Below are 110,611 nucleotides of genomic sequence, written 5' to 3'. Positions count from 1 at the left end.
GGCCGCGATCGACGAGGCGTACCGGATCGGCGCGGCGGCCAGCGACGTCGACATGCCGGACTTCCCGCCTCTCTGTCGGCGATACTTCGACGCGCTCTTCCATACGCCGATGCCCGGAACCGAGTCGCTCTGGGCGCTGGCCCGGCTGGACGACGTGCCAGCCGGCTACCTCAAGCTGGACCTGCCCCAGCTCGACAACACCGACAACGCGAACGTCGAGCTGACTGTGCATCCCGAGCTGCGGCGTCGCGGCGTCGGCCGGGCCCTGCACGAGTACGGGGTGCGCCTGCTGCGCGAGCGCGGACGCAAGCGGGCGCTCGGGATGACCGTCTCCACGCTGCCCGGTGGGCCGTCCCGATCGGTGGCGGGTGACGCGTTCGCCGCCTCGACAGGTGCGCAGTCCGCGCTGGCCGAGGTGTGTCGCCGGCTCGACATCGACACCATCGACCGGGCTGCGCTGCGGGCGGCGCTCGCCGAGGCGCACGCCCTGGCCGAGGGCTATCAGTCGGTCACCTGGCAGGGGGCGACCCCGCCGGAGTACGTCGCTGACATCGCCTATTTGGATGGCCGGCTGCTCATGGACGCGCCGATGGGCGACGTGCAGTGGGAGCCGGAGCAGGTGGACGCCGAACGGATCCGGGGCACCGACCGAGCGTTGGAGGCCAGAGGTCGGCGGCGCTACCACCTGGGGATGCGGCACGAGGCGTCCGGTCGGCTGGTCGCCTGGACCCTGCTCGACGTGGGTGCCAGCGCTGACTGGCACGCCTTCCAACAGATCACCATCGTCGACCCGGAGCACCGGGGGCATCGACTCGGCCTGCTCGCCAAGATCGAAAATCTGCATCACCTGCTCACCCACGAGCCGGCGGTACGCGTCATCGACACCTTCAACGCGGCAAGCAACAGCTACATGATCGCGATCAACGAGCGGCTCGGCTTCCGCCCGTTGGAATCCTGGAACAACTGGCAGCTCACCCTCTGACGGGCAGTCGGCGCTACTGCTCGCGCAGGGTCCTCAGGCATGATGTCGGGCATGACGGAGACCCCGCATCCCCTGTACGACAGGCACGCCGACACCCTCAACCGCGCGCTGACCGCGATCACGGAGCGGGGCTACTGGTCCGCGTACCCCGAATCCCCAAGCCCCCGGGTGTACGGCGAGACCGCCGCCGCCGACGGCAAGGCTGCCTTCGAGGCGTACCTCGGTGGGGATTTTCCTCTCGACCAGCCCGGCACGGTCGGGCGGATCGCCACCGAGACGAGCCCGTTCGGTGTGGAGTTGGCGGTGCGTTATCCGCACGCCGGCACCGACGAGCTGATCAGCGCCGCCTCCGCCGCGTTGCCGGCCTGGCGTGATGCCGGCCCGCAGGCCCGGGTGGGCGTCTGCCTGGAGATCCTCGACCGGCTGCACAAGCACATCTTCGAGCTGGCCAACGCGGTGCAGTTCACAAGCGGGCAGGCGTTCGTGATGGCGTTCCAGGCCGGCGGCGCGCACGCGCTGGACCGGGCGTTGGAGGCGCTGGCGTACGCGTACGCCGAGATGACCCGGCACCCGGGCACGGCCGGCTGGGAGAAGCCCGCCGGCAAGGGCGACCCGCTGCGGATGACCAAGACCTTCCACGTGGTGCCCCGTGGCGTGGCGCTGGTGATCGGCTGCAACACCTTCCCGACCTGGAACTCGTACCCGGGCCTGTTTGCCTCGCTGGCCACCGGCAACCCGGTGATCGTCAAGCCGCATCCGCGCGCGGTGCTGCCCCTGGCCGTCACCGTCAAGTACGCCCGGGAGGTGCTCGCCGAGGCCGGCTTCGACCCGAACCTGGTCCTGTTGGCCGCCGAGGCGCCCGGCGAGAAGCTCGCAAGTGACCTGGCCCTGCACCGGTCCGTGAAGATCGTTGACTTCACCGGCTCCACTGAGTACGGCGACTGGTTGGAGACGCACGCCCGGCAGGCGTCTGTCTACACCGAGAAGGCCGGGCTGAACACGGTCGTCATCGACTCCACCGACGACTTCGCCGGCATGTGCCGCAACCTCGGGTTCACGCTGACCCTCTACAGCGGTCAGATGTGCACCACCTCGCAGAACATCCTCATCCCGGCCGGGGGCATCGAGACCGACCAGGGGCACAAGAGCTTCGACGAGGTGGCCGGCGGCATTGCCGCAGCGGTCGGCAAGCTCACCGCCGACCCGGCCCGAGGTGTCGAGTTGACCGGCGCCATCGTCAACGACGGGGTGCTGGAGCGACTGGCCGAGGTGACAAAGGTCGGCGAGCCGGTGCTGGAGTCGCGGGCCGTGGCACACCCGGCGTACGCGGACGCGGTGGTGCGTACCCCGACGATCGTGAAGCTGGCCGCGGACGACGCGGACACCTACGGCCGGGAGTGGTTCGGGCCTATCTCGTTCGCCATCGCCACCGACTCCACAGCGCACAGCCTGGAGCTGATGCTCCGGACAGTCGGCGAGAAGGGCGCGCTCACCGCGGGGGTCTACTCGACCGACGAGGCGGTGTTGGACGCCGCCGAGGCGGTGGCTGTCGAGGTCGGAGTGCACCTGTCGTGCAACCTGACCGGCGGCGTCTTCGTCAACCAGTCGGCGGCGTTCTCCGACTTCCACGGCAGCGGTGCCAACGCGGCGGCCAACTCGGCGCTTACCGACGGGGCCTATGTGGCGAACCGGTTCCGGATCGTGCAGTCTCGGCGGCACGTCTGATCTTTCGTTGTGGTGGGGTTTCCGGGGCAGCCCGACCCGCTTCGGGCGGTCAGGCTTGATCCCTGCGCGGGTCGGGCTGCCCCGGAAACCCTTTGTCGGCACGCTGGTTCGGACGCAGCCGGTTTTGTGGGGCAGCTTTGTGGCTCTGCCGTGGGACGGGTTGCTCGGGTTTAGGCGGGGCGGCGCATCTGTAGCTCGGTCAGGGCGGGGATCGTGGGGTGTGGCACGCGTACGCCGGTGTCGATGAAGCCCAGGCGCTGGTAGGCCCGGTAGGCGCGGTCGTTGCCGACCACCACCTCCAGCATCAGGTCCGGCCGGCCGCACGCTCGGGACCAGGCCGCCACCTCGTCGATCAGCTCACCGAGCAGCCCGGTGCCCCGACGGGCCGGGGTGACGTACACGGCGTAGATCACGGTCAGTTCGGGCTCGTCCGGGGACAGCGTGCCACCGGCGTGCCCGACCAGCCGGCCACCCGGGTCGGCGATGAACTGCGCCCTGTTGGGCCCGAGCGAGGTGTACGCGATCCGCGCGGCGTACTCGGCGTGGGAGACCGCCGCAGCCTGGGCCACGGTCTCCAAGAAGGCAAGCGGTGCGTCGGCGAGCATCTCCAGGCGCAGCGCCCGCATCCGGGCGGCGTCCTCCGGGCGTACCCGACGAATTGTCGCCGGTCGGAGGCCTGGCTCGGTGGTCATGCCCGCATGCCTATCACAGGAGATGGACGACGGATCTCGACGTGCTCGATCGCCGTCGGCCGGCCGGGTCACGCCAGTGCGTCGCCCAGGTACGCGACACCGCTGCGCTCCTGCGCCATGTTCCACAACCTGGTGGCCAGGGCGCCGATGACGCCGTGGAGCGATATCTCGACATCCTGCTCCGCGGTCTGCGCCAGTGAGGCAACGCGGCCCGTGCCGCGCCGGCAGTCATGAGCGTGGATATCTCCGATCGAAAACGGTGATGGCTCCTGCTGTCGGGAACGCGCTCGACGCCGCCCAGGATGTGCCCGATTTGCGGTAGTGCGCGGCCGTCACTCCTCGTGTAGCGTGCGATTTCGGTCACCCATTTCAGCGGTCGACGTCGATCGGTGAAGCGGTGGGCCGGGAGGCGTTCGGCCCTGCCGTGCGCCGCTGCCAGGCAACGCCGCGCAGAGTGAGGAAGTGCACCGTGGCACAGGGCACCGTGAAGTGGTTCAACGCCGAGAAGGGCTACGGCTTCATCGCCGTCGACGGCGGTCAGGACGTGTTCGTCCACTTCTCCGCGATCGAGATGGACGGCTACAAGGCGTTGGACGACGGTCAGCGGGTGGAGTTCGAGATCGCCCAAGGCCAGAAGGGTCCGCAGGCGGAGCACGTGCGCGTCGTCGCCTGAGCATCACCCCGCCTGAACCTCGTCCGACCGGCCGGTGAATCGCCTCCGGTCGTCGGCGGGTCGGGGCTGTGGTAGCGATGCCCACCCTGGAAGATCGTGAACCGTCCAGCCGATGCTGAGGAGGGTTCATGACCGACCAGCCGCCCCCGCCCACCCCGCCCCTCGGGCCGGGGGAGCAGGGTCCGTCCGATCCGACCTCGCCCGGCACGCCGCCGGTCGCCGGCGCGGCCCCCGGTCCGCAGCCCGGCATGCCGCCCGGCACGGCCCCCGGTCTGCGGCCCGGTGCGCCCTCCGGCCCGCCGCCCGGTTGGGATCCCGCGCAGGGTGGTTGGGGCCCGCCGCCGCAGGGCTGGGTCTTCCCGCCCACCGGCGGCTACCCGCCCGGCGCGGGTCCCTACGGCGGGCAGCAGTGGTATCCGGGGGCACCGGTCGGCTGGTACCCGCCGGGTCACGGCCTCGACCCCAACGACGCCCTGGTCACCCCGCCCGGCGCCGGTATCCAGGGCTGGCTCAGCCGGTTCAACGGCGCGCTGCGTCGGGGCTGGCGGCAGTTGGTGCCGATCATCCTGCTCACCCAGGTGCTGCCGGCGGCGGTCCTCTCGATCATCTCGCTGGCCGTGGACCCGACGGCGGGCTGGGACGCGTGGGCGGCGGAGCCCGGGTCGGATGCGACAGCCAGGCTGCCGGAGACCTTCGGCACCGACGTGGCCATCCTTCTCGTGGCGTTGGTTGGCGGCAGCCTGCTCTTCGGTCTGGTGCAGGCGGTGGGATGGGCCGCCGGCAGTTGGGTGATCACGCAGCAGGCGGCCGGCAGGCCGGCCCGCGTCGACGCCGCGCTGCGGTACGGCGTGCGCCGGGCGCTCGGCCTGTGGGGCTGGACTCTGCTGATCAGCGTGCTCGTCGGTGTGGGTGTCTGCTTCTGCGTACTGCCGGGCATCTACCTGGCGTTCGCGCTGAGCATGGCCGGTCCGGTCTACCTCTTCGAACGGCAGAACCCGATCGGCCGGTCGTTCCGGATGTTCCACGACCGGCTCGGGCTGATGCTCGGCCGGGTGGCGCTCGTGGCCGCGGTGGTGATCGTCGGCAGCCTGATCCCGGGCCTACTGGAGTCGCTGGGCAACGTGGCGCTCGGTCCGGACCCGCTGTTGTCGCCGGGCACTGCGGTCGGGGCGGTGGCCGTGATCGGGGTCACCGCGTTGCTGGCCCTGCCGGCACACCTCGTCCAGTTGGTCGGCCTGCTGGTCACGTACACCGAGCAGCGGGCCTATGAGGCGCCGGTGAACAGCGCCCAACTGGCGGCGGAACTCGGCTGAGCGCCCCCATCGTGCTTGCACTCGGCAGGGGAGAGTGCTAAACAAGTCATTGGCACTCGCATACCGTGAGTGCCAATGGTCGGGACGGTGGGGCCAGGTTGCACCGGCGTGGAGACGCCGGGGTGGCATGGCTGGTCGTCGCGGGCTATCCGGCCCGGCCGAAGGACGTCGTCGTCGCCAGGTGGCGACGTCCCAAGGTGCGTACACCAGGCGGCCCATCCGGGGCACACAACTCGGGTGGCCCGTGAGTGTCCAGGAGGACAACGCCGTATGGCCAAGATGATCGCGTTCGACGAAGAGGCTCGCCGCGGCCTCGAGCGAGGCATGAACCAGCTCGCTGACGCCGTAAAGGTGACGCTCGGCCCGAAGGGCCGCAACGTCGTGCTCGAGAAGAAGTGGGGTGCCCCCACCATCACCAACGATGGTGTGAGCATCGCCAAGGAGATCGAGCTCGAGGACCCGTACGAGAAGATCGGCGCCGAGCTGGTCAAGGAGGTCGCCAAGAAGACCGACGACGTTGCCGGTGACGGCACGACGACGGCGACCGTCCTGGCTCAGGCCCTGGTGCGCGAGGGCCTGCGCAACGTGGCCGCTGGCGCCAACCCGATGGCCCTGAAGCGGGGCATCGAGGCTGCTGTCGCGAGCGTCTCGGAGGAGCTGTCCAAGCTCGCCAAGGACGTCGAGACCAAGGAGCAGATCGCCTCCACCGCCTCCATCTCCGCCGGTGACAGCACCGTCGGCGAGATCATCGCCGAGGCGATGGACAAGGTCGGCAAGGAAGGCGTCATCACCGTCGAGGAGAGCAACACCTTCGGGCTGGAGCTTGAGCTCACCGAGGGCATGCGCTTCGACAAGGGCTACATCTCGGCCTACTTCATGACCGACCCGGAGCGCATGGAGGCCGTCTTCGACGACCCCTACCTCCTGATCGTCAACAGCAAGATCTCGTCGGTCAAGGACCTGCTCCCGATCCTCGAGAAGGTCATGCAGTCGGGCAAGTCGCTGCTGATCATCGCCGAGGACATCGAGGGCGAGGCTCTGGCCACCCTTGTCGTCAACAAGGTCCGGGGCACCTTCAAGTCGGTCGCCGTCAAGGCGCCGGGCTTCGGTGACCGCCGCAAGGCCATGCTCGCCGACATCGCCATCCTCACCGGTGGTCAGGTCATCAGCGAGGAGGTCGGCCTCAAGCTCGACGCCGTCGGCCTCGACATGCTGGGCCGCGCCCGCAAGGTCGTGGTGACCAAGGACGAGACCACGATCGTCGACGGTGCCGGTGACGCCGAGCAGATCCAGGGTCGGGTCAACCAGATCCGGGCCGAGATCGACAAGAGCGACTCCGACTACGACCGTGAGAAGCTGCAGGAGCGGCTGGCCAAGCTGGCCGGTGGCGTCGCGGTGATCAAGGTCGGCGCGGCCACCGAGGTCGAGCTCAAGGAGCGCAAGCACCGCATCGAGGACGCCGTTCGCAACGCGAAGGCGGCCGTCGAGGAGGGCATCGTCCCGGGTGGTGGCGTCGCGCTGGTGCAGGCCGGCAAGACCGCCTTCGACAAGCTGGACCTGGTCGGCGACGAGGCGACCGGTGCCAACATCGTCAAGGTCGCGCTGGACGCCCCGCTGCGGCAGATCGCCGTCAACGCCGGCCTCGAGGGCGGCGTCGTGGTGGAGAAGGTCCGTAACCTCGAAGCGGGTTACGGCCTCAACGCCGCCAACGGCGAGTACGTCGACCTGCTGGCCGCGGGCATCATCGACCCGGCCAAGGTGACTCGCTCGGCGCTGCAGAACGCCGCCTCCATCGCGGCGCTCTTCCTCACCACCGAGGCTGTTGTCGCGGACAAGCCGGAGAAGCACCCGGCTGCCCCGGCTGGCCCGGGTGGCGGAGAGATGGACTTCTGAGTCCAGTTCCGACACGGAACGGGGCGGGCCGCTGACGCGGTCCGCCCCGTTCGTCGTCAGGTGGGCAGTGGGTGGTTCGGCCCGTTGACTGTCAGGTGGGCAGTGGGCAGTTCGGCCCGTTGACTGTCAGGTGGGCAGTGGGCGCTGGTTGCGCCGTTTCTTCGCCTGGTCGTACGGCGGAGGCAGTTGGATCGGCGCGTCCACCATCTCCTGCGACTCCTCGACCACCGACGCGCCGTCGGTGGTCATCTCGGCCAGTTGCTCGGCGTCGCCGTAGTCGAGTCGGTCGAACGGCAGTTGACCGGGGAGTTCGGCGACAGGCTTCCAGGTGATCGGCGGGCCGTCCTCGGTCTGGTCATCATCCGTGGTCATGGCTGCCTCCTCTTACCGAAACGGTAGGGGGCGCCGATGACCGATGGGGGCGAATCGCGTTATCTGGGTCTATATCCCATTCGCCCTTTAATCGACATCGAGTGTTCGCCGGTACAGGAAGAAGACCCGCTCGATCCGGGCACCCGCGCTGCCCGAGTAGAACGGCACCGGTCCCACCCAGCCGATCTGAGCCCGGTCCAACCCCGCTGCCCGCTGGTCGCGCAGGCAGCGCCGCAGCAGCACCCCGCCGATCCCCGAACCCTCGGCGACCGGCGCGGTGCCCATCGGCCCGAACCAGCTCGGTCGGGACGACCCGTACGCGGCGAAACCCAGCACCTCGCCGGCCCGCTCCGCCAGGTGGCAACCGGCGCCATCGCGACCCACCGACCCGGCCAACTCGCCGTCCCACGTGCCACCGAAGGTGGACCGGGCGAACGCGGTCAACGCCGGCAGGTCCGCCAGCTCCGCCCGGCGTACGGTGATGCCCTGATCGGCTAGCCGCCGCTCCGCCGCCTCGGTGGACCGCAGCGCCGCCGACCCGTCGTACGACAGGTCGGCTGTCATGTTCCAGGCGGTCCGGTCCTGCTGGTAGCCCAGCGCGAGGGCTGCGCAGACCGCAGCCGTGTAGCGGACGTCGATGCCCGGCCACGCGTAGTACGGCGGGTTGCCGGCCAGCAGCACCTCTGTCGCGCCGCGCTCGGCGAGCACCCGCTCGGCCCGACCCAGCAGCGTCCGGCCGACACCTCTGCGGCGCTCATCCGGCAGCACCGCGACGAGGTCGACGTGCCCGGCGGACGGGTCGCTCGACGACACCGAGCAGAGCAGCACGCCGACCAGATCGGCCCCCCGGTACGCGCCCAGCGCAACCACCTGACGGTCGGCGGCGGCCCGGGGCCAGAGCACGTCCACGATGGCTGCCGCCTCGGTCGCGTCCTCGGTCAGGTCGAGAGCCTGTGCGCAGAGGCGTACCACGCTGGGAACCAGATCGGAGGTCAGCTCGGTGACGATGATCTCGGCGGTCATGGTGGCCGACCCTAGATCACCGCTCGTCGTGCCGTGCTCCCGCCCGCCGCGTTAGGAAGGGTCCCTTCCTATACACGAGGCGTTAATAAGGTGCCCTTGCTTATGGCCGGGCGGCGCGGACGGCGGCGTAGGCATCGACCTGGCCCGCGCCTGTGACGTTGGCGGGGCCGCCGCAGGCGTCGGCCGGGTTGCCGGAGCGGTAGGTGGGCGTCGCAGGGGTGGCGGTGTCGCGCAGGATCTGCCGGGTCCGGGGCAGGTCGCCGACAAGCGCCGGATTCGCCGACCACATCAGCGCGACCACTCCGGCGACCTGCGGGGTCGCCATCGAGGTGCCGTCCAGCGCCGCGTACCCGCCGCCGGGCATCGCCGACACCACTCCCACCCCCGGGGCCAGCACGTCCGGCTTGCCCACGCCGCCGGCCACCGGCCCGCGCGAGGAGAACTCCGCCACCCGCCGCTGCGCGTCGACCGCGCCCACGGTCAGCACGTTCGCGTACGGCGCGGGCGGGTCGTCGATCGACCCACACCACGGGCCGGTGTTGCCGGCGGCGGCGACCACGAAGATCCCGGCGGCATCCAGCGCCGCGGTGGCCGGCAGCAGCGCGCCCGGGTCGCAGCCCTCGATCGGCGGGCAGCCCCACGAGTTGGTGAGCACCTGTGGGGCGCGCTCCGGTCGGCCGTCGGTGAACGGGTCACCGCCGGTCGGGAAGGGGGCCAGCATGAACTGGAGGCAGTCCAGGTAGTGGCCCGGGCTGCCCAGGTTGCGGTCCAGGTTGACGCAACCCACCCACTGCGCGTCCGGCGCGACCCCGATGCCGTCCCGTCCGACCGCGCTTCCGACCGTGTGGGTGCCGTGCCCGCCCATGTCGTTCGGGGCGCGGGTGCCGTTCCACGGGTCGTACCAGGAGTCGTCCCCGCCACGGAACCCGGCCCGCAGCGTCGGGTGGCCCCCGTCCACCCCGGAGTCGGAGCTGCCGACCACGATGCCCGCTCCGGTCACCCCGAGCTGTGACCAGACGCGGTCGGCGCCGATCTGCCGGATGTTCCACGCCGGGCCGGTGGGTGCCGGCGCGGCGCCCCGGCTCTGCCCCGCCGGGGCGGGCAGTGGCCGCAGGCGCTGGCTGACCAGCACCCGGGCCACCTCGGGCCGCCGCGCCAGCCAGGCCCGCACGAACGGGCCGCCGTCCACCTCGAGCGCGTTCACCAGGTAGTACGGCACCGGGTCGAGTCGTAGCCGGGTCACGTCCCGACGCAGGTTGGCCTGGCTCCGCTCGGCGGTGGCCACCAGCCGGCGGTAGACCTCGGTCGCCCGCGCGTCGCGTCCGACCCGCCCCGGTGTGCCGGCCGGCAGGCCGCTCAGGTCGGCCTGCTCGCGCAGCACCACAAGCAGCCGCTCGCCGTGCAGCCCGGGCTGCCCCGGCCCGACGTCGACGACGGCAGCCGTCACCAGCAGCACCGCAGCCGTCAACGCGGCCACCCGACGGCTCGGGGTGCGTGCCTTCGGCCGGGCCAGCAGCACCGCGTACCCGATGGCTACCAGGACCGCGACGGCGAGCCCGGCACCGGCGGCGACCGCCACCCAGAACGGCACGTCGCGGGTGCCGACAAGCAGCAGGGTGATCTCTTCCGGGTCGGTGAACGCCAGCGGCCCGAACACGCCTAGGCCGACCAGCCACCCGGTCGCGGCCCGGCCGGCGCGTGCGGCGTCGGTCGGGTCGGCGGTGGGCCGCCAGGTGCTCGCCCAGAGGGCGGCCAGCGCGAAACCTGCCGGCGGCAGCGTCAGCAGGTTGGGCAGTTGCGCCCCGGACTCACCGACGCCGGCGGCGAGCAGCAGCAGCGCCACCCCGGCGACCAGGCCGCCGACCAGCACCAACCGGGCTGGGCGCGGCGGCCGGCCGACCGCGAACCGGGACCAGAAGGTGGCGTCCAACAGCGTCGCGGCCAGCATGCCCAGGGCGGCGGCAGCCACCGCCGCCAGCGCGGTCTCCAACAGCCCGCCGAGCGCGCCAAGCCAGGCCCAGGGCAGCAGGAGCGCCAGCCCGGCGGCGACCGCGAGCAGCGGCACCGGCCCGCGCGACGCCCGCCAACGCCCGACCGGCTCCGGGCCTTCGCCGACCTCGGGCCGCGCGGCGTCGCCGTCTCCGTGGGGCGCCGCGCCGACGACAGAGCCGGAAGCCTCGGGGTACGACCACCGGCGCGCCCACAAGCGCAGGACGAGCGCCGTGAGTGCCGTCGCACCGGCAAGCACAGCCAGGTACGCCTCGTGGTGCACAGGCGGCACGATCCGCACCAGCGTCAGCACCGCGAGCGTGAGTGCCGCGCCCAGCCAGGCCCGCCCGGTGGCTCGGACGGCAGCCGAGCGGGGCAGTACGGCCAGCAGCAGGGCGGGAGTGCCCACCAGCGCGGCGGTGACCAGGCCCAGCACCGGCCAGAGCCAGCCGACCCGGTCCCGCCCGAAGCTCAGCAGCACCTGGTCGGTGAGCCAGCCACCGGACTGGGCGACAACTGTTACCCCCACCGTCCAACCGCCGGCCAGCACGGCCGCGACCACCGGCCAGGGGGAAGTGTGGTCGCTGACGTAGGGGTGCTCAGGCTGCCCTTGCATCCGAGAACCTTACGACCGCGATGAACAGTTTCGACCCGGCCATCGCCTTCTGGGTTGACCGGAAACCGGCACCGCCGCGGCGACACGACGGAAGACTTGCAGTTAGGGCACCTCCAATTGCAAGTGGTGACGCTCGCCCCGGCCTGAGGGGTGGCGGCGAATGCCGACACATTGGCGCGGCGGTTACGGTGGACGGGTGCGTGACCCCAACATCTCCCGATCGGTCGCCGGGCAGCTCTCGCCGGTCCGCCGCGCCGCTGACCTGCGCCGACTGCGGGCGGAACGCTTCGACGTGCTGGTCATCGGCGGCGGGGTGACAGGTGCCGGCGCCGCTCTGGACGCCGCGTCCCGAGGGCTGAAGGTGGCCCTGGTCGAGGCGCGCGATCTCGCCTCCGGCACCTCCAGCCGGTCCAGCAAACTCATCCACGGCGGGCTGCGCTACCTGGAGCAGTTGGAGTTCCATCTGGTCCACGAGGCGCTGACCGAGCGGGGTCTGCTGGCGACCCGACTCGCGCCGCACCTGGTTCGCCCGGTGCCGTTCCTGGTGCCGCTGCCGGCGGGTCGGGGTCTGCGGGACCTGCCCGCCCGGATCTTCCGCCGCTCGTACTACGGCGCCGGCGTGGCCACGTACGACGTCTTCGCCGGTCTCTTCGGCGGCGGCCGGGGGATGCCGCTGCACCGGCATCTGACCCGGGAGGGTGCTCGGCGGATCTTCCCGAGTCTGCGGGCCGACGCGCTTGCCGGGGCGATCCGCTACTACGACGGGCAGGTCGACGACGCCCGGCTGGTGGTCACCCTGGCCCGCACCGCGGCCAGCCTCGGCGCCACGGTGGTCAGCAGCGCCCGCGCCGTCGGGCTGATCCGGCAGGCGCGGGAGGTCACCGGCGTACGGGTTCGTGACCTGGAGGCACCGGCCGGGTCCCCGGACGCCGAGTTCGAGGTGCAGGCCCGCACTGTCATCGCCGCCACAGGTGTGTGGAGCGACGACATGTCCCGAATGCTCAACGACGTGGGCCTGCGGCCCGGCGTCCGGGTGCGCGCCTCGAAGGGGGTGCACCTGGTGGTGCCCCGCTCGGCGATCACCGGCGAGACGGGGCTCATCCTGCGTACGGCGCGTTCGGTGCTCTTCGTCATCCCGTGGGGCGGGCACTGGATCATCGGCACCACGGACACCGACTGGCGTCTGGACAGATCTCACCCGGCGGCCTCGGCCAGCGACATCGACTATCTGTTGCAGCAGGTCAACACCGTGCTGGACCGGCCGTTGACCACCGCCGACATCGAGGGCGTCTACGCCGGGCTGCGGCCGTTGCTGGCCGGCGAGGCCGACTCCACCTCGAAGCTCTCCCGCGAGCACGCCGTGTTCGAGCCGATGCTCGGGCTGCTGCTGGTAGCGGGCGGCAAGTACACGACGTACCGGGTGATGGCCTCGGACGTGGTCGATCGGGCCGTGCGTCGGTTGGGTGGCGCCCGCGCGTCGCGTACCGCCGACCTGCCGTTGCTCGGTGCGGACGGCTATCCGGCGCTGTGGCGGGACCGGGCCGACCTGGCCCGCCGGCACGGTATGCCGGTGGGCGTGCTGGAGCATCTGCTGGAGCGGTATGGCAGCCTCACGCTGGATCTGCTCACGATGATCGACGCCGATCCGCTGCTCGCGTCGCCGCTGGCCGGGGCTCCGGAATATCTGGCCGCCGAGGTGGCGTACGCGGCGCGGGCCGAGGGTGCGCTGCATCTGGAGGACGTGCTGACCCGGCGGACCCGGATCTCCTTCGAGACCAGCCACCGTGGCGTGGAGTCGGCGGAGCACGCCGCCGAGCTGATGGGGGCGGTGCTCGGTTGGGACGCGACGACCCGGGCCCGCGAGGTCGAGCACTACCGCGTGCGGGTGGAGGCGGAGCGGCAGTCCCAGTTGATGCCGGACGACGCGGCGGCGGACGCGGCACGGCTCGGCGCTCCGGATGTCAGGGGTTACGCGGCGGATCGGGGTGGGGACGACGATCAGGCGAAGTTGCGTCCGTCCGCTCGGTGAGGAAAGGTACGTTACCAAGGGGTAACTAACGATACCCCCCCGAATGGTGGTTTCGGACGCTACCTACGGTGGGGTAGGTTCCGCGCGTGCCTTACCGCGCGCACCCCCGCCCGCTCGCTCTCCTCCTCGCTGCGGTGCTCACCAGCACCCTGACCGGTTGCGCGCTGCTCGACCGGGATGCGGCTGCGGAGCCGGCCGCGCAACCACCGGCCGGTGCGGCAGCGGGCGGGTCGCAGCTCGAGATTCCGACCACTGTGGCGGTGGGGCAGGTCAGCCTGTTGCAACGGCTCGGCGCGGACGGCCCGATGCGCACTCTGAGCGTCGAGCGGGACGGCAGCTGGCAGTGCCTCGACTGCGCCGGTGACGGGGTCACCTCCCGGGGCAGGCTGGCCCCGGAGCTGACCGAACGGCTTCAGGTGCTGCTTGCCGACCCGGCGCTGGCCCAGGAGACCGACCAGGTCCGGCGGTACCGGGCCACCTGCATCGACGCGCTTACCTCCAGCCTGCTCACGTCCTCCGGGCTGATCACCTCACAGGACTGCCCGGGTGAGGAGCGCACGACGGTGGCGGGGGAGATCCTGCTGCTGCTCACCCAGGCCACCCCGGCCGAGGTCGAGGGCTGAGCGGGCTCGATCAGAGCACCTTGCCGGGGTTGAGCAGACCCTCCGGGTCGAGCGCCGACTTGATCGCCTGGTGCACCCGGACGCCGACCGGGCCGATCTCCCGGGCCAGCCAGTCCCGCTTGAGCAGCCCGACCCCATGCTCGCCGGTGCAGGTGCCGCCCAGGTCCAGGCCGAGCCGCATGATCTCGTCGAACGCCCGCCGGCCCCGCTCCACGCTCGCCGGGTCGGCCCGGTCGACGACGATGTTCGGGTGCATGTTGCCGTCTCCGGCGTGCCCCACCACGCCGATCGGCACCTCGCACTCCGCGGCGATCCGGGCCACCCCGTCCAGCAGCGCGGCGAGCGAGCCGCGCGGCACCGCCACGTCGTCGATCACCAGGCCACCGTTGCCGCCCGGGTAGGTGTCGGCGGCGAACTTCTCCATCGCCGGGTGGGCCAGCCGCCGGGCCTGCAACAACGCCGCCGCCTCCACGGCGTCGGTGGCCGCGTAGACCTCGTCGGCGCCGGCGGCCTCGCACACCTCGGCCAGGCCGACCAGGTCGTCGGCCGCCCGGCTGCCGGTGTCGGCGGCGGCCAGCAGCAGGGCCTGCGCGTCGGTCCGCAACCCCATCGGTTGGTACGCCTCGATCGCCCGCAGGTGGGTCTGGTCCAGCAGCTCCAGGAGGCTGGGGGTGAGGCCCCGCGCGGCGATCTCCGCCACCGCCGCGCCGGCAGCCGCCGTGGACGGGAAGACCGCGACCAGGGTCAGCGATTCGGCAGGGGCGGGCCGCAGCGCCACAGTCACTTCGGTGATCACCCCGAGGGTGCCCTCCGAGCCGACGAAGAGCCGCGTCAGGTCGTAACCGGCCACCCCCTTGGCGGTACGCCGGCCGGTGCGCAGCACCTCGCCGGAGGCGAGCACCACCTCCAGGCCGAGCACGTACTCGGTGGTCACCCCGTACTTGACGCAGCACATGCCGCCTGCGTTTGTGGCCACGTTGCCGCCGATGGTGGACGACTCCCAGGAGCCGGGGTCCGGCGGGTACCAGAGCCCCTGCTTGGCCACCGCCCCGGCAAGCGTCGCGTTGACCACACCCGGCTGGACCACAGCGATCCGGCTCACCGGGTCGATCTCCCGGATCTCGTTCATCGCGACGGTGCTGAGCACCACAGCGCCGTCCACCGCGTTCGCCGCGCCGGCCAGCCCGGTCCGCGCACCCTGCGGCACCACGGGTACGCCGTACCGCGCCGCCGCCTGTACCACCGCGACCACCTGCTCGGTGCTGCTCGGGCGGGTCACCACCAACGGCATGCCGGCGGCGCAGAGGTCGGCCTCGTCGCGCTGGTGCATGCGCAGCAGGTCCGGGTCGGTGAGCACGGCGTTCTCGCCCAGCGCGGCGCGCAGGTCGTCGAGGAGTCCGGTGGTGGGGGCCATGCAGCCGAGGCTAGGTCGCCAGCCGCCGATCATCAACATGATCAACTCTGCGGGCTAACTTGGGCACATGCTCTACCTGGACCGGCCTGCCTGGCCGTGGCGCGGCCGACTCTGGTCACACCTGATCAGCGACGTCTCCTACGCCGAGTTGCACGCCTTCGCCGAGGCGCTCGGCGCGCCCCGGCGCGGCTTCGACCGCGACCACTACGACATCCCGGCCGACCGGTTCGCGTCGGCCGTGTGGCTCGGCGCCCGTGTGGTGCCGAGCAGGGAGCTGGTCCGGCTGCTCCGCGAGGCCGGCCTGCGCCGCCCGAAGCACCTGGTCAAACCGCGAGCGTCGGCGGCCCGCTGAGGCTTGCCAGCTCCCGGCGCAGGTTGTCCCGGGCCGGCTGCTCCCATCGCTTGGCGAGAGGCGGCAGCCGGAACAACTCGGGCAGCGCCAGCAGCGCGGTGAGGACGCCGGCCCGACCCGTCCGGAAGGCATGCTCGGGCACGTGCGCGTACTCCTGCCGGATGGCCGCCGCGTAGCGGTCGTAGGCGGCGGGCGGCGCGGCCAACACGGCGAGGTCCGCGTCGCAGAGCAGGGCGCCGTCGGGGTCGTCGGGCGCCACCACGTGCCCGGCGGTGAGCAGGACGAGCCGCCGGACCTCCGCCACCGCCGTCGCCGGCAGCCCGAGCCCGGTGAGCAGGCTCTCGGCGAGCGCGGCGCTGTCCCGTTCGTTTGTGTCGCCGGGAGCCCTGGGGTCGTAGATCGCGTCGTGACACCAGGCGGCAAGGCGGACCAGGTCGGCCCGGTCGGCAAGCGCGGCGTGCCCGTCCACCACGTCGAGTACGGCGGTCAGGTGCGCCACCGTGTGGTAGTGCCGGTGCGGCTCCCGCCACCGGGCGAGCAGTTGCTCGCCGGCCCGGGTCGAGGCATCGTCGAGCATCACCCCGGCACCCCGGGCTGCCGCCCGCCACCGGTCCAGCAGATCGGCCACCGCCCGAGTCTGCCGTATTCGTCCCGTGCGCGTGTGGCGGGAGGATTCAGCGCGCCCGCCTCGGGTAGTCGCGCTCATGGCCGTGGCCCGGGACAAGAGACCTCCGATGGTGCGTCGTGCCCCGCTGCGGGAAGGGCTGGTGGACCTCGACGGCGCGCGTATCGCCGAGGCCACCGAGGAACTGCGCCATCGCGGCCGGGCCACCCTGCACGACCGGCTGCACCGGGTGCGGATGGCCGGTGGGCTGGCCGTGCAGGCCGGGCTGGCCGCCGGGCTGGCGTACCTGATCTCGCTCAAGCTGCTCAACAACCCGCAGCCGGTCTTCGGGCCGATCTCCGCGGTCGGCACCCTGGCGGCCTCGGTCGGCCAGCGGACCCGCCGGACCGTGGAGCTGATCCTCGGGGTGGCGATCGGAGTGGCCATCGGCGACTTCCTGATCTACCTGGTCGGGACCGGGGCGTGGCAGCTCGGCCTGGTGGTCACTGTGGCGATCCTGCTCACCATCTTCGCCGGCGCCAGCGTGTCCATCGTCATCCAGACGGCGGCCACGGCGGTGCTTATCGTGACGCTGAGCCCCTCCACCGAGGATCTGGAGATCCCGCGCTTCATCGACGCGTTCCTCGGCGGCGGGATCGCGCTGCTGGTGACGGCTGTGCTGCTGCCGCTGAACCCGCTGCGGGTGCTCAATCGGGCCGCCCGACCGGCGCTGGACCTGCTCGCCGACCAGCTCGACGCCTGCGCCGACGGGCTGCGCAAACGGGACCGCGATGCCACCCAGCGGGCACTGGAGCGGATGCGCGACAACAAGGAGGAGTTGGCCACCCTGTCCGAGGCGATCGAGGGCGCGAAGGAGACCGCCACGCTCTCCCCGGCCCGCTGGCACCGTCGCGGTGAGCTGACCCACTACGCGGAGGCCGCCGACCCGATCGACCGGGCGATGCGCAACACCGGCACCCTGATCCGCCGGTCCGTCACGCTGATCGAGGACTCCGAGCCCGTGCCGGATCCCATGCCGGACGGGATCGCGCACCTCGCCGAGGCGGTCCGGCTGCTCAAACAGCAGTTCGCGGCGGGCCAGGAGCCGCAGAAGGCACGGGAGCGGTCGCTGCGGGCGGTAAGCGAGGCCGGCCGGGCGTACGCCGCAGGGGTCGGCTTCTCGGGCAGCGTGGTGGTCGCCCAGATCCGGACGACGGCGAGTGACCTGCTGGTGGCCTCCGGGATCGAGCAGGAGGAGGCGAACCGGTGGATCCGCACCGCCTTCGGGGAGCAGGAGCGGCCGGTCGGTCAGCCGGCCGGGCCGGCCGAGGCGCCGAAGCCGCCCACCGCGCCACCCATCGGCTGAGCGCTCAGCCCAGCGTGGCCAGCGCCGCGAGCAGCCGGTCCACCTGGGCAGCGGTGCTGCCCAGGCCGATGCTGGCACGCAACGCGGTGGGTGGAAGATCCCGCCGACCGGTACGCGCCGCCGCGTCGGCGAGCAGCCGCCGGGCCAACGGGTGGGCACAGAACAACCCGTCCCGTACGCCGATCCGGTGCTCGGCGGCCAGCCGGGCGGCCACCTCCGCCGAGTCCCGCCCGGCGACCACGAACGAGACGATGCCGACCCGGGGCGCCTCGGGGCCGAAGGTGCGCAGCTCCACCACGTGCGGCAGGGCGGCGATGCCGGCGCGTAGCCGGGCCAGCAGCGCCTGCTCGTCGGCGGCCAGCGCGGCCCGGTCCGCGTTGCCCAGCGCCTCGCAGACCGCAGCCAGCGCCACCGCACCCAACAGGTTCGGCGTGCCACCCTCGTGCCGTGCCGGGCCGGTCGTCCAGGTCACGTCGTGGGTGGCCGGCCCGACGTGGCTTGTCGCGCCGCCACCGGACAGGTAGGGCGCGGCGGCGTCCAGCCAGTCCGAGCGGCCGATGAGGACGCCCGCGCCGAACGGGGCGTACAGCTTGTGGCCGGAGACGGCCAGGTAGTCCACATCGAGCGTGAGCAGGTCGACGGGGGCGTGCGGGGCGAGTTGCGCGGCGTCGAGGACGATCCGGGCACCGTGCCGGTGGGCCACCCGCGCCAGCTCGGCGACCGGCCACCGCTCCCCTGTCACGTTGCTGGCCCCGGTCACCGCGACAAGCACCGGCAGCGCCGGGTTGCTGTTCCGGCGCAGCTCGGTGAGGGCGGCGGCGAGAGCGCGTACCGCCTCGGCCGGGTCGGTGGGCACCGGCAGCCGGACCGAGCCGCGCGGCCACGGCAGCAGGTTGGCGTGGTGCTCACCGGCGAATGTGACAACCGTCGCGCCGGCCGGCAGGGCCCGAGCCAGCAGGTTGAGCGCATCCGTGGTGTTCCGGGTGAAGATCACGTGATCGTCGGCGCGGGCGCCGAAGAAGTCGCCGACCGTCTGCCGGGCCCGCTCGTAGTCGAGCGTGCAACGGCGCGACAGCGCGCCAGCGCCTCGGTGCACGCTCGCGTACCAGGGCAGCAGTTCGGTCACCGCGTCGGCCGCGGCCCGCGCGCACGGCGCGGTGGCCGCGTAGTCCAGGTTGATTTCGCCGGGTACGCCGAGCACGTCGAGCGGCGCCGCCGAAGCGGGAGCGGCGATCGTGGGCAGCGAGGGTACGAGGGTGACGGGCATGCCGGAGCCTCCGGGGTCAGGGACCCCTGGCGTTAGGCCGGGACGGGGTCCGCGCTTGCCCAGCACGCCGATCGGGCTGGGCCCGGTCATCACCCGGGGCACCCCACCGCGAACTGACGAGGGTTGCCGGCCAGCAAACCGGGGCTTCGCGCTGGCACTCGTGACCTGCCCAGCAGCATAGCGGCTGTGGATGCGCCCGAACCAGCCGGCGTCGGATGGCTACGCTGACCGCATGGCCGACACCCCGCCCGGTGCACCCCTGCCGTCGTCGCCGCCCGCGCCCGCGGCCCCGCCCGCAGGCGAGGCACCCCGGATGCCGCTGCGCCGACTCGGCTGGCGACGATTCCTGGTGCTGGCCGGGGTGGTGCTGCTCATCGCCGCGTGCGCGGTGTTCATGGTCTTCACGCTCGGCCAGTCGCTCGGCGTGCAGGCCCTGCTGGTCGGGGTGGTCGCCGCGATCCTGCCGGTGCCGGTGCTGGTCGCCTGCTTCCTCTGGCTCGACAGGTACGAACCGGAGCCGCTGAAATATCTGATCTTCTGCTTCGCCTGGGGAGCTTTCGTCTCCACGGCGGCCTCGCTCACCGTCAACGAGTTCGCCGCCGGCCGGTTCGCCGACTGGGGGCTGCCCGCCGCGCTCACCGGGGTGCTCGTGGCACCGTTCATCGAGGAGTTGACCAAGGCCCTCGGCCCGATCCTGCTGCTCGTGTTCCGCCGCCGGGAGTGGTCCGGGATCACCGACGGGCTTGTCTACTGCGGGCTCTCCGCGGTCGGCTTCGCCATGGTGGAGAACATCCTCTACCTGGGCGGGTACGGCTACGCGGCAGGCGCCGACCGGTACGGCCCGGCGACCGGCACCCAGCAGGTCATCGCCATCTTCATCGTCCGGATCCTCCTGTTCGGGTTCGCCCATCCGCTCTTCACCTCGATGACCGGTGTGGGGCTGGGCATCGCGGCCCGGACGGCCGACCGTCGGGTCCGGGTGCTCGCCCCCATCGCCGGCCTGCTGCTGGCGATGATCCTGCACGGCACCTGGAACCTGCTGCCCACGCTGACCCAGGCCACCGGCGAAGCAGTGATCATGTTGTACGGCTTCCTCGGCCTGATGGTCCCTGTGTTCTTCGGCATGGTGGGGCTCGCGCTGTGGCTGCGCGCGTGGGAGGGCCGGCTCACCGAGCGGAGACTGCCGGACTACGTGCGGGCAGGCTGGCTGAGCCCACCCGAGGTGGCCGCGCTGAGCAGCCTCGGCCGTCGGCACGCGGCCCGCAGTTGGGCGCGCCGGGTGGCAGGCGACGCCGGTGTCCGGGCGATGCGGGGCTACCAGTTCTCCGCCACCCGGCTGGCGCTGCTGCGCGACGGAACGCTTCGTGGCCTGGACCGCAAGCCCGCCGACCAGGAGCGGACCGCTGCCGAGGAGCGGCAACTGCTGGACGCGATCACCGCGTACCGGTCGTTCTTCGTGGGTCGGGACCCGCAGGCTCCGGTGGGGGTCTGGGACGGTAGCCGATACCACCTGCGCTTCCCGGACGGTACGCAGCGGCCGGTGGCCGCACCCGACGAGCCGGTGGTGCCGATTCCGGTGGTGCTGGCCCCGCCGCCGCCCCCGATGGGCTATCCGCCGCCCGGCTGGCACGGCGCGCGTCCCGTGGCGCCCTGGCCGCCCGGTCGTCCCTGACGGCTGGGGGTTCAGGTCATCAGGGTGGTGAGGAAGTCACCGAGCCCCTGGGCCATCGCCACGAGCATCGCCCCGATCGCCTTGAACAGCTGCGCGGCGCCGTCCGGTCGGAACGCCATGAAGTAGATCAGGAACGCGACACTGCCCCAGGTCAGCAGCTTCTTCACGAATACCGGCATCGTCCCTCCCCAGGGCAACGGTCGCCGGCTGGCTTCCCGCCGTGCGGCCGGGCAAACGGCACGCGCCGCCGCAGGTGACCCGGGAGGTGCGTCCTAGAGGTAGAGGCCCGTGGAGTTGTTCTCGATCCGCTCGGCCGCCACGGCGTGCACATCGCGCTCCCGCAGCAGCACGTACCCGCGGCCGTGCAGCTCGACCTCGGACCGGTCGTCGGGGTCGAACAGCACCCGGTCGCCGGAGACGATGGCGCGGACGTTGGGCCCCACGCCGACGGCGGTGGCCCACGCGAGGCGCTTGCCGACCGCTGCGGTCGCCGGGATGACGATGCCGGCGGTGGAGCGCCGCTCGCCCTCGCTGCCGTCCATCCGCACCAGCACGCGGTCGTGCAGCAGGCGGATCGGCAGGCCGGAGTCGAAATCCTGGTCGGCGGTCACGGGGAGACGCTACCGTGTCGCCGGTGGCCGGCTGCCGGTGGTTACGCCCGAGGTGGATGGGGCACTGTGTGGCGGAACTGCCCTAGTGTGTCGGGAACGGATGTGCGCTGTCCGGCCTGTCGCCGCGGGGGCGGATTGGTTCTTTCTGCCAGGAGGTGCGCTTGAGCCGCTTCGAGCCGGTACGCGGGCGGCTGCGCCGTGCCTACCAGTCGACCCGGGAGTCGGTACGCACCGGCCAGCAGAAGCCGAGTGACTCGCCGGAGACGCCCGGCCTCGCCTCGCCCGCCGTGCCGGGGCCCCCCGCCCCGCCGACCGCCACTGTCATCGGCGCGGAGCCTCCGGTGGATCTGCACACGTCGACGTCCAGTCGGGACGACGCCGATGTGCCGCACGGGCTGCGGATCGCAGCCGCCTGGTGCTGGCGGCTGATCGTGATCGGGGTGGTGGCCTGGGCGCTGCTCCGGATCGTCGGCACGGTCAAGATCGTGATCATCCCGTTGGCCATCGCGCTGCTGCTGTCGGCGCTGCTCGCGCCGGCCGTTGGTTGGCTACTGCGGGCCCGGCTGCCCCGGTCGCTGGCCACGGCGGTGGTGCTCGTCGGCGGCCTGGCGAGTGTCATCGGCACGCTGACCCTTGTGGTCAACGAGTTCATCCAGGGTGTGCCGGAGTTGAGCGCGAAGTCCTCCGAGGGCGTCCGGCAGATCCAGAACTGGCTGAAGACCGGCCCGCTGCACGTGTCCGACGGGCAACTCGACCGCTACATCGCCGAGGCGCAGGGCTGGATCAACGACAACACCTCGAAGTTCACAAGCGGCGCGCTGAGCACTGCCGCGACGCTCGCGGAGGTGCTGACCGGCACGCTGCTGGTGCTCTTCGCCACGTTCTTCTTCCTGCGCGACGGCAGCCGGATCTGGCGTTTCCTCGTCCGGCTGCTGCCGGTGGCCGCCCGGTGGAAGGTCGACGACGCCGGGCGGGCCTCCTGGCAGACCCTTGTCGCGTACGTCCGCGCGACAGTGCTCGTGGCGTTCATCGACGCGGTCGGCATCGGCATCTTCCTCGTCATCTTCGACATCCCGTTCGCGTTCCCGCTGGCGGCGCTCGTGTTCCTCGGCGCGTTCATCCCCATCGTCGGTGCCGCGCTCTCCGGCGTTGTGGCGGTGCTGGTGGCGCTTGTCGACAGCGGGCCGGTAACCGCGCTGATCATCCTGGGTGTGGTGATCGGCGTACAGCAGGTGGAGGGGCACGTGCTCCAGCCGATAATCATGGGCCGGGCGGTGGCCATCCACCCGCTCGCGGTGATCATCGGTATCGCGGCTGGCGTGGTGCTGGCCGGCATCACCGGCGCGCTGGTCTCGGTGCCTCTGATCGCCGTGTTGAACACGGCGGTGCGCCGACTGGCGGCCCGCACGGTGCCGGACACCCCACCGGACGCCGTGGTCGTCGCCGCGCAAGCCCCCTGACACGCCCCGGACGGGAGACAGGGCTCAGGAGCCGGCTAGGCGTTCCAGAGCCCCTCGGGCGACCTCGGGGCGGGTCGTGTACCAGAACGGCGGCAGGGAGCGACGCAGGAACGGCCCGTACCCCCGGGCTGTCTCCAGCCGGGAGTCGAGCACCGCGACGACCCCCCGGTCGCCCGTCGCCCGGATCAGCCGGCCCACCCCCTGCGCCAGCCGGACCGCCGCGATCGGCACGCTCACCGCGGCGAAGCCGGAGCCGCCGCCCGCGTCCACGGCTGCGGCGCGGGCCGCCGCCAGTGGCTCGTCGGGTCGGGGGAAGGGCAGCCGGTCGATGACGACGAGCTGGCAGGCGTCACCCGGCACGTCCACACCCTGCCAGAGCGACATCACCCCGAACAGGCAGCTGGAGCGCTCCTCGCGGAACCGGCGGACCAGCAGCGGCAACGCCTCTTCGCCCTGCAACAGCACCGGCAGGTCGGTCCGTGCGCGCAGCAGCTCCGCCGCCTGCTGCGCGGCCCGCCGGGATGAGAAGAGCCCGAGAGTACGCCCACCGAGCGCCTCGACGAGCCCGAGCAGCTCCTCCCCGGCGGCCTCCGGCAGCCCTGAGACGCTGGGCCGGGGCAGGTGCGCGGCGACGTACAGGATGCCCTGCCGGGCGTAGTCGAAGGGCGACCCGACGTCCAGCGACCGCCAGCCCGGCCCCTCGGTGGCCGGCACGACCACCCCCAGGTTGGTGTCGCCGGCCAATCGACGACCGGGCGCCTCGGCGGCCGGGCGGCCCGGCGCGGTGCGGGCGGCCAGCGCGGCGGAGGCGGGGGACGGCGGTGCGGGCGGGGGCGCGTCCAGGCCGAGGGCGCGGGCCACCGTGTCGAACCGGCCGCCGAGCGCCAGGGTGGCCGACGTGGCGACAACGGTGCGCTCGTCGTACAGGTGGGTGGCGAGGGTGCCGGCGACCGACAGCGGCGCGACCACCAAGGCCCGGCGGCTGCCGCTGTCGTTCTTCTCCACCCAGGCCACGTCGTGGTCGGCCTCTTCCAGCAGCCGCTGGGTGGTGGTGGAGAGGTCGTCCAAGGCGGCCTTGGCCTGCTGCTTGCGGACCGGGTCGGGATCGTCGGACTTGACGTCGCCGATCGCGTCCAGGGCGGCGCGGGTGGCCGCGTCGAGCAGGGTGCACGCCTCCCGCAGCGGCGCCGGCAGCCCGGCGGTGAGCCGCCCGGCCGGCACCTCGGCCAGCCCGACGGCGAGCGCGTCGCCAGCGGCGGTGAGCGACTCGGCGGTCTCCGGCCGCAGCAGCGGGCGGGCCCGCCGGGTGGACCTGTCGATCAGCTCCGGCACCAGCTCGGCCTGGGCTGCCGAGGAGACCCGGTCGGCCAACTCGTGCGCCTCGTCGACGATGAGCAGCTTGTGTGGCGGGACGATGTGCCTGTCGGCGAGCATGTCGACCGCGAGCAGGCTGTGGTTGGTCACCACGATGTCGGCCTCGCGGGCGCGCGCCCGCGACGCCTCGGCGAAGCACTCCGCGCCGAACGGGCAGCGGGTCGCACCGACACACTCGCGGGCCGGCATCGACACCAGCCGCCAGGCCTGGTCGTCGACGCCCGGATCCAGCTCGTCGCGGTCGCCGGTGGCGGTGCGCTCGGCCCACCCGCGCAGCCGCTCGATCTGCTTGCCCAGCCGACCCGCCTCGCCGAGCCATTTCGTCCCGCCGCCAGGTCGGGCGGCCGGTGCGTCGAAGAGGGTGTCCTCCGGCTCGTCCTCGGTGGAGTTGTCCAGTCGGGCCAGGCAGAGGTAGTGGTGGCGACCCTTGAGCACCGCGAACGTGGGTCGACGGCCGAGTAGCGGCTCGACCGCGTCGGCCAGCCGGGGCAGGTCGTGGTCGACGAGCTGGGACTGCAACGCCAGGGTGGCCGTGGAGACCACCACCGGGCCGTCCACGGTGAGCGCCGGCGCGAGATAGGCCAACGACTTGCCGGTGCCGGTGCCCGCCTGGACGAGCAGGTGCTCGCCGCTTGTCACGCACTCCTCGATCGCGGTGGTCATCTGCTGTTGGCCGGGGCGCGCCGCACCGCCGGGGACCGCGCCGACCGCCGCCGCGAGCAACTCCGTGCCGCTGGGCCGGGGACCGCGCCGCCGGCTCCCGGCACGGGCCGACGGGGTGGCGGAACCGGTGGCGGTGCGGGGCGGAGTCACCGTGCGACGGTACCCGTCGCGGCCGACAGCGGCTGCGCCCATCCGCCCGCGTGGCGCGCGGCCGACCCGCACGTCGGGTTCGGTGCACGCCGTCCGGTTACGGCAGCACTACGAGGCGTGGGCAGTATCGGTTAGGGTGCGAATCATGCCGAGCGACGTGGTCCGAGTGATCTACCGCAAGTACGACGGCAGCGCGCACCGTGACTACCCGGCCCGTCGCCTCGCCGAGGACGACCTGGGCATCTGGCTCGGTGTCCCCTTCGGCACCGAGTCGGTCTACCACGGCCGGCCGTCGGTGGAGAAGATCCCCTTCGTCCTGCTGGTGCCGCACCACGCCTGGTGGACGTGCATGTTCAACCCGCCGCCGCGCACAAGCGAGGTCTACTGCGACATCGCCACCCCGGCCCGCTGGGAGTCCGACGACACGGTCCACCTGATCGACCTGGACCTGGACGTCGTCCGCCGCCGGGCCACAGGCCTTGTGGAGTTGCTCGACGAGGACGAGTTCGCCGAGCACCGGGCCCGCTTCGGCTACCCGCAGGACGTGGTCGTCGAGGCCGAGGCGGCCGCCCAGTGGCTGTTCGGAGCGCTGGGCGACGGCACCGAACCGTTCGCCACCTCGTACCGCAAATGGCTCGCGCTGGTGGTCTGAGCCCTGCTCACCAGCGCGGCGGCCACGGGTCGTCGTCGCCCAACGGCGGCAGGCCGACCAGCTTTTCCGGGTTGAGCTGGTTGAACACGCCAGTGATCCGGCCCTCGTGCACGGCGAAGGCGGCGATCATGCGGATCGGCCGGCCGTCGCTGTGCACCGACTCCATCTGCAGGCCGAGGACGCCGTCCACGAGTACCGGCCGGGACCGCACCCGCTGCGCGTACCGGCCGGCCCGGCCGAACAGGCCGAGCGTGAAGCGGCCCACCGCGTCCGCGCCGACCACCGGCCGGCGCGCCGCCGGGAAGTGGCCGCCCGAGTCGCCGAGGAGGACCACGTCGGGCGCGAGCACGCGCAGCAGCGGATCCAACTCACCGGACTCGGCGGCGGCCACGAACGCTTCGAGGACGCGCCGCTGCTCGGCCGGATCGGCGGTGTGCCGAGGCGCGTCCGGTGCGGTGACCGCCCGCCGTGCCCGGGAGGCGAGCTGCCGGGCGGCGGCCTCGGTGGTGCCGAGCACGTCCGCGACACCGGCGAACGGCACCGCGAACACGTCGTGCAGCACGAGCGCGACCCGCTGCTCGGGCGCGAGCCGCTCCATCATGACAAGCAGCGCGGTGCCGACCTGGTCGGTGCGGACCGCCCGCTCGGCGGGGTCGGGTGCGAACCCGGGCGGCCCGCCGTCCAGCGGGCTCACCACCGGCTCCGGAAGCCACTGCCCGGGGTACGCCTCGCGCCGGACCCGCGCCGAGCGGAGCACGTCGAGGCAGATCCGGGCGCAGGTGGTCGTCAGCCACGCGGACAGATCGCGGATCTCGGCGCGGGCCGCCGGGTTGCCGAGCGCACCGGCGTAGCGCAGCCAGGTCTCCTGCACCGCGTCCTCGGCCTCGCTGCGGCTGCCCAGCATCCGGTGGGCCACCGCGAGCAGGCGGCTTCGCTCGGCCTCGAACTCCGTCGCCAGGTCCCGCACGACCCACCGCCCTCCCCACCGGCACACGTCCCGGCGTTCATCCTCCCGCCAAACCCGACGATCGGGCAGCCCCGCCGATGCCGGCCATCCCGCTCGCCAGGCGGCCCGGTCGCGGTGCGCTGGCGGTTCCTCCGGTTCCGGCCGGAGGGCGGGGTGGCCCTCGACGGGCGGACGGCCGGCGGGTGGGCGATGATCCGACGATGAGCGCACCCGAGCAAGGGCAGATCGTGGCGCCGGACGGCGGGTCCGTGCGGGAGCTGCTGCGGGTCGCCGCGCCGGTGGACCTCGCGGCGATCAACCCCCGGTCCACACCGGGTCTGCCGGCGACCGAGGTGACCGGCGAGCGCCGCAAGGCCTGGGCCCGTGACCAGGTCGAACTCATCGGCGGTGAGTTGGGTCGGCAGCAGGAGATGCTGTTCGCGACGGCGGCGGCCGCCGCGAACCGCCCGGCGCGCAGGGTGCTGCTGGTGCTCCAGGCGATGGACTGCGGCGGCAAGGACGGCACGATCAAGCGGGTGGCCGGCGCCATGAACCCGCTCGGCCTGCACATCCGGTCATTCGGTCCGCCGACGCCGCAGGAGCTGCGGCACGACTTCCTGTGGCGGATCCGCCGGGCGTTGCCGCCGCCCGGGTATGTCGGAATGTTCAACAGGTCACACTACGAGGACGTGTTGATCGCCCGGGTCGGTTCGCTGGTGCCGGAGGCGACCTGGCGGGCTCGCTACGACGAGATCAATTCCTTTGAGCGGGAGTTGGTCGACGGCGGGGTGACCCTGGTGAAGGTGATGTTGCACATCTCGTACGCCGAGCAGGGCAAGCGCCTGCTGGAACGGCTCACCGACCCGCGTAAGCACTGGAAGTACAACCCGTCGGACGTCGACTCCCGAGCCCGCTGGGACGACTACCAGGCCGCGTACGCCGAGGCGCTGAGCCGGTGCGCCACGGACGCCGCGCCCTGGTTCGTGGTGCCGGCGGACCGCAAGTGGTACCGGGACTGGGCTGTGGCGCATCTGTTGCGTGAGACGTTCGACACGCTCCCTCTCGGGTATCCGGCTGCCGATTTCGACGTCGCGCACGAGCGGGAGCGCTTGCTTGCTGGGGGAGCGGGTGCGGGTGGGGCGCCAGAGATGAACAGTAGATGAACGAGTGGTGAATGTGGTCCGACCAGGGGTAGGCCGACGAATTCCTGGTTCTGGCGTTTTCTAGCATTCACCGGGCGGACGCCGACGGACGCCGCCACCTTCCACCGACGCGACGAGGTCTGTGCTGTGAAGTTTTCCTTCCGCCCCACCGAGGGCGCCTTCTACGAGCTCTTCACCAGGGCCGCGCAGAACCTGGTCCGGGGCACCGCGCTGCTCAACGAACTGGCTCTGCCCGGCGTGGACGTGCAGTCCGTAAGTGAGCGGCTGACCGAGGTCGAGCACGACAGCGACCAGATCACCCACGATCTCTACAAGAAGATCAACTCGACGTTCATCACGCCGTTCGACAGGGAGGACATCTACCGGCTCGGCTCGCTGCTCGACGACGTGATGGACCACCTGGAAGCGGTCGGCGACCTGCTCTACCTGTACGGGCTGACCGAGCTGCCGGCGCTGCCCCGCGAGCTGCACGAGATGGTCAACGTCCTCGACCAGCAGGCCAAGCTGACCGCCGACGCGATGCCCCGGCTGAAGTCGATGAAAGATCTCGAGGACTACTGGATCGAGTGCAACCGACTGGAGAACGAGGGCGACCGGATCAACCGTCAGCTGCTCGTCCGCCTCTTCTCCGGTGAGTACGACGCGTTGACGGTGCTGAAGATGAAGGAGGTCGCCGACGAGTTGGAAGCGGCCTGCGACGCCTTCGAGCACGTCGCCAACACCGTCGAGACCATCGCGGTCAAGGAGTCCTGAGCCAGTGAGTCCAGAACTCGTCGCCGTGCTGGCGGTGATCGCGGTAGCCCTGGCGTTCGACTACACCAACGGCTTCCACGACGCCGCCAACGCGATCGCGACAAGCGTCTCCACGCGGGCGCTGACACCCCGGATCGCCCTGGCGCTCGCCGCGGTCGGCAACTTCGTCGGCGCCCACTTCGGCGCCGGGGTGGCCAAGACCGTCGGCGACGGCCTGGTCACCCTGCCCACCGGAGTCGCCAGCCTCGGGGTGGTCTTCGCGGGTGTGCTCGGCGCGATCGCCTGGAACCTGATCACCTGGTACTTCGGTCTGCCCTCGTCGTCCTCGCACGCGCTCTTCGGCGGCCTGGTCGGCGCGACCCTGCTTTCCAGCGGCGGCATCGTGCAGTGGGTCACCATCGGCGAGAAGGTCATCCTGCCGATGGTGCTGTCGCCGATCATCGGCCTCACCCTCGGCTACCTGCTGATGCTGGCCATCCTCTGGCTGTTCCGGAAGGGGCAGCCGGGCAAGCTCAACCGGGGCTTCCGGTGGGCGCAGACCGCCTCGGCCGCAGCCATGTCAGTCGGACACGGCATGCAGGACGCCGCCAAGACGATGGGCATCGTGGTGCTCGCCCTCTACACGGGCGGCTTCCAGGACGACAAGTCCCACATCCCCGGCTGGGTGTTCTGGACCTCGGCGACGATGCTTGCCCTGGGCACCTACGCCGGCGGTTGGCGGATCATCCGTACCCTCGGTCGTAAGATCATCGACCTGGGTCCGCCGGAGGGCTTCGCCGCCGAGACCGTGGCCAGCGCGGTGCTCTACTTCAACGCCCTGGTGCTGAAGGCGCCGATCTCCACCACCCACACCATCACCTCGGCGATCATGGGCGTGGGCGCGACCAAGCGCCTCTCCGCAGTCCGCTGGAACGTCGCCGGCAACATCGTGATCGCCTGGATCGTCACGTTCCCGGCCGCCGCGCTGATCGCCTGCGTCACCTACCTGCTGGTCCGGCCGCTCTTCGGCTGACCCCCGCTCGTGAAAGGAAGGGCCCCAACTTAACGCCAGGCGTTAAGAAGGGGCCCTTCCTTTCATCACTCGTAGCGGACGCCGATCTGTTCGCGGATCTTGTCCAGCAGCGCCATCACTTCGAGGGTGGTGGTGTGCGGCACCAGCGGGCTCTCGGTAAGCCCGGCCGCCAGACAGCGCTGCACCTCGATCGCCTCGTACTGGTAGCCGTTGCCGGCGACCTCGGTGGAGATCGTCTCCGGCTCGACACCGTCGCGGTGCAGGGTCAGCGACCCCGGCCGGAAGAACGGCTCGGGCAGGTCGATCCGACCCGCGCTGCCGGTGATCGAGGCGGACAGCTCACTCGCCCCGACCATGCCGCAGCTCAACGTGGCAAGTGCCCCGGTGTCGTAGCCGAACAGGATCCCTGTGTTCTCGTCCGTTCCCTCCGGGCCGAGCTTCGCCCAGGACCGGATGTGCTGTGGCACGCCGAGCAGCAGGTGGGCCAGGCTGATCGGGTAGATCCCCAGGTCGAGCAGGGCACCTCCACCCAACGCCGCGTTGCGCATCCGGTGCTCCGGCGGGAACGGCCCGGCCACCCCGAAGTCGGCCCGTACACCGCGCACGGTGCCGATCGCACCCTCCGCGATCAGCTGCACCGCCCGCAGGATCAGCGGGTTGGTCCGCATCCACATGGCCTCCATCAGGAAGACCCCGGCGGCGCGGGCAATGTCCACCAACTCGGTGCTGCTGGCCAGGTCGAGGGTGAACGGCTTCTCCAGCAACACCGCCTTCCCGGCGGTCAGGCAGGTCATCGCCGCCTCGTGATGCGCGGCGTGCGGAGTGGCCACGTAGATCACGTCGACCTCCGGATCGGCGGCCAACTCCACCCACGAGCCGTACGCGCGCTTCGCGCCGTAGGTGCCGGCGAAGCGCTCGGCGCTCTCGGCGGCGCGCGAGCCGACGGCTACCAACTCGGCGTCCGGCACCAGCCGGAGGTCTTCGGCGAAACGGCTGGCGATGTGGCCGGTGGCCAGGATGCCCCAACGAGTCATGTCGGAAACGCTAGCCGAGCCAGGTGAACCGCCGGCCGCCGACCAGTTCATCCGGCGGGAACTAGGCTCGCGGGCATGACGATCGACAGTGACGGTTTCGCCGCCCCGGCCGCCCTGGTCGAGCACGCCCGCCGGTTCCAGGCCGAGGGCGGCACCCCGGCGACACCGCGGGTCGCGGCCACCGTGTTGCTGCTGCGTCCGACCGACACCGACTTCGAGGTGTACGTCATCCGCCGGGTTGCCGCGATGACGTTCGGCGGGATGTACGCCTTCCCCGGCGGCGGCGTGGACCGCTCCGACTCCGAGGCGCACCTGGACTGGGCCGGCCCGGAGCCGACCGAGTGGTCGGCCCGGCTGGGAGTCGCCCCGGATGCCGCCCAGGCGGTGGTCTGCGCCGCTGCCCGCGAGGTCTTCGAGGAGGCAGGTGTGCTGCTCGCGGGCCCGGACTCGACGACTGTGGTGGGCGACGTCAGCGGCGACGACTGGGAGGCGGCCCGGCAGGACCTGGAGGGGCGCCGCCTGGGCTTCGCCGCGCTGCTCGCCGACCGTCAGCTCACGCTTCGGTCGGACCTGCTGCTGCCGTGGAGCCGCTGGATCACCCCGGAGTTCGAGCCGCGTCGCTTCGACACGTACTTCTTCGTGGCCCTGCTGCCGGCGGGGCAGCGGACCCGGGACGTCTCCGGCGAGGCCGACCACACCCTGTGGATCCGGCCGGCGGACGCATTGGCCCGCGCCGAGGCGGGCGAGCTGACGATGCTGCCGCCGACACTTGTCACGCTGGCCCAGGTGGCGGCGGCCGGCGACCTGGCCGGGGTGAGGCTGGCGGCAGCCGACCGGGACGCCGCCACGCCTGTCGTCCCGCGCCTGGACCTGCCGCCCGACGGCGAACCCCGCTTCATGCTCGCCTGACCCGCCTTGGAGAGGCCGGATGCGGCACCGGCGCCCACACCGGGAGGGCGGGACGCCGGTGGCCGGTCGCGGTCGGCTCAGCCGAAGCGGCCGGTGATGTAGTCCTCGGTCTTCTTCACGCTCGGGTTGCTGAAGATCTTCTGCGTGTTGTCGTACTCGATCAGGCGGCCCGGGTCGCCTGTCTTCTCGATCGAGAAGAAGGCGGTCCGGTCCGACACCCGCGCGGCCTGCTGCATGTTGTGCGTCACGATGATGATCGTGAACTTGTCCTTGAGCTGGAACATCAGGTCCTCGATGGCCAGCGTGGAGATGGGGTCCAGGGCCGAGCACGGCTCGTCCATCAGCACGACCTGCGGCTCGACAGCGATGGTCCGGGCGATGCAGAGCCGCTGCTGCTGACCGCCGGAGAGGCCCGCGCCGGGCCTGCCCAGCCGGTCCTTGACCTCGTCCCACAGGTTCGCCGAGCGCAGCGCCTTCTCGGCCGCGTCCTCCAGGATCGACTTCTTCCGGACGCCGTTGAGCTTCAGGCCGGCCACCACGTTCTCGAAGATGCTCATGGTGGGGAACGGGTTCGGCCGCTGGAAGACCATGCCGATCATGCGCCGGACCGCTGTGACGTCCACGTCCCGGTCGTAGATGTCCTGGTCGTCGATGGTCAGGCTGCCCTCGACCCGGGCACCCGGCAGCACCTCGTGCATCCGGTTGATGGACCGCAGGAATGTGGACTTGCCGCAGCCGGACGGGCCGATCAGGGCGGTTACCGTCTTCGGCTCGACGGTCAGGTTGATGTTCTCGATCGCCTTGAAGCCGCCGTAGAAGGCGGTGACGTTCGAGGCTTCGACGCGCTTGGCCATGGTGGTGGTACCTCCGGGGTTCATCGGCCGAGCCGGTTGCGACGGGCCAGCAGCTTCGCCGCGATCGTCAGGATGAGCACGAGGGCGACAAGGGTGAGTGCCGCCGTCCACGCCCGTGCCGGCGCGTACCTCGACGCGTCACCGGCCTGCTGGTAGACGAAGAGGGACAGCGACGACTGGTTGTTCTCGAAGGGGTTGGTGTTGATCGCGGCGCCGCCGCCGGCGACGAGCAGCACAGGCGCCGTCTCGCCGGCCGCGCGGGCGATGGCGAGCATGACGCCCGTGACGATGCCGGGCAGCGCGGTCGGCAGGACCACCCGCAGGATGGTCTTCCACTTGGGTACGCCGAGCGCGTACGCGCCCTCGCGCAGGGGCGCCGGAACGAGGCGGAGCATCTCCTCGGTGGACCGGACGATTGTGGGCAGCATCAGCACGCTCAGCGCGAGCGCGGCGGCGAAGCCGGAGAAGCTCGGCCGGCCGTCGTTGAACCACGGCGACACGATCAGCACCCAGAACGCCAGCACGAACAGGCCGGAGACGATCGACGGGATGCCGGTCATGACGTCCACGAAGAAACGGATCGCGAAGGCGAATCTGCCGCGGCCGTACTCGACGATGTAGATGGCGCAGAGGATGCCGAGTGGCACGGTGATCAGGGTGGCGATGCCGACCTGCTCCAGCGTGCCGACGATCGCGTGGTACGCGCCGCCCTCCGGGTCCCGCGCCCCGATGTTGTTCATCGAGGTGAGGAAGAAGTTGCCGTCCAGGCGCTCGGCGCCCTTGCTGATCAGCGTCCAGACCACCGAGGCGAGCGGCAGCACGGCGAGTACGAACGCCGAGTGGATCAGCGCGCTCCAGGTGCGGTTGCGGGCCGATCGGCGCCCTTCGACCGCGTTGGAGACGATGAAGAGCCCGGCCAGGTAGAGGATCGCGCCGAGGACGACCACGAGGACGGTGCCGCCGATGCCGGTGCCGTAGACGATCACTGCGGAGAGCGCCAGGGCCGCGACGGCGATGGCCGGTGCGGCGTACCAGGGAAGCCGCTTGGTCCGCAGCGAGTCGGGCTGGGCCGGCGGCCGAGTGCGGTGGGAGGTGACGGTTGTGCTCATGCGGCCGACTCCGTGAACTCCCGGCGGCGGTAGATGATCACGCGCGCGGTGATGTTGACGATCAGCGTGATCGCGAAGAGCACAAGGCCGGAGGCGATAAGTGCGCCCCGCCCGGTCTCGTTCGCCTCGCCGAACGTATTGGCGATGTTCGCGGCGATGCTGTTGCCGCCGTTCTCGATCAGGTTGAACGAGATGTTGAAGGTGATGCCGAGGGTCATCGCGAGCGCGATGGTCTCGCCGAGCGCGCGGCCCAGGCCGAGCATCACCGCGGCGATGATGCCGGGACGGCCGTAGGGGAGCACCGCCGTGCGGAGCATCTCCCAGCGGGTGGCGCCCAGGGCGAGTGCGGCCTCCTCGTTGGCCGTCGGGGTCTGCAGGAACACCTCGCGGGAGAGCGAGGTGACGATCGGCAGCACCATGATCGCGAGCACCAGCGAGCCGAGCAGGATCGACTTACCGAAGGGGCCGTCACCACCGAAGATCGGGATCCAGCTGAAGTACTTGTTCAGCCAGAGCGAGAAGTCGTGTACCGGCCGCATGAAGATCTCCCGACCCCAGAGGCCGAAGACCACGCTGGGCACGGCCGCGAGCAGGTCGATCAGGAAGCCGAGCGTGGTGCCGACCCGGCGAGGCGCGTAGTGGGACAGGTAGAGCGCGATGCCCAGGGCGATCGGCACCGCGACGAGCAGCGCCAGGGCGGCGGTGAGGACGGTGCCGAAGGCGAGGGCCCCGATGCCGAACTTCGGTTCCGCGTCGTTCGGGAACCAGCCCTCGAACGTCCAGAAGTTCTCGGTGTTGGCGCGCAGCGCCGGCACCGCCTTGGTGATCAGGAAGACCGCGATCGCGGCGATGATGATCAGAACGGTGGCGCCGGCAGCCAGGGTGAGACCGTGGAAGGCCCGCTCGGCGCCGAATCGGCGGGATCTGGGCAGCGCGCCGCCGCCGCCCAGCCCGGTGCCGCCCCGGATGCGGGTGCTGACTGGTGCCTCGGCCACACGCGCCGAAGCACCGGCGGGCCGCTCGTGACTCTCAGTCACGCGGGTCCCGCCGGTGCCGGCGTCAGCCGAGCGGTGGGGGGTTTCACCCATCTGCTCGCTCGATTCGATTGCGGAGGTGGAGTGCTCGGTCAGTCAGATCAGGCGATGTTCTTGACCGCGGCCTCGACCTTGACCCGGACGGTCTCCGGCAGCGGGGCGTAGCCCAGTTCGGTCAGGGCAGCCTGGCCCTCGGTGCTGGCGGCGTGGGTCAAGAAGCCCTTCACCAGCGGCAACTTGTCGGCGGCGAGGCCCTTGCTGCAGACGATCTCGTAGGTCGCCAGCACGATCGGGTAGGCCCCGGCCTCCTTGGTGTTGTAGTCGATCGCCAGCTTGAGGTCGTCGCCCTCGCCCTCGACCTTGGCCCCGGCGATGGTCTTGCCGGCCGACTCGGCGGTCAGCGCGGCGAACTCGCCGTTTCCGTTGCCGATCTTGGCCATCTTGAGGCCGCCGTTCTCGGCGTACGACCACTCGACGTAGCCGATGGTGCCGGCCTGGCCCTTGATGGCGCTGGCCACGCCGTCGGACTTGGCGGCTCCGGTGCCACCCGGGGCCTTCCACTCCTTGGCCTTACCGAAGGTCCAGTCGCTCTCGGCGGTCTTGGAGAGGTACGCGGTGAAGTTGTCGGTGGTGCCGGAGGAGTCCGAGCGGTGCACCGCGTTGATGGCGGTCGACGGGAGCGTCGCGCCGGGGTTGTCAGCCTTGATCGCAGCGTCGTCCCACTTGGTCACCTTGCCGGCGAAGATCTTCGCCAGAGTGGCCGGCTTGAGCTGGAGGTTGTCCACGCCGCTGACGTTGTAGGCGATGGCCACCGGGCCGATCACCATCGGCAGGTGGATGGCCTTGCCGCCGACGCACTTGGCGTCGGCCTGCGGCTGCTCCTCCGGCTTGAGCGCGGAGTCGGAGCCAGCGAAGTCGGCGGTGCCGGCGATGAAGGCCTGGATGCCCGCGCCGGAGCCGGAGGACTCGTAGTTGACCTTGGAGTCGGTGCACTTCTGCTGGTAAGCCTTGATCCACTCGTCCACGGCGTTCTTCTGGGCCGAGGAGCCCTGGGCGTTAAGCGTTCCGGTAGCGCAGTCGACCGCGGCGGCCGAGCCCGAAGCGCTTGCGCCGGAGGCGGGCTCGTTGTTGTCCGAGCCGCATGCACTGAGGCCGAGCGTCGCGGCGAGAGCGAGGCCGGCAATAGCGCCGTACCGCTGGAGCTTCACCTGAGGGGTTTCCCTTCGCGTCTGACTTGGCGCCCCGATCCCGGGGCCCGAGGACCGGCAGTGACCGGCTGACACGAAAGCTAGAAGTGCCAGGTAGCCGGTTCGCCGGTCGCAAGTGAACGCAGGGTGAACACGTACGGCCTTCGAGATGACCGCTCGCTGAGGGTGAGTTGTCCGTTAAGTGAACCGGGGCACTTCGTGCCCGTTGCGGCTCAGCCGAGGTGGTAGTTGATGTGTGCGGACCAGCGGGCGAAGCCCAGCCGCTCGTAGAGCGCGACCGCCCCGGCATTCGACTCGTCCACGTAGAGCATCACCCGATCCAGGCCGCGCTTGTCGCGCAGGTACGCCAGCCCCGCCGTGGTCAGCGCACGGCCGAGCCCGCCACCGTGCGCGGTCGGCTCCACGCCGAGCACGTACACCTCACCGATGCGGGCCGAACCCGGGCGCTCGTGCACCTTGGTCCAGTGGAAGCCGAGCAGCCGGCCGGTCGAGGTCTCCTCGGCGAGCAGGAAGCCGGCCGGGTCGAACCACGGCTCGGCGAGGCGGACCCGCAGGTCCTCAGGGGTCCACCGACCCTGCTCGGGGTGCTCGGCGAAGGCCCGGGCGTTGAGGGTCAGCCACGCCGCGTCGTCCGCCCCCGGCCGGAAAGCGCGCAGCGCCACTCCGTCGGGCAGGCGCGGCTCGCCCTGCGAGGTGGTCAGTGGCCGGCGCAACTGCAGGAGCACCCGCGCCCGGGTGAAACCGAGGTCCACGCCGAGCGCCGCGGCCGAGGGGTGGTCGCCGTGCGCCCACGCCCGCAGCGGTCCGGTGGCCGAGGCGAGCACGCCCCGCGCCAGCGCCCGACCGGTGCCCCGCCGCCGGTAGCCGGGGTGCACCACGAGTTCCACGCCGATGCCGCCCACCGGGTCGGTGGTGTCCAGGTGCGCGTACCCGGTGAGGGTGCCGTCGTCGGCGCGGGCCAGCAGGTGCACGGCCGCGGCCCCCGGGTCGCGCAGCCGCAGCAGGACGTGCTCGTCGAGCGGGTCCGCGCCGTCGGTGTCGCCCGCGGCTCGGGCCAGGGCCAGCACGTCGGCGATGTCCGCCGGCTCCAGCCGGTCGGCCCGGGTCACCTGATCGCTTGTCGGCTCCGCGCTGCTCATCCCGCCACCGTATCCGCTGGGTGTTGTGACGCTCGGACCGTCGCCGGGTAAAGCCGCGTCGGTCGCGGAGTAGAGCCGCGGCGCGGCCCGGCTCACGTCGGGTTGGTGGGCAGCGCCTCCAACTCGAAGCGCGTGCTCAGGTCCGGCAGGATCCGGCGCAGCGCGTCGACAGTGCCCTGCCGGTCTCCGCCGGCGTCGTGCAGCAGCACCACCGAGCCCGGCTCGACCTGGGTGGCCACGGTCGCCGCGATCTTGCCGGCGCCCGGCGCCTGCCAGTCCGACGGGTCCACCGACCAGTGCAGCGGGGTCATGCCGAGCTGCTGCGCCACCGACACCACGGGATAGGTCCAGGCGCCGCCGGGCTGTCGGTACCAGACGATCGGCGCCTCCGGCGCCGCCGCCCGGATCGCCGCGTTCGTGCGCAGCAGGTCGGCGCGGATCTGGTCGGCCGACCGGTTGCCCAGGGAGACGTCGTGGTGCCAGGAGTGGTTACACAGGGTGTGCCCGTCGGCCACGATCGCCTGGATCAGGTCCGGGTGGTCCTGTGCGTTCTCGCCCACCACGCAGAACGTGGCCTTGACGTCGTACTCGCGGAGCGTGGCGAGGACCTGCGGGGTGTAGCGCGGGTCCGGTCCGTCGTCGAAGGTCAGCGCGAGGCGCGCGTTGCCGGTGTCGGTGTGCGCGCCGAACAGCTTGTCGTCGCTGGCGTCCCGCCCCGAACCGTCCTGGCCGGCTTCGGTGGGGCCGGCGCTGCGGCTGGCACGTGGAGTGCTGCTCGGCTCGTCACTGGGAAGCTGGTCGGCGTAGTGCGGCTCGTCGCCACTCGTGGCGGCGCCCGTGGCATGCCGTCGAGGTTGGTCGGGGACGAGGGCGCGACCCAGCACGTACGCCGAGCCGAGCAGCGCGACCACCACCACCGTCACGATCGCTGCCGCTCGCGCGGTCGAGTTGACCCGAGTCACGGCTTCCGCCCGGATGACCGGGCGCGCCGGCCCGTCGCCCCCGTGGTACCTGCGCGCACCGACGCCCCCCTTTTTCGGCAAACCCGGCAGTCAGAATAGAACCGACGAGCTGCACAAAAGGGGCATATAGGAAATCGTCCGGGGCTGGACCCGCTCCCCGGGCGACGTGGGGTCAGACGGGCAGCGGCGCGTGCTCCGCCTCGGCCAGCGACCGCGACGGCGGCACGACGAACTTGTAACCCACCTGGCGGACGGTGCCGATCATCGACTCGTACTCCGAGCCGAGCTTGGCGCGCAGCCGCCGGACGTGCACGTCCACCGTGCGGGTGCCGCCGAAGTAGTCGTAACCCCAGACTTCGCGCAGCAGCTGGTCCCGGGTGAACACCCGACCCGGGTGCTGAGCCAGGAACTTCAGCAGCTCGAACTCCTTGTAGGTGAGGTCGAGCGGGCGGCCCTTGAGCTTGGCCGCGTACGTGTCCGGGTCGATGGTCAGCTCACCGGCGCGGATCGAGCCGCCGGCGCCGGCTGTGGCGTTGCTCAGACGCCCGACCGCCAGGCGCAGTCGCGCCTCCACCTCGGCGGGACCGGCCGAGGCGAGGATGACGTCGTCGACGCCCCAGTCGGCGTTCAACGCGATAAGGCCGGCCTCGGTCACCACAGCGACAAGCGGCACGCCCAGCCCTGTGGCGTGCAGCATCCGGCAGGTCGCCCGCGCCTCGCTCAGCTCCGACCGGGCGTCGACAAGCACCGCGTCCGGGCTGGGCCCGGCGACAAGGGTGCGGACGTCGCGCGGTGCGGTGCGAACCGAGTGCGGCAACAGGTCGAGTGCCGGCAGCACAGCCGAAGGCTCCCCCGCACGTGCGGTCACCAGCAGCAGGATCTCCACGATCACCTCCGTCCCGGCGGCGCATCGCCGCGCGCGACCAGACACACTCGCAAGGGAGTGCGCTGAGAAATTGCGTGGTCCCGGCGTCGCTGACGGGCGGGTAACGCGTTGAGCCTAGCTGATCGCCTCGGCCGCACCATCAGGCCATTTCCAGTTTGTCTAGCTTGCCCCTGATCGTGGCGCAGGTTTTAACGTTGCTGAAACCCGTGACCACCGTGTCGGGCTGTCGGTCTGGCACGATCGGGGCGTGTTTCCCTCCACCTCGCCCGACGCCGGCCGCGAATCGTGGCCGGACGGCCCCCGCTCGGGTCCGGCCGCCCCGACCCGTGGCCAACCGCCAGCGCCGCGCACCGGGCCGGCCGTCACCGACGGCGAACGCCGTGAACGAGGTGGGCCGCGCCGGGCCCGCCGCGCCGGTGAGCCGGCGCGCCGCTCCGAAGACGAGATCGACGAGCCGGAGGAAGAGGTCGTACCCCCGGTCGAGGTGCGCCGCTCGCTGGCGCTGACCATCGCCGGCTTCGCCGCGCTGCTCGGTCTCGGTCTGGTGCTCGGCGCGCAGACCTCGGGGCCGGGCCACCGGCTGCCGTTCGCGTTCATCATCTTCGGCGTCCAACTGCTGTTCGTTCTCGCGTGGACGATGGCGATGCGCCCACCGGCGCTGCTGCTTGTCGGTGGGATCAGCGCCGCGGTCGCCGCCGCCGTCGACATCGCCGCCGTGCAGACCGACATCGCAGGCCTGGCACCACTGGGTTTCCTGGCCGTCGGCGGATTCCTCGCCGCGGTGCTCGGTCAACTGGTCCGTCGCGTCGACCGGGTCCGCGTCACCGATTCACTCGGCGCCACGCTGCTCATCGTGGTCGGAGTGGTGGCCTTCGGCACCCTGATCGTGCTCAGCCGCATCCCGGCCGGCACCCAGGCGATAACGGTCTGCCTGACCGCGAGCGGGGTCGCGCTCACCGTCGCCCGGCTCACCGACGCGGTGCTGCCGTGGCCCCGGCTTGCCCCGCAGGTGCCTCGCGGCGCCGCTGGCGTGGTGGCCGGTGCGATGGCCGGCACGCTTGTCAGCGCCGTGCTCGGGAGCTACCTGGTGACGCCCTTCACGCCGACCCGAGCCGCGATGCTCGGCCTGGTCGCGGCGGTCACGGCCGTCCTCTCCGACCTCGCCGTGGGGTACGCGGAGGCGGGCCGCCTGATGGCCGGCGAACTGCCCACCATGTGGGTCGCCCGGCACATGCAGGGACCGCTCGGCGGGTTCGCGCTGGCCGCCCCCGCGGCGTACGCCATGTGCATGCTCTTTCTCTGAGCAACGGTTGAGTGCGGTGCCGGTCGGGTACCAACGGAGGCGCCGCGCTGCGGCACCGGTACGCACGCCCCGCCGCGCCGTGGCGGGTGGAGACAGGAGGCGTCGTGGCGCAGGAGTATCCGGCTGGCGAGGCCCGGCCCCGGCGGCGCGGTCGCAAGCTGCTCATCGGCTTTGTGGTTCTGCTCCTGGTGGTGGGGGGCCTGCTGGTGGTCGCCGACCGGGTGGCGGTCGGTGTGGCCGAGCGTCTCATCGCCGACCGGGTCAGCCAGGAGGTCAGCAAGCAGGGTGCGCAGTCAGCCGCCCCCGAGGTCGAGGTCGGTGGGACGCCGTTCCTCACCCAGGTGCTCGACGGCCGCTACCAGCGGATCTCCATCAAACTGAGGGACGTGCAGGCCTCGGTCGAGGGCGACGCCGTACGCCTGCCGGTGTTGGACGTGGACGCCCGCAACGTGCGGGCATCCCTGGACACCCTGCGCACCGGGCAGGGTGACGTCGTTGCGGACACCGTCAACGGCACCGGCACGATCAGCTACGACAGCCTCGCCGCGTTGCTGAACCGGCCTGGGCTTACCCTCGGCGAGCAGGGCGGCAAGCTCGCCGTCACCGCGCCTGTCGACGTGCTCGGTCAGAAGTTCACGGTAAGCGGTACGGCGGACGTCACCGTCGCCGAGAACGGCGCTGTCGCCCTGCGATTCAGCAATCTGGACGCCGAGGGCCTGCCCAACCTGCCGCTGGCCCGGACCATCCTCAACAACTACGCCAAGGGCATCTCGGTCGACGTGCCGTTGCCCGACCTGCCGTTCCAGCTCGCGGTCCGGGAGGTCCGGCCGCTGCCGGAGGGGTTGGCCATCACCGCCGACGCGAAGGACGTGCCGATCAACTCCGCCGGCTGAGCGGCGCGTCAGGCCCTTTTCGGGCGGTGGGACGCCGCGCCGGCCCAGCGGCTCGGGGGATTCCCGGATGCTGGTCGGCTCTGTGGTAGCCCGGTCACCCACTGGTAGGCTCCGTGACCATGGGGACTCACCTCACCAAACGGCGCGCGGTCGACCTGTGCCGCGTGGCCACCTGCCTGTGTCGCCCCGTCATCTGACGGCGGGGCTGTTTTCGGCCGCCTGACGGCGGCCACCGGCATGCAGGGTCCCTCGACCCCTCCGGTGATCCCACCACACGCCCGGCAGCGGCGCCGTCGCACGAACCCGTGATCCCGTCCTTCCGTTGGGTCCCGCGCGTTGCGACAGATTCACCATCGACATTCGCGCGCTGGCTCACCATCCATTCACCAGGGAGTGATTCGATGAGTCGCGACACCGCACTCGTTTCGGCCGAGTGGGCCGAGAAGAACCTCGACGCCCCAGGCGTCGTCTTCGTCGAGGTCGACGAGGACACCTCGGCCTACGAGACCGGCCACATCGCCGGTGCCGTCAAGATCGACTGGCGGACCGACCTGCAGGACCAGGTTCGCCGGGACTTCGTCAACAAGACGCAGTTCGAGGCGTTGCTCTCCGAGCGGGGCATCAGCAACGACGACACCGTCATCCTGTACGGCGGCAACAACAACTGGTTCGCGGCGTACGCCTACTGGTACTTCAAGCTGTACGGCCACCGCGACGTGAAGCTGCTCGACGGCGGTCGCAAGAAGTGGGAGCTGGAGGCCCGTCCGCTGGTCACCGACGTGGTTGCCCGCCCGGCGACGCAGTACGTCGCGCAGGAGCCGGACACCTCCATCCGGGCCTTCCGCGATGAGGTCGTCGCCGCGATCGGCACCAAGAACCTGGTCGACGTGCGCAGCCCCGACGAGTTCGCCGGTCGGCTGCTCGCCCCTGCCCACCTGCCGCAGGAGCAGGCGCAGCGGGCCGGTCACATCCCGACCGCGATCAGCGTTCCGTGGTCCAAGGCGGCCAACGAGGACGGCACGTTCAAGTCCGACGACGAGCTGCGCAAGATCTACGCCGACGCCGGGCTGGACGACGGCAAGGAGACGATCGCTTACTGCCGGATCGGCGAGCGTTCCTCGCACAGCTGGTTCGTGCTCCAGGAGCTGCTCGGCCACCGCAACGTGAAGAACTACGACGGCTCCTGGACCGAGTACGGCTCGCTTGTCGGCGTCCCGGTGGCGCTCGGCGACGAACCCGGGGAGGCCTGACGATGACCGCTCCCACCGCCGCGGGTTGCGCCGCACCGGACCAGGCCGCGCCGTTGCCGGCCAGCCTGGATCTGGAGAAGGAAACCGTGATCACGGGCATCGTCCGCTCCGAGGCGGACGAGGTCGTGCCGGGCGCGTACGTCCGGCTGCTGGACTCGACAGGTGAGTTCACCGCCGAGGTGGTGACGTCGGCGGCCGGTCAGTTCCGGTTCTTCGCCGCGCCGGGCACCTGGACGCTGCGGGCGCTCTCCCGGCACGGCAACGGTGACGCCGCCGTCACCGCCGGCCGGGGCCTCAACGAGGTCACCGTAACCGTCGCCTGACCTGTTGCAATGATCGACAGAGGCCGGTCACCCCAACCCGGGGTGCCCGGCCTCTGCTTGTTCAGTTACCCCTGGTGCGCACCTTCGCGCCCCACTGCGCCACAGTTACCAGCAGCGCGCCGAGGCCGAGGGCGATGGCGCCGATCACACCGACGGCTGCCGTCGAGGCGCCCGTCAGCGGAAGATCCTGGTTCGCGGACATGTTGATTCACCTCCCTCCCGACTGCGTCGCGGCGGAGACGCTGAGGCGGGCGGGGGACGCCCACACGCAGCGATCCACCGTTGGTTGACGGATGGCCTTGACCAGGGCGTGCACCAGGATCACCCGGTACAGCACGTCGGTCAGCACGATCGTGGGAAGGAAGAGAATCAGTCGGGGGCGTCGCAGCCGCCAGGCGGCGAGCGCGACCCAGAGTCCCTGGCCGGCGAGCAGGAACAGCAGGCCCGCCCCGAGTCCCGGCCCGGCGGTCGCCAGCAGCCAGAGGGTCAACGGCGCGCCGAACACGTAGAGGAGCCAGTGCGCCATCAGCAGCAGGTACGCGTAGTCGAAGCGGGTGTTCCGCCGACCGACCTGGTGCCCGATGATCCCTTGGAAGGTGCCCCACAGCCAGCGCAGGTTCTGCTTGTACCACTCCCGGCCGGTCGTCGGGTCCTGCAACAGCGCGACGGCGCGGGGGGCGTACACGACCCGGCCGAGGCCGCGCCGGTGTGTTTCCAGCACCCAGTACGTGTCGTCAACGATGTACGGCGGTTGCTGCGGCAGCAGCAGGTCGAGCAGTTCGGTGCGGTAGAGCGAGTTCGAGCCGGAGATGCAGTTCATGACGTTGAAGTGACTCTGGATGCGGCGTATGACGGCCTGGTAGTTCCAGTAGCTGTAGGCGCGCTTGGCCAGCCAGATGTTCCACCGCCGCTCGGGCGGCCACCAGGTGACGTTGTGCCCGACGACGATCGCCACCTGTTCGGTGAGGTGCGCCAGTGTGGTGGTGACGAAATCGGGCTCGACGAGCACGTCGTCGTCGAGGATGACGACCGCTCGGTAGAGCCCGCCCAGCCCGAACCGGACGTAACCGGCGTGCAGGGCGGCGGGCTTGCCGACGTTCTCCCTCAGCTCCAGCACCGCGGCCCCGGCCTTCAGCGCCTCCCGGGCGGTCGCGTCGGTGGAGGCGTCGGAGATCACGTAAACCGGTGCGCCGGTGGCGCGGGCGGCCCGTACCGCCCCGGCGATCGTCGACGCCCCGTTCCGGCAGGCGATCATGATGGCGACTTCGCGGGGTGCGACCGGTCGGTACCGGGGGAACTCGGGTCGCTCGCCGTGCCGGGTGACCCGGTCGGGGCGGACGAAGCCGTAGCAGAACGCAGCGACGATGAGGAACAGGGCGATCCCGCTGAGAGTAACTAAGGAGATCAGGAGGATTTCCCGCATGAAGGGGCCACTCGCAGGTGAGGGAGGATGCGAAAGCCGCTCACGCTGCGGCGTTGCGGTAACACTAAGTGTCGTTCAGTTGATCTCCAAAGGGTCGTCCCCGGTTCTGCCCGTTCAGCCGACCCGTCTCCGTCGGCCCGGCCGAGCCATGATCAGCCGGCGAGGTTGTGCCTGCTCAGAGCCTTGTCTCGCGTCGTGCGCGGACGAGCCGGTGTTGCTCCCCAACCGGCCGAGCCGCACCGGCCCGGTGGGGTCAGCCGCGCCCCACCGACCGCCGCTTCCGGGGCGGCGGACCACCCGTGACACCATGACCGGGTGAGCGGTGCTGTCCAGACGGGTTGGGCCCCATCGAGCGGTCCCGCCGCGCCGGCACCCGCCCGGCGTCGGCGGCACTGGCTGCTTGTCGCGTCCGTGCTGTGGGCCGTCCTGCTTGCCGTGCTCGCCTGGACGTCGGTCCGCGACGACCCACCGACCGTGCGCGAGCAACGCACCCTCGACCAGGCCGGTCCGATAGTCGACAGGGCGGTCGGCGAGCTGGCCCGCGCGGCCGGCCCGGCCGGGCTGCTCGAACTGGGCCCCGTCCGGATCCGCTCGGGCTGTCGGGTCACCCCGCTCTCCGACGGTGCTGCCCTGCGACGCGAGGTCGTCGTGCTCGCGCCCGCCGGCACCGAGCGGGCCGTGCTGACCGGGATCGCCGATCGGCTGCCGACCAACTGGCAGGCCGGGGTCGGCCCCGGCCTGGACGGCCCGGAGCTGCGCGCCGACGCCGGCGAGTTCGTCGCCGTCGGAGGCCGGTCGACCGGGGACGGCCGGGTCCGGTTGACAGTCGAAACCGGCTGCCGGCCGGTGGGCTCCGGCTACACCCCGGCGCCCGCCACCGCCGCCGGCCCGGAGGCCGCAGCCCTGACGGCAGCGCTGACGGCACTCGGCCGGCCGGCCGATGCCGCGCCGGAGCTTGTCACCGCACCCTGCCCGGGTGGCGCGCTGGCCCGCACCGCGCGGTCCGCCGAGCTCGACCCGCCCGCGCCGGCCGGCGCACTCGCGCCGCTGGCCGGCGGCACCCCACTCCTGGACAACCCGCCGGTGTACGCGTACCGCGTCGACGGTGTCACAGTGCTGGCCCAACTCGGCCCGGACGCCGTACGCCTCGCCGCCACCGTCGGCTGCCCGGACTAGGGCCCGTCGCCCCGGTCAGCCGCCCGTCGCCTCATCCGGGTCGCGGCTGCGGCCCAGCGCGTCGACCCGACCCCAGCGGCCGGGAATGTCCAGCAGCTCGATCCGGCCCATGCCCGGCGGCACAGCCGGGTCGATGATCAGGTGCTCACCCTGCGGCTCCAGCCCCAGCATCACCCGCAGCAGCAGCAGCGGGGTGCCCGTCGACCACGCCTGCGGGCTGCACGCGGTCGGATACTCCACCGGATAGTCGGTGAGGTCGCGGGCGTAGCCGGCGAACGCCTCCGGAAGCCGACCACCGAAGTAGCGGGACGCCGCGAGCATCGTGTCGCAGAGCAACCCGGCCTCCTTGCGGTAGCCGTACCGCCACAGGCCCCAGGCGATGATCGAGTTGTCGAACGGCCAGACGGTGCCCACGTGATAGCCGATCGGGTTGTAGCGGCCCTGGTCCTCGGCGAGGGTCCGCACCCCCCAGCCGGAGAACAGCCGTGGCCCGAGCAGATGCTCGACAACCTTGCCCGCCCGGGACTCGTCGACGATGCCGCTCCACAGCAGGTGCCCGATGTTCGACGTCAGCGCGTCCACCTGCCCGCCGTCGGCGTCCAGCGCGAGCGCGTAGTACTCCCGGTCGGTGATCCAGAAATCGTGGTTGAACCGCTGCTTGAGCGCGGCTGCCTCCCGCTCCAACTGGTCGGCGTACGCCGGGTCGTTCCAGAACGTCCGGGCCATCCGGGCGGCGCGGATCTTCGCGTCGTACGCGTAGCCCTGCAACTCGCATGTGGCACGGGGAAAGCCCGGCATTTTGCCGTCGGCGTACGAGATGGCGTCCCAGGAGTCCTTCCAGCACTGGTTCTGCAGGCCGGACTCAGGGTTGCGGGTCTGGTACCAGAGGTAGCCGGTGCCGAGCAGGTCGCCGTACGTGTCGATCCACCGCAGCGCCGCCCGCACGTGCGGCTCCAATCGACGGACCAGCGCGGCGTCGCCGGTCCAGCGCTCGTACTCGTCGATGAGGATCACGAACAGCGGCGTCGAGTCGGCCGACCCGTAGTACGGCGAGTGCGGCTGCTCCTCGAAGCCGGCGGTCTCGCCGTACCGCAGCTCGTGCAGGATCTTGCCGGGCTCCTCGTCCCGGAAGTCGTCCACCCGGTGCCCCTGCAGGCCGGCAAGCATCAGGATGGTCGGCGGGATCAGCTCCGGCAGGAACGGCACCACCTGCAACGAGGTGAAGATGCTGTCCCGCCCGAACAGGGTCATGAACCAGGGCAGCCCGGCGGCGATCAGCCGTACGCCCAGGGCGATCGACTCGTAGCGCAGGGCGGCCAGGTCGTTGAGGCTGCGCCGGTACGCCCCGGCCAGCGGCTCGCAGTCGCAGCCGAGCTTGGGCGCCCGGTCGATCAGCTCCTGCTGCTCGGCGCGGATGGCGTCCGCGCTGCGGCTGCCGCCGAACGGCAGGGTGGCCCGGATGTCCTCGCCCCGCGCCCCGTAGACGACGGTGGACACGCGGAGCCGGGTGGTCCACTCGCCCTTGCGGCCGATCCTGATCCGGAAGGACATCCCGGCGGTGTCGACCTGCGCGGGCATGCTGGAGCTGACAAGCGTCTCGCGGTGGAACGCCTCCCGCCGGTAGGTAAACCGCAGCTCGTTGTCGGTCACCGAGACGGTCGTGCGGCCCTGCTTCTGCCGAGCGTGCTTGATCTCGAACAGGTCGGCGAAGTCACTGCCCATCTCCAGCCGGACTGTGCACTCGACGTCGTCGCCGGTGTGGTTCAGCACGGTCAGCTCCTCCTCGAAGCTGCCCCCGATCGACCGGCTGCGGATCACCGACGCCTTGGCGTCCAGGTAGTGCGTGGGCTGCCCGGGGGCCAGGAAGAACTTCGTCCGGTACGACTCGCTGTCGTCCATCGAGAGGGTGTGCAGCCGCTGGCCGTCCAGGGTCAGCACCCAGCTGGACAGGAAGCGCGTGTCGAAGGAGAACAGCCCGGTGGGGAAGTCGAACGACGGCTCGATGTCGCCCGCCCGGTCGCAGACCAGGAAGGTGTTGCCGTCCAGGATGCTGACGAGATCCTTCACACCGGCCGCCCGGCTGCCTTTCGAGCCACCTCACGTGGGTCGCGGGTGCCCGGCGGGTCCGGGAAGAAGCGGCGGAAGGCCAGGAAGAGCACCACGTTGCCGCTGAACGTGCTCTCGTTGCGCAACACCGCGGCGATCCCCTGGGCCTCCCCGGTGATCAACCGGTCGAACAGGGCCGTGTCGCAGGACCAGATGGCGTCGGCTGGGCCCCGCTCGCGGCTGATGCGTACTGTGCCCGGTCGCATCCGGACCATCCAGTGTTCGGTCTGCTGGCCGGTGCCGAGATCAATCTGGAGGGCGCCGTCGGCCAGGCCACAGAGGATCGCAGGGGCACGCGCCGGCAGTGATTCGAAGAACCTCTCCGTCGCCTCGGTCACCTCCGAATCGTAGGCAGCAGACCGGGGTGCCGGGCCGGTATCCGTACTCCGCCGGCCTGTTCCGCCGTGGCGCGCTGGCGGTCAGTAGACGAGCGCCTGCGCGCCCTCTGCCATCGCCTCCTCGACGAATGCCGCGGCGCCCGCGATCCGGACACCGGGGAGGACGTCGTCCGGGCCGATCTCCCGACGGGCCGCGCACTGGGTGCAGGCGGTCACCCGGCCACTGGTCAGGATGACGTGCAGCAGTTCGGCCAGCGGCGCGGAGTGCGGCAACTCGAACTCCTGTGCGCGGCCGGGCAGCACGAACCAGGTCGATTCCCCGGTGAGCCAGAGCGAGACGTCCACACCGGCCGCGACAGCCGTGGCGGCGACCGTGAACGCCTGTGCGCACCGCTCCGGGGCGTCCGCCCCTGCGGTGGCCTTGACGACGAGAGAGCGGGCCATGACGCACAGCATAGGATGGGTTGGATGGTTACCGAGATCGGGTTCGTCAGCCTGCTGGTCGCCGGCCTGGGCGGGCTCGCCGGTGGCCTGGTGTACCTGGCAGTACGCATATCGAGAGGACGCTGGTGAGCGCGAGGAGTGAGCCGGGTTTGCGAGCCCCGCAGTCGCGAACGGAGCTGGCACGGTGAGCGACGACACCCCGCTGCAGCCACCGTGGCTGAACGCGCCGCCGGTCGAGGAATACCCGTACGAGGAGAGCCACGACCTGCGGGTCGGGCCGAAGCTGCATCCTGCGCTTGACGGTCTGCTGCCCTACATCGGTTTGTGGCGAGGCCGGGGTAAGGGTGGCTACCCCACAATCGAGGACTTCGACTACGCCCAGGAAATCCGGATCAGCCACGACGGCCGGCCGTTCCTGCACTTCGAGTCCCGCGCCTGGATCCTCGACGAGCAGAGCAGGCCGGTCCGCCCGGCTGGGCGTGAGGTCGGCTGGTGGCGGCCGGTGATGGTGGACGGCCGGGCCACTGACGAGCTGGAGGCCCTGATCTCGACCCCTACCGGCGTGATGGAGCTGCACCTGGGCAAACGCACGGGCACCCAGGTCGAGTTCGCCACCGACGCGGTGGTCCGGTCGCCCACCGCCAAGGAGGTCACCGGCGGGCACCGTCTCTTCGGCATCGTCGAGGGCGCGCTGCTCTACGCCCAGGAGTTGGCCGCGGTCGGGCAGCCGCTCAGTCCGCACCTCTCCGCCCGGCTCATCCGGGTCGGTGGCTGACTAGACGGGGAAACCCAGCAGGGCGTGCAGGGCGGGGGTGCGTGGGCAGGGAGCCCGGCGCACCCCGTCCAGTGTGTGGACCTCGGCGGCCCCGCGTACCGACGAGGTGAGCCAGACGCCGTCCGCCGCGTGCAGTTCGGCAGTGGTGACCATCCGCTCGGCGGCGCTCAGGCCCAGCTCGGTGGCGTGGGCGAGCAGCCAGGCCATTGTCGTGCCGGGCAGGATGCCGGTGGTGGCGGCCGGCACCGTGCAGAGCGTGTCGCCGGCGAGCCACACCACATTTGCGGTCGGGCCCTCCATCGCGTAGCCGTCGGAGGAGATCCAGAGCACGTCGTCCACGCCGGCCCGGACGGCCCAGCGACGGGCGGCGCTGTTTACCGCGTACGACGTGGATTTGATCCCGGCCGGCAGCCAGCTCAGCGCGTTGCGGGCGTCGGCGGGCACCCCCAGTGGCAGGGTGGCGACGCTTATCCCGTCCCGCCGGGCCCTCCGGGACGACGCCGGCACCTCGTCAAGCGTGGCGTAGATCGTCGGCGGGCCGCCGGCCGCCGGGCCCCGGGTGCATACCAGCCGAAGGGCCGCCTCCACCTGCGGTGGCCAGCCCGCGCGTACCTCGTCGAGCAGCTCGACAAGCGCGGCGGTGGGGGGTAGGGCCAGCTCGATGCTGGCGGCCGACGCGGCCAGCCGGGCCAGGTGCTCGTCGAGCAGCCACGGCCGGCCCTGACGTAGGTGCATGGTTTCGAAGAGCCCGTCGCCGTGCAGGACGCCGAGGTCGTCGCCGCGCAGGACGGGCTCGGTGGCCGGCACCAGGCCGCGCCCGAGCACGGCGATCCGGGCGGCCGGTTCGGCCACGACCTCTCCGCCGGGCAGCATCGCCATGACCGTGGAGCGTAGTGGTGGTCTGTCGCGCGGCGGAGACAACCGCGACTACCGAACTATGATCGGACGGTGTCCGAATCTTCCCTCGCGGAAATGCTCCGGGCCCGTGGGCTGCGGCTGACGGCCCAGCGGCAGCTTGTCCTCCAGGCGGTGCTCGATCTGGGCCACGCCACCCCGGAGCAGGTGCACACCGCGGTCCGGGAGGTCGCCGCCGGCGTCAACATCACCACCATCTATCGCACGCTGGAGCTGCTGGAACGGCTCGGCCTGGTGACACACACCCACCTCTCGCACGGTTCGCCGACCTATCACGCCGCGGGTGAGCACCAACACGTTCACCTGGTCTGCCGGGAGTGCGGCGCGATCGACGAGATCGAACCCCAGTTGCTCCGCCCGCTGGCTGACCAGTTGGCCGCGCAGCGGGGCTTCCAGGTGGACATCGGGCACGTGTCACTTTTCGGCGTCTGCGGTCGCTGCGAGAACGGGGACCAGACATGATCGACATCGCGGGCGCGGTGGCCGTCGAGAGCATCGACGAGGCCAGCCGCGACCAGCCGGATCCGGCGCACGCCGCGGCCGGGGTGCGGGGGGTGGCCGCGCACTACGGCGACCCGCTTCGTGAGCAGCGCGTCCTCGACACCGAGGTCGGCCTGGTCGACAGGTCGCACCGGGGGATCATCGCGGTCCCCGGTGAGGACCGGGCCGGTTGGCTGCACACGATCACCTCGCAGCACCTGACGACGCTGGCCGCCGGTGAGGGCACCGAGTTGCTTGTGCTCTCTCCGCACGGCCACATCGAGCAGCACGCGCTTGTCGCCGAGGACGGCGAGACCACCTGGCTGGACACCGATCCAGGTGCGACCGAGGGCCTGCTCACCTATCTGGAGAAGATGCGGTTCTTCAGCAAGGTCGAGCCCCGCGACGCCACCGCCGAACGGGCGCTGCTGTCGCTTGTCGGCCCGGCGGCCTCGGAAGCCCTGGCGACGCTCGGGGTGACCGGGCTGGCCGCCCCGGACCTGATCCCCGTTCCCGGCCCGAAGTTCGCCGCCGGCGCCGTGCCGCCCCGGGCCGGTGTGCGGTACGACGTCCGACCGCTGCCGACGGGCGGCTGGGCCCGGCGCGGCCTGCTCGGGGTGGACCTGCTGGTGCCCCGGTCGGCGATGGAGCAGGTGGTGGCGGAGCTGCGCGGCGCGGGCGTGCCGCTCGCCGGCCTCTGGGCGTACGAGGCGATCCGGGTTGCCGCCCGGCAGCCTCGGGTCGGGGTGGACACCGACCACCGGACCATTCCGGCCGAGGTGGACCTCATCGGCCCTGCGGTGCACCTGGACAAGGGCTGCTATCGCGGCCAGGAGACGGTGGCCCGCGTGCACAACATGGGGCGGCCACCGCGCCGCCTGGTGCTGCTGCACCTGGACGGGGTGACCACCGACCATCCGCCGACCGCCGGTACGCCTGTGACCCTCGACGGCCGGGCTGTGGGTTTCGTGGGCACCGCCGTGCTGCACCACGAGCTGGGTCAGGTAGCGCTCGCCGTGCTGAAGCGGAACGTCCCGGACGACGCCGCCTTGATGATCAACGAGACCGCGGCGGCGATCGACCCGTCCTGAGCGGGCCGTCTAGGATCGCCGGCATGACGACAGGGACGTTGATCACGGTGGCGCCGACCGGCGCGGAGTCGGCCAAGGCGGAGGTGCCGGCGCTGCCGGTGACGCTTGACGAGCTGCTGCTGACCGCCAAGGAGTGCGAGGCGCTCGGTGCCGCCGTGATCCACGTCCACATCCGTGACGAGGCGGCGCGGCCGACCCTCGACCCGGTACGCCTGGCCGACACGGTGGCGGCGCTGCGGGAGGGCACCGACCTGATCGTGCAGCTCTCGTCCGGTGGCGCGGTGACCGATCCGGAGGCCTCCCGGCTCGCCGTGCTCGACGCAGGGCCGGACATGGCCTCCTGCACCATGGGCACCGTCAACTTCGGCGACGACGTCTTCCTCAACCGCTGGGAGTTCATCGTCGACCTGCACACCCGCATGCAGGAACGCGGAATCGTGCCGGAGTACGAGATCTTCGACCTCGGCCACCTGGCCGCGTTGCAGCGGTTGCTCGGCAAGTACGGGCTGCCGGCCGGTGGGCACGTGCACGTCGACTTCGTGATGGGTGTGCCGGGCGGCATGCCGGGCACCACCGAGACGCTTGTTGCGGCGCACCGGATGCTGCGGGACCTGCCGGAGGGCACCACGTTCGCGGCCACCGGCATCGGTCGCAGCACGATCCCGGTGCTGCTGGCCTCGCTGTCGGCCGGTGGGCACCTGCGGGTCGGCATGGAGGACACGGTGACGTACGCCAAGGGCCGTCCGGTGGAGTCCAACATGCAACTGGTGGCCCGCGCGGTCGGGTTCGCCCAACTCGCCCAGCGTCCGCCGCTGACCACCGTCGAGGCGCGCGCGCTGCTCGGGTTGTAGGGCCCGCCACGCCCACGGTGATGTAAGGGCGGCTGCGCCCTGGGCCCCTGTCACCCGGGCGGAGGACCTCCTGGTCACCCCGCCGCCGGCCGACCCCGAACCGTCGGTACCGTCCAGCCGTGACGAAGACGTACGAGGGCGGCGTGCCGCTCGCCGAGGTGGTCCGGTCGGGGTTCGTGGAGGGCGCACATCGCGGCTCGGTGGTGGTGCTGAACGCCGCTGGGGTGCCGGTGGCCGCCGCCGGGGACGTGACCGCACCGATCTTTCCCCGTTCGGCGAGCAAGCCGATGCAGGCGATCGGGATGGTCCGCGCAGGCCTGTCGCTGACCGACCCGGCCGACCTGGCGCTGGTCTCCGCCAGTCACGCGGGTGAGGCCTTCCACCTGGCCCGGGTCGACGCGCTGCTGGGCCGGGCCGGGTTGGACGCCGCGGCCCTGCACTGCCCGCCCGATCTGCCGGTCGGCGCGGCGGCCCGGGAGGCGGTGCTGCGCGCCGGGGGTGGCCCGACCCGGGTGCAGATGAACTGCTCGGGCAAGCACAGCGGAATGGTGCTGACCTGCCAGGCCGCCGGGTGGCCGCTGGACGGCTACTGGCGGCCGGAGCACCCGTTGCAGCAGTGCCTGCGGGCTGCCATCGAGGAGTTCACCGACGAGCAGGCGGCGGCGGTGGGGGTGGACGGCTGCGGTGCCCCGGTGCTCGCGGTGTCGCTCACCGGCCTGGCTGGCGCGTACCTCCGGCTTGTCGACGCCGAGCCCGGCTCGGTGCCGCGCGCGGTCGCCGACGCGATGCGTGCCCATCCGGAGATCGTCGGCGGCACCGAGGCCGACGACACCCGGTTGATGCGCGGCGTCCCGGGTCTGCTCGCCAAGGTCGGCGCCGAGGGTGTGATCGCGGTGGGGCTGCCGGGTGTCGGCGCGGTGGCCCTGAAGATCGACGACGGCGCCGACCGGGCCCGGATGCCGGTGCTGGTCTCCGCGCTGCGCCGGCTCGGCGTGGACGCTCCCGTGCTGGCCGAGTACGCCGAGGTGCCACTCTTCGGCGGCGGCGTCCCGGTCGGAGCGGTCCGTCCGCTCTGGTGAGCGCCAGCGCCCTGGGCCGATCCAGCCTGGACCTGGCCCGGACGGCGGGGCTGGCCGCAATTGGTGGGGGCGGTCGGCGCGGCGCACGGTCGGGGACCGCTCTGGCTGGGGGCGCACCTGATTAGCGTGATGCCACAGCGGAATCAAGATGCCGCTATGGCATCACGCTTGTTCGAGCGGTGTGGGTTCCGGGCGGTGTGGCGCTCCGAGCGGTGTGGTCCATGCGGGTGGCCCGTGCGGTGGGGTCAGCTCAGGAAGTCGAGCAGGGCAGCGCTGACCGGCTCGGGGCGCTCCAGGGGCAGCAGGTGCGCGGCGTCCGGCACGTCGGGCAGCCGAACCGCGTCGGGCGCCTCGGCGGCGATCCGGTCGGCGAGCCGGCGGATGTCCGGCACGTCGGCCGCACCGGCGGTGACCAGGACGGACACCCGCAGTTCGCCGAGGCGGCCGATCGCGGGTGGGGTCAGCTCGCCCACCTCCACCGCGCCGAGCGCCAACTCGGCGGCGAGCGCACGCTGATCCATCTCCTGCGCGAACGTGATCAGGCCGGTGTCGACGTCGGCCGGTTGGCGGTTCGGGCCGACCACCCAGAACCGCACCTCGCCGGCCGCCCCGGCGGCGAAGTCGTCGGGGTCGACCTCGCCGACGAGGTCGTCCCAGAGGTCGTTGGCCTCCTCGGACCACTCGTTGCCGGAGACCGCCGTGCCGAACAGCGCGAGTGCGCTCACCCGGTCCGGGTACGCCAGCGCGGTGTCGATGGCGACCGACCCGCCGAAGGAGCAGCCGACCAGGGCGGCTCGGGGCAGGTTCAGCCCGTCGAGCAGGCCGACTACGTCGTCGTGGTGCGCGAACGGCGTCGTCGGCAGTTCCGAGTCTCCGTACCCGCGCAGGTCGGGGACGATCACCCGGTGGTGGGCGGCGAGCGCGGGCAGCACGCCTCGCCACATCCGGCGGTCGGCGATTCCGGCGTGCAGGAGTACGACTGGCGAGCCGGTGCCGGCCTCGTCGTACGCGATGACTGCGCCGTTGATTGTGATCTTGTCCACGGGACGGACCGTACGGAACGTGCGAGTGGCACGCAAACGGGATGTTGAGACGTTGCTAACTCTGGTTAGCGTTTTGCTTGCAGGAGCTAGCGGGGCGGATTAGCGTCGGGGCCATGGCCACACCCAAGGATCTCCCCGACGTCGGCGGGTTCATTCGTGATCTGCGGCGTAACGCCAAGATTTCGCTGCGGCAGCTCGCCGAGCAGGCGGGGGTCAGCAACCCCTACCTCAGTCAGATCGAGCGCGGCCTGCGCAAGCCCAGCGCCGAGGTGCTCCAGCAATTGGCCAACGCGCTGCGGGTCTCCACGCCGGCCATGTACCTGCGGGCGGGGTTGCTCGACGACAAGGAGGGCCACGGGGTGCTCGCCTCCATCGCTGTGGACTCCGACCTGACGATGGCCCAGAAGCAGTCGCTCACCCAGATCTACGAGACCTTCCGCCGGGAGAACGCCCGGCTGGCCGAGGCCCAGGCCGCCGCCGAGGGCACCCGCACGGAGGCCACGGACACCACGGAGGCCACCGCCGACGCGGCCCGGGTGACCACCCCGACCGACGTCGCCGGCCAGCCGGCCGACGTGGCAAACCTGGCCGCCACCGGCCCCACCACCGCAGGCGGCACCCCGACCGAGGCCGTGCTCGAGTCGGTCGCCGTCACCGAGGCGGGCACCGCCCCCGCCCCGACCCGCACCAGCACCCCCGAGAAGAAGGCCGCCCCGACGGCCGAGGAGGAGACGTCATGACCGAGCCGAAGACCAACCGCATCCCCGCCCCGATCTACGCCGCCGCAGGCGCCGGCGAGCTGGCCCTCGAGCACCTGCGCAAGCTGCCGGCCGTGGTTGGTGTCCTCGGCACCCGGGTCGTCGCCGACCTGGGTGGTCGGGCCGTGCTGACCGGCTTCGAGCTGCGCCAGAAGGCCACCGAGACGCTGCGTACCGCCAACGAGACCGCGGAGACCCTGCGGGGTCGCGCGCAGACCGAGCTGGACCTGGCGAAGCTCCGCGAGTCCGCCGACCTGGCGAAGCTGCGCGAGGTGGCCGACCTGGACAAGCTGCGCGCCGCCGCGACCCGCAACGCCGCAGTGGTCGTCGCCAGCGCCCACGCCGCCCAGGAGCGGGCGTTCGCCGCGTACGGCGCGCTTGTCGCCAGGGGTGAGCGGGTCGTCGGTGCCGGCGTGCTGGAGGCCGCCGAGACGGTAAACGCCGACATCGAGGCCACCGAGGGCGTGCCGACCGCGACCGCCACGCCGAGCGCGACCGCCACGCCGGCCGTGACCGCCGGCACCGCGACTGCGGCGACTGCCCCGGCCGAGGTGCCGACCCCCGCCGATGTGGCCGAGATCGTCGAGGCCAAGCCGGCTGCCGTCAAGAAGGCCACCCGGGCGAAGGCGGCCAAGCCGGCCGCCACCTCGACCACCAAGTCGACCGCGACCCCGTCGGCGAAGCTGCCCCGGGCCACCAAGCGGACCCGCCCGGCCGCCGAATAGTTGGCGGCGTCGACGGTCCCGGCGGCGTCCTTGTCGGACGTAGCCGGGGCCGTCGACATAAGCTTGCCGGCATGGCCAACGCTGCGCCGATCTTCGCGTTCGAAGTCCGCTACGTGATCGAGCTGATCCTGCTCGTCTTCGCGCTGATCATCCAGGGTGTCGCGCTGGTGCATGCCGTCACGCAGCGCTCCGACGGCTTCTCCGCCATCGGGACGCTGCCCAAGGGTGGCTGGATCGCCATCCTGGCGGTCTGCCTCGTGCTGACCCTGCTCGGCTTCGGTCCGATCAGCCTCTTCGGACTGATCGGCATCGCCGCCGCGCTCATCTACCTGCTCGACGTCCGGGTCGGTCTGCGCGACCTCAGTGACGGTAAAGGGTTCTGGTGAGAGGTTTCCGCTGGCCACCGCCGCCCGACGGTGGCCCCCGCACCTGGGGGCCCGGCCCCGGCGGGCCGCGCACCGGCCGGCCGGCGCTGCCGGAGCCGGAGACCGAACTGGTCGCCACCCCGCACGGCGTGCGGCTGGAGCGGCTGGTCACCGGCATCGGTGATCCGGTCACCGTGTTCGCGCACGGGCTGGGCAACGGGATCGCCACCACCCGACCGTTCGGCAGTGGGGTGACCGGCCGCAAGGTGTTCTTCCAGTTCCGTGGGCACGGCCGCTCCGAAGCGCCGGCCGGCCCGTGGAACTATCTGGACCTCGCCCGGGACCTGCGCGCCATCGCGGATCTGGGCAACGCCAGCCGGGCGTTCGGGGCGAGCCTGGGTGCCGGCGCGCTCTGCCGGCTGCTCGCCGAGAGCCCGGACCGCTTCGAGAAGCTTGTCTTCTTCCTGCCTGCGGTGCTCGACAAGCCGCGCGGCCCGGTCGCCTCCGAGCGCCTCACCGCCCTGCTGGAGGCCGTCGAGAGCGGGGACGCGTCGGCGGTCGCCGACGTCGTCTCGCTGGAGTTGCCCCCGGCCGTCCGCAACACTCCGGCCGGCTGGGCGTACCTGCGGCAGCGACTCGACCAACTCCTCCGCGACGGTCTGTCCGACGGTCTGGCCACGCTGCCCGAGCAGGCACCGCTGCGCGACGCCGCCGCTCTGGCAGCCGTCACCGCGCCGGCGCTGGTGATCGGCTGCGCGGGCGATGACCTGCACCCGGTCGAGGTCGCCGAGCAGCTCGCCGCCGCGCTGCCACAGGCCACCCTCCACGTGTACGACCGGCCGGGCGTGCTCTGGTCGGAACGCGCCGATCTGCGGGAGCGCGTGTCCGGCTTTCTCAACGAGTAACGTCCCCGGTCATGGGTGTCACACAGCACGGCCGGACGCACCGCCTCGACCTCGCCGACCCGACCCTGCGCGAGTGGACCTGCACGGTCCTGCACGCCGACCCGGAGCAGGGCATCGTGCTGGACCGTTCGGCGTTCTATCCGGGCGGCGGCCGGTCAGCCACCGGACCACGGGGTGCTGCTCTGGCAGGGCGTGCAGACCCGGATCGTCGGCACCCGCAAGGGCGACGACCCGTACCTGATCCCCGCCGAGGGTGACCCGCTGCCGCCGGTCGGCACCGAGGTCGTCGGCGCGGTGGAGGACGAGCGCCGCACCCGTCTGATGCGTACCCACTCCGGGTTGCACGTGCTCTGCGGCGTGGTGTTCCGCGACTTCGGTGCCCTCGTCACCGGCGGAAACATGGAGCCGGGCGAGGCTCGAATGGACTTCAACCTGCCCGAGGTGCCACCCGACTTCAAGAGCCGGATCGAGGAGCTGGTCAACGCCGAGGTGGCCGCCGACCGGTCGGTCGCCACCCGGGTGCTGCCGCGTACCGAGGCGCTGGCTCTGCCGGACATCATCCGTACCCAGTCCAACCTCATCCCGCCGGACGAGCAGGAGGTCCGGATCGTCGACATCGTCGGGTTGGACGTGCAGGCCGACGGTGGCACCCACGTGGCGTCCACCGCGCAGATCGGCAAGGTGCAGGTGGTCAAGGTGGAGAGCAAGGGGCGGGCCAACCGCCGGGTCCGCGTCCGACTCGTGGACTGAGGCGCGGCAATTCGGACGGCGGTTGTCAGGTATTGCTGACAACGTCGTTGGCATGACTCAACCGCTCATCGGAAAGATCGCGCTCGTCGCCGGCGCCACCCGGGGTGCCGGGCGACAGATCGCCGTCCAGCTCGGCGCGGCCGGAGCCACCGTGTACGCAACTGGCCGCAGCAGTCGCGCCGGCCGCTCGGAGATGGACCGGCCGGAGACCATCGAGGAGACCGCCGAGCTGGTCACCGCTGCCGGCGGCACGGGCATCGCCGTGCAGGTCGACCACCTGGTGCCCGAGCAGGTCCGCGACCTGGTCGCCCGGATCGACGCCGAGCAGGGGCAACTCGACGTGCTCGTCAACGACATCTGGGGCGGCGACCCGCTCGTCACCTGGGAGAAGCCGGTCTGGGAGCAGCCGCTGGACGCCGGCTTCCGCACCCTGCGACTGGCCATCGACACGCACATCATCACCAGCCACTTCGCCCTGCCGCTGCTGATCCGCAAGCCCGGTGGGCTGGTGGTGGAGATGGGCGACGGCACCAAGGCGTACAACGACGACAACTACCGGCTGTCGGTCTTCTACGACCTGGCAAAGGTCTCGGTCAACCGGCTCGCCTTCAGCCAGGCGCACGAGCTGAAGCCGTACGGCTGCACGGCGGTGGCACTCACCCCGGGCTGGCTCCGGTCGGAGGCGATGCTGGAGCACTTCGGCGTGACCGAGGAAACCTGGCGCGACGGTGCGGCCACCGATCCGCACTTCCTCATCTCGGAGACGCCCGCCTTCGTCGGCCGCGCGGTGGCCGCGCTCGCCGCCGACGAGGAGAAGGCCCGCTGGAACGGCATGTCCGTCGACGCCGGCACGCTGTCCAAGGTGTACGGGTTCACCGACGTCGACGGCAGCCAGCCGGAGGCGATCCGGTACATCGTGGAGGTGGTGGACGCGGGCAAGCCGGCGGACGTCACCGGCTACCGGTAGAGCGCGCCGAGGCGACCGGCCGCCTCGGCGAACAGCCGGCGCAGCTCGGGCGGGTCGAGGGCCTCCACCTCGGGGCCGAGCCCCAGCAGTTGGTGGTACGCCACCTCGACGGACTCGACGGGCAACCGGGCCACCACCCAGCCCTGCCCGTCGGGTGCCCCGGCGGCGGCCACCACCTCGTCGTACACGAAGGGGGCATCGACCAGGTGCCGGAGCTGGCGCAGGCCGGCGGGGCTGAGCCGGACGGTGACCTCGGCCCGCAGCATGGTCCGTAGGAACGAGCCGGCCTGCTCGCGCCAGTGCCCGGCCAGGTCGAAGCCCTCGTCGCGCTCGAACTGCTCGTCGCCCACCTCGACGCCGGTGACCCGGTCGACGCGGTAGGTGCGCGTGTCGTCGCCGACCCGGCCGACCAGATACCAGACGCCACTCTTGAGGATCAGCCCGTACGGCTGGACCCGGCGGGTCACCTCCCGGTCGCCGCGCCGGTAGCGCACCTCCACCACCCGGTCAGCCCAGACCGCCCGAGCCAGCTCGGTCAACCACGGCGGCGGTCCGGTCTCCCGGAACCAGCCCGGCACGTCCAGGTGGAACCGCTGCCCGGCACGGGCCGGGGCGTCCCGCAGGGCCGGCGGCAGCGCGGCGAGCACCTTCAGCTCGGCGGCGGCCACCGCGTCGGCGAGCCCCATGTCGCCGGCCGGTCCGGGCAGGCCGGCGAGGAAGAGTGCCTCCGCCTCGTCGCGGTTCAGCCCGGTCAGTCGGGTCCGGTAGCCACCGAGCAGGCGGTAGCCGCCAGCGCGACCCCTGTCGGCGTAGACCGGCACGCCGGCGGCGGACAGCGCCAACACGTCCCGGTAGACGGTCCGCTCGGAGACTTCCAGCTCCCGCGCCAACTCGCCCGCGGTCATCGACCCGCGCGCCTGTAACAGCAACAACAGCGAGATCAGTCGGGATGCGCGCACCCGCCCATCCTGCCCGGCCCGGCTCAGCGTCCGCCGGGGGTCAGCAGCCCTCTGTCGTACGCGGTGGCCACCGCGGCGGCACGGTCGTTGACCCCGAGCTTGGCGTACAGGTGCAGCAGGTGTGTCTTGACTGTGGCTTCGCTGATGAACAGTCGAGCCGCCGCCTCCCGATTGGAGGCGCCGCGGGCCACAAGTGTGAGCACCTCCAGCTCACGCTGGCTGAGCGGCTCCTCGGCCGGTGCGCGCAGCCGGCCCATCAGCCGGCCGGCGACGCTCGGCGCGAGCACCGACTCGCCCCGGGCGGCGGCCCGGACCGCGCGCACCAGATCCTCACGGGGCGTGTCCTTGAGCAGGTAGCCGGTGGCGCCGGCCTCGATAGCCGGCAGCACGTCGGCGTCCGTGTCGTAGGTGGTGAGCACCAGCACCCGGGCGGCGCTGTCGGAGCGGGCCAACCGACCGATGGCGGTCACGCCGTCCATCCCGGGCATCCGCAGGTCCATGAGCACCACGTCCGGGCGCAGCGTCGCGACCAGGGCCAACGCCTCGGCCCCGTCGGCGGCCTCGCCAACCACTTCGAAATCGGGGTCGCCGGTGAACATTCCGCGCAGCCCGTCCCGCACCACCGGATGGTCGTCGACGATGAGCAGTCGTATCGAGGTGGTCACCCGGCACCTCCGGGTAGCGCCGGGATGGACGCCGAGATGGCCGTACCGCCGCCCGGCTCCGACTCGACGGCCAACTCGCCACCGACCCGGGTCACCCGCTGTCGCATGGCGGTCAGCCCGTACCCGCCAGCCGGCATTCGGGGCGCTGGCTGGGCGGTGACCTCGAAGCCGGTCCCGTCGTCGCGCACGTCAAGGGTCACCACGTCCGCCATGTACGACAGGGTCAGCCCGACCCGTGAGGCGGCGGCGTGCCGGGCCACGTTGGCAAGCGCCTCCTGGGCGGCCCGCAGCAGTGTCACCTCGATCTCCGGGTGCAGCGGACGGGGCGTGCCGGTGGTGGAGACCTCGGCGCGTACCCCGTGCAACGCCGACCAGCGCCCGCCCAACTCGACGAGGGCGTCCGGCAACCGGGCTGTTTCGAGCGATTCCGGGCGGACCGCTCGCACCGAGCGGCGGGCCTCGGTGAGGCTCTCCCGGGCCAGCGCGAGCGCGTTGTCGACGTGCCGGCGCCAGTCGGCGGACCGGTCGCGGGTCTGCTCGGCCGCCTCCAGTTGAGTGATGATGCCGGCCAAGCCCTGGGCCAGGGTGTCGTGGATCTCCCGCGCCATCCGTTGGCGCTCGTCAAGCACGCCGGCCTCCCGTGCCTGGGTGAGCAGTTGGGCGTGCAGCCCAGCGTTCTCCCGGACCGTCTCGGTGAGTTGGCGGTTGGCTTCGCCGAGCTCCACCACCAACCGCTTGCGTTTGGCGTCCTCCTGTTCGGCGACCATCGCGAACCAGCTCACCGAGCCGGCCACCACAAGGTTGAAGAGCACCAGCAGCAACCAGAGGGGCCAGTACGACAGCGCTACCGCCACGCCACCGCCCTGGGAGGTGGCGACGATGACGGCAGTGGTGATCACCCCGGCGATCCGCCAGCGCCTGCGCAGGACGGGAAAGGCGTGGATGTAACCGATCCAGGCGAAGAGGCCGTACCACGGGCTGGCGGCCACCAGCATGGCGGCGAGCGTGAGCAGCCCGGCGTAGTAGACAGCCATCAGCCTGCGCCGGTTCCGCCAGTCGGGGTGCACTGTGACGAACCAGGTGACCCAGCATCCGGCCGCCACGGCGACGACGAGGGTGGGCATCACCTTGAGGCCGGCGGGTGCCGGTGCGACGAGGGCCAGCAGGGTGCCCAGGGCCAGCCCGGCGTAGGGAACCAGGCGGTAGAGGGTCGCCTCGTGTTCCCGCCACCTGGTCAGACGGTCGTGCGCACCGCTGCTGGTCATCGAATCCCCGATCACTCCCAGCGGAACAGTTTTGCCGCGCCGGCGCCGGCCGCCAACGCGACCACCGCCATTATCCCCAGGTGCAGCGGCTGCGGTGGGGTGCCGGTCCAGGCGTCGAGCAGCGCCTGCACCCCGGGTGGTGTGTAGTCGCCGATTCGAACCAGAAAGTCCGGCAGGAGGAACCGGGGCACGTAGACGCCACCGAAGAACATGACCACCATGAACAGGGGCACTGCCAACGCCTGCGCCGACTTCGCCGTCCGCGCCACCGCCGCCACGAGCAGGCCGAGCGCCAGCAGGCCCGCCGTGCCGAGGAGGAGGGCCAGTGTGAAGCCCAGCGGACGCCGGGGCAACGGCACGTCGAACGCCAACCAGCCCACCACGACGAGCAGTACGGCGCTGATCAGGATGGTGGCGAGCGAGATGAGCAGTTGGGCGGCCAACAACGCGGCGGGGCTGGCCGGGGTGGTTGCCAGCCGGCGCAGCACCCCACGTTCCCGGTAGGTGGCCAGCACCGTGGGCAGGATGTTGACCGCCGACATGGCGAGCGTGATCACCAGCAGTGAGGGTGCGAAGTACTGGACGAAGGACAGGTCACGGAACTCGGTCTCCGGCTGACGCGCCGCCGGGATCAGCCCGAACACCACAAGCAGCGCGAGCGGCAGGATGATGGTGATCAGCGGCGAGCCGAGCTCTCGCAGGAAGAGCCGTGTCTCGATCTTCAGGATCTGCCCGAAGGCGTGCATGTCGGTTCTCCCTCAGGCGGCGGGCTGGCGCCCGGTCAGCTCGACGAAGGCGTCGTCGAGGGTGGACTGCTCCAGCCGCAGGTCGGCGGCGACGATCTGGTGACGGGCGAGCACCGAGGTGACGGCGTGCAGCAGTTCACCGGTGCCGGTCACCACCACCTGGCTGCCGATGCGCGCCACGGCGGAGACCTCGGGCAGGTCGGTGAGGAGGCGGTCGTCGACAGGGGCGGACGGCCGGAACCGGATCCGCTGCTCGGGAGCCACCGCCGACACAAGGCCCGCCGGGCTGTCCAGTGCGACCACCCGGCCCTTGTCGATCACCGCGACCCGGTCGCAGAGCCGCTCGGCCTCCTCCATGAAGTGGGTGACCAGCACGACCGTCACTCCGCTGTCCCGGACCTGTTCGATGAGGCTCCAGGTGTCCCTGCGGGCCTGCGGGTCCAGCCCGGTGGTCAGCTCGTCGAGGATCGCGATCTCCGGGTTGCCGACCAGCGCCAACGCGATGGAGAGTCGCTGTTTCTGGCCGCCGGAGAGGTTCTTGTACGCGGTCTTCCGTTTCTCGCCGAGGCCCAGCCTCTCGATCAACTCGGCGGGGTCGGCCGGGTCGCTGTAGAACGACGCGTACAGCTCCAGGGCCTCGGCCACCCGGAGCTGGTCCGGCAGCTGGCTCTCCTGTAGCTGCACCCCGACCCGCTGCCGGAGTTGGGCGCCGTCCCGGCGCGGGTCGAGCCCGAGGACCGACACCCCGCCCCCGTCGGGGACGCGCAGCCCGGCGACACACTCCACGGTGGTGGTCTTGCCCGCGCCGTTCGGCCCGAGGACGCCGAATATCTCGCCGGCCTCCACCGCTAACGACACGTCGTCCACCGCCACCAGATCGCCGTACCGCTTGTGCAGTCTGCTCACCTCGATGACCGGCATCGCGCCGCCCTTCCGTCGCTGGCTTCGTACCCCTCAAGGGTTGTCGGGGTGGGCCGGCGGCGAATCGACCAGCCGGCGATGATCAGCGGCGTTGCCGGTTGATCACGTCGGTCCGCCAACTGGTTGATGTGTACGGCCGGTGTCGCTGCTAGCGCTCCGCCCGGCGGAAACGATTACCGCTCGCTAGGCTGCTCGATCGTGGACGCCAGCAGAATCGCCAGCCCGGTGACCGGGGCCGCCGGACGCTTCCTTACGGGTGTCGGGTTGCTGCTGCGCGGGCTCGGCCTGTACGTGCGGAGCCCGGGACTGATGCTGCTCGGCATCGTGCCGGCGCTGATCTCCGGTGTGCTCTTCGTGGCCGCCTTCGCCACACTCGTGTACTTCGTGGACGACATCGCCGCCCTGGTCACCCCGTTCGCCGACGACTGGTCGACCACGGCCCGCAACCTGGCCCGGGTCGTCGCCGGGCTGGCCTTCCTGGGCCTCGGTGGCCTGCTCGCGGTGGTCAGCTTCACCGCCGTCACGCTTGTCATCGGCGACCCGTTCTACGAGAAGATCTCCGAGCGGGTGGAGGAGCGGTACGGCGGCACTCCGAACGCGGTGGAGGTGCCCTTCTGGTCGTCGCTGCGTCGCAGCCTCGCCGATTCGGTACGTCTGGTGGCCCTCGCGGCCCTGATCGGCATTCCGCTCTTCGTCGCCGGCTTCATCCCCGTGGTCGGTCAGACGGTTGTTCCGGTGATCGGGGCTGCGGTGGGCGGCTGGTTCCTCGCGCTGGAGCTGGTCGGGGCGCCCTTCTATCGGCGCGGCATGCGGCTGCCGCAGCGTCGGGCGATCCTCAAGGCGGACCGACCCATGGCGCTTGGCTTCGGCGTGGCGGTCTTCGTCTGCTTCCTGATCCCGCTCGGCGCCGTGCTGGTCATGCCGGCGGCGGTGGCCGGCGCCGCACTGCTGGCCCGCCGTTCGCTGGGTCAGTCGATCGAGGGCCCGCTGTCCGCGTCACCTGTCGACGGGAGCTAGCCGTGGAGATCACCCTGGTCGAGGGGGACATCACCGCCCAGCGGGTGGACGCGATCGTGAACGCCGCGAACTCGTCCCTGCTCGGCGGCGGCGGGGTCGACGGTGCCATCCACAGGCGTGGCGGCCCGGCGATCCTGGCCGAGTGTTGGGCCCTGCGGGCGTCCCGGTACGGCAAGGGCCTGCCCACCGGCCAGGCGGTGGCGACCACCGCTGGCGAGTTGCCGGCCCGCTGGGTCATCCACACCGTCGGGCCGGTCTGGTCGGGTTCCGAGGACCGTTCGGCGTTGCTGCGGGACTGCTACGCCAACAGCCTGCGGGTGGCCGACGAGTTGGGCGCGGCGACGCTCGCCTTCCCGTTGATCTCGGCGGGCATCTACGGCTGGCCAGTGGGCGACGCGGTCGGTCAGGCCCTGTCGGTGCTGCGGTCGGCCGCGCCCGCCATGGTCATCGAAGCCCGCCTGGTCCTCTTCGGCGCGGACACCCACGCCGCGGCCCGCCAGGTATACAACGCAACCTGACGCCAACGCCCCGCCCGCCGGCCCGGCCCGGCCCCTGCAGATCTTGGAACGAAAGTGCCCCTCTGGGGGCGGAAATATTCCAAGATCTGGGGCGTGTGAGCTTGCTGCCGGGGCGTCGGCACATCTGACGTGTGTGGTCGGGGCGACAGCCGTCATCCTCGTACTTGCCGACACGGTGTTGATAACATACCGACATGATGTCGACAATCTTCGAGGGCGGGCGCTGATGTTCCTCGCGATTCGTGAGCTGAACTTCGCCAGGCTCCGGTTCATTCTGATGGGCGCGGTGATCGCGCTGATAGCCGTGTTGATGGTGATGCTGTCGGGGCTGTCGGTCGGGTTGGTCCGCGACGGTGTGTCCGGTCTCCAGAACCTGCCGGTCACGTCATTCGCCTTCCAGCACGACGTCCAGAAAGACTCCGCGTTCTCCCGCAGCGTCGTGGACCTGTCGGCGGTGGACAAGTGGGCTGCCCAGCCGGGCGTCGCGGAGGCGACACCGTTCGGCAACACGCTCGTGAACACGCGTACCGATCGGGGCACCGAGATCGACCTGGCGCTGTTCGGCGTCCTGCCGGACTCGTTCCTGTCTCCCTCGGTCAGCCAGGGCGACCGGTTGGGCACCCCGGACGGCATCGTGGTGAGCCCCACGGCGCTGGACGCGGGCCTGCAGATGGGCGACATGGTCACCATCGACCGGCTCGGCACCCGGCTGCGGGTCGTCGGCGTCACCGAGCAGCAGGACACCTTCGGGCACGTGGACGTGGCGTACGTGCCGCTGGCGGCCTGGCAGGCCATCAAGTCCGGCACCGCTCCCGACACGGAAATCTCGGAGCGCGCCGCAACGGAGATCACGGCGGTCGCGGTCCGCGAGGAAGACGGGAAGTCCGTCGACCTGGCCGCGGGTGACACCGCGGCGGGCACCGAGAGCCTGACCCTGAAGGAGTCCTACGGCGCCTCGCCGGGTTACACCGCCGAGACGACGACCCTGCAACTGATCCAGGGCTTCCTGTACGCGATCTCGGCGCTGGTTGCCGGCGCGTTCTTCGCGGTGTGGGCGATCCAGCGCAAGCCCGAGGTGGCGGTTCTGCGGGCGCTGGGCGCCTCGACCCGCTGGGTGCTGCGGGACGCGCTGACGCAGGCGTTCGTGCTGTTGGCAGTCGCAGTCGCCGTCGGCGTGGGGATCGGGCTCGGGCTCGGCGCTCTCATCACCGGCAGCGGCATCCCGTTCGCGTTGAGTATGCCGAGCATCTCCGCCGCCGGTGTGGGCCTCGTCGTACTCGGCCTTGTCGGAGCGGGTGCTGCGGTCATCCGAATCACCTCTGTCGACCCGGCCACCGCTCTGGGAGGAAACCGATGAGCAGGCATACCGTTCCGACCGCTGCGACCACATCCACCGACGACGCGTCCGAGCGGCTCGGGTTGGTGATGCGTGCGGTGTCCCTGCGGCACGGCAACGCCGCCGAGACCGTGCAGGCGCTCGACAACGTGGATCTGACGGTGCGACCCGGTGAGCTGGCTGCGGTCGTAGGCCCGTCCGGTGCCGGCAAGTCCAGTCTGCTCGCCGTCGCCGGTGGCCTGGCCCGGCCCGACGAGGGGTCGGTCACCGTGGCCGGTCAGGACATGACCGTGCCGAGTCGCCGCACGCGGACGGCCCTGCGCCGCAAGCACGTGGGCTTCGTGTTCCAGTCGGGCAACCTGTTGCCCGCGCTGACCGCCGCCGACCAGTTGCGGCTGCCGCTGCACTTCGGGCCGCGCTCGGAGCGGTCCGGCCGTGACCCGCTGGAGCTGCTCGCGAGCGTGGGCATGGCCGACAAGGCCGACCGGCGCCCGCACCAGCTGTCCGGCGGTGAACGCCAACGGGTCGGGATCGCCCGCGCGCTTGTCACCGAGCCGACCGTGCTGCTTGTCGACGAGCCGACGGCGGCGCTGGACCGGGCACGCAGCCACGAGATCGTGAAGCTCCTGGCCCGCGAGGCCCGGCAGCGGTCCGTCGCGGTGGTCATGGTCACTCACGACCACGATGTGCTGCAATATTGTGACACCGTTTACGAGATGGTCGACGGCAAGCTCGCGGCCAGCAGCTGATCCACGACAGCAGGGTGCGGGCGGAGCGCAGGACCGGCTACGTCCATCCGAAACAACAAGGGGGACGGGCGTGCCGAAGATCCAGGCCTCGACCGTCGCCGAGCACCGGGCGTCCCAACGCGCCGCGCTGCTCGACGCCGCCCGCACCCTGCTGTCGAAGCACCCCGAGCAGATCCCTGGTCTGGCCGAGGTCGCCCAGCACGCCGGTCTCGCGCGATCGAGCGTCTACTCGTACTTCAAGTCCCGCGCCGACATGTTCGACGCCCTCGTTACCGACACGTTCCCCAGGTGGTCGGCGTACGTCGAGAAGCGCATGGACGCGGCCACCACGCCCGGGCAGAAGGTCCAGGCGTATGTGGATTCCAACTTGCAATTGGTTGCCCGGGGCGATCACGCGCTGGCTCGCGCGTTGGCGTCGGCCGGCAGCAGCGAGGCCCTCGCCAGCTCCAGCCGGCTCATGCACGACCGCCTGGAAGCGCCGCTGCGCGCCGCGCTCACCGACCACGGCTCATCGGACCCGGTTCGCATGGCCGAGTTGGTCCAGTCGATCGTCTACGCCCTGAGCCGGATGATCGAGGGAGGGCATTCCCTGCGCGCGGCGACACGCCTCGGCCGTGAACTTCTCAGCCCCTACCTCGACGGCGACAGCGCCTGAGACCCCAGCCCCAGCCCCAGCCCCAGCCGCAGCCGCAGCCGCAGCCGCAGCCAGGTCAGGTCAGGTCAGGTCAGCCAGGCAGGACCACTCGGCCGCGACCGGTCGGTAGCCCAGTCGTGAGTTGATCGCCAGCATCGGCGCGTTCGCCTCGTCGTTCGACGTGTACGCGACGCGCACACCCGCAGCGGCGGCCCGGCGCAACGCCGCCGTCTTGGCCAGCCGGGCCAGACCGCGACCCCGGTACGCCGGGACGCTGCCGGTGTAGTCCGACCACATCCGGTCACCGTCGCGCTTCACCAGGCTGAAGGCGGCGATCTCGCCGTCGACCTCGGCGGCGGTGCTTGCCGTCTTGTCCAGCCCGACGTTGTCCCAGACGTCGTACTGCCAGCTCTGATAGCTGACCGCGTCGACAGGCACGTCGCCCGGCTCGTCGACTGCCGACGCCACGTCCGCCGCGTAGAGCAGGTGTGGGTCCAACTCGGCGATCGGGCGCAGTCGTACGCCCGGGGGCGGGTCGGGGAGCGCGGGCGCCGGGTCGAGGTCGAGCGCCGAGAACCGCAACTCGCGGCTCGGCTCGAAGCCGTGCCGGTGGGCGAAGGGGAGCGCGTCCGCCTGCGCCCAGACCCGCACCCGGCGGACGCCCAGCGGGGTGAGGTGCCCGGTCGCGGCGGCCAGCAGCGCGGTGCCGATGCCGCGACGCCTGTACTCCGGGTGCACGTGCAGCAGGTTGATGTTGCCGAAGTTCGCTGTCGAGGTCGTGTTGTTGGGTTCGGCCGACACCCAACCGACCACCCGGTCGTCGACCTCGGCCACCAACGCGGTCCAGCCCGGGCTGGGTGGCGGGTTGGCGATCATCTTGTGGGTCGACTCGACCCCGCGCACCAGGTACGGGTAGACAGCCGCCCGTAGCGCCACCACAGCCGCCGCGTCGTCCGGCCGCGCCACACGGATCCGCATGTCAGGCCCCCGTCCATACGGCGGCGACGGCCTCGACCTCGACGAGCTGGTCGGTGTAGCCGAGCACGGCGACTCCCAGCAGGGTGCTGGGCGGGTCGTGGTCGCCGAAGGAGTCCCGTACGACCTCCCATGCCTTCACGAGATCCGCCTGCTCGGACGACGCGACGTACACAGTGGTCTTGACGACGTCGGTGAGGGAGGCGCCGGCCGCCCCGAGGGCGGTCTCCAGGTTTCTCATCGCCTGCCGGGCCTGCGCCGCGTGGTCGCCCGGCGCGACGGTCAGTCCCTCGGCGTCGAGCGGGCATGCGCCGGCGGTGAACACCAACCGGGCGGGTGGATCGACGGTGGCCGCGTATGCGTACTCGGCGACGTCGGAGAGGGCGGGGACGTGCAGCAGCGCGACAGCTTCCGGCATGTCGGCGAGGCTAGCGACGATCGGATGCCTGAGCGACGGATTAATGCGAGACCCCATCCCAGCCTTCGGGGGGAAAGCCAGAAACTGAGTCCAGGGCCAGACCGAAACCGACTAACCTCCTGTATCTACTGATAACAGTACGATTACGGGGGAAACGTGAGAGCAGTACTCGTCAAACTCGCCGCAACCGGGGCCATGGCCGGTGCGTTTCTGGTTGCCTCGGGAGGGGCGGCGCTTGCCCAGCCGACCGACCCGACCCAGCCGGTGCCTCAGGCGAGCACCGTCGACATCAACCCGGGCAACGTCCCCACGACCGCGGCCGCCTTCACGCAGGACTGCGACCCGAACCTCGGCGGCGGACCGTTCCCGGACCAGGACGTGTGGGTGTTCAACCTGCCGGGCAACCCACAGACCTCCGGTGATTTCGTCTCTGTCACCGGCACGTGGAGCATCCCTGACGACGGCACCGTGACCCGGACGATCCCCACCGACGGCGGGGCGATCGTCACCGACATGGGCACCAGCAAGGCGTGGATCCGGCTGCCCGCCGGCTGGACGCTTACCGATGCCACAGCGGTGATCACCGGTACGGCCGACTTCTTCGTGCTGACCCACACCTGTGCGGCCAGCGGCCAGCCGACGACGCCGCCGCCGACCACGCCGCCACCCACCACCCAGCCTCCCACCAGCGCGCCGCCCACGGCCACCCCGACGAAGAGCGAGCTGCCGATCACCGGCACGTCGGCGGGGACCGGCCTGATCCCGATGGCCATCCTCGGCGTCGGGACCTTGGCGCTCGGCGTCACGCTGATCGCCGTGCGCCGTCGCCGGGACGCCCAGAGCTGATCGGCCAGCACGGGCATCGGCCCCGCAATCACCAGCGGCCATAGGGGGCTCTCCTCCACGAGGAGAGCCCCCTATGCCGAGTCGCGCAGGATCAGCTCGGTGGGGAGCATGATCGCCTGCTCGATGGTCTCGCCGTCGGCCAACCGGAGGAGCTGCCGAGTCATCCGTCGGCCGAGCTCCACGATGGGCTGGCGGACTGTGGTCAGCGGCGGCTCGGTGTACGCGGCCGTCTCGATGTCGTCGAAGCCCACCACCGCCACGTCCTCGGGCACCCGCCGGCCGGCCTCGCGCAGTGTGCGCATGGCGGCGTGCGCCATCAGGTCGGAGGCGGCGAACACGCCGTCCACGTCGGGGTGCTCGCTGAGCAGCCGGCGCATGGCCGCCGCACCGGATTCGCGTGTGAAATCGCCGACGGCGACCAGCTCGGGCAGGCCGGCGGCGGCGACAGCATCCCGGTAACCGCTCAGGCGTTCGATGCCGGCGACCATGTCCTGCGGACCGGCGATGGTGGCGATCCGTCGGCGACCGTTGTCGATCATGTGGCGTACGGCGGCGGTGACCCCGCCGACGTGGTCGACGTCCACGTACGGCACGGGCACGTCGCCGAGCGGTCGGCCGCTGCACACCACAGGAATGCCGAGCCGGGCCAGGATCCCGGGCAACGGGTCGGCGCCGTGCAGCGAGGCGAAGAGCACCCCGTCGACGTGCCGGCCGGTAGTGAACCGTTCGACCCGGTGGTGCCCGGCGGGGGAGCCGGCGAGCATCAGCACGAGCTGCTTGTCGGCGGCCTCCAACTCCTGGCTGACGCCCCTGATGATGCCGGGGAACACCTGGTCGTCGGAGAAGACCCGGGTGGCCGCCTCCGGCATGACCAGGGCGATGGAGTCGGTGCGCTGGGTGACCAGGCTGCGGGCGGCCAGGTTGGGCACGTACCCCAGCTCGGCGACGGCCCGGTTGACGGCCTCCCGGATGGGTTCGGCGACTGTGGTGGAGCCGTTGACCACCCGGGAGACGGTGGCCCGGGACACCCCGGCCCGTGCCGCCACCGCCTCCAACGTCGGCCGTTGCGCCGTCGTCATCGCGACTCCCCACCCCCGCTCGTCACAGCCCGTTCCGGGAGATCACCTCCTGGTACCACCGGGCGCTGGCCTTCGGTGTGCGCCGCTGGGTCAGGTAGTCGACGTGCACGATCCCGAACCGCTTGCGGTAACCCTCCGCCCACTCGAAGTTGTCCAGGAACGACCATACGAGATAACCGCGCAGGTCCACGCCCCGGGAGATCGCTTCGTGCGCGGCACGCAGGTGCCCGTCGAGGTAGGCGATCCGGTCGGTGTCGATCACCTGCCCCGGCGCGCCGGCCTGGTCGACGCCCGGCTTGTCGGGGAACGCCGCGCCGTTCTCGGTGATCAGCAGCGGCACCCCGGGATAGTCGGTGGCGATCCGTTCGAGCAGGCGGGTCAGCCCGGCGGGCTCGATCATCCAACCCATGTCGGTGAGCGGCCCGGCTGGCGGCAGGAAGTGCACAGCACCATCGGTGCCCGGGTACGCGCCGTTGCCCTCGCCGTCGGGTCGACCGGCGACGTAACTGGGTGCGTAGTAGTTGATCCCGAGCAGGTCGATCGGGGCGGCGATCAGCTTCTCGTCGCCGTCCCGGATGAACGTCGGTTCGACGATGCGGGCCACGTGCTCCCGTACGTCCTCCGGGTAGCCGCCGGCCAGCAGCGGGTCCAGGAAGATCCGGTTGTGCAGGCCGTCGACGAGGCGGACCGCTGCGGCGTCGGCCGCGCTCTGCGGGTCCGCCGGCCGTACGTCGGCAGGGTTGAGTGTGATGCCCACGCTGCGCGCGCCGGCCGACCGCAGCGCCCGCGCCGCCAGGCCGTGCCCGAGCAGCAGGTGGTGTACGGCGGTGAACGCCGCGGCCGGGTCCTGCTCGCCCGGGGCGTGCACCCCGTTGCCGTAGCCGAGGTACGCCGAGCACCACGGTTCGTTGAGCGTGGTCCACACGTCCACCCGGTCGCCGAGGCGGGCGTAGACGGCGGTGGCGTACGTGGCGAAGTGCTCGGCGGTGTCCCGGTTGGTCCAGCCACCCCGGTCGCCGAGGGCCTGCGGCAGGTCCCAGTGGTAGAGGGTGACGATCGGGTCGATCCCCCGGGCGAGGAGGGTATCGGTGAGCCGGTCGTAGAAGTCCAGCCCGCGCGGGTTGACCGGGCCGGTGCCGTCCGGCTGGATCCGGGGCCAGGCGACCGAGAACCGGTACGCCCGCAGCCCCAACTCGGCCATTATCGCCACGTCGTCGACGTACCTGTGGTAGTGGTCGCAGGCGACGTCGCCGGTGTGGCCCTGGTAGACCTTGCCTGGTGTGCGGCTGAAGGTGTCCCAGATGGACGGGCCGCGTCCGTCGTCGCGGGCCGCGCCCTCGATCTGGTACGCGGCGGTGGCCGCACCCCAGAGGAAATGCTCGGGAAACCGGAGTTCGTTCACGCCTTGACCGCACCTTCCATGATCCCACCGATGATCTGCCGGCCGAACAGCACGAAGACCAGCAGTAGGGGCAGTGTCGCGATGGCCGTCCCGGTGAACACCTGGGACATGTCCTGGTAGTAGCCGTCCGACAGCGCCCGCAGGGAGAGCTGAACGGTCGGGTTCGCGGGGTCGTTGAGCACAGCGTACGGCCACAGGAAGTCGTTCCAGGTGGTCATGAACGTGAGCAACCCGAGCACGGCGGCGGCCGGGCGCAGTGCGGGCACCACCACGTGCCACCAGATCCGGGCGGTGCCGCAGCCGTCCATCCGGGCCGCCTCGATCAGTTCGTCGCTTATCGCCTGACCGGCGTACTGCCGCATCATGAACACCCCGAACCCGGTGACCAGCACCGGGACGATCACGGCGGGCAGCCGGTCGTTCCACTGGAGCTTGCTCATGAGCATGTAGAGCGGGATCACGCCGAGCTGGGTCGGCACCATCATCGTCGCGATGATCACCAGCAGCAGCGCGTTGCGACCCCGGAACCGCAGTTTTGCGAAGGCGAAACCGGCCAGGCTGGAGAAGAACACCACGGAGACGGTCACGGTGGTGGCCACGACCACCGAGTTGATCAGGCCGGTCAGGAAGTACGCGTCGGCGTTGTCGAAGAGGCGGGAGATGTTCGCGCCGAGGTTGCCGCCGGGGGTGACCGGGGGCGGCAGTTGGCCCATCGCGTCGTTGGTGCGGCTGGCGACCACGAACATCCACCAGATCGGAAAGATCGACAGGCCGGCGGCGACCACCAGGGCCAGGTAGGTGAGCGGGCTGGCCCGCCAGAGCCGGCTCATCGGGTGACTCCCTTCCGGGCGCCCGAGCGGGACCGGCCCAGCCGGCGCAGCACCAGCACGTTGACAGCCGCGACGACCGCGATGAGCGCGAAGAGCAGCCAGGCGACCGCCGACCCGTACCCGAAGTTGTAGTGCGGCGCGAATGCGTTCTCGAACATGTACATGGTCAGGGTCTGCGACTCCCGCATTGGTCCACCGCGGATCGGGTTGGTGCCGGAGTGGAACATCCGGGGCTCGGTGAAGAGCTGCAACCCACCGATGGTGGCGATGATGGTGCAGAAGATGATCGTCGGCTTGAGCATCGGCACGGTGACCGACCAGAACTGCCGGACCCGGCTGGCGCCGTCGATCGCCGCCGCCTCGTACAGGTCGCGGGGGATGGCCTGCATCGCGGCCAGGAGGATCAGCGCGTTGTAGCCGGTCCACCGCCAGTCGACCATTGCGGAGATTGCCACCCAGGAGGCGATCCGGTTGGACTTCCACTCGATCGCGTCTATCCCGACCAGGTCGAGCGTCCAGTTGATCATGCCGAACTCGCGGCCGAAGAGCACCCCGAACACGATCGCCACGGCGGCGGTGGAGGTGACGTTCGGGACGAGCACCGCCATCCGCCAACCGGTACGCCCGCGCAGCCCTCGGTTCAGCAGGTTCGCCAGCCAGAGCGCGGCGAGCAACTGCGGAACGGTGGAGATCACGAAGATGCCCATTGTGTTGACGAGTGCGTGCCAGAAGTCGGTGTCGGCGAGCAGCCGGGTGTAGTTCTCCGCGCCGACGAACGGGTGGTCGGTGCCGAGCAGGTCCCAGTCGTGAAGCGAAACCCAGAAGGTGTACGCCAGCGGGTAGGCCCCGAAGACCGCGAAGATTAGGAAGAACGGGGCGATGTAGAGGTACGGCGAATAGCGGGTGTCGAGCCGGCTGAGTCGGCCCGTCGATTGACGGTGTGGCCCGGCTGCGGGTGCGGCGGGCGGGCGGGCGTCGAGCTGGACGGTCATGCCCGGGAACTCCTCTCACCGTGCGGGCGGGCCTCCGGCGACAGGGGACCCGCCCGCACGCTCGGGCTACTTGGCGGCGGCCTTCTTGGCGTTGGTCACCGCGTCCGTCCAGCCCTGCGCCGGGTTGCGCTGACCCAGCTCCACGGTCCGCACGGCGTTCTCCACCTCGGTGCGTACGGCCTGGTTCTTGGGGCCCATGTAGACCGGCTTGAGGCTCTTCGCGCCCGCGCCGAAGATCGTGCCGACCGGTGCTCCGGAGAAGTACGCGTTTGTCGCACCGGAGATCGCCGGGTCGTCGAGCGCCTGCGGCGAGGAGGGCAGCGGACCCTTTGCCTTGAACGCGCCGATCTGGCCCTTGGCGCTGGTCAGGAACTTGGCCAGCTCGATGGCCTCGGCCTGGTGCTTGCTCTGCTTGGGCACGGCGAGGTGCGAACCGCCCCAGTTGCCGCCGCTACCGGGCGCCTGTGCGATGTCCCACTTGCCCTGGGCGCCCGTACCGGCGTTGGCCTCGATGACACCTGTCATCCAGGCGGGGCAGGCGATGGTGGCGAACTTCGACTGCTTGAAGGCGGACACCCATTCCTCGGACCAGGAGCCGTACTTGCCGGAGAGACCCGAGTCGACGATGTCCATAGTGGTGTCCCAGGCCTGCCGTACCGCAGGGTTGCTGTCGACGACCAGGTTGCCGCTGGTGTCGTAGTAGCTGTAGCCGGTGGTGTTGCCGGCGGTCTGGAGCAGGATGGTGTTGAACGTGTTGGTGGCCGCGTCGAGGAAGGACGCCCCGGTCTTGGCCGCGACGAACTTCTCGCCGGTGGCGACGTAGTCCTGCCAGGTCGGCCACAGCTTGGAGACGGCGTCGCGCTCGGTGGGCAGGCCGGCCTTCTCGAACAGGTCCTTGCGGTAGCACATGGCGATGCCGCCGACGTCGGTTCCGAGGCCGATGAGCTGCTTGCCGTCGGCGGTCAGCCCGGCGTTCCACTTCCACTCCAGGAAGTTGCCCTTGAGGTCGGCGGCGCCGTGGTCCAGCAGGTTGACGAAGTTGTTGGGGTTGGCCTTGTACTCGACCATCAGGCCTTCCTCGATGGCCACGATGTCACCGGCGCCCCGACCGGCGGCGAGCCACTGGGTCAGCTTGGGTGAGTATTCGTCGAGGTTGCTGCCGGTGCCCCGTTCGACGATCTTCACGTCGGGGTTCGCGGCCATGTACTCCTGGTAGAGCTGTTCGTAGCCGAACTGACCGAAGACGTCGACGGTCAGCGTGATCGGCCCACCTCCTTCGGCGTCGTCGCCACCGCCGCAGCCGGCGGTGACGAGGAGGGCGGTGGCGGCGGCGACGGCCACCGCGGCGAGGCGGCGGCGTGGGAAGACAGCCATGGGATATGGACCTCTCTCAAGGTGGTCAGGTGATGGCGGTAGCCAAGAGAGCGCTCTCACGCCAGGGTGGTGTCTCCTCGACCCCCTGTCAAGAGAGCGCTCTCTTGGGCGCTGGCCTACCTCGCTGACGCGACGAGGGCGCCACCCCGTCGGGATGACGCCCTCGTCGAGCCCGGTCGGCCCGTTAGCAGGTCACCGGGTACGCAGACCGTCCAGCAGAGCGCGGTCGCCGGCCACGTCGAGCGTGTCGAAGCTGATCCGCCCCCAGAGAGCCAACAGCAGGTCGCTCGCGGTGCCGCTTACCTGCGCACGGGCGTGGTGGTCGTCGTGGTCGAAGATGGTCGCCGTGTCCAGCAGCGCCACCCCCTCGCCGCGCAGCCGCAGAAACCACTGCTGCTCCGCGTCGGTCGACGCGAGCTGCACCACCCCGTGCCACTCGCCCGGCTGCCGCCGCCGGCCCGCGGGCAGCCAGGTGTCGAGCACCTCGCTCACCCCGTCGGCCGCCAGCTTGGCCTCGACCGGCTCCCCGGCGGCGATGGCGAGTTGGGCGTCCCAGCGGTGCACCGCCGTCTCGTGCGCCATCCGGCGCGGCCAGAAACCCGCCCTCTTCGGCTGCGGCGCCCAGTTCCACGCCGGCGCCTCCGGGTCGAGCCCGTCGAACCGGGTCATCAGCTGGTCGTACCCCTGCTGCCAGAGCTGGAGCGGGCTCACACCCGGCGGCATCTCCGCCCGCTCCGGGCGGGGCGGCGGCGCGCTCGTCTCGCCAGAGGTGACAAACGAACCTACCCAGTGGTAGAGGCCGGCGAGGTGCAGGGTGAGATCACCGACCGTCCAGCCGGGACAGGACAGCACTGGTGTCTCCGGCGACGCCTCGGCGACCGCCGCGGCGAACGCCGGACCCTCGGTCCGGAGTGCCCCAATCCAGAAATCCTTGCTGCCCTGCAGTCTGCTCATCGCGATCCTCCCGGGGGTGCCGAGCGACCAGTGGGTGCTGCGGCTGCACATCAGCCTAAGGTGAGATACGTGTCAGACGCCTATGCCCAGCCGACAACCGAAGCCGATCGTGCCACCCCGGCTCCACTGGCCCATCACACCACGCTGCGGATGGGCGGGCCAGCCAGGCAGATCGTGACGGCGGGTGACGCCGACGAACTCGTCCGGGCGGTCCAGAGCGCCGGCGACCCGGTCCTGATCCTGGCCGGCGGCAGCAACGTGGTGATCGGCGACGCCGGCTTTCCCGGCACCGTCGTGCTGGTGCGCTCCCGGGGCCTGCGGGTCGTCGCCGAGGACACCGAAACCGTCACCGTACGTGTCGAAGCCGGCGAGCCGTGGGACGACCTGGTCGCCACCACCGTTGCCAACGGCTGGGCCGGTCTGGAATGCCTCTCCGGCATCCCCGGCTCGACAGGCGCCACCCCGATCCAGAACGTCGGCGCGTACGGCCAAGAGGTCGCCGAGACGATCACAGGGGTCGAGGTGTACGACCGGGTCGCCGGCACCTGTCAGGCGATCCCGGCCGTCGACTGCGGGTTCGCCTACCGGGGCAGCATCTTCAAGTACCAGACCCGCTGGGTCGTGCTGTCCGTCGACTTCCGGCTCGCCCGGTCACCGCTCTCCGGCCCGGTGCGCTACGCCGAGTTGGCCCGGGCGCTCGGTGTCGAGGTGGGCGACCAGGTGCCGCTGGCCGACGCCCGGGCGGCGGTGCTGCGACTGCGCGCCGGCAAGGGCATGGTGCTCGACGCGGCCGACCCGGACACCCGCTCGGTCGGCTCCTTCTTCACCAACCCGGTGCTCGACCGGGCGACGTACGAGCTGCTCCGGGAGCGCGCGACCGACCTGGGCGAGCCGCCGGCCTGGCCCGGCCGCGACGACACGGTAAAGGTGAGCGCGGCCTGGCTGATCGACAAGGCCGGCTTCACCAAGGGGCATCAGGGGCCGGGCGGCGCGGCCATCTCCGGCAAGCACACCCTCGCCCTCACCAACCGCAGCGGGACGGCCAGCACCAGCGACCTGCTCGCCCTTGCCAACACCATCCGCGACACGGTGCACGGCCGCTTCGGCGTGACCCTGCACCCCGAGCCGGTCCTCGTCAACTGCGACCTCTGACAACCACCGGCCCCTGCCTGCCGGGCCGTCCGGTCAGTCGGGCGGTGGCCAGGGGAGGGTCAGCTCACCGTGGCGCCAGCGGCGCGGGCCGTGGAGGATGGGCCAACCCGTCTCGCGCAGGTGGGTCACCGATCGCAGCCAGCGTTGGCGCGGCCCGAAGGCGGCGTAGGGGGCGGCGGCCCGCCAGGCATCGTCCAGCGCCCCGATCAGGTCGTACACCGGCTCACCGGGAACGTTGCGGTGGATAAGCGCCTTGGGCAGCCGTTCGGCCAGCTCGGCAGGGCTGCCCAGGGTGGTCAGTTTCGCGGCAAGCGTCAACGTCTGAGGACCGTCGGCGTCGATCAGCAGCCAGCACGCGAGCCGGCCCAACTCGTCACAGGTGCCCTCGACGATCGCGCCACCCGGGGCGAGCGTGGCGGTCATCGTCCGCCACGCGTCGGGCACCTCGCGCTCGTCGTACTGTCGCAGGACGTTGAACGCGCGGACCAGCACCGGCCGGAGCCCGGCCAGCTCGAAGCCACCCCGGGCGAAGGTCAGGCCCGGCGGGTCGGCGGCCGGTGTCGCGGCGGCCACCCGAGCCGGGTCGATCTCCAGCCCGACCAGGCGTACGTCCGGACGGACCCCGGCGGCCAACCGCGCCCGCAGCTCCACGGCGGTCACCGGGGTGGCGCCGAAGCCGAGATCGACCACGAGCGGGTCCGCCGCGGCCCGCAGCCGGTCCGCGCAGGTGGCGACGATCCAGTTGTCCACCCGGCGGAGCCGGTTCGGGTTTGTGGTGCCCCGGGTGACCACGCCGAGTGGTCGGCGTCGCGCCGTCCCGCTCATCGCGACCTCCCGACAACCGTGCGCCTCACGGGTTGACGCGGTGCACCTTGTGCTGCGCGGCCTGCGCCCTCGGCCGTACCACCAGCCGATCCACGTTCACATGCTCGGGCCGGGTGGCGCACCAGGCGATGCAGTCCGCCACGTCCTCGGCGACAAGCGGCCCGGGCACCCCGGCGTAGACGGCGGCGGCCCGGTCCGCGTCGCCCTCGAACCGGACCAGCCCGAACTCGTCGGTCTTCACCATGCCCGGGTCGATCTCGATCACCCGCAGTGGCCGGCCGCACAGCTCCAACCGGAGCGTTCCCGCGATCGCGGTCTGCGCGTGCTTCGCCGCTGTGTAACCGCCGCCGCCCTCGTAGACGGTCAGCCCGGCCGTGGAGGAGACCACCACGATGGTCCCCGAGCCGGACGCCTCAAGCGCGGGCAGCAGCGCCTGGGTCACCCGCAGCGTGCCGAGCACGTTGACGTCGTACATCCACTGCCAGTCGTCGATCGAACCGGATTCCACCGGGTCGAGGCCGCGCGCGCCGCCGGCATTGTTGACAAGCAGGGTGACAGGCCCGGGTGCCCGCGCCGCCGCCTCGGCGAGCCCGGCCACCGACTCGTCCGAGGTGACGTCGCAGGTCACCGCGGTGGCCTGACCTCCGGCGGAGGTGATCTCAGAGACCAGGCCGGCGAGCCGGTCGGTACGGCGGGCGGCGGCGAGCACGTGGAAACCGTCGGCGGCGAGCCGGCGGGCGGTGGCCGCCCCGATCCCGCTGGACGCTCCGGTGACGATGGCGACAGAGGTCATCGGATCATTGTCGCCTCGGCCGACCGACAGGTTCCGCCCGGGCGTGGATGTGAGCGTTAACGGGCAGAACAGGGATGGACGTGATGAGGTCCGTCACCCCGGCGGCCCTCGCTGACGAATTTCCGTGGCCCGCTGGGGAAGATGACGTCCGGCGTACCGGTTGACCGAGAAGCGCCGGTCGTGCGGGACGGCATTAACCGTGGCAGAGGGAGCGGACGTGGCGGAAATGCACACCGGTGTCGGTCGTCAGCGAGGTATCCAACCGTGGCCCCGGCCCCGTCGCATCGCCACCCTGTCGGTGCACACGTCCCCGTTGCACCAGCCCGGCACGGGCGACGCCGGCGGGATGAACGTCTACATCCTGGAAGTCGCCCGGCGGCTCGCCGAGGCAAACGTCGAGGTGGAGATCTTCACCCGGGCCACCTCCGGCGACCTCCCCCCGGTGGTCGAGATGGCCCCCGGCGTGCAGGTTCGCCACATCACCTCCGGTCCCCTGGAAGGGTTGACCAAGGAGGAGTTGCCCGGCCAGCTCTGCGCCTTCACCGCAGGGGTGCTGCGCGCCGAGGCGTCCCGCCCGCCCGGCCACTACGATCTGATCCACTCCCACTACTGGCTCTCCGGCCAGGTCGGTTGGCTGGCCAAGGAGCGTTGGGGAGTGCCGCTCGTGCACACCGCTCACACCCTGGCGAAGGTCAAGAACGCCCAGCTCGCGGCCGACGACCGACCGGAGCCCAAGGCCCGGGTCATCGGCGAGGAGCAGGTGGTCGCGGAGGCGGACCGGCTGGTCGCCAACACCCGGGTGGAGGCCCGCGACCTGGTCGAGCGGTACGACGCCGACCCCGCCCAGGTAACAGTCGTGGAGCCGGGCGTCGACCTGGCCCGGTTCCGGCCCGCGCCGGGTGACAGGTACGTGGCCGCACGGGCCGCCCGTCGCCGGCTGGGGCTGCCTGTCGACGGATACCTGGTGGCGTTCGTCGGCCGGATCCAGCCGCTGAAGGCACCGGACGTGCTGATCCGCGCGTTCGCCGCGCTGCGCCAGCGCGACCCGGCCCTGGCCGACCGGGTGACAGTGGCGATCTGTGGTGGGCCCAGCGGCAGTGGCCTGGACCGGCCGACCGCGCTTATCGAGTTGGCCGCCACGCTGGGTGTCGCCGACCGGGTCCGTTTCCTGCCGCCGTGCACCGGCGACGACCTGCCGGCCCTGTACCGGGCCGCCGACCTGGTCGCGGTGCCGTCGCACAACGAATCCTTCGGGCTGGTCGCGCTTGAGGCACAGGCCTGCGGTACGCCGGTGCTGGCCGCCGCCGTCGGCGGGCTGGTAACCGCCGTGCGGAACCAGGTGAGCGGGGTGCTCATCGACGGGCACGACCCGGTGGACTGGGCCCGCGCCCTGGGTCGCCTGCTTCCCGACCGCGCCCGCAGGGCAATGCTGGCCCGGGGCGCCGAACAGCACGCCCGGCACTTCTCCTGGGACCGCACTGTCTCCGGCCTGCTCGACGTGTACGGCGAGGCGATCGCCACCCGTCGAGCGCGACTCGCCGCCGACCTGGCCGGTGACCCCGCGCTGTCCTGCTCCTGGTGACGACGGCACCCGTTGCTCATCCGGTGCGCCGACCGGACCGGTCGTAGAGTGGAGCCGGTGAGCCCGAAGAGTGATCTCGCGTCCCTTATCGAGTCGGTGTGTGCCGAGCGTGAGCTGGCCTGGGAATCGACAGGCCCAGCCTCGTACGCGGTGACCCTTCCGGGCACCCACAAGCTCAAGACGATATGCAATCTGATCGTCGGGGAGCACGCTCTGCGGATCGAGGCGTTCGTGATGCGCCAGCCCGACGAGCGGCGCGAGGAGCTGTGGGCCTGGCTGTTGCAACGCAACGCCCGGATGTACGGCGTCTCCTTCTCCACCGATGCCGTCGGCGACGTGTACCTGACCGGGCGGGTCAACCCGGCCGGTGTGGACGCCGACGAGTTGGACCGGCTGTTCGGTGCCGTGCTCACGTACGCCGACGAGTCCTTCGACACGATGCTGGAGATCGGCTTCGGCAGCTCGATCCGTCGGGAGTACGAGTGGCGGGTCAAGCGCGGTGAGTCGACGGCCAACCTGGCCGCCTTCGCCCACCTTTTCGAACCGTCCGGCACCGGTCCCGACCCGGCCTGACGGCTGCCTCCCGCCGGTCTGAGGGCTGTCTCCCGCCGGTCTGACGCCTGTCTCCCGCCCGGTCTGACGGCGCGGAATCCAGCCGGTTGGTCGCCTGTGGTTCGGACTGCTCCTGACGGGTATGCCGCACCGCGCGGTGCGGCACAGGGACCCCCGCGCGCCGAGGACGGAGTGTCGAGGAGCGGAGCGTCCCATGGCTCAGCGGAACAGCTCAGGTCGCGGCGGGACTGCGACCACCACGAAGCGACAGGCCGGCAATCAGACGCCGGGTACTCCCGGGGTCTCCGAGTCGGAGATCTCCCGGATGCGGGTGGACGACATCCGCGGTCAATTGCGCAAACGCGGGATCTCCGGGATCTCCGCACTGCGCAAGCCCGACCTGGTGAAACAGTTGGTGCGCTCGCTGCGGTCCGAGGGCGGCGCGGGCCGGCGCAGCACCGGCCCGGCTGGTCGGGCCACCGGCAGCAGGGCGTCGGCAGGTCGTGCCGCCGCGACGAAGAAGTCGGCGTCGAGGGCGGCACCGAGCCGTGCGAAGGCCGCGCCGGCCAACAAGAGCGCTCCCGCGAAGCGGGCCGCCGCGAAGAAGACGACCGCCGCGCGAAAGTCGACGACGGCGGTGCGCAAGACGGCCCCTGCCCGGAAGGCGACGGCAGCAGCGCGCAAGACGGCCCCTGCCCGGAAGGCGACGACCGGGGCGAAGGCGACCGCCGCGCGTAAGACAACCGCCGCGAAGAAGACGACTGCCGCGCGTACGACGGCGACGGCCCGTACCGCGTCAGCGCGTAAGGCGCCGGCGAAGAAGGCGCCCGCGAAGAAGGCCCCGGCGCGGCCGGTGGCCAAGCGGGCGGCGCCCGCGAAGCGCGCCGCCGCGAGCCGCCCGGCCGGCGGTGGTCCGGCGGCCGGCGGGATCCGGACCGGGCGGGGCACCGGACGATCGGTCCGCAGCTCGCAGGTGATCGCGTCGATCGCGGACCGGCCGGAGCGACCCGGGCGGAGTTTGATCACGGCGAATCACGAGGTGATCCAGCGCTGGGCCCGGGAGCGTGGCGCGAAGCCGGCCACCATCGCCGGCACCGAGCGGGACGGTCGGGCGGGTGTTTTGACCTTCAACATCCCCGGATATCGGGAAAGCAGCCGAATTCGTGAGATCACCTGGGATCAGTGGTTCCACACCTTCGATCTGCGGCGGCTGAACCTGATCTATCAGGAGCAGATGCGCGACGGCCGGCAGAGCAACTTCTTCCGGACCGAGTCACCCGATCGGGAGGATGGCTGAGGTGTTTACGGGAATGCCGGAGGGGTACGCGGCTGTTGCCAACGACCGAGGCCCTGACTGGGGATACTCGCCAGTTGTGATCGGCGAGACAACCCAACTGGGTTGATCCCAGAATCCGGGCGAACTAACTTTATTGCACCGCGCCACGCTTGGAAACGTTCGGGGGAGCGGCGGATCGATCAGATCCGCGCACCAAGCGAGGCGCGAGGGAACGGGTGGACCTACCGTTGGGGGACGGTGCCCACCTGTTTGGACCGGCGGCTGAGCGGGCGACGCTTACGGGGGTGAGTGTTGCCCGCCGCCGCCGGCCCCACCGGCGGGCGCCCACCATGACCTTCGGGACATGGTGGGCGCTTTGCGCGTGTCGAACCCCCCTTGGGGGTTACGCGGTCGGCACCCGGTCCATGGCCGGCTCCCGGTCGGCGGTCCGGCGCAGCGCTTCGACGCGCCGCTCCCGGGGTGGCCCGGCCAGGAGGTGCCCGAGCGCGGCAAGCAGGCCCAGACCGCCCACGATCAGCCAGTGGCGGTCGCCGAGGTGTTGCAGGCTCACCCCGCCCAGCGTGGGTGCGACGAACGCCGCCGCCGGGAACGTCAGGTAGAAGACCGACTGGTACCGGGCGCGGAGTTGTGGCGGTGCCAGATCCGCGTTGATCTGCGCGTTGGGTGGGGCGGCGAGCATCGAGCCGACCGTCCAGACCACCGCGGCGCCCAGATAGACGCCCAGTCCGTCGGCCACGGCTAGCACGCCGAAGCCGACCGCGAGCAGAGCCGTGGAGACCGCTAGGACGACGTGCTTTCGGTGCCTGTCGATCAGCCGGGGCACGAACAGTTGCCCCAGCACGATCATCGCGCCTCCGAGCGCCACGACCACCCCGTACGCCGAGGGGCCCAGACCGTCCGCGCGCATCGCCAGCGGCATGATCGTCGACGTCTGCATGGTGAGGACGGCCAGCACGAAGGTGAGCCCGACGAAGACCAGGAAGGTCCGGTCGGTGAGCGCGGTGTGCAGGCCTGGCCGGCGGGGCCGGATCGCCATCGGTGTCGACGGGGTGGGCGTACGCCCGTCGGCCGTGCGCCGGAGCGTCTCCGGAACCTTCAGGCCGATGACGGCGGCGGCGGTCAGTGTGGCGCCCGCGTCGACAAGGAACAGCGCGGTGAAGCTCGCCTGGGCCAGGACACCGGCGAGCAGGGCGGCGACCGCCATGCCCAGGTTGAACGCCCAGAACTGGAGGTTGAACGCGCGGGAGCGGCGCTCTGCGGGCACCACGTCGACGATCGCCGCGACAAAGGCCGGGCTGGGCATCGAGTGCACCACGCCGACAAGTGCGGAGAGCACCGCGATCAGCAGCAGGGGGCGGCTGAACGCGAGCGCCACCATCAGGGCGGCGGTGGCCAGGTGGGCGGCGAGCAGGGTGGCGCGGCGGCCCCAGCGGTCGGCCAGCACCCCGCCGAGCAGCACACCGGCCGCGCCGCCGGCTCCGTACGCCCCGACCACCGTGCCGGCCAGCGACTCGCTGGCTCCCCGTGCGTCGGTGAGATAGAGCGGGAGGAAGAGCATGGCGAACGCGCCGGCCCGGTTGATGAGCAGGCCGGCCCAGAGGTACCAGAAGGTGGCGGGGAGCCCGCTCGCGGTGTCGTGCCACAAGTGCCGCAGGGCTCGCACCCGACCTCCCGACAGTTTAGTTTCCTAACCGTTTCCCCTGGACGGTAGGAAGTCGGGCCGGGTCGCGCTAGTGGGAATCCTGATCATGGGCGGTTCGTCACAGCGCCAGTCGGGCTCAGGCTGCCGACTCGACAGGCTGTGGCGCTGGTGGTCGGGCGCCGACAGGTGCCAGCGTCGCGCCGGAGCGGCGCAACGCGTCGGCCCGTCGTTCCCGGGCCGGACCGGACACCAGGTGGGCCACAGCGGTCAGCACGCCGAGCGCGGCACAGCCGAACCAGAGCGCGGCGTTGCCGGCGTGCTCACGCACCAGGCCACCGAGGATCGGTGCGCCGGCCCCGGCGATCTGCCAGGACAGGGAGAACACGCCCTGGTATCGGCCGCGTAGCTCGGCCGGAGACAACTCAGCGATCAGTGTGGAGTTGGACGGCGAGTTCAGCATCTCGCCCACCGTCCAGATCAGCACGGTCAGCCCGTAGAACCAGGCGGTGCCGGCGAACGCGGTAAGCCCGAACCCGACACCCATCACCACTGCGGCAAGCGCGAGCACGTGCGAGCGGCTGCGGCCCCGGATCAGCCGGGGTACGAAGAGTTGGCCGACCACGATCAGGACGCCGTTGAGCGCGATCACCGAGCCATAGGTGGCCGGGCTCAGACCGGACTCACCCATGGCGATCGGCAGCATCGAGATGTGCTGGAGGAAGACAAGCGCGGCGAACAGGTTCAGGGCCACGAAACCGAGGAAGACCCGGTCGGTGAGGATCGTGCGCAGGGCGCCGCGCGGTGCCGTGGCCGCCGCGACCGTCGCTCCGCCGTGGCGGGTCTCCGGCACCCGGACGAAGATGATCAGCGCGGTGATCAGCATGGTCCCCGCGTCGACGACGAACAGCAGCAGGTAGTCGGCCTGCGCGGCGAGGCCGGCCAGGATGGCGGCGCAGGCGAAGCCCAGGTTGATCGCCCAGTAGTTGAGGGAGAACGCGCGCAGCCGGTCCTTCGCCGGCACCACGTCGATCATCATGGCCCCGAACGCGGGCCGGGCCGCCTCGGCGAACATGCCGAGCAGCAGCGCACCCAGCGCCACCGCCCAGAGGTCCCGGGCCAGCCCGAGGGCGACCATCATGACTGCCGCGCCGACATGTGCGGTGAGCAGCGTCGGCCGGCGACCCCACCGGTCGGCGAGGGTGCCACCGGCGGTGGTGCCGACCGCGCCGCCGACGCCCCACAACCCGAGCACCAGGCCGGCCTGGGAGGCGGAGAACCCGCGCTCCTGGGTCAGGTAGATGGCGAGGAAGACGAGGACGAACGAGCCGAGCCGGTTGATCAGGGTGCCGGCCCACAGGTACCAGAAGGTGGTGGGGAGTCCGCCGGTGGTATCCCGGAACCAGCTCCGCATCGTCCGCACGTCGTGCCCCCGCTTGCAAGTAATGACCGAAGTGACTGTTGTGCCTTACGACCCTAATGGCGGCCCGATCGGCGGGTCACCTGCTTTTTCACGTGGCGGTCGTCACGACGGGTGCCCGCGTGTCCCGTGCCGGGTTGAGGCAGGATGATCCGCATGACTGCGAGCGAGGGGCCTACCATCGGGACGCTGGTCCTGCTGCGGCACGGCGAGAGTGACTGGAACGCCAAGAACCTCTTCACCGGCTGGGTCGACGTCGACCTGACCGAGAAGGGCGAGCGCGAGGCGAGGCGTGGCGGCGAGCTGCTCCGCGAGCACAGCCTGCTGCCGGACGTCGTGCACACGAGCGTGATGCGCCGGGCGATCCGCACCGCCGAGCTGGCGCTTAACGCCGCCGACCGGCAGTGGATCGCGGTGCGCCGGTCGTGGCGGCTCAACGAGCGGCACTACGGCGCCCTACAGGGCAAGAACAAGAAGCAGACCCTTGAGGAGTACGGCGAGGAGCAGTTCATGCTCTGGCGCCGGTCGTACGACACCCCGCCGCCGCCGATCGCCGACGACGACGAGTGGTCGCAGGTTGGCGACCCGAGGTACGCGCTGCTGCCGACCGAGCTGATGCCGCGCACCGAGTGCCTCAAGGACGTCGTCGAGCGGATGCTGCCCTACTGGTACGACTCGATCGTGCCGGACATCCTGGCCGGCCGGACGGTGCTTGTGGCCGCGCACGGCAACTCGCTGCGCGCCCTGGTCAAGCACCTCGACCAGATCTCCGACGAGGCGATCGCCAAGCTCAACATCCCGACCGGCATCCCGCTGCGTTACGACCTCGACCCGCAGCTGCGTCCGCTCAGCCTGGGCGGCACCTACCTCGACCCCACGGCAGCGAAGGAAGCCGCCGCGGCGGTCGCCAACCAGGGCCGCTGAGAAGTGAGGAAGGGCCCCTTGTTATGCGAAAAGCGATAACAAGGGGCCCTTCCTTGTATGTCAGGTGGTGGTGGGGGTGCTTTGGCCGGTGATCAGGTAGATCACGTGCTCGCCCGCGTTTACCGCGTGGTCGGCGAAGCGCTCGTAGAAGCGACCCAGCAGGGTGGCGTCGATCGCCGTCTCCACGCCGTACGGCCAGTCGTCGCCGAGCAGCACCGAGAACAGGGTCTTGTGCAGCTCGTCCATGGCGTCGTCGTCGCGGTCCAGTTCGCCGGCGAGGTCGACGTCGGGCTTGGCCAGCACCGAACCGATCTTCACCGCCATCCGGTCCGCGATGTCGGCCATCTCGGTGAAGATCGTCCGCAGCTCGGCAGGTACGGCGGGCGAGGGGTGCCGGCGCAGTGCCGTCTTCGCCACGTGGTCGGCGAGGTCGCCCATCCGTTCCAGGTCGGCCGCCACGTGCAGTGCGGTGATCATGGCACGTAGGTCGGAGGCGACCGGCGCCTGCCGGGCGAGCAGGTCACACACCCGCTCCTCGACGTGCCGGTAGAGGTCGTCGATCTCGGCGTCCCGCTCGATGACCGTCTCGGCGGCCTGCCGGTCGGCGGTGAGCAGGGCCCGGGTGGCCTGGCGCATGGCGGCACGGACACCCTCCGCCATGTCCACGAGCAGTTGGCTGACGATCTGGAGGTCGGCCCGGAACTCGTCGCGCATCATCACGTCCTGTGGTCGGTCGCCGCCGACGGGTGCCGGCGCAGAAGGCTGAGCAGGTGCGACGCCAACGGTAGGGGGCCTGGGCGGATCCCGGATGAACCACGGTGAACGACGCCAGACGTGGGGGTGAACAGTTTCGGAAGTGAGGGTGGTTCGTCCCGTTCTGTGTGGTAGCCAGGTTAACAATGACCCTACGATCGCCGGGTGGAGTGGGCAGTGGCGGTCGTGGTGGCGGTGGTGTTGGTGGCCGGACTGGCCGCCGGCCTCCTGCTGCCCCGGATCCGGCGGGCGCGTGACGCGCGGTCCACGTCGGCGGGGAGCGTGAGCTCCCGCTCAAGCATGGGGAGGCCCGCGATAACCGACGAGCAGCAGGCCGGGCTCGGGCGACGGACGATCGATTCGCTCCGCGCCGGTGTCGTGGTCCTGGACGACGACGACGTGCCCGTGCTGATCAACCCGGCCGCCCGTGCCATGGGTCTGCTGCGTGCCGGCAGCACCCCGGGTTCGATCGCCGCTCACCCGCTGATCCGTACCCTCGCCGGCCAGGTGCGGCGCACGGGCGTGCGGCGCGAGATCGAGCTGGACCTGCCCCGAGGCCGCGACAGCGCGGGGGAGAACCCGCTCGGTGTGCACCTGCGGGCCATGGGCATCGGCAACGGCTTCATCGCCGTGGAAGCTGTCGACGTGACCGAATCACACCGGCTGACCCGGGTACGCCGTGACTTCGTGGCCAACGTGAGCCACGAGTTGAAGACCCCCATCGGGGCGCTCCAACTGCTCGCCGAGGCGCTGCTGGACGCCACCGAACCGGCCGACGCCGCAGCGCCCGACCTCTCCGAGGACCTGGTCGCCGCCCGCCGGTTCGCCGAACGGATCCAGCACGAGTCGACCCGGCTGGGCCGGCTGGTGCAGGAGTTGTTGGAGCTGACCCGACTGCAGGGCGCCGAGCCGCAGCCGCCTCCGGAGCCGGTCGCGCTCGACTGGGTGATCGCCGAGGTGGTCGACCGGACCCGCACCACTGCCGCCGCCCGCGGCGTCGAGGTAACTGTGGACGGCGAGCGCGGTCTCACCGCCTACGGCAGCGACTCCCAGCTCGCCACGGCAGTGGCGAACCTGGTGGAGAACGCCATCAACTACTCGGGCGAGGACACCGTTGTGCGGGTGACCCTCCGCAGCGGCGACGAGCACGTCGAGATCGCGGTCGCCGACCAGGGCATCGGCATCGCCCCCACCGACGTGGACCGGGTCTTCGAGCGGTTCTACCGGGCCGACCAGGCCCGCTCGCGTGCCACCGGCGGCACCGGGCTCGGTCTGGCGATCGTGAAACACATCGCGAGCAACCATGGCGGTCGGGTGGAGGTGTCGAGCACTCTTGGGGGTGGATCGACGTTCACCCTCCGGCTGCCCGCAAGTCCACCTGACGACCTGCTGGCGACACTGCCGCCGGCTGGGATCGAGGCCGGTCCGGCCGAGCTACGGCAGGTCTGACAGCAATGAAAGGAAACCCCCCGTTGAGCCGCGTTCTGGTGGTCGAGGACGAGGAGTCGTTCTCCGACGCCCTGTCGTACATGCTCCGCAAGGAGGGCTTTGAGGTTTCGGTCGCCGCGACCGGCACCGACGCCCTCACCGAGTTCGACCGGACCGGCGCGGACATCGTGCTGCTCGACCTGATGTTGCCCGAGATGTCCGGGACCGAGGTGTGCCGGCAGCTCCGGCAGCGCTCGGCGGTGCCGATCATCATGGTCACTGCGAGGGACAGCGAGATCGACAAGGTGGTCGGCCTGGAGATCGGTGCCGACGACTACGTCACCAAGCCCTACTCGCCCCGGGAGCTGGTCGCCCGGATCCGCGCGGTGCTGCGACGGCAGAGCCCGGAGGTGGCCGACTCGGGAGCCCCGACGCTTGCCGCCGGCCCGGTGCGGATGGACATCGAGCGGCACGTGGTCACCGTTGAGGGCGGCACCGTGCAGCTGCCGCTCAAGGAGTTCGAGCTGCTGGAGCTGCTGCTGCGCAACGCGGGTCGGGTGCTGACCCGGGGCCAGCTCATCGACCGGGTCTGGGGTGCCGACTACGTCGGTGACACCAAGACGCTCGACGTGCACGTCAAGCGGCTGCGCTCCAAGATCGAGCCGGAGCCGTCCGCGCCGCGCTTCATCGTCACCGTCCGAGGGCTGGGCTACAAGTTCGAGCCGTGACCCGAACGGGGTCTTGCCTGTTCGCGTGCGACCGGCGGGGGACGGGAGCGCGCATGCGGGTGCCTTTGGAGCTGATGTCGCAAATGAATCAGCCGTTGATGTCGTCAGCGATTCAGCTCCAAAGGCTCACGACCCATATCTCCAGCTGCTCGCCAGCCGCCCTCGCGCGGTGCCGGCGCAGCCCCTGCGCGTCGGGTAACTAACCTCCGACATCACATCACTCCGCCAGGCGGGCGAGCAGGGTGGCGTGGCGTTCGATGATCTCGTCGGCGAGGTCACCGAACTCCTTGGCGTTCCGCCGTGCCAGGTAGTCGTCGATGGCGGTGACGACGACAGCGTGCCGCTACCAAGATCAATGGCGTCGCTCAGGACTGGTCGGCGGGGTGCGGGGCGATCATGCCCTGCTTCACCCGGGCCGCGCACAGCTCGGCCAGCCGCTCGTACGCCGCCGCGCCGATGAGCGCTGTCAACTCGGGCCCGTAAGACAGGTACATCGGCTCGGTGCCGACGTGCGCGTCCGTCGAGGAGGTGCACCACCAGTCCAGGTCGTGCCCACCGGCACCCCAGCCTCGCCTGTCGAACTCGGACAGCGTGGAGACCAGCACCTTGGTGTTGTCCGGTCGCTTGACCCAGTCCTGGTCCCGCCGGATCGGCAGTTGCCAGCAGACGTCCGGCTTGTATTCCAACGGGTGCACCCCGTCGCGCAGCGCCTGACCGTGCAGGGCGCAGCCACCGCCGCCGGGAAAGTCGGCGTCGTTGAGGAAGACGCACGGGCCGTCCGTGCCCTGGGTGGCGGTGCGACGCGCCGGGTTCTTGCCGTCGATCGTGTCCTCGTCGGTCCAGTTCTTGAACCCGCGCCGGAAATGCTGCCAGGTCGACGGGGTGAGCCGCTTGACGGCGCTGCGGACGCGCTTCTCGTCGTCTGAGTCGGTGAAGAACGCCCCGTGCGAGCAGCAGCCGTCGGCGGACCGGCCGGCGATGATGCCGTGGCAGCCCCGGCCGAAGATGCAGGTCCAGCGGGAGAGCAGCCAGGTCAGATCGGCGCGGATCAGGTGGTTGTCGTCCGCCGGATCGGCGAACTCGATCCACTCCCGGGGAAAGTCCAGTGGCACCTCGCGGCTGCGCGGGTCGCCCGGATCGTCCACAAGCACGCGGAGCTCCATCGTCACTCGGCCCAGCGTACGCCCGGTGTCCCTGATGGGCCGCCGAGGCGCGCAAACACGTTGCACCTAGTGTCTTCACCATGCGACTGGGTGTCCTCGACGTCGGATCCAACACCGTGCACCTGCTGGTGGTCGACGCGCACCACGGCGCGCACCCCTGGCCGGCGCACTCGGAGAAGGTCGTGCTCCGCCTCGCCGAGCAGATCGGCCCGGACGGCGCGCTCACCGAGGCGGGCGCGGACGGCCTGGTCAAGGCGGTCGGCATGGCCAGGGCGGCGGCCACCGGATTGGAGGCCGACGACCTGATCGCGTTCGCCACATCCGCGGTCCGCGACGCCACAAACGCCGCCGACGTCCTGGCCCGGGTCCGCGACGAGACAGGCGTACGCCTGGAGGTGCTTCCCGGCGCTGACGAGGCACGGATGACCTTCCTGGCGGTGCGGCGCTGGTTCGGCTGGTCGGCCGGGCGCCTGCTGGTGCTCGACATCGGCGGCGGCTCGCTGGAGATCGCCGCCGGGATCGACGAGGACCCGGACGTCGCGGTCTCGCTGCCGCTCGGAGCCGGCCGGTTGACCCGGGAGCGGCTGCGGGTCGACCCGGGCAGCGCGGCGCCGCCGTCCGCCGAGGCCGTCGACAAGCTGCGGGAGTACGTGGACGGCCGGCTGGACAAGATGGTCGACCAGATGACCCAGGTGGGCTGGGAGCGGACGGCGGCCACCTCGAAGACGTTCCGCACCCTGGCCCGACTCGCCGGTGCGGCGCCCTCGTCGGCCGGGCTCTGGGCGCGGCGCAGCCTGACCCGCGCCGGGCTGCGGCAGGTCATCGGCTTCATCCGGCACATTCCGCCGGCCCAGTTGGCGGAGTTGGAGGGCGTCAGCGCGGGTCGGGCTCATCAGTTGTTGGCCGGCGCGGTGGTCGCCGAGGCGGTGATGCGCAAGCTGGACCTGGACTCGCTGGACATCTGCCCGTGGGCCCTGCGCGAGGGGGTCATCCTCCGCCGGCTCGATCAACTCACACCGATGTGAGGGCAGCGTCCGCTTACGGGCGTTTTGCCGGTGCTCGTCCCGATGGTCCCGTGACAGCCGGGCTACCCTGGCTGATGTGACTTCCGGCGTTCCCGTGCTTCTGTCCAGCTCGTCGGTCTTTCCCGAGCCGACCGCAGCGGCGTTCCAACTGGCCGCGGCGCTCGGCTACGACGGCGTCGAGGTGATGGTCTGGACCGACGTGGTGAGCCAGGACGCCGGTGCGCTGCGCGGCCTCTCCGAGCACTACGGCGTGCCGGTGCTGTCGGTGCACGCGCCCTGCCTGCTGGTCACCCAGCGGGTGTGGAGCCCGGACCCGTGGGAGCGACTGCGCCGAGCGGCCGAGTTGGCCGAGACGTTGGAGGCGCCGACAGTCGTGGTGCACCCGCCCTTCACCTGGCAACGCGACTACGCGCGCGGTTTCGTCGACGGGCTGGCCACTGTCGCGGACCAGTTCAGCGGGCTGTACCTCGCGGTGGAGAACATGTACCCGGTGCGGATGGCTGGCCGTCAGTTCGTTCCGTACGTGCCGGGCTGGGATCCCACCGAGGCCGGCTACGCCTCGTACACCCTGGATCTGTCGCACTGCGCGGCCTCGCACAGCGACCCGCTCGCGATGGCCGACCGGATGGGCGCCGGGCTGGCGCACGTGCACCTCGGCGACGGCACCGGCGAGGGCCGCGACGAGCACCTGGTGCCCGGGCGTGGCACCCAGCCCTGCGGGGAGCTGCTCTCGTCCCTGGCCGGGCGCGGCTTCACCGGCTCGGTGGCGGTGGAGGTGGCGACGCGGGGCGCGAAGAGCCGCGCGGTGCGCGAGGCCGATCTGCGCGCCGCGCTGGAGTTCGCCCGCCAGCACCTGAGCACGCCGTCCCCGGTCGACGCCTGAGCGCCGGCGCAGGCCGGGTGCCGGTGGCTAGCTGATCGGCGTCAGCGAGTCGGCCGGCGCGGTCGGCTGCGGCGCGACCGTCACCTGCTCGCCGATCGCGGCCCGCTTCCGAGCCCGGTGCGCCGCCACGTGCGAGCGGGTGGCGCAGCGCTCGGAGCAGAACCGCCGGCAGCAGTTGGACGACGTGTCCAGATAGACGTTGCCGCACCGCTCGTCGGCGCAGACGCCGAACCGGGCGCTGCCGTATTCGCAGAGCCACACCGACAGCCCCCAGACCGCGCCGGCCAGGTATTCCGCGCTTACCGAAGCGCCCCGGCTGGTCACGTGCATGTGCCAGTCGCTGGAGTCGTGGCCGGAGATGCGGGGCTGCACCGGGAACGCCTCAAGCAGCGCGTTCAGCTCCGTGACGGCCTGGGCATCGCGCCCCGAGGTGCCGTACTCGAAGACGTCGCGGAGCCGCTTCTGCGCCCGCCGGAAGATGGTGACGTCGCGCTCCGCGACCTCGTCGCGCATCCAGGCGTTTTCGTCGGGGAAGAGGGCTCGCAGGTCGTCGAGGTCGTCCAGGCGGGCGTTGACCAGGTCAACACCGGTCCGGGCGTACGCGTCGAAGTTCACGCCCCCAACGGTAGACGACTCACGCAGTACGCGGCGCGTCGATGTAGTGGGGCAGGAACCGCGCGTAACCGTCGGTGATCAGGCTTGCGCTTTCCCGCACCCCGACACCGGCCGACTCGCCGTCGACGATCCAGCTGCCAAGCACCATCCGATTGCCGGCGAACTGCGGTAACGCTCGGAACTCCTGATAGCACCAGCCCTCGTCGCCGTAGATCCCCGGGTTGGTGATCTCCTCATCGGCCGTCACGATGCGTACCGAGCCGCCCTCGCGGCCGAGCAGCGGTTTCGCCACGTACTCAGGCATGCCGCGCGGCGAGTCGAGGTATGCCGGGAGCAGGTATTCGTGGCCCGGGTACAGCTCCCAGAGGACCGCGAGCAGGGCCTTGTTGGACAGCAGCAGCTTCCAGGCCGGCTCGATCCAGGTGGTAGGTGTGCCCGGTGCGAGTGCCAGCGGCCCGTACGGCTCGGCGAGCATCCACTCCCACGGGTAGAGCTTGAAACAGGTGGTCACCGGGCGGTTCGCGGCGTCGACGAAGCGCCGACCGTCCCAGCCGATCTTCTGAATGGGCTGCAACTCGACGCTCAGGCCGGCCTGCCGGGCGGTCTCGGCGAGGTAGCCGGCGGTCATGTGGTCCTCGCCGGACTCCTCCTCGTTCGACCAGAGCACGTGCACCCGGGGGTCGTGCAGCCCGGCGCCGATCTTCGCCCAGGCACCGACCAGCCGTTCGTGCAGGCTGTTCCACTGGTCAAGCTCCGGGCGGGTCTGCTCCAGCCAGTACCACTGGATGATGCTCGCCTCGACAAGCGCGGTGGGGGTGTCCGCGTTGTACTCCAGCATCTTCGGGGGCCAGGTGCCGTCGTACGCCAGGTCGAAGCGACCGTAGAGGGTGGGTGGCGCCTCGCGCAGTGACCGGGCCACCGCCTCGGCCGCCCACTGCGGGATGCCGAACTCGGCGTACCGGCGCTGCGTCACCACGTGCTCGGCGGCGGCCACCGACATCCGGTGCAACTCCTCGGTGGCCTCCTCCAGGCGCAGCACCTCGTCCAGGTCGAAGGCGTACGCGGCGGTCTCGTCCCAGTACGACATGATCTCGCCGTCGGGGAGTTCGGTGTCGACGTAGACCAGCCCCTGCTCCCGGATGGTGGCGTCCCAGTCGGGCCGAGGGGTGACGGAGACCCGGCGCACGTCAGCCCCCGCAGGCGGCGAGGTGGGTGCCGAAGCCGCCGCGTTCGGGCACGGCTGCTGTCGTCGGCTCCGGTACCGACCGACCGGCGGCAGCCTGGGGGATCCGCATCGCCAGCGCAACCGTGTCGCCGCCGCCGACCGGCCCGAGGGCGCAGTCGTCATCGTCGTCGTCCGAGGTCATGTTGCAGCCGGAGAGGGCGAGCGCCAGGGCGGTGAGGGCGCCGAGCTGCACGGAGGCCGACCGGAGTCGGCGGCGGGGGTGTTGGTCCACGGCATCGTTGTAGCTGATCGGTGCCAGTGGTGTCGCCCCACCCCCGGGTGCGAAACAAGCCCAACCTGGCAGAAAAGGTCCTTCCCGGCTCTCGGCGGGAGCGCTCCTGCCGCCGCCCGGCGAGGCCGCTGGCAGGGGCGATACGCTCGGCTCATGCTCCGTTCCGTCATCCTCGCCGCCTCCCGGTCGTCCCAGGTCGAGCGGCTGGTCGCGACCGCCCCGTACACCCGGGACGTCGTTCGCCGGTTCGTCGCTGGCGCCGCCACCGACGACGCGTTGCGCGCGACCCGCGGGCTCATCGACGACGGCCTGGCTGTCACCCTCGACCACCTCGGCGAGGACACCGTCACTCCAGAGCAGGCCATCGCCACCCGGGACGAATACCTCAAGCTGCTGGGGATGCTCACCGGGGCGGGGCTCACCCCGGCAGCCGAGGTGAGCGTGAAGCTCTCCGCCCTCGGCCAGATGTTCGACGAGCAGTTGGCGTACGACAACGCGCGGGCGATCTGCGCGGCGGCCGACGCGGCGGGCACCACTGTCACCCTGGACATGGAGGACCACACCACCACCGACTCGACGTTGGAGGTGCTGGCCAAGCTGCGCAAGGACTTCCCGTCGACAGGCGCGGTGCTCCAGGCGTACCTGCGTCGCACCGAGTCGGACTGCCGGGAGTTGTCCTCGGCGGGGTCGCGGGTGCGGCTGTGCAAGGGCGCGTACAAGGAGCCGGAGTCGGTGGCGTACCAGTCGGCTCGCGAGGTCGACAAGTCCTACGTCCGCTGCATGAACATCCTGATGTCCGGCGACGGCTACCCGATGCTCGCGACCCACGACCCCCGGATGATCGCGATCGGCGAGGACCGAGCCCGCTGGTTCGACAGGGGGGCGGGGCGCTTCGAGTTCCAGATGCTCTACGGCATCCGCCCGGAGGAGCAGGCCCGGTTGGCAGGCGAGGGCTACACCGTGCGCACGTACGTCCCGTACGGCGACCAGTGGTACGGCTACCTGATGCGCCGGCTCGCCGAGCGCCCGTCCAACCTGGTCTTCTTCGGCCGTGCCCTGATCTCCAAGAAGTAACCCGGACGCCCGGGCGGGCCGACGGTGACCCCTGCGGGTCCTGTCGGCCCGAACGTGTCTCTGGGCCACAGTCGCTGGGTGATGGGGTTAGCTGGATGGCTGTGACGACTAGCCGGGTGCGGCGCGACGGCGGACACATCGCCTACGAGGTGCGGGGGGAAGGGCCGCTCGTCGTCCTCGCGCACGGCATGGGCGAGACCAGGGCGAGTTTCCGGCACCTCGTGCCCCTGCTGGTGGCCGCCGGGCACCGGGTGGCCTCGGTCGACGTCCGGGGGCACGGAGAGTCAAGCGTCGGCTGGCCCACGTACGCCCCGGTGGAGGTGGGCGCCGACCTGCTGGCAGTGGTCCGTGACCTCGACGCCGGGCCGGCCGTGCTTGTCGGCAGCTCGTCAAGCGCGGCGGCTGTGGTCTTCGCCGCGACGGCCGCGCCCGACCTGGTCGCCGGCATCGTGCAGATCGGCGCCTTCGTCAACAGGTCGCGACCAAGGCCGCTGGCCCGTGTGGCGCGGGCCGCCGTGCTGCGCAGCCCTCGCCTGTTCGGGATGTTCCACAGGACGCTCTTCCCGGTGCACCGTCCCGCCGACGACACGGCGTACCGCCGGTCGGTGGTGACCAACCTGCGCGAGCCCGGCCGGATGGCCGCGGCGCGCGGTGTGGTCGCGCCGGCCGAGCCGCACTGGACCGCCCTGGCCCCGGCGGTCCGGCAGCCGGTGCTTGTGCTGATGGGCGCCAAGGACCCGGACTTCCGTGACCCGGGCGCTGAGGCGCGAGCCGCCCGCCGATTCTTCCGCATCGCCGAGGCTCGGATGATCGAGGAGTCCGGTCACTACCCGCACGCCGACCGGCCGCAGCGCACCGCCGAGGAGCTGTTGGGCTTCCTGGCGGTGTGCACCGGCGGCTAGGAGCGGGGCTGCGGGGCGGGGGTCTGTGGTCCACGGGTTGGGTCGGGGTTGGTAGCGGTTCGTTCGATCCGCCGAATGGTCGTAACCTTCGCCGGGTGACTGACGGGGTGCATCAGCCATCGTCGCGGCGGCTCTGGCCGCTGTGGACTGTGCTCGTGGTGGTCGTCCTGCTGCTGGGCTGTGGGCTGCCCGCGCTGCTGATCGTCGGGGTGGTGCGGGAATCCGGCGACCAGGCCACCGTCAGCCGGGCCGGCGCCTCGGCGACCGACGACCCGGCGACCGTCGTCGCCCGTGGGCTGTCCGACCGGATCACCGCGCAGCTTCAGCGGCAGTCCACGGCGTTGCTCGGCGGGGACCAGAGTGCCTACCTCGCCATCGCCGACCCGGCCACGCACACCGACCTGCGCCGCCGCTTCGCCGCTCTGCGCGCACTCAAGGTCACCGTCTGGCGGGCCGAGCCGAGCGGCCTGCCCGCACCGATCGTCGGCCGTCCGGGGGAGTGGCGGCTGCTGGTGCGCTTCCAGTACTGCTTCGTGGCCCCGGACTGCCGGCCGAGCCCTGTGTTGATCGGCACCCGCTGGCGGGAGAACGGCGACCAGCCCCGCCTGGCAGCCATGGAGGAGTCCAAGTCGGCCGAGACCGGCACCCGACCGTGGGAGATCAGCGAGCTGGCCGTGGCGATCGGCGCGCGGACCATCGTGGCCACCACACCGGCGCTGCGCGGCAAGCTGCCCGGCCTGCTGGCCCAGGCCGAGGCGGCGGCCAGGGTCGCCGACGGGTACGTCGTGGCGGGCTCGCCGCCGGACCGCTACCGCATCTTCTACGCCGGCCGCACCGAGTGGCAGCGCTGGTATGGCGGCGGCCGACCACAGTGGACTGGCGGGTACGCGGTGACCGTCGGTGGTGGTCACCACGAGGTGGTGCTCAGTGCCGAAGGTCTGCCCAGCAGCGGCACCGACGACCTGCTCCGGCACGAGTTGACCCACGCGGCGTCGCTGCCCGAGCGCGGCTATCCGGGCAAGACGACCTGGTGGCTTGTCGAAGGCCTGGCCGAGATCGCCGGGGCCGGAGGCCAACCGGTCGAGCGGTACGAGGGGCTCGCCGAGGTGCGCAAGCTGGTCCGGGGCAGTTGGGACGGCCGGTTGGAGGGGATCACCCCCGCTGACGACGCCGAGGCCGAACGGGTCGGTGGCAGCTACGGCATCGGCTATCTTGCCGTCCGGCATCTCGTCGACAGGTTCGGGCCGGACCAGGTGCTCGCCTTCTTCAAGGCGGTGGTGCACGAGCGCAAGGCCCTCGACGTCGCTGCCGAGGAGGTGTTCGGCGAGCGGTGGTCGACGTTGCACGACGAGTGCGTGGCGTACGTGCGGGCCGCCGCCGCCTGACGCTCGTGTGCGGCCGTGACCGTGCGGAAGCGTGGTCGCCGGCGACCACGCCGCACTTCATGATCGACCGCTGTCCGTTGATCACGGTCGACCTGCGACACTGGTCCCCGCTCCCAGCGCGGAGCCCCGGTCCGTGTCCGGAAGCGGCCCGGGGCACCCGTCCGGTGGCTCTGGTGGCGCCGCCGGAGCCACCGGGCGCCTTCCGCGCCCGCTGCACGACACGGCGGCGACGCGCACGCCGCGCGACACAGCGGCGACGCGCACGCCGGCCAACGGACTGATCCACTCGGTGAAACAGTCGTTCGCCGCACCGGGAAACCCCGACATCAGGGATTTAGTGTCGATCATCAGGACGACGGACGCGGCCGGGGCGATAGTGGGAGCGCCGACCGGGTGAACAAGCGATCCAAGCATGATCAGTTGCAAGAAGGGATCGCGCCGGTCACAGCGGCCCCGCTACCGTACTGGTAACACGCGCGTCGCCGCCCGGCCCGGAGCATCCGTCGGGTTGGCACGCGCCGGGCATGGGATGGGTCGGTGAGCCATGGCCGGGTCACAGTCCGACGGACGGCTGTCGGAGGTCAAGTTCCTGACCGTCGCAGAGGTGGCGACGGTCATGCGGGTGTCGAAGATGACTGTCTATCGCCTGGTGCACAGCGGTGAGCTCACCGCCGTCCGGGTCGGTCGGTCCTTCCGGGTGCCCGAGCACGCCGTGCACGAATATCTCCGGGGTGCGTTTCAGGAAACCGCCTGAGCCACCGCTCGGCCGGTGACGGCGCACGGAAAGCCGTGTCGACGGGGGCGCGTTGGTCCTGCTGACGCTCTCCCGCTACCCTGGAGCCCGACCGAGACCCCACCGGCGCGCCCCGCCGCCCAGACTGGTCCGGTCCGTTGTCCGCATGCGGTCGCCGTCGCCACACGCGTGGTGTCATCCGGTCCGCCCCGCACGTTGTATCGAAAGGCTGTCGTATGGGCTCGGTGGTCAAGAAGCGCCGTAAGCGCATGGCTAAGAAGAAGCACCGCAAGCTGCTGCGCAAGACCCGCGTCCAGCGTCGCCGTCTCGGCAAGTGATCGCCGCCGGGCTCACGGCCCGGCGTTCGGCGTCTCTTGCCTAACTGTCGACATCCGGAGGCTCAGGTGATCAGGCCGTGGTCGTCCCGGCTCGATCCCTCCTGCCGGCGTAGGTGCGTCAGATGACCCCCGGTAGCACCCCAGGTGCTCCGGGGGTCGTCGTCGTCACCGGGGTCAGCCGATACCTGGGTGCCCACGTGGCGGCGCGACTGGCGGCCGACCCGCGTATCGAGCGGGTCATCGGCGTGGACGTGCCGGAGCCCGGCGCCGAGTTCGCCGACCTGCTGGACCGGGTCGAGCGGGTTCGTGTCGACCCCGGCTCACTCGGCGGGCTCCTCGCCGACCTGGACGTCGACGCGGTGGTGCACCTCGCGCTTGTCAGCTCCCCGGACCCGCAGCACGGCGGCCGATCGGCCATGAAGGACCAGAACGTCATAGGCACCATGCAGCTGCTCGCCGCCTGCCAGCGCGCGCCCCGGCTGCGCAAGCTCGTGGTCCGGTCGTCGACCGCCGCGTACGGGGTGTCGTTCCGGGATCCGGCCGTCTTCACCGAGGAGACCGAGCCGCGCGAGGTGCCGCGTGGCGGTTTCGGCCGCGACATCCTCGACGTCGAGGGGTACGTCCGGGGCTTCCGGCGCCGCCGCTCCGACGTGACGGCCACGGTGCTGCGCTTCGCCCCGTTCATCGGCTCGACAGCCGACACGACGTTGACCCGCTACTTCTCGCAGCCGCTGGTCCCCACCGTCTTCGGCCGCGACCCCCGGTTGCAGTTCCTGCACTTCGACGACGCGTTGGAGGTGCTGCACCGGTCGATCGTGGAAGACCATCCGGGCACCTACAACGTCGCCGGCCCGGGTGTGCTGTCGCTGTCCCAGGCGATCCGGCGGGCCGGTCGGGTGGCCGTGCCGGTGCTGGAGCCGGGCCTCTCCAGCGCCGCCGCGCTGGCCCGCAACATGGGCTTCGGCCGCTACGGCCTGGACCAGGTCGATCTCTTCGTGCACGGCCGGGTCGTCGACACCACCCGGCTTGAGCAGGAGTACGGCTTCACGCCCCGATCCACCGCCGCCGCGTTCGACGACTTCATCCGCGCCCACCACGGCGGGGTGGTGCTCAGTCGGAGCCAGTTGGCCGCCGCCGAGCAGCTCGTCCTGGAGGGCATTCGGCAGGTCCGTGCCGCGGTGCGGGAGCGGTCGTCGTGACCGGGCCAGCGAAGGGGCGCGAGCCTGCGGGCGAAGGGCGTTTCGACGTACCGCAGGGGTCCGTGTCGGACGTGGAGCCGGCGCGGCGCAACGGGCACCGACCTGCGGCCCAACTCGCGCCGACCTCGACGCCGGCCGACGAGGTCGACACCGCGGCCACCGACGAACCAGTGGTCGCGAGCGGCACGACCGCCGGTGGCGCACCGGGCGCCGGCCCGGCAGTGCCGGACCGGCCGGGCGACCCGTGGGACCGCCGGGTCGCGGGCGGCCTGGCGTTCCTGCGCCGACGGCTGTCCGGGGAGTACGAGGTCGACGAGTTCGGCTTCGACCCCGAGCTGACCGACGCGGTCTTCCACCCGCTGCTGCGGCTACTCTACCGGGACTGGTTCCGCACCGAGGTCAGCGGCGTGGAGCACGTGCCCGTCGACGGGCCGGCCCTGGTGGTCGGCAACCACTCGGGCACCGTGGCGCTTGACGCGCTGATCCTCTCGGCGGCGCTGCACGACAAGCACCCCGCGCACCGCTACCTGCGTCTGCTCGGCGCCGACCTGGTCTTCCGGATGCCCGTGGTCTCCGAGATCGCCCGCAAGACCGGCGGCACGGTGGCCTGCAACCCGGACGCCGAGCGGCTGCTCGGCAACGGCGACCTGGTCGGCGTGTTCCCCGAGGGGTTCAAGGGCATCGGCAAGCTCTATGCCGACCGCTACAAGCTGCAACGGTTCGGCAGGGGCGGGTTCGTCTCGGCGGCGCTGCGCACCGGCACCCCGATCGTGCCGGTCGCCATCGTCGGCGGCGAGGAGATCTATCCGATGCTCGCCGACATCAAGCCCCTCGCGCGGCTGCTGAAGCTGCCCTACTTCCCGGTCACGCCTACCTTCCCGTGGCTCGGGCCGCTGGGCATGGTGCCGCTGCCCAGCAAGTGGCTTATCGAGTTCTGCCCACCGATCCCCACCGCGCACCTGACCGACTCGGCGGACGACCCGCTTGTGGTCTTCAACCTCGCCGACCAGGTGCGGGAGACCATCCAGCAGACGCTGCACTCGCTGTTGGAGCGGCGACCGGACCCGTTCGGCCCCTGAGGCGCGGCGTCAGCTGTCGCGGCGCCGACGCTGGAGCGCCAGGCCGGCGGTCACCGCGCCGGCGACCAGGCCGGCTGCCGCCGTCGACGGCACAGCGATCTTGACGGCTCGGCGGCCGGTGCGGAAGTCCCGCACCTCCCAGCCGTGCTGCCGGGCCTGCCGCAGCAGTGTGGCGTCCGGGTTGACCGCCACCGCCCGGCCCACAGCGGAGAGCAGGGGCAGGTCGTTCGCGGAGTCGCTGTAGGCCGCGCAGCGCGTCAGGTCCAAGCCCTCAACGGCGGCGAGCTGGGTGACCGCCTCGGCCTTCGCCGGCCCGTGCATGAGGTCGCCCACCAACCGCCCGGTGTACGCGCCGTCCCGCACCTCGGCCACCGTGCCGATCGCACCGGTCAGGCCGAGTCGGGTGGCGATCACCCGGCCGATCTCCACAGGGGCGGCGCTGACCAGCCAGACGCGCTGACCGGCGTCCAGGTGGCGCTGGGCGAGCTGGTAGGTGCCGGTCCAGATCCGGGGGGCCATCAGCTCGTCGAAGATCTCCTCCGACAGCCGTTCGACGTCGTCGACCCGCCACCCCTCGACGAAGGCCAGCGCGGCGTCCTTGGCCTGGGACATGTCACCGGCGTGCTCCCGCGCGAGCACCCGGAACCGGAGTTGCTGCCAGGCGAAGCGCGCCAGGTCGGCGGTGGTGAAGTAGTCGCGGGCGGCGAGCCCACGAGCGAACCAGTAGATCGACGCGCCCTGCATCATCGTGTTGTCGACGTCGAAGAAGGCGGCGGCGGTCGGGTCCGGATCGGGTGGGGTCACCGGCGCCAGCTCGGTCTCTGCCCACCCCGCGGTGTGACCCTGGGCGTCGGTGCTGACAGTCACCTTGCGGCTGCGCGCCACGCGACTTCCCCTCCTGACCAGGTGCAACGGATGCCTCAAGCGAGGGTATCCGGCGGGCACGGATGATCGACCACGCACACAGGGAACTGTGGCGTGGTCGATCGGACGTGCGGTAGGGGAGGCTCCGGCGGGTCAGCGAGCGCCGGGGCAGGCGGTCGGCGCGGGCCCGAGTGTGTCGCTGCCGGTCGGCGCCGGCAGGCCGCAGGCGATCGCGGCGCGCAGCGTGTCGGAGCGCTCCCGAATGCTGTCCAGCAGCTCCAACGACCGCCGGGTCCGGACACGGTCGGCCCGGGTGGCACCGTCGAGCAGGTTGCTCACCGCGCGGCGCTGGCTGGCGACGAAGGCGTTCACGGTGTCCAGGCTGCTCGGCTCGGCGCGCTGCACGGCGGCGGTGGTGAGCAGGCGGATGCCCTGCCGGGTGTCGGCGTCCATGTCGTCGAGGACGGCGCTGTAGCCGATCGGGTCGCCACGCAGCTCGGCGGCCTCGCCGAGCCTGGTCCGGGCGAAGTCCAGGAAGAGCTGGCCCCGGCTGATGTCCGAGCTGGCCAGGGCCAGCTGGGCTCGCTCGGTCGACCGTTTCATGCCATAGAGCGCGTCGCCGGGCACGGCGTTCTCGCTCGCGGCGGAGATCCCGGAGACGGCGACGGCACCGGCGGCGATGCCGACCAGGATCGCGCCCCGGGCGCGGGCCCGCCGGGCGGTGACCGCCGGCAGCAGCGACCCGCGGGTCGTGGCGGCGGGGCGCTTGGTGGCCGGCTCGGCAGCCGCCGAGGTGGTGGCCATCGCCTCGCGCTCGGCGGTGGCGAGCAGCATCGCTCGCAGGCCGGTGCGGAAGTCGGGGTCCACCTCGGTCGTGGGCGGATCGACGCTGAGCCGCTGGCCCACCGCGACGAGCGGTGCCAGTTGGCCGTCCACCCGGGACCGTACGTGGTGCCGCCGGCCGCCGTTGGCCTCGTCGAGAAGCTGCGCGAAGCGCTCGGCGCGCCGGCGGGAGAAGAGGATGTTGTCCACCGCTGGCACCTCCTCTCGCTGGTCACGGCCGGTCGGCCGCCGTCGTTGCCAGCGACCGGGCGGCAGTGTGACACCACGGAGGTGAGGTGCCGCCCGGCGTGCCGGTCGGACCTCGGTGACCCGGGCCTGCCGGGACAACCACCGGTCGCACCCGGAGAAACGCGGCGGACCGGGCACGGGTTACGGGCCGGGCGGAGCGGAAATCACCGAAAGTGATGGCCGTCACCACGCGAAACCGGCTCTGAGCTGCGCAAACGCAGATCAGAGCTCCGGCCGCCCACCGAACCGCTACGGCTGGAAGCCGTCCGGCAGGAGCCGGGCCAGCGCCCGTACGGCCCGGTACTGGAGTGCCTTGATGGCGCCCTCGTTCTTGCCCATGGCACGCGCCGTCTCGGCGACCGAGAAGCCCTGGAGGAAGCGGAGCACGATGCACTCCTGCTGCTCCGGGTTGAGCTGCTTGACGGCGGTGAGCAGCGCGACGTTAGTGATGTGCTCCACCACCGCCGCTTCCGGGCTGCCCTCCGGCCCCCGGTCCTCCCGGTCGGCGTCGAGCACGTCGCCGGTGGTGACCTCGAGGCGGTAACGGCCGGACTTGAAGTGGTCCGCGACAAGGTTGCGTGCGATGGTCACCAGCCAGGCACCGAGGTCGCGGCCCTGCCAGGTGAAGCTGCCGATCCGCCGGAGAGCGCGCAGGAAGGTGTCCGAGGTGAGGTCCTCGGCGAGTTGGCGGTTGCCGACCCGGAAGTAGACGAACCGGAACACGGTGTCCACGTACCGGTCGTAGATGAGGCCGAACGCCTCGGACTCACCGGCCTGGGCCCGCTCGATGAGTGTCCAGACCTCGGTGGCCGGGTCGGACGGGTCCGGTCGGCTGGGAAAGCCGGTCGGGGTGGTCGGCGGGGCCGGAGCGGTGGCCTGGACGGCCGGGATCACAGCGGTCTCACCCGCCGCCGGATCGCTTGTCACAGCCGGTGTGTCACCGACGCGGCGGCCCTGGGCCGGCATGGTCGGGCGGGCCGGCGCGACGACCCGGCCGCCGGTAGGCATCGCGTTGCCGCCGGGAACCGCCGGTCTCGGTGGCGGCTCGTTCGTGTGTGGGCGGTTGCGGGTCCGCTGGGCCGCGCTGTCGCCCCGAACGGCGGAGCTGTGCTGGTCGTCCGGTGGCGTGCGGGCCGCCGGACGTTCGTTGACCTGGGCGCGGGTCGTCTGACCGGTCAGACCGACCGGGCGTTCCGTGTAACCGAAGGCGGTCACCGGGCGGCCCCCGTCCCGTCGGTCGCCGGACGGGCCGGTCTGCGGGTCATCGGTGTGGACCGACCGGGCGACCGGTCGGGCAGGACGGATCCGGGGTGTGCCGACAGGCGGCAGTTCCCCTTGAGGTGCTGGTCCAATGCGCTCACAGGCACGGGGGCCTCCTCGGGCTGAGGGGTGTCGACTCACGGCAAATGGGGTGAGCCGACCCGAGTGATAATAGGGCCAACGTCACCCGCGCGTGGCAAGTCCGTTACACAGGGCGGAAGTATTTCCCCCTGTGTCGCACCAATGGCGGACCAGTTGTCCGTCGTGTGCGTTTGACTTTCGGTCGGGCCGGTGTTCCAGGATGGATTCCCTGCTCGGGGCACATTGGCCGGTCGTTCGGCCCACCGCGCCCGGCCGTCCCGGTGGCGTGTCCAGAGCCGTTCGTCGCGAATCGTCGTACGTCCCGTCAGGGGGACTTGATCGCATCGCCGACGGCACAGTGGCTGGTCCCGCTGGCGGGACCTGAGCGGCACTCGCGACCGACGCGCACCCCGACTGTCGGGCGTGGCCGGACACCGTCCGCTGTGCCAGACTCGACCACCGTGCAGGACGCAGCCGCAGACTCCGCGCCGAACCTCGCCGACCGGCTCCGTCGGGCGGCCCACGACCACGGTGACCGGCCCGCGCTGCACTGGCGGGACCGCAGCATCAGCTGGTCCGAACTGGACGCCGCCGTGACCGCCGCCGCGCACGGCCTGGCCGCCGTCGCGCCACACACCGGCCCGGGGGACACACCGCCCCGCGTCGCGATCGCGCTGCCCAACACCCCCGACTTCGTGATCGGCTGGCTCGGTGCGCTGCGGGCCGAGCTGGTCGCCGTCCCGGTCAACCCCGGCTTCACCGCACCAGAGTTGCGCCACGTGCTGGCCGACTCCGGGGCGTCGGTGCTTATCGGCACCGACCGGGTCCGGCGCCTGGTCGCCGAGGTGGCCACCGACCTACCCGCGCTCACCGCCGTGTACGGCACGCCGCCCACCGCCGACGCGACCGAGCCGCCGCCGCGCCCACACCGAGGCGGCGACGACCTGGCCGTACTGCTCTACACCTCCGGCACCGAGGGCCACCCGAAGGGAGCGATGCTCTCCCACGGCGCGCTGGTGGCCAACCACGAACAGGTCGACCGGATCGACCCGCCCGTCGTCGGCCCCACGGACACCGTGCTGCTGGCCCTGCCGCTGTTCCACGCGTACGGGCTCAACGCGGGGCTCGGCGCGGTCGTCCACCATGGCGCGACAGGTGTGCTGATCGACGAGCCGGGGCCCGAGGCGGGGCTTGACGAGATCGCGCGACACCGGGTCAGCGTGCTGGTGGGCGTACCGTCGATGTTCCTGACCTGGGCCGACGCGCCGGGGGTCCGCGCGGCGACCGCGTCGGTGCGGGTGGCGGTGTGCGGCGCGGCGCCGCTGGAGCCCGCGGTCGCGGCGCGCTTCGCCGAGGCCACCGGCCGACAGGTGCACATCGGGTACGGCCTCACCGAGACCGCGCCGGTGCTCACCTCGACAGTGGTGGGCGGGCTGGCCAAGGCCGGCTCGATCGGCCGGCCGCTGCCCGGCGTGCGGCTGCGCCTGGTCGACCCGGACGGGGTGGACCTGTGGCGCGACGGGCAGGCCGTCCCCGACGACGACCCGGATGAGCTGGACATCTCCGACGTCGCGCCGGGCACCGACCCGGGGCAGATCGTCGTGCGCGGCGCCAACCTCTTCGCCGGCTACTGGCCGGACGGTCGGGGCGGCCCGGACGCCGACGGTTGGTGGAGCACCGGCGACATCGCGTACGCCGACGAAGACGGCGACCTCTTCCTTGTCGACCGGCTCGGCGAGCTCATCCTCGTCAACGGGTTCAACGTTTATCCGCACGAGGTCGAATTGGTGCTCACCGGGCACCCCGGGGTGGCCGAGTCGGCGGTACTGGGTGTGCCGCACCCGCGAACCGGCGAGACTGTGCGGGCGTACGTGGTGCCGGCACAGGGGCGACCGGTGACAAGCGAGGAGTTGCTCGCCCACTGCGCACGGAACCTGGCCCGGTTCAAGTGCCCCACCGCCGTCGAGTTCGTCGATGCCCTGCCGCACTCGGCGATCGGCAAGGTACGCAAGACCCAACTCCGGTCGGCGACACCGGCCGGCCCGCCCGCATCCGCCGACACCCGCACGGAGGTTACCGATGGCCAGTGACGCCCGGCTCGCCCTGATCACCCGGCCCGGCTGCCACCTGTGCGACGACGCCAAGGCGGCACTCGACCGGGTGGTGGCGGTCACCGGGGACAAGTGGGTCGAGTGGGACGTGAGTGACAACCAGGACCTGGAACGGGAGTACGGGGACCGGCTGCCGGTGGTGATGCTCGACGGCAAGGAGCACGGCTACTGGCGGGTCGAGGAGGACCGACTGCTGCGGGACCTGACCACCCCCCAGCTCTGATCGGTGCCTATGGTGCTCGGATGAGCCCTGCGCACCCCCACCTCGTGTGGGACTGGAACGGCACCCTGCTCAACGACCTCAGCCTGGTGGTGGCCGCCACAAACGTCGCGTTCGCCAGCGTGGGCGGGCCGACGGTCACCCCCGAGGAGCACCGGACACGGTTCCGCCGCCCGATCGCCGACTACTACGCCGAGGTGCTCGGCAAGGCCGTCGACGACGAGGCGTTCGGCCGGCTGGACCGGATCTTCCACGACGCGTACCGCAACGGTCTGACCACCTGCGAGCTGGCCGCCGACGCGCAGACCGCGATGGCCACCTGGGAGGGCAGCCAGAGCCTGCTGTCCATGTGGTTCCACGACGAGTTGGTGCCCACGGTGCACACCTATGGGCTGGCCGGCCACTTCACCCGCGTGGACGGGCTGCGGGCCACGATCGGCGGCGACCGCAAGGCCGAGTCGCTCCAGCGGCACCTGACCGAGCTGGGCGTCGACGGCGCATCGGTGGTGCTGATCGGCGACTCCATCGACGACGCGGACGCGGCGCTGGAGGTCGGCGGCCGGGCGGTGCTCTACACCGGCGGCTTCACCGACCCGGCGCGGCTGCGCGCCTCCGGCCACCCGGTCGCCGACACCCTCACCGACGCGGTGGCCCTGGCTGCCGGGAAGGTCAGTTCCGCAGGTAGGTGAGGACTGCAAGCACCCGCCGGTGCTGCTCGGTGTCCGGGGGGAGGGTGAGCTTGGTGAAGATGTTGCGCACGTGCTTCTCCACAGCGCCGTCGCTGACCACCAGGGCACGGGCGATTGCCGTGTTCGAACGCCCCTCGGCCATCAGGGAGAGCACCTCACGCTCGCGCGGGGTCAGCTCGCGCAGCGGGTCGTCCCGGCGCCGTCGGGCGAAGAGTTGGCCGACCACCTCCGGGTCGAGCACCGTGCCGCCGGCAGCCACCCGGCGCAGCGCGTCCAGGAACTCGTCGATCGCGGCCACCCGGTCCTTGAGCAGGTAGCCGATCCCGCCGCCGGGCCCGCCGGTGGTGTCCAACAGATCGTCGGCGTACGACACCTCGACGTACTGGGAGAGCACCAGGATCGGCGTACGCGGCACCAGCCGACGGGCCTCCACCGCCGCCCGCAGCCCCTCGTCGGTGTGCGTCGGCGGCATCCGGACGTCGACTATCGACACGTCCGGCCGGTGCTCCACCACCGCCTTGACAAGCGCCTCGCCATCCCCGACGGCGGCCACCACCTGATGCCCGCTCTCGGTCAGCAGCCGCACCAGCCCTTCCCGGAGGAGGACGGCGTCGTCGGCGATCACAATGCGCATGGTTGTGCTGTCTACCATGTCGGACCTGCCGTGCGGGGCTGGGCGTTCGCTCACAGCGGCAGCTGTGCGCGGATCTCGGTGGGCCCCCCGGTCGGGCTGATCACGGCCAGCTCGCCGCCGGCCGCCCGCACCCGGTCGGCGATACCAGCGAGCCCGTGCCCCTTGGCCAGGTGGGCACCGCCCTGCCCGTCGTCACCCACCCGCACCTGGAGTTGGGTGTCCTGCCGGGTCACCGCGACCATGGCCTCGGTGGCCCGGCTGTGCTTGGCGATGTTGGTAAGCGCCTCGGCCACCACGAAGTACGCGGTGTTCTCCACCGCCGGGTCGAGCCGCCCACCCGCCGTGCCGAGCTGCGGGTCCACCTCCAGCTCGATGGGGATCAGCCCGCGGCCGGCGAGCGCGGCCAGGGCGCTGGGCAGACCACGGTCGGCCAGGATCGGCGGGGCGATGCCCCGGGACAGCGCCCGCAGCTCGGCGAGGGTGTCCCGGGTCTGGGTGACCGCCTCATCGATGGTGCGGCCGGCGGCCTCCGGGTCGGAGGCGAGCTGCATCCGCGCCCGGCTGAGGTCCATCGCCAGCCGGACCAGGCGCTGCTGAGGGCCGTCGTGGATGTCGCGTTCCAGCCGGCGCAGCGCGGACGCCTCGGCGGACACGGCGGCCCGCTTCTGCTCCTCCAGCACGGTGATCCGGTCGCGCATCTCGGCCACCCCGGTCAGCATGGCCTTGGCGAAGCTGGCCTGGAGCAGCGCGCTGCCCCGGACCACGATCGGCAGCGTGATCAGGAAGAACACCCCGATAGCGGTGTGCAGCCCGATCCGGGCGGTGGTCGAGTCGCCCAGACCGAGCAGTTGCGGCAGATCGGTGTCACCGTCACCGTCGGCCCGGGGCAGCGCCCAGTCGTACGCCCAGTAGAGCGAGCCGGCGATCGCGCCGGCCCACCAGACGGCGGTCACCACGAAGGTGCCCGCCGCCGCGATCAGCCGCAGGATGCCGTGTGCCAGGTCGAGCCAGGACTGGGCGTCCCGGATCGGTACGAAGATCCGCCGCCAGGCGTTCGCTCCCGCCTCGGGAAGGCGGTAGTGCGGCCGGATCCGGGGCTGCCGGAGCACCGCGGGCAGCCGCAGCCGTTCGATGTCGGCGAGCCCACGTGCGGCGTACAGGGTGCCGCTGAGGATCGGCAGGCCGATCACCGTCACCACCAGACCGATGCCGACCGCGGTGCCGACGACGAGGACGACGAAGCTGGCCAGCGCCAGGGGGAAGCCGAGCAGCACGTACCGGGAGTCGACGAACAACTGGCGGGGGATGCTGGGCGCCAGCGTCGGTTGATCAGTGGCGGCGGTAACAGCGGTCATGCCAAAAGGCTAGGCATCAGGGGTCCTCCTACCCATCCCGAAGCCCTGCCTCTCGCCCGTAGTGCTGCCCCTACCTCACACCTCTTCAACGCGTCGATCTTGCATTTACGGTCGCCGAATCGCCCGGAATGGGAATCATGCGGGGGCAGGAACTGCAAGATCGACGCGTCGGAGCGGACGGCGACGCGCGGCGCGCGATTGGTCAGAGAAGTCGGGATTGCGCAATAATCGCCCCGGGCTGCCGAGGGTCGGACGGCTGCTTAATCGATCTTGTGAAACGGAGGCGCTGGTGGGGTCGCGCCACGGAACGGCAAGATCGCGATTTGTGCACGTCTTCACAAGCGCCTACTCTGTAGTTCCGACGCGCCCTGCTAGCACAGCCGGCAATCTCGGTCGCCAGCGGGAGTCCACAAGCGGCCGACCAGCGACGTTGGCCGAGGATCGCACCGCACGGAGTCTCATGAGTCAGCACCGTCACCCAGGCGCGTCCGGCCGCGCCGGTGCCGTACCGACGCTCCCGGACCTCCCCGAGGCGACCGTCGCTCGGCTTCCGGAGTATCTGCGCGCGCTGCACAACCTCGCCGACACCGGCCACGAGACCGTCTCCAGCGAAGGCCTCTCCGCCGCCGCCGGCGTCAACTCCGCCAAGCTCCGCAAAGATCTTTCACACCTCGGCTCGTACGGCACCCGGGGCGTCGGCTACGACGTCGCGCTGCTGATCGAGCAGATCGAGTATGTGCTCGGGCTCACCCAACGTCGTGCCGTCGCCCTGGTCGGCGTGGGTAATCTCGGTCACGCTCTGGCCGGCTACGACGGCTTCGCGGGCCGGGGTTTCCGGATCGTCGCGCTGCTCGACGCCGACCCGTCCCGTGTCGGCGAAGAGATCAACGGGCTGATTGTCCGACATGTCGACGAGCTTCCGGCGGTCGCCGCCGCGGAATCCGTCGCGATCGGCGTGATCGCCACCCCGGCCGCTGCCGCCCAGAGCGTCGCCGACCAGCTGGTCGCGGTCGGCGTGACGAGCATCCTCAACTTCGCGCCGTGCGTACTCTCGGTGCCGGAGGGGGTCGACGTGCGCAAGGTCGACCTCGCCATCGAGCTGCAGATTTTGTCTTTCCATGAGCACCGCAAGGCGTCGCTGACAGCGCTGCCCGCCACCGGCGGGTCCGCTCTCACCGCCCTGCCGGGCGGGCTCGCGACCACCGACACCCAGGAG

112 protein-coding genes, 2 pseudogenes and 1 riboswitch (2 of these 115 only partly in view) are annotated in these 110,611 nt (G+C 71.4%); of the genes and pseudogenes, 61 read left to right on the top strand and 53 right to left on the bottom strand.

Features of this window, described 5'->3' with window-relative positions; genetic code table 11:
- Positions 1-982 carry the 3' portion of a GNAT family N-acetyltransferase gene (locus ACFY2Q_RS11900; RefSeq protein WP_387129466.1) on the top strand. 38 nt of this gene lie to the left of the window's left edge, so 982 of the gene's 1,020 nt are visible here — the last part of the coding sequence; its start codon lies beyond the left edge, outside the window; it ends in the stop codon at positions 980-982.
- A 51-nt stretch (positions 983-1,033) separates the two neighbouring features.
- A complete protein-coding gene (gene paaN / locus ACFY2Q_RS11895; RefSeq protein WP_387129465.1) occupies positions 1,034-2,707 on the top strand; it encodes a phenylacetic acid degradation protein PaaN in 1,674 nt (557 codons plus the stop codon).
- A gap of 170 nt (positions 2,708-2,877) precedes the next feature.
- Here paaN and ACFY2Q_RS11890 read toward each other — a convergent pair whose 3' ends face one another.
- Positions 2,878-3,399 carry a GNAT family N-acetyltransferase gene (locus ACFY2Q_RS11890; RefSeq protein WP_387129463.1) on the bottom strand — a complete coding sequence of 174 codons (522 nt, stop codon included), beginning with the start codon at positions 3,397-3,399 and terminating at the stop codon, positions 2,878-2,880.
- A 469-nt stretch (positions 3,400-3,868) separates the two neighbouring features.
- Between ACFY2Q_RS11890 and ACFY2Q_RS11885 the strand changes: the two genes are divergently transcribed.
- The 3 genes from ACFY2Q_RS11885 to groL all read left to right on the top strand — a co-directional run bounded on the left by ACFY2Q_RS11885 (position 3,869) and on the right by groL (position 7,278).
- Positions 3,869-4,072, top strand: coding sequence for a cold-shock protein (locus tag ACFY2Q_RS11885; protein ID WP_053654337.1), 204 nt, complete (start codon positions 3,869-3,871; stop codon positions 4,070-4,072).
- A 128-nt stretch (positions 4,073-4,200) separates the two neighbouring features.
- Entirely contained in the window at positions 4,201-5,385 is a 1,185-nt protein-coding gene (locus ACFY2Q_RS11880) for a hypothetical protein (RefSeq protein ID WP_387129462.1), read from the top strand.
- A gap of 270 nt (positions 5,386-5,655) precedes the next feature.
- Positions 5,656-7,278 carry a chaperonin GroEL gene (gene groL, locus ACFY2Q_RS11875; protein WP_387129460.1) on the top strand — a complete coding sequence of 541 codons (1,623 nt, stop codon included), beginning with the start codon at positions 5,656-5,658 and terminating at the stop codon, positions 7,276-7,278.
- Between the two features lie 126 nt (positions 7,279-7,404).
- Here the strand turns inward: groL and ACFY2Q_RS11870 are convergent, their stop codons facing one another.
- The 3 genes from ACFY2Q_RS11870 to ACFY2Q_RS11860 all read right to left on the bottom strand — a co-directional run bounded on the left by ACFY2Q_RS11870 (position 7,405) and on the right by ACFY2Q_RS11860 (position 11,278).
- A complete protein-coding gene (locus tag ACFY2Q_RS11870; RefSeq protein WP_387129457.1) occupies positions 7,405-7,650 on the bottom strand; it encodes a hypothetical protein in 246 nt (81 codons plus the stop codon).
- Positions 7,651-7,737: 87 nt separating this feature from the next.
- Positions 7,738-8,673 (bottom strand): GNAT family N-acetyltransferase, encoded by a 936-nt coding sequence (locus ACFY2Q_RS11865; RefSeq protein WP_387129456.1) that lies wholly within the window; start codon positions 8,671-8,673, stop codon positions 7,738-7,740.
- A 100-nt stretch (positions 8,674-8,773) separates the two neighbouring features.
- Complete coding sequence (locus ACFY2Q_RS11860; protein ID WP_387129454.1) at positions 8,774-11,278, bottom strand: S8 family serine peptidase; 2,505 nt, start codon at positions 11,276-11,278, stop codon at positions 8,774-8,776.
- Between the two features lie 211 nt (positions 11,279-11,489).
- On the opposite strand from ACFY2Q_RS11860, the gene ACFY2Q_RS11855 reads away from it, so the two are divergent.
- Together ACFY2Q_RS11855 and ACFY2Q_RS11850 are read left to right on the top strand one after the other, a co-directional pair.
- Complete coding sequence (locus ACFY2Q_RS11855; RefSeq protein WP_387129772.1) at positions 11,490-13,307, top strand: glycerol-3-phosphate dehydrogenase/oxidase; 1,818 nt, start codon at positions 11,490-11,492, stop codon at positions 13,305-13,307.
- Positions 13,308-13,393: 86 nt separating this feature from the next.
- A complete protein-coding gene (locus ACFY2Q_RS11850; protein WP_387129452.1) occupies positions 13,394-13,930 on the top strand; it encodes a hypothetical protein in 537 nt (178 codons plus the stop codon).
- A gap of 10 nt (positions 13,931-13,940) precedes the next feature.
- On the opposite strand, the gene ACFY2Q_RS11845 is transcribed toward ACFY2Q_RS11850, so the two are convergent.
- Positions 13,941-15,344: an FAD-binding oxidoreductase gene (locus ACFY2Q_RS11845; RefSeq protein WP_387129450.1), complete on the bottom strand. Its 1,404-nt coding sequence runs from the start codon at positions 15,342-15,344 to the stop codon at positions 13,941-13,943.
- A 67-nt stretch (positions 15,345-15,411) separates the two neighbouring features.
- On the opposite strand from ACFY2Q_RS11845, the gene ACFY2Q_RS11840 reads away from it, so the two are divergent.
- The gene (locus ACFY2Q_RS11840) at positions 15,412-15,696 is read left to right on the top strand and encodes a DUF4031 domain-containing protein (protein ID WP_387129449.1); all 285 of its coding nucleotides are present in this window, start codon (positions 15,412-15,414) and stop codon (positions 15,694-15,696) included.
- On the opposite strand, the gene ACFY2Q_RS11835 is transcribed toward ACFY2Q_RS11840, so the two are convergent.
- Positions 15,668-16,324, bottom strand: coding sequence for a metal-dependent phosphohydrolase (locus ACFY2Q_RS11835; protein WP_387129447.1), 657 nt, complete (start codon positions 16,322-16,324; stop codon positions 15,668-15,670). The two genes, ACFY2Q_RS11840 and ACFY2Q_RS11835, sit on opposite strands and share 29 nt — an antisense overlap.
- 106 nt (positions 16,325-16,430) lie before the next feature.
- On the opposite strand from ACFY2Q_RS11835, the gene ACFY2Q_RS11830 reads away from it, so the two are divergent.
- Positions 16,431-17,666, top strand: coding sequence for an aromatic acid exporter family protein (locus ACFY2Q_RS11830; RefSeq protein ID WP_387129445.1), 1,236 nt, complete (start codon positions 16,431-16,433; stop codon positions 17,664-17,666).
- Between the two features lie 4 nt (positions 17,667-17,670).
- Here the strand turns inward: ACFY2Q_RS11830 and ACFY2Q_RS11825 are convergent, their stop codons facing one another.
- A complete protein-coding gene (locus ACFY2Q_RS11825) occupies positions 17,671-18,933 on the bottom strand; it encodes an aminotransferase class V-fold PLP-dependent enzyme (RefSeq protein WP_387129443.1) in 1,263 nt (420 codons plus the stop codon).
- A gap of 46 nt (positions 18,934-18,979) precedes the next feature.
- Positions 18,980-19,099: riboswitch (SAM riboswitch) on the bottom strand.
- 24 nt (positions 19,100-19,123) lie between these two features.
- Between ACFY2Q_RS11825 and ACFY2Q_RS11820 the strand changes: the two genes are divergently transcribed.
- Complete coding sequence (locus ACFY2Q_RS11820; RefSeq protein ID WP_387129442.1) at positions 19,124-20,605, top strand: PrsW family intramembrane metalloprotease; 1,482 nt, start codon at positions 19,124-19,126, stop codon at positions 20,603-20,605.
- A gap of 11 nt (positions 20,606-20,616) precedes the next feature.
- Here ACFY2Q_RS11820 and ACFY2Q_RS11815 read toward each other — a convergent pair whose 3' ends face one another.
- Both ACFY2Q_RS11815 and ACFY2Q_RS11810 read right to left on the bottom strand, forming a co-directional pair.
- Positions 20,617-20,784, bottom strand: a complete 168-nt coding sequence (locus ACFY2Q_RS11815) for a hypothetical protein (RefSeq protein WP_387129441.1) — start codon at positions 20,782-20,784, stop codon at positions 20,617-20,619.
- A gap of 93 nt (positions 20,785-20,877) precedes the next feature.
- Entirely contained in the window at positions 20,878-21,216 is a 339-nt protein-coding gene (locus ACFY2Q_RS11810) for a GroES family chaperonin (RefSeq protein ID WP_387129439.1), read from the bottom strand.
- Positions 21,217-21,323: 107 nt separating this feature from the next.
- Here ACFY2Q_RS11810 and ACFY2Q_RS11805 point away from each other — a divergent pair, with 107 nt between their 5' ends.
- Positions 21,324-22,676: an AI-2E family transporter gene (locus tag ACFY2Q_RS11805; protein ID WP_387129770.1), complete on the top strand. Its 1,353-nt coding sequence runs from the start codon at positions 21,324-21,326 to the stop codon at positions 22,674-22,676.
- Between the two features lie 24 nt (positions 22,677-22,700).
- Here the strand turns inward: ACFY2Q_RS11805 and ACFY2Q_RS11800 are convergent, their stop codons facing one another.
- Entirely contained in the window at positions 22,701-24,905 is a 2,205-nt protein-coding gene (locus ACFY2Q_RS11800) for an ATP-dependent DNA helicase (RefSeq protein ID WP_387129437.1), read from the bottom strand.
- Positions 24,906-25,008: 103 nt separating this feature from the next.
- On the opposite strand from ACFY2Q_RS11800, the gene ACFY2Q_RS11795 reads away from it, so the two are divergent.
- Entirely contained in the window at positions 25,009-25,515 is a 507-nt protein-coding gene (locus ACFY2Q_RS11795) for a DUF402 domain-containing protein (protein ID WP_387129435.1), read from the top strand.
- 7 nt (positions 25,516-25,522) lie between these two features.
- Here ACFY2Q_RS11795 and sigJ read toward each other — a convergent pair whose 3' ends face one another.
- Complete coding sequence (gene sigJ, locus ACFY2Q_RS11790; protein ID WP_387129433.1) at positions 25,523-26,482, bottom strand: RNA polymerase sigma factor SigJ; 960 nt, start codon at positions 26,480-26,482, stop codon at positions 25,523-25,525.
- Between the two features lie 200 nt (positions 26,483-26,682).
- On the opposite strand from sigJ, the gene ACFY2Q_RS11785 reads away from it, so the two are divergent.
- From ACFY2Q_RS11785 to ACFY2Q_RS11775, 3 genes are all read left to right on the top strand, one after another.
- A complete protein-coding gene (locus ACFY2Q_RS11785; protein WP_387129431.1) occupies positions 26,683-27,624 on the top strand; it encodes a PPK2 family polyphosphate kinase in 942 nt (313 codons plus the stop codon).
- Positions 27,625-27,750: 126 nt separating this feature from the next.
- Complete coding sequence (locus ACFY2Q_RS11780; protein WP_053655020.1) at positions 27,751-28,377, top strand: DUF47 domain-containing protein; 627 nt, start codon at positions 27,751-27,753, stop codon at positions 28,375-28,377.
- Positions 28,378-28,381: 4 nt separating this feature from the next.
- Positions 28,382-29,389 (top strand): anion permease, encoded by a 1,008-nt coding sequence (locus tag ACFY2Q_RS11775; protein WP_387129430.1) that lies wholly within the window; start codon positions 28,382-28,384, stop codon positions 29,387-29,389.
- Positions 29,390-29,454: 65 nt separating this feature from the next.
- Here the strand turns inward: ACFY2Q_RS11775 and ACFY2Q_RS11770 are convergent, their stop codons facing one another.
- Positions 29,455-30,423 (bottom strand): Gfo/Idh/MocA family protein, encoded by a 969-nt coding sequence (locus ACFY2Q_RS11770; protein WP_387129428.1) that lies wholly within the window; start codon positions 30,421-30,423, stop codon positions 29,455-29,457.
- Between the two features lie 75 nt (positions 30,424-30,498).
- Here ACFY2Q_RS11770 and ACFY2Q_RS11765 point away from each other — a divergent pair, with 75 nt between their 5' ends.
- On the top strand, positions 30,499-31,332 hold the full coding sequence (locus tag ACFY2Q_RS11765; protein ID WP_387129426.1) for an NUDIX hydrolase: 834 nt from the start codon (positions 30,499-30,501) through the stop codon (positions 31,330-31,332).
- Between the two features lie 77 nt (positions 31,333-31,409).
- Here the strand turns inward: ACFY2Q_RS11765 and pstB are convergent, their stop codons facing one another.
- The 7 genes from pstB to ACFY2Q_RS11730 all read right to left on the bottom strand — a co-directional run bounded on the left by pstB (position 31,410) and on the right by ACFY2Q_RS11730 (position 38,530).
- Positions 31,410-32,186 carry a phosphate ABC transporter ATP-binding protein PstB gene (gene pstB, locus ACFY2Q_RS11760; protein ID WP_357010239.1) on the bottom strand — a complete coding sequence of 259 codons (777 nt, stop codon included), beginning with the start codon at positions 32,184-32,186 and terminating at the stop codon, positions 31,410-31,412.
- Positions 32,187-32,206: 20 nt separating this feature from the next.
- Positions 32,207-33,295, bottom strand: coding sequence for a phosphate ABC transporter permease PstA (gene pstA / locus ACFY2Q_RS11755; protein ID WP_387129425.1), 1,089 nt, complete (start codon positions 33,293-33,295; stop codon positions 32,207-32,209).
- The gene (gene pstC, locus ACFY2Q_RS11750; RefSeq protein ID WP_387129423.1) at positions 33,292-34,383 is read right to left on the bottom strand and encodes a phosphate ABC transporter permease subunit PstC; all 1,092 of its coding nucleotides are present in this window, start codon (positions 34,381-34,383) and stop codon (positions 33,292-33,294) included. Before pstC ends, pstA begins: the two co-directional genes overlap by 4 nt.
- A gap of 47 nt (positions 34,384-34,430) precedes the next feature.
- Entirely contained in the window at positions 34,431-35,537 is a 1,107-nt protein-coding gene (pstS, locus tag ACFY2Q_RS11745) for a phosphate ABC transporter substrate-binding protein PstS (protein WP_387129421.1), read from the bottom strand.
- Positions 35,538-35,749: 212 nt separating this feature from the next.
- Positions 35,750-36,676: a mycothiol synthase gene (mshD, locus tag ACFY2Q_RS11740; RefSeq protein WP_387129419.1), complete on the bottom strand. Its 927-nt coding sequence runs from the start codon at positions 36,674-36,676 to the stop codon at positions 35,750-35,752.
- A gap of 92 nt (positions 36,677-36,768) precedes the next feature.
- Positions 36,769-37,638, bottom strand: a complete 870-nt coding sequence (locus tag ACFY2Q_RS11735) for a polysaccharide deacetylase family protein (protein ID WP_387129418.1) — start codon at positions 37,636-37,638, stop codon at positions 36,769-36,771.
- A gap of 172 nt (positions 37,639-37,810) precedes the next feature.
- Positions 37,811-38,530, bottom strand: coding sequence for a response regulator transcription factor (locus ACFY2Q_RS11730; protein WP_197699417.1), 720 nt, complete (start codon positions 38,528-38,530; stop codon positions 37,811-37,813).
- 241 nt (positions 38,531-38,771) lie between these two features.
- Between ACFY2Q_RS11730 and ACFY2Q_RS11725 the strand changes: the two genes are divergently transcribed.
- From ACFY2Q_RS11725 to ACFY2Q_RS11705, 5 genes are all read left to right on the top strand, one after another.
- On the top strand, positions 38,772-39,827 hold the full coding sequence (locus ACFY2Q_RS11725) for a hypothetical protein (RefSeq protein ID WP_387129417.1): 1,056 nt from the start codon (positions 38,772-38,774) through the stop codon (positions 39,825-39,827).
- 104 nt (positions 39,828-39,931) lie between these two features.
- Positions 39,932-40,720 (top strand): DUF2993 domain-containing protein, encoded by a 789-nt coding sequence (locus ACFY2Q_RS11720; protein WP_387129416.1) that lies wholly within the window; start codon positions 39,932-39,934, stop codon positions 40,718-40,720.
- Positions 40,721-40,839: 119 nt separating this feature from the next.
- Positions 40,840-40,917, top strand: a complete 78-nt coding sequence (locus tag ACFY2Q_RS11715) for an Ms5788A family Cys-rich leader peptide (RefSeq protein WP_310503780.1) — start codon at positions 40,840-40,842, stop codon at positions 40,915-40,917.
- A gap of 204 nt (positions 40,918-41,121) precedes the next feature.
- Positions 41,122-41,970: a sulfurtransferase gene (locus tag ACFY2Q_RS11710; protein WP_387129414.1), complete on the top strand. Its 849-nt coding sequence runs from the start codon at positions 41,122-41,124 to the stop codon at positions 41,968-41,970.
- Between the two features lie 2 nt (positions 41,971-41,972).
- Complete coding sequence (locus ACFY2Q_RS11705; RefSeq protein ID WP_387129413.1) at positions 41,973-42,293, top strand: DUF1416 domain-containing protein; 321 nt, start codon at positions 41,973-41,975, stop codon at positions 42,291-42,293.
- 61 nt (positions 42,294-42,354) lie between these two features.
- Here the strand turns inward: ACFY2Q_RS11705 and ACFY2Q_RS11700 are convergent, their stop codons facing one another.
- Positions 42,355-42,495 carry a hypothetical protein gene (locus ACFY2Q_RS11700; protein WP_387129412.1) on the bottom strand — a complete coding sequence of 47 codons (141 nt, stop codon included), beginning with the start codon at positions 42,493-42,495 and terminating at the stop codon, positions 42,355-42,357.
- Positions 42,496-42,501: 6 nt separating this feature from the next.
- The gene (locus ACFY2Q_RS11695; protein WP_387129410.1) at positions 42,502-43,716 is read right to left on the bottom strand and encodes a glycosyltransferase; all 1,215 of its coding nucleotides are present in this window, start codon (positions 43,714-43,716) and stop codon (positions 42,502-42,504) included.
- Between the two features lie 315 nt (positions 43,717-44,031).
- Between ACFY2Q_RS11695 and ACFY2Q_RS11690 the strand changes: the two genes are divergently transcribed.
- Positions 44,032-44,892 (top strand): hypothetical protein, encoded by an 861-nt coding sequence (locus ACFY2Q_RS11690; protein WP_387129409.1) that lies wholly within the window; start codon positions 44,032-44,034, stop codon positions 44,890-44,892.
- A 15-nt stretch (positions 44,893-44,907) separates the two neighbouring features.
- Here the strand turns inward: ACFY2Q_RS11690 and ACFY2Q_RS11685 are convergent, their stop codons facing one another.
- The 3 genes from ACFY2Q_RS11685 to ACFY2Q_RS11675 all read right to left on the bottom strand — a co-directional run bounded on the left by ACFY2Q_RS11685 (position 44,908) and on the right by ACFY2Q_RS11675 (position 47,792).
- Positions 44,908-46,959 (bottom strand): glycogen debranching N-terminal domain-containing protein, encoded by a 2,052-nt coding sequence (locus ACFY2Q_RS11685; RefSeq protein ID WP_387129408.1) that lies wholly within the window; start codon positions 46,957-46,959, stop codon positions 44,908-44,910.
- Complete coding sequence (locus tag ACFY2Q_RS11680) at positions 46,956-47,336, bottom strand: SCP2 sterol-binding domain-containing protein (RefSeq protein ID WP_387129406.1); 381 nt, start codon at positions 47,334-47,336, stop codon at positions 46,956-46,958. The genes ACFY2Q_RS11685 and ACFY2Q_RS11680 overlap by 4 nt, the downstream gene beginning before the upstream one ends.
- Before the next feature lie 81 nt (positions 47,337-47,417).
- Positions 47,418-47,792, bottom strand: coding sequence for a DsrE family protein (locus ACFY2Q_RS11675; RefSeq protein ID WP_387129404.1), 375 nt, complete (start codon positions 47,790-47,792; stop codon positions 47,418-47,420).
- A gap of 12 nt (positions 47,793-47,804) precedes the next feature.
- Between ACFY2Q_RS11675 and mtfM the strand changes: the two genes are divergently transcribed.
- A complete protein-coding gene (gene mtfM / locus ACFY2Q_RS11670; RefSeq protein ID WP_030327764.1) occupies positions 47,805-47,909 on the top strand; it encodes a small membrane protein MtfM in 105 nt (34 codons plus the stop codon).
- Positions 47,910-47,964: 55 nt separating this feature from the next.
- The gene (locus tag ACFY2Q_RS11665) at positions 47,965-48,555 is read left to right on the top strand and encodes an FABP family protein (RefSeq protein ID WP_387129403.1); all 591 of its coding nucleotides are present in this window, start codon (positions 47,965-47,967) and stop codon (positions 48,553-48,555) included.
- Here the strand turns inward: ACFY2Q_RS11665 and ACFY2Q_RS11660 are convergent, their stop codons facing one another.
- Positions 48,556-49,434 carry an aminotransferase class IV gene (locus ACFY2Q_RS11660; RefSeq protein WP_387129402.1) on the bottom strand — a complete coding sequence of 293 codons (879 nt, stop codon included), beginning with the start codon at positions 49,432-49,434 and terminating at the stop codon, positions 48,556-48,558.
- Positions 49,435-49,503: 69 nt separating this feature from the next.
- Here ACFY2Q_RS11660 and ACFY2Q_RS11655 point away from each other — a divergent pair, with 69 nt between their 5' ends.
- The 4 genes from ACFY2Q_RS11655 to ACFY2Q_RS11640 all read left to right on the top strand — a co-directional run bounded on the left by ACFY2Q_RS11655 (position 49,504) and on the right by ACFY2Q_RS11640 (position 52,971).
- The gene (locus ACFY2Q_RS11655; RefSeq protein WP_387129401.1) at positions 49,504-49,932 is read left to right on the top strand and encodes a Fur family transcriptional regulator; all 429 of its coding nucleotides are present in this window, start codon (positions 49,504-49,506) and stop codon (positions 49,930-49,932) included.
- Positions 49,929-51,041: a YgfZ/GcvT domain-containing protein gene (locus ACFY2Q_RS11650; RefSeq protein WP_387129400.1), complete on the top strand. Its 1,113-nt coding sequence runs from the start codon at positions 49,929-49,931 to the stop codon at positions 51,039-51,041. Before ACFY2Q_RS11655 ends, ACFY2Q_RS11650 begins: the two co-directional genes overlap by 4 nt.
- Before the next feature lie 23 nt (positions 51,042-51,064).
- A complete protein-coding gene (locus ACFY2Q_RS11645) occupies positions 51,065-51,892 on the top strand; it encodes a 3-keto-5-aminohexanoate cleavage protein (RefSeq protein WP_387129399.1) in 828 nt (275 codons plus the stop codon).
- 119 nt (positions 51,893-52,011) lie between these two features.
- Complete coding sequence (locus tag ACFY2Q_RS11640) at positions 52,012-52,971, top strand: asparaginase (protein WP_387129397.1); 960 nt, start codon at positions 52,012-52,014, stop codon at positions 52,969-52,971.
- A 245-nt stretch (positions 52,972-53,216) separates the two neighbouring features.
- On the opposite strand, the gene ACFY2Q_RS11635 is transcribed toward ACFY2Q_RS11640, so the two are convergent.
- A complete protein-coding gene (locus ACFY2Q_RS11635; protein ID WP_387129396.1) occupies positions 53,217-54,014 on the bottom strand; it encodes an alpha/beta fold hydrolase in 798 nt (265 codons plus the stop codon).
- A 113-nt stretch (positions 54,015-54,127) separates the two neighbouring features.
- On the opposite strand from ACFY2Q_RS11635, the gene ACFY2Q_RS11630 reads away from it, so the two are divergent.
- From ACFY2Q_RS11630 to ACFY2Q_RS11605, 6 genes and pseudogenes are all read left to right on the top strand, one after another.
- Complete coding sequence (locus ACFY2Q_RS11630) at positions 54,128-54,754, top strand: helix-turn-helix domain-containing protein (protein ID WP_387129393.1); 627 nt, start codon at positions 54,128-54,130, stop codon at positions 54,752-54,754.
- Positions 54,751-55,497: a hypothetical protein gene (locus tag ACFY2Q_RS11625; protein WP_387129392.1), complete on the top strand. Its 747-nt coding sequence runs from the start codon at positions 54,751-54,753 to the stop codon at positions 55,495-55,497. Before ACFY2Q_RS11630 ends, ACFY2Q_RS11625 begins: the two co-directional genes overlap by 4 nt.
- A 71-nt stretch (positions 55,498-55,568) precedes the next feature.
- Positions 55,569-55,883, top strand: a complete 315-nt coding sequence (locus ACFY2Q_RS11620; RefSeq protein WP_355589699.1) for a DUF2516 family protein — start codon at positions 55,569-55,571, stop codon at positions 55,881-55,883.
- Complete coding sequence (locus tag ACFY2Q_RS11615) at positions 55,880-56,767, top strand: alpha/beta fold hydrolase (protein WP_387129390.1); 888 nt, start codon at positions 55,880-55,882, stop codon at positions 56,765-56,767. Before ACFY2Q_RS11620 ends, ACFY2Q_RS11615 begins: the two co-directional genes overlap by 4 nt.
- Positions 56,768-56,778: 11 nt before the next feature.
- Positions 56,779-57,517, top strand: a pseudogene (locus tag ACFY2Q_RS11610) (alanyl-tRNA editing protein).
- Positions 57,518-57,569: 52 nt separating this feature from the next.
- Positions 57,570-58,484: an SDR family oxidoreductase gene (locus ACFY2Q_RS11605; protein WP_387129388.1), complete on the top strand. Its 915-nt coding sequence runs from the start codon at positions 57,570-57,572 to the stop codon at positions 58,482-58,484.
- Here the strand turns inward: ACFY2Q_RS11605 and ACFY2Q_RS11600 are convergent.
- From ACFY2Q_RS11600 to ACFY2Q_RS11580, 5 genes are read right to left on the bottom strand one after another with little or no spacing between them, the layout of a single operon-like run.
- The gene (locus tag ACFY2Q_RS11600; RefSeq protein ID WP_387129386.1) at positions 58,475-59,443 is read right to left on the bottom strand and encodes a helix-turn-helix transcriptional regulator; all 969 of its coding nucleotides are present in this window, start codon (positions 59,441-59,443) and stop codon (positions 58,475-58,477) included. The two genes, ACFY2Q_RS11605 and ACFY2Q_RS11600, sit on opposite strands and share 10 nt — an antisense overlap.
- A gap of 23 nt (positions 59,444-59,466) precedes the next feature.
- Positions 59,467-60,108 (bottom strand): response regulator, encoded by a 642-nt coding sequence (locus ACFY2Q_RS11595; protein WP_387129385.1) that lies wholly within the window; start codon positions 60,106-60,108, stop codon positions 59,467-59,469.
- The gene (locus ACFY2Q_RS11590; protein WP_387129382.1) at positions 60,105-61,373 is read right to left on the bottom strand and encodes a sensor histidine kinase; all 1,269 of its coding nucleotides are present in this window, start codon (positions 61,371-61,373) and stop codon (positions 60,105-60,107) included. The genes ACFY2Q_RS11595 and ACFY2Q_RS11590 overlap by 4 nt, the downstream gene beginning before the upstream one ends.
- A gap of 11 nt (positions 61,374-61,384) precedes the next feature.
- A complete protein-coding gene (locus ACFY2Q_RS11585; RefSeq protein ID WP_387129379.1) occupies positions 61,385-62,119 on the bottom strand; it encodes an ABC transporter permease in 735 nt (244 codons plus the stop codon).
- Positions 62,120-62,131: 12 nt separating this feature from the next.
- Positions 62,132-63,040, bottom strand: coding sequence for an ABC transporter ATP-binding protein (locus tag ACFY2Q_RS11580; RefSeq protein ID WP_387129377.1), 909 nt, complete (start codon positions 63,038-63,040; stop codon positions 62,132-62,134).
- Positions 63,041-63,238: 198 nt separating this feature from the next.
- Here ACFY2Q_RS11580 and ACFY2Q_RS11575 point away from each other — a divergent pair, with 198 nt between their 5' ends.
- The 5 genes from ACFY2Q_RS11575 (at position 63,239) to ACFY2Q_RS11555 (ending at position 67,315) form a co-directional block, all read left to right on the top strand.
- Entirely contained in the window at positions 63,239-64,057 is an 819-nt protein-coding gene (locus ACFY2Q_RS11575) for an EI24 domain-containing protein (RefSeq protein WP_387129376.1), read from the top strand.
- Between the two features lie 2 nt (positions 64,058-64,059).
- Positions 64,060-64,575: an O-acetyl-ADP-ribose deacetylase gene (locus tag ACFY2Q_RS11570; protein WP_387129374.1), complete on the top strand. Its 516-nt coding sequence runs from the start codon at positions 64,060-64,062 to the stop codon at positions 64,573-64,575.
- Positions 64,576-64,801: 226 nt separating this feature from the next.
- Positions 64,802-65,932 carry an FtsX-like permease family protein gene (locus tag ACFY2Q_RS11565; RefSeq protein WP_387129373.1) on the top strand — a complete coding sequence of 377 codons (1,131 nt, stop codon included), beginning with the start codon at positions 64,802-64,804 and terminating at the stop codon, positions 65,930-65,932.
- Positions 65,929-66,660: an ABC transporter ATP-binding protein gene (locus ACFY2Q_RS11560; RefSeq protein WP_387129372.1), complete on the top strand. Its 732-nt coding sequence runs from the start codon at positions 65,929-65,931 to the stop codon at positions 66,658-66,660. The genes ACFY2Q_RS11565 and ACFY2Q_RS11560 overlap by 4 nt, the downstream gene beginning before the upstream one ends.
- 70 nt (positions 66,661-66,730) lie before the next feature.
- Positions 66,731-67,315, top strand: a complete 585-nt coding sequence (locus ACFY2Q_RS11555; RefSeq protein ID WP_387129371.1) for a TetR/AcrR family transcriptional regulator — start codon at positions 66,731-66,733, stop codon at positions 67,313-67,315.
- A 60-nt stretch (positions 67,316-67,375) separates the two neighbouring features.
- On the opposite strand, the gene ACFY2Q_RS11550 is transcribed toward ACFY2Q_RS11555, so the two are convergent.
- Both ACFY2Q_RS11550 and ACFY2Q_RS11545 read right to left on the bottom strand, forming a co-directional pair.
- Complete coding sequence (locus ACFY2Q_RS11550) at positions 67,376-68,272, bottom strand: GNAT family N-acetyltransferase (RefSeq protein ID WP_387129369.1); 897 nt, start codon at positions 68,270-68,272, stop codon at positions 67,376-67,378.
- A 1-nt stretch (position 68,273) separates the two neighbouring features.
- Positions 68,274-68,687: a RidA family protein gene (locus ACFY2Q_RS11545; RefSeq protein WP_387129367.1), complete on the bottom strand. Its 414-nt coding sequence runs from the start codon at positions 68,685-68,687 to the stop codon at positions 68,274-68,276.
- Positions 68,688-68,843: 156 nt separating this feature from the next.
- Here ACFY2Q_RS11545 and ACFY2Q_RS11540 point away from each other — a divergent pair, with 156 nt between their 5' ends.
- Positions 68,844-69,533, top strand: coding sequence for a hypothetical protein (locus tag ACFY2Q_RS11540; protein WP_387129366.1), 690 nt, complete (start codon positions 68,844-68,846; stop codon positions 69,531-69,533).
- 71 nt (positions 69,534-69,604) lie between these two features.
- Here the strand turns inward: ACFY2Q_RS11540 and ACFY2Q_RS11535 are convergent, their stop codons facing one another.
- The 6 genes from ACFY2Q_RS11535 to ACFY2Q_RS11510 all read right to left on the bottom strand — a co-directional run bounded on the left by ACFY2Q_RS11535 (position 69,605) and on the right by ACFY2Q_RS11510 (position 76,164).
- Positions 69,605-70,612 carry a LacI family DNA-binding transcriptional regulator gene (locus tag ACFY2Q_RS11535; RefSeq protein WP_387129364.1) on the bottom strand — a complete coding sequence of 336 codons (1,008 nt, stop codon included), beginning with the start codon at positions 70,610-70,612 and terminating at the stop codon, positions 69,605-69,607.
- Positions 70,613-70,634: 22 nt separating this feature from the next.
- Positions 70,635-72,014: a GH1 family beta-glucosidase gene (locus ACFY2Q_RS11530; protein ID WP_387129363.1), complete on the bottom strand. Its 1,380-nt coding sequence runs from the start codon at positions 72,012-72,014 to the stop codon at positions 70,635-70,637.
- Complete coding sequence (locus ACFY2Q_RS11525; RefSeq protein WP_387129361.1) at positions 72,011-72,844, bottom strand: carbohydrate ABC transporter permease; 834 nt, start codon at positions 72,842-72,844, stop codon at positions 72,011-72,013. Before ACFY2Q_RS11525 ends, ACFY2Q_RS11530 begins: the two co-directional genes overlap by 4 nt.
- Positions 72,841-73,836: a carbohydrate ABC transporter permease gene (locus tag ACFY2Q_RS11520; RefSeq protein ID WP_387129360.1), complete on the bottom strand. Its 996-nt coding sequence runs from the start codon at positions 73,834-73,836 to the stop codon at positions 72,841-72,843. Before ACFY2Q_RS11520 ends, ACFY2Q_RS11525 begins: the two co-directional genes overlap by 4 nt.
- Before the next feature lie 66 nt (positions 73,837-73,902).
- The gene (locus ACFY2Q_RS11515; RefSeq protein ID WP_387129359.1) at positions 73,903-75,210 is read right to left on the bottom strand and encodes an ABC transporter substrate-binding protein; all 1,308 of its coding nucleotides are present in this window, start codon (positions 75,208-75,210) and stop codon (positions 73,903-73,905) included.
- A gap of 192 nt (positions 75,211-75,402) precedes the next feature.
- On the bottom strand, positions 75,403-76,164 hold the full coding sequence (locus ACFY2Q_RS11510; protein ID WP_387129358.1) for a maleylpyruvate isomerase family mycothiol-dependent enzyme: 762 nt from the start codon (positions 76,162-76,164) through the stop codon (positions 75,403-75,405).
- A gap of 69 nt (positions 76,165-76,233) precedes the next feature.
- On the opposite strand from ACFY2Q_RS11510, the gene ACFY2Q_RS11505 reads away from it, so the two are divergent.
- On the top strand, positions 76,234-77,316 hold the full coding sequence (locus ACFY2Q_RS11505; RefSeq protein WP_387129356.1) for a UDP-N-acetylmuramate dehydrogenase: 1,083 nt from the start codon (positions 76,234-76,236) through the stop codon (positions 77,314-77,316).
- 33 nt (positions 77,317-77,349) lie between these two features.
- On the opposite strand, the gene ACFY2Q_RS11500 is transcribed toward ACFY2Q_RS11505, so the two are convergent.
- Together ACFY2Q_RS11500 and ACFY2Q_RS11495 are read right to left on the bottom strand one after the other, a co-directional pair.
- Complete coding sequence (locus ACFY2Q_RS11500; protein WP_387129353.1) at positions 77,350-78,141, bottom strand: class I SAM-dependent methyltransferase; 792 nt, start codon at positions 78,139-78,141, stop codon at positions 77,350-77,352.
- Between the two features lie 25 nt (positions 78,142-78,166).
- Positions 78,167-78,934, bottom strand: a complete 768-nt coding sequence (locus ACFY2Q_RS11495) for an SDR family oxidoreductase (protein WP_387129352.1) — start codon at positions 78,932-78,934, stop codon at positions 78,167-78,169.
- A gap of 217 nt (positions 78,935-79,151) precedes the next feature.
- Between ACFY2Q_RS11495 and mshA the strand changes: the two genes are divergently transcribed.
- The 3 genes from mshA to ACFY2Q_RS11480 all read left to right on the top strand — a co-directional run bounded on the left by mshA (position 79,152) and on the right by ACFY2Q_RS11480 (position 82,365).
- Positions 79,152-80,516 carry a D-inositol-3-phosphate glycosyltransferase gene (mshA, locus tag ACFY2Q_RS11490; RefSeq protein WP_387129350.1) on the top strand — a complete coding sequence of 455 codons (1,365 nt, stop codon included), beginning with the start codon at positions 79,152-79,154 and terminating at the stop codon, positions 80,514-80,516.
- Between the two features lie 57 nt (positions 80,517-80,573).
- A complete protein-coding gene (locus tag ACFY2Q_RS11485) occupies positions 80,574-81,089 on the top strand; it encodes a YbjN domain-containing protein (protein ID WP_387129348.1) in 516 nt (171 codons plus the stop codon).
- Between the two features lie 403 nt (positions 81,090-81,492).
- The gene (locus tag ACFY2Q_RS11480) at positions 81,493-82,365 is read left to right on the top strand and encodes a hypothetical protein (RefSeq protein ID WP_387129768.1); all 873 of its coding nucleotides are present in this window, start codon (positions 81,493-81,495) and stop codon (positions 82,363-82,365) included.
- A 382-nt stretch (positions 82,366-82,747) separates the two neighbouring features.
- On the opposite strand, the gene ACFY2Q_RS11475 is transcribed toward ACFY2Q_RS11480, so the two are convergent.
- Together ACFY2Q_RS11475 and ACFY2Q_RS11470 are read right to left on the bottom strand one after the other, a co-directional pair.
- Positions 82,748-84,028 carry an MFS transporter gene (locus tag ACFY2Q_RS11475; RefSeq protein WP_387129347.1) on the bottom strand — a complete coding sequence of 427 codons (1,281 nt, stop codon included), beginning with the start codon at positions 84,026-84,028 and terminating at the stop codon, positions 82,748-82,750.
- 115 nt (positions 84,029-84,143) lie between these two features.
- The gene (locus tag ACFY2Q_RS11470) at positions 84,144-85,427 is read right to left on the bottom strand and encodes an MDR family MFS transporter (protein ID WP_387129345.1); all 1,284 of its coding nucleotides are present in this window, start codon (positions 85,425-85,427) and stop codon (positions 84,144-84,146) included.
- Between the two features lie 153 nt (positions 85,428-85,580).
- On the opposite strand from ACFY2Q_RS11470, the gene ACFY2Q_RS11465 reads away from it, so the two are divergent.
- The gene (locus ACFY2Q_RS11465) at positions 85,581-86,348 is read left to right on the top strand and encodes a phosphoglyceromutase (protein WP_387129343.1); all 768 of its coding nucleotides are present in this window, start codon (positions 85,581-85,583) and stop codon (positions 86,346-86,348) included.
- A 60-nt stretch (positions 86,349-86,408) separates the two neighbouring features.
- On the opposite strand, the gene phoU is transcribed toward ACFY2Q_RS11465, so the two are convergent.
- A complete protein-coding gene (phoU, locus tag ACFY2Q_RS11460; protein ID WP_387129342.1) occupies positions 86,409-87,062 on the bottom strand; it encodes a phosphate signaling complex protein PhoU in 654 nt (217 codons plus the stop codon).
- Between the two features lie 204 nt (positions 87,063-87,266).
- Between phoU and ACFY2Q_RS11455 the strand changes: the two genes are divergently transcribed.
- Both ACFY2Q_RS11455 and ACFY2Q_RS11450 read left to right on the top strand, forming a co-directional pair.
- Positions 87,267-88,550 carry a sensor histidine kinase gene (locus ACFY2Q_RS11455; protein ID WP_387129340.1) on the top strand — a complete coding sequence of 428 codons (1,284 nt, stop codon included), beginning with the start codon at positions 87,267-87,269 and terminating at the stop codon, positions 88,548-88,550.
- A 23-nt stretch (positions 88,551-88,573) separates the two neighbouring features.
- Complete coding sequence (locus tag ACFY2Q_RS11450) at positions 88,574-89,257, top strand: response regulator (RefSeq protein ID WP_387129339.1); 684 nt, start codon at positions 88,574-88,576, stop codon at positions 89,255-89,257.
- A gap of 365 nt (positions 89,258-89,622) precedes the next feature.
- Here the strand turns inward: ACFY2Q_RS11450 and ACFY2Q_RS11445 are convergent, their stop codons facing one another.
- Complete coding sequence (locus ACFY2Q_RS11445) at positions 89,623-90,420, bottom strand: hypothetical protein (RefSeq protein ID WP_387129767.1); 798 nt, start codon at positions 90,418-90,420, stop codon at positions 89,623-89,625.
- An 80-nt stretch (positions 90,421-90,500) separates the two neighbouring features.
- Between ACFY2Q_RS11445 and ACFY2Q_RS11440 the strand changes: the two genes are divergently transcribed.
- Complete coding sequence (locus ACFY2Q_RS11440; RefSeq protein WP_387129337.1) at positions 90,501-91,445, top strand: Ppx/GppA phosphatase family protein; 945 nt, start codon at positions 90,501-90,503, stop codon at positions 91,443-91,445.
- A 76-nt stretch (positions 91,446-91,521) separates the two neighbouring features.
- Entirely contained in the window at positions 91,522-92,328 is an 807-nt protein-coding gene (locus ACFY2Q_RS11435) for a sugar phosphate isomerase/epimerase family protein (RefSeq protein ID WP_387129335.1), read from the top strand.
- Positions 92,329-92,355: 27 nt separating this feature from the next.
- Here the strand turns inward: ACFY2Q_RS11435 and ACFY2Q_RS11430 are convergent, their stop codons facing one another.
- Genes ACFY2Q_RS11430 through ACFY2Q_RS11420 form a run of 3 tightly spaced genes read right to left on the bottom strand, consistent with a single transcriptional unit; the run spans position 92,356 to position 94,400 of the window.
- Positions 92,356-92,943 (bottom strand): CGNR zinc finger domain-containing protein, encoded by a 588-nt coding sequence (locus ACFY2Q_RS11430; RefSeq protein WP_387129334.1) that lies wholly within the window; start codon positions 92,941-92,943, stop codon positions 92,356-92,358.
- A gap of 19 nt (positions 92,944-92,962) precedes the next feature.
- Positions 92,963-94,129: a glutathionylspermidine synthase family protein gene (locus tag ACFY2Q_RS11425; RefSeq protein WP_387129333.1), complete on the bottom strand. Its 1,167-nt coding sequence runs from the start codon at positions 94,127-94,129 to the stop codon at positions 92,963-92,965.
- Position 94,130: 1 nt separating this feature from the next.
- Positions 94,131-94,400 (bottom strand): hypothetical protein, encoded by a 270-nt coding sequence (locus tag ACFY2Q_RS11420; RefSeq protein WP_387129331.1) that lies wholly within the window; start codon positions 94,398-94,400, stop codon positions 94,131-94,133.
- Between the two features lie 153 nt (positions 94,401-94,553).
- Between ACFY2Q_RS11420 and ACFY2Q_RS11415 the strand changes: the two genes are divergently transcribed.
- The 8 genes and pseudogenes from ACFY2Q_RS11415 to ACFY2Q_RS11380 all read left to right on the top strand — a co-directional run bounded on the left by ACFY2Q_RS11415 (position 94,554) and on the right by ACFY2Q_RS11380 (position 101,110).
- Positions 94,554-95,474, top strand: a complete 921-nt coding sequence (locus tag ACFY2Q_RS11415; protein WP_387129329.1) for a proline dehydrogenase family protein — start codon at positions 94,554-94,556, stop codon at positions 95,472-95,474.
- 95 nt (positions 95,475-95,569) lie between these two features.
- Positions 95,570-96,376, top strand: a complete 807-nt coding sequence (locus ACFY2Q_RS11410; RefSeq protein WP_387129328.1) for an alpha/beta fold hydrolase — start codon at positions 95,570-95,572, stop codon at positions 96,374-96,376.
- 95 nt (positions 96,377-96,471) lie between these two features.
- The gene (locus ACFY2Q_RS11405; RefSeq protein WP_387129327.1) at positions 96,472-97,761 is read left to right on the top strand and encodes a hypothetical protein; all 1,290 of its coding nucleotides are present in this window, start codon (positions 96,472-96,474) and stop codon (positions 97,759-97,761) included.
- Between the two features lie 28 nt (positions 97,762-97,789).
- Positions 97,790-97,960, top strand: a pseudogene (locus ACFY2Q_RS11400) (ABC transporter ATP-binding protein); the annotation flags it as partial.
- A 345-nt stretch (positions 97,961-98,305) separates the two neighbouring features.
- Positions 98,306-98,515 (top strand): helix-turn-helix domain-containing protein, encoded by a 210-nt coding sequence (locus ACFY2Q_RS11395; protein WP_007465625.1) that lies wholly within the window; start codon positions 98,306-98,308, stop codon positions 98,513-98,515.
- Between the two features lie 215 nt (positions 98,516-98,730).
- Positions 98,731-98,832, top strand: coding sequence for a 30S ribosomal protein bS22 (locus tag ACFY2Q_RS11390; protein ID WP_007465623.1), 102 nt, complete (start codon positions 98,731-98,733; stop codon positions 98,830-98,832).
- A 122-nt stretch (positions 98,833-98,954) separates the two neighbouring features.
- Positions 98,955-100,031, top strand: coding sequence for an NAD-dependent epimerase/dehydratase family protein (locus ACFY2Q_RS11385; RefSeq protein WP_387129325.1), 1,077 nt, complete (start codon positions 98,955-98,957; stop codon positions 100,029-100,031).
- 170 nt (positions 100,032-100,201) lie between these two features.
- A complete protein-coding gene (locus ACFY2Q_RS11380) occupies positions 100,202-101,110 on the top strand; it encodes a lysophospholipid acyltransferase family protein (RefSeq protein WP_387129766.1) in 909 nt (302 codons plus the stop codon).
- Positions 101,111-101,119: 9 nt separating this feature from the next.
- On the opposite strand, the gene ACFY2Q_RS11375 is transcribed toward ACFY2Q_RS11380, so the two are convergent.
- The 3 genes from ACFY2Q_RS11375 to ACFY2Q_RS11365 all read right to left on the bottom strand — a co-directional run bounded on the left by ACFY2Q_RS11375 (position 101,120) and on the right by ACFY2Q_RS11365 (position 104,260).
- Entirely contained in the window at positions 101,120-101,995 is an 876-nt protein-coding gene (locus tag ACFY2Q_RS11375; protein WP_387129324.1) for an HAD family hydrolase, read from the bottom strand.
- A 132-nt stretch (positions 101,996-102,127) separates the two neighbouring features.
- On the bottom strand, positions 102,128-103,015 hold the full coding sequence (locus ACFY2Q_RS11370) for a DUF5667 domain-containing protein (protein ID WP_387129323.1): 888 nt from the start codon (positions 103,013-103,015) through the stop codon (positions 102,128-102,130).
- A gap of 279 nt (positions 103,016-103,294) precedes the next feature.
- Positions 103,295-104,260 (bottom strand): ECF subfamily RNA polymerase sigma factor, BldN family, encoded by a 966-nt coding sequence (locus tag ACFY2Q_RS11365; RefSeq protein WP_387129321.1) that lies wholly within the window; start codon positions 104,258-104,260, stop codon positions 103,295-103,297.
- Positions 104,261-104,847: 587 nt separating this feature from the next.
- Here ACFY2Q_RS11365 and ACFY2Q_RS11360 point away from each other — a divergent pair.
- From ACFY2Q_RS11360 to ACFY2Q_RS11350, 3 genes are read left to right on the top strand one after another with little or no spacing between them, the layout of a single operon-like run.
- The gene (locus ACFY2Q_RS11360; RefSeq protein ID WP_387129319.1) at positions 104,848-106,476 is read left to right on the top strand and encodes an AMP-binding protein; all 1,629 of its coding nucleotides are present in this window, start codon (positions 104,848-104,850) and stop codon (positions 106,474-106,476) included.
- Positions 106,466-106,720 carry a glutaredoxin family protein gene (locus ACFY2Q_RS11355; RefSeq protein WP_387129318.1) on the top strand — a complete coding sequence of 85 codons (255 nt, stop codon included), beginning with the start codon at positions 106,466-106,468 and terminating at the stop codon, positions 106,718-106,720. The genes ACFY2Q_RS11360 and ACFY2Q_RS11355 overlap by 11 nt, the downstream gene beginning before the upstream one ends.
- Before the next feature lie 20 nt (positions 106,721-106,740).
- Entirely contained in the window at positions 106,741-107,406 is a 666-nt protein-coding gene (locus ACFY2Q_RS11350) for an HAD family hydrolase (protein ID WP_387129316.1), read from the top strand.
- Here the strand turns inward: ACFY2Q_RS11350 and ACFY2Q_RS11345 are convergent.
- Together ACFY2Q_RS11345 and ACFY2Q_RS11340 are read right to left on the bottom strand one after the other, a co-directional pair.
- Positions 107,387-108,040: a response regulator gene (locus ACFY2Q_RS11345; RefSeq protein WP_387129313.1), complete on the bottom strand. Its 654-nt coding sequence runs from the start codon at positions 108,038-108,040 to the stop codon at positions 107,387-107,389. The two genes, ACFY2Q_RS11350 and ACFY2Q_RS11345, sit on opposite strands and share 20 nt — an antisense overlap.
- A 50-nt stretch (positions 108,041-108,090) precedes the next feature.
- Complete coding sequence (locus tag ACFY2Q_RS11340) at positions 108,091-109,395, bottom strand: sensor histidine kinase (protein ID WP_387129312.1); 1,305 nt, start codon at positions 109,393-109,395, stop codon at positions 108,091-108,093.
- A 460-nt stretch (positions 109,396-109,855) separates the two neighbouring features.
- Here ACFY2Q_RS11340 and ACFY2Q_RS11335 point away from each other — a divergent pair, with 460 nt between their 5' ends.
- On the top strand, positions 109,856-110,611 hold the 5' portion of the coding sequence (locus ACFY2Q_RS11335; protein ID WP_387129310.1) for a redox-sensing transcriptional repressor Rex. 15 nt of this gene lie beyond the right edge of the window; only the first 756 of its 771 coding nucleotides appear in the window; its start codon is at positions 109,856-109,858; its stop codon lies off the right edge, out of view.

The organism is Micromonospora sp. NPDC000316, from assembly GCF_042898885.1.
GTDB lineage: Bacteria > Actinomycetota > Actinomycetes > Mycobacteriales > Micromonosporaceae > Micromonospora.
The sequence above is the reverse complement of the archived record's forward strand: the minus strand, read 5'-3'. Positions and strand labels throughout refer to the sequence as shown.

Bases quoted from the DNA above. Each gene is read 5' to 3' on its own strand.
- ACFY2Q_RS11700 (WP_387129412.1), bottom strand. From the start codon at position 42,495: ATGTCCGCGAACCAGGATCTTCCGCTGACGGGCGCCTCGACGGCAGCC.
- ACFY2Q_RS11515 (WP_387129359.1), bottom strand. From the start codon at position 75,210: ATGGCTGTCTTCCCACGCCGCCGCCTCGCCGCGGTGGCCGTCGCCGCC.
- groL (WP_387129460.1), top strand. From the start codon at position 5,656: ATGGCCAAGATGATCGCGTTCGACGAAGAGGCTCGCCGCGGCCTCGAG.
- ACFY2Q_RS11445 (WP_387129767.1), bottom strand. From the start codon at position 90,420: ATGGAGCTCCGCGTGCTTGTGGACGATCCGGGCGACCCGCGCAGCCGC.
- ACFY2Q_RS11785 (WP_387129431.1), top strand. From the start codon at position 26,683: ATGAGCGCACCCGAGCAAGGGCAGATCGTGGCGCCGGACGGCGGGTCC.
- ACFY2Q_RS11880 (WP_387129462.1), top strand. From the start codon at position 4,201: ATGACCGACCAGCCGCCCCCGCCCACCCCGCCCCTCGGGCCGGGGGAG.
- ACFY2Q_RS11350 (WP_387129316.1), top strand. From the start codon at position 106,741: ATGAGCCCTGCGCACCCCCACCTCGTGTGGGACTGGAACGGCACCCTG.
- ACFY2Q_RS11845 (WP_387129450.1), bottom strand. From the start codon at position 15,344: ATGGCCCCCACCACCGGACTCCTCGACGACCTGCGCGCCGCGCTGGGC.
- phoU (WP_387129342.1), bottom strand. From the start codon at position 87,062: ATGCGCGACGAGTTCCGGGCCGACCTCCAGATCGTCAGCCAACTGCTC.
- pstA (WP_387129425.1), bottom strand. From the start codon at position 33,295: ATGAGCACAACCGTCACCTCCCACCGCACTCGGCCGCCGGCCCAGCCC.
- ACFY2Q_RS11620 (WP_355589699.1), top strand. From the start codon at position 55,569: ATGGCCAACGCTGCGCCGATCTTCGCGTTCGAAGTCCGCTACGTGATC.
- ACFY2Q_RS11510 (WP_387129358.1), bottom strand. From the start codon at position 76,164: ATGAGCAGACTGCAGGGCAGCAAGGATTTCTGGATTGGGGCACTCCGG.
- pstB (WP_357010239.1), bottom strand. From the start codon at position 32,186: ATGGCCAAGCGCGTCGAAGCCTCGAACGTCACCGCCTTCTACGGCGGC.
- ACFY2Q_RS11525 (WP_387129361.1), bottom strand. From the start codon at position 72,844: ATGAGCCGGCTCTGGCGGGCCAGCCCGCTCACCTACCTGGCCCTGGTG.
- ACFY2Q_RS11815 (WP_387129441.1), bottom strand. From the start codon at position 20,784: ATGCCGGTATTCGTGAAGAAGCTGCTGACCTGGGGCAGTGTCGCGTTC.
- ACFY2Q_RS11550 (WP_387129369.1), bottom strand. From the start codon at position 68,272: ATGCGGATCCGTGTGGCGCGGCCGGACGACGCGGCGGCTGTGGTGGCG.
- ACFY2Q_RS11535 (WP_387129364.1), bottom strand. From the start codon at position 70,612: ATGACGACGGCGCAACGGCCGACGTTGGAGGCGGTGGCGGCACGGGCC.
- ACFY2Q_RS11840 (WP_387129449.1), top strand. From the start codon at position 15,412: ATGCTCTACCTGGACCGGCCTGCCTGGCCGTGGCGCGGCCGACTCTGG.
- ACFY2Q_RS11500 (WP_387129353.1), bottom strand. From the start codon at position 78,141: ATGAGCGGGACGGCGCGACGCCGACCACTCGGCGTGGTCACCCGGGGC.
- ACFY2Q_RS11385 (WP_387129325.1), top strand. From the start codon at position 98,955: ATGACCCCCGGTAGCACCCCAGGTGCTCCGGGGGTCGTCGTCGTCACC.
- ACFY2Q_RS11440 (WP_387129337.1), top strand. From the start codon at position 90,501: ATGCGACTGGGTGTCCTCGACGTCGGATCCAACACCGTGCACCTGCTG.
- ACFY2Q_RS11355 (WP_387129318.1), top strand. From the start codon at position 106,466: ATGGCCAGTGACGCCCGGCTCGCCCTGATCACCCGGCCCGGCTGCCAC.
- ACFY2Q_RS11605 (WP_387129388.1), top strand. From the start codon at position 57,570: ATGACTCAACCGCTCATCGGAAAGATCGCGCTCGTCGCCGGCGCCACC.
- ACFY2Q_RS11545 (WP_387129367.1), bottom strand. From the start codon at position 68,687: ATGCCGGAAGCTGTCGCGCTGCTGCACGTCCCCGCCCTCTCCGACGTC.
- ACFY2Q_RS11395 (WP_007465625.1), top strand. From the start codon at position 98,306: ATGGCCGGGTCACAGTCCGACGGACGGCTGTCGGAGGTCAAGTTCCTG.
- mtfM (WP_030327764.1), top strand. From the start codon at position 47,805: ATGGTTACCGAGATCGGGTTCGTCAGCCTGCTGGTCGCCGGCCTGGGC.
- ACFY2Q_RS11645 (WP_387129399.1), top strand. From the start codon at position 51,065: ATGACGACAGGGACGTTGATCACGGTGGCGCCGACCGGCGCGGAGTCG.
- ACFY2Q_RS11390 (WP_007465623.1), top strand. From the start codon at position 98,731: ATGGGCTCGGTGGTCAAGAAGCGCCGTAAGCGCATGGCTAAGAAGAAG.
- ACFY2Q_RS11410 (WP_387129328.1), top strand. From the start codon at position 95,570: ATGGCTGTGACGACTAGCCGGGTGCGGCGCGACGGCGGACACATCGCC.
- ACFY2Q_RS11800 (WP_387129437.1), bottom strand. From the start codon at position 24,905: ATGGGCGCAGCCGCTGTCGGCCGCGACGGGTACCGTCGCACGGTGACT.
- ACFY2Q_RS11865 (WP_387129456.1), bottom strand. From the start codon at position 8,673: ATGACCGCCGAGATCATCGTCACCGAGCTGACCTCCGATCTGGTTCCC.
- ACFY2Q_RS11625 (WP_387129392.1), top strand. From the start codon at position 54,751: ATGACCGAGCCGAAGACCAACCGCATCCCCGCCCCGATCTACGCCGCC.
- ACFY2Q_RS11675 (WP_387129404.1), bottom strand. From the start codon at position 47,792: ATGCTGTGCGTCATGGCCCGCTCTCTCGTCGTCAAGGCCACCGCAGGG.
- ACFY2Q_RS11345 (WP_387129313.1), bottom strand. From the start codon at position 108,040: ATGCGCATTGTGATCGCCGACGACGCCGTCCTCCTCCGGGAAGGGCTG.
- paaN (WP_387129465.1), top strand. From the start codon at position 1,034: ATGACGGAGACCCCGCATCCCCTGTACGACAGGCACGCCGACACCCTC.
- ACFY2Q_RS11415 (WP_387129329.1), top strand. From the start codon at position 94,554: ATGCTCCGTTCCGTCATCCTCGCCGCCTCCCGGTCGTCCCAGGTCGAG.
- ACFY2Q_RS11825 (WP_387129443.1), bottom strand. From the start codon at position 18,933: ATGCCCGTCACCCTCGTACCCTCGCTGCCCACGATCGCCGCTCCCGCT.
- ACFY2Q_RS11830 (WP_387129445.1), top strand. From the start codon at position 16,431: ATGGTGCGTCGTGCCCCGCTGCGGGAAGGGCTGGTGGACCTCGACGGC.
- ACFY2Q_RS11580 (WP_387129377.1), bottom strand. From the start codon at position 63,040: ATGCCGGTCATCGAGGTGAGCAGACTGCACAAGCGGTACGGCGATCTG.
- ACFY2Q_RS11795 (WP_387129435.1), top strand. From the start codon at position 25,009: ATGCCGAGCGACGTGGTCCGAGTGATCTACCGCAAGTACGACGGCAGC.
- ACFY2Q_RS11585 (WP_387129379.1), bottom strand. From the start codon at position 62,119: ATGCACGCCTTCGGGCAGATCCTGAAGATCGAGACACGGCTCTTCCTG.
- ACFY2Q_RS11630 (WP_387129393.1), top strand. From the start codon at position 54,128: ATGGCCACACCCAAGGATCTCCCCGACGTCGGCGGGTTCATTCGTGAT.
- ACFY2Q_RS11705 (WP_387129413.1), top strand. From the start codon at position 41,973: ATGACCGCTCCCACCGCCGCGGGTTGCGCCGCACCGGACCAGGCCGCG.
- ACFY2Q_RS11465 (WP_387129343.1), top strand. From the start codon at position 85,581: ATGACTGCGAGCGAGGGGCCTACCATCGGGACGCTGGTCCTGCTGCGG.
- ACFY2Q_RS11770 (WP_387129428.1), bottom strand. From the start codon at position 30,423: ATGACTCGTTGGGGCATCCTGGCCACCGGCCACATCGCCAGCCGTTTC.
- mshD (WP_387129419.1), bottom strand. From the start codon at position 36,676: ATGAGCAGCGCGGAGCCGACAAGCGATCAGGTGACCCGGGCCGACCGG.
- ACFY2Q_RS11495 (WP_387129352.1), bottom strand. From the start codon at position 78,934: ATGACCTCTGTCGCCATCGTCACCGGAGCGTCCAGCGGGATCGGGGCG.
- ACFY2Q_RS11710 (WP_387129414.1), top strand. From the start codon at position 41,122: ATGAGTCGCGACACCGCACTCGTTTCGGCCGAGTGGGCCGAGAAGAAC.
- ACFY2Q_RS11695 (WP_387129410.1), bottom strand. From the start codon at position 43,716: ATGCGGGAAATCCTCCTGATCTCCTTAGTTACTCTCAGCGGGATCGCC.
- ACFY2Q_RS11860 (WP_387129454.1), bottom strand. From the start codon at position 11,278: ATGCAAGGGCAGCCTGAGCACCCCTACGTCAGCGACCACACTTCCCCC.
- ACFY2Q_RS11565 (WP_387129373.1), top strand. From the start codon at position 64,802: ATGTTCCTCGCGATTCGTGAGCTGAACTTCGCCAGGCTCCGGTTCATT.
- ACFY2Q_RS11650 (WP_387129400.1), top strand. From the start codon at position 49,929: ATGATCGACATCGCGGGCGCGGTGGCCGTCGAGAGCATCGACGAGGCC.
- ACFY2Q_RS11560 (WP_387129372.1), top strand. From the start codon at position 65,929: ATGAGCAGGCATACCGTTCCGACCGCTGCGACCACATCCACCGACGAC.
- ACFY2Q_RS11890 (WP_387129463.1), bottom strand. From the start codon at position 3,399: ATGACCACCGAGCCAGGCCTCCGACCGGCGACAATTCGTCGGGTACGC.
- ACFY2Q_RS11820 (WP_387129442.1), top strand. From the start codon at position 19,124: ATGCGCCCGAACCAGCCGGCGTCGGATGGCTACGCTGACCGCATGGCC.
- ACFY2Q_RS11590 (WP_387129382.1), bottom strand. From the start codon at position 61,373: ATGACCAGCAGCGGTGCGCACGACCGTCTGACCAGGTGGCGGGAACAC.
- ACFY2Q_RS11660 (WP_387129402.1), bottom strand. From the start codon at position 49,434: ATGGCGATGCTGCCCGGCGGAGAGGTCGTGGCCGAACCGGCCGCCCGG.
- ACFY2Q_RS11520 (WP_387129360.1), bottom strand. From the start codon at position 73,836: ATGACCGTCCAGCTCGACGCCCGCCCGCCCGCCGCACCCGCAGCCGGG.
- ACFY2Q_RS11765 (WP_387129426.1), top strand. From the start codon at position 30,499: ATGACGATCGACAGTGACGGTTTCGCCGCCCCGGCCGCCCTGGTCGAG.
- pstC (WP_387129423.1), bottom strand. From the start codon at position 34,383: ATGGGTGAAACCCCCCACCGCTCGGCTGACGCCGGCACCGGCGGGACC.
- ACFY2Q_RS11340 (WP_387129312.1), bottom strand. From the start codon at position 109,395: ATGACCGCTGTTACCGCCGCCACTGATCAACCGACGCTGGCGCCCAGC.
- ACFY2Q_RS11715 (WP_310503780.1), top strand. From the start codon at position 40,840: ATGGGGACTCACCTCACCAAACGGCGCGCGGTCGACCTGTGCCGCGTG.
- ACFY2Q_RS11870 (WP_387129457.1), bottom strand. From the start codon at position 7,650: ATGACCACGGATGATGACCAGACCGAGGACGGCCCGCCGATCACCTGG.